The sequence below is a fragment of the Exiguobacterium indicum HHS 31 genome (assembly GCF_001939065.1).
GTDB classification, from domain to species: domain Bacteria; phylum Bacillota; class Bacilli; order Exiguobacteriales; family Exiguobacteriaceae; genus Exiguobacterium_A; species Exiguobacterium_A indicum.
In genome coordinates this window covers 57,672-173,014 of record NZ_MPSZ01000002.1, presented here as the reverse complement: position 1 = coordinate 173,014, position 115,343 = coordinate 57,672, and the positions used below count along the sequence as shown (strand labels likewise).

General features: G+C 44.7%; 110 protein-coding genes (2 of these 110 cut by a window edge). 77 read left to right on the top strand and 33 right to left on the bottom strand.

Annotated elements, in window-relative coordinates; translation table 11 throughout:
- Together N179_RS09190 and N179_RS09185 are read left to right on the top strand one after the other, a co-directional pair.
- A protein-coding gene (locus tag N179_RS09190) for a PepSY-associated TM helix domain-containing protein (RefSeq protein WP_075642747.1) crosses the window boundary here: on the top strand, positions 1-1,224 show its 3' portion. 144 nt of this gene lie to the left of the window's left edge; the window shows 1,224 of its 1,368 coding nt (coding positions 145-1,368); its start codon lies beyond the left edge, outside the window; the stop codon is at positions 1,222-1,224.
- Complete coding sequence (locus N179_RS09185) at positions 1,217-1,702, top strand: FixH family protein (RefSeq protein ID WP_075642746.1); 486 nt, start codon at positions 1,217-1,219, stop codon at positions 1,700-1,702. Before N179_RS09190 ends, N179_RS09185 begins: the two co-directional genes overlap by 8 nt.
- Positions 1,703-1,768: 66 nt before the next feature.
- Here N179_RS09185 and N179_RS09180 read toward each other — a convergent pair whose 3' ends face one another.
- Positions 1,769-2,788 carry a hypothetical protein gene (locus N179_RS09180; protein WP_075642745.1) on the bottom strand — a complete coding sequence of 340 codons (1,020 nt, stop codon included), beginning with the start codon at positions 2,786-2,788 and terminating at the stop codon, positions 1,769-1,771.
- A gap of 245 nt (positions 2,789-3,033) precedes the next feature.
- On the opposite strand from N179_RS09180, the gene N179_RS09175 reads away from it, so the two are divergent.
- From N179_RS09175 to N179_RS09165, 3 genes are all read left to right on the top strand, one after another.
- The gene (locus N179_RS09175; protein ID WP_023466846.1) at positions 3,034-4,404 is read left to right on the top strand and encodes a hypothetical protein; all 1,371 of its coding nucleotides are present in this window, start codon (positions 3,034-3,036) and stop codon (positions 4,402-4,404) included.
- A gap of 63 nt (positions 4,405-4,467) precedes the next feature.
- Entirely contained in the window at positions 4,468-4,995 is a 528-nt protein-coding gene (locus N179_RS09170) for a copper resistance CopC family protein (RefSeq protein ID WP_023466847.1), read from the top strand.
- Positions 4,992-5,981 carry a copper resistance D family protein gene (locus N179_RS09165; RefSeq protein WP_158024759.1) on the top strand — a complete coding sequence of 330 codons (990 nt, stop codon included), beginning with the start codon at positions 4,992-4,994 and terminating at the stop codon, positions 5,979-5,981. Before N179_RS09170 ends, N179_RS09165 begins: the two co-directional genes overlap by 4 nt.
- A 50-nt stretch (positions 5,982-6,031) precedes the next feature.
- Here N179_RS09165 and N179_RS09160 read toward each other — a convergent pair whose 3' ends face one another.
- The 4 genes from N179_RS09160 to N179_RS09145 form a co-directional block, all read right to left on the bottom strand.
- The gene (locus N179_RS09160; RefSeq protein ID WP_075642743.1) at positions 6,032-7,825 is read right to left on the bottom strand and encodes an acyltransferase family protein; all 1,794 of its coding nucleotides are present in this window, start codon (positions 7,823-7,825) and stop codon (positions 6,032-6,034) included.
- Between the two features lie 135 nt (positions 7,826-7,960).
- Complete coding sequence (locus N179_RS09155; RefSeq protein ID WP_058265506.1) at positions 7,961-9,310, bottom strand: sensor histidine kinase; 1,350 nt, start codon at positions 9,308-9,310, stop codon at positions 7,961-7,963.
- The gene (locus N179_RS09150; protein ID WP_075642742.1) at positions 9,307-9,996 is read right to left on the bottom strand and encodes a response regulator transcription factor; all 690 of its coding nucleotides are present in this window, start codon (positions 9,994-9,996) and stop codon (positions 9,307-9,309) included. The genes N179_RS09155 and N179_RS09150 overlap by 4 nt, the downstream gene beginning before the upstream one ends.
- A complete protein-coding gene (locus N179_RS09145; protein WP_058713445.1) occupies positions 9,974-10,549 on the bottom strand; it encodes a class I SAM-dependent methyltransferase in 576 nt (191 codons plus the stop codon). Before N179_RS09145 ends, N179_RS09150 begins: the two co-directional genes overlap by 23 nt.
- A gap of 162 nt (positions 10,550-10,711) precedes the next feature.
- Here N179_RS09145 and N179_RS09140 point away from each other — a divergent pair, with 162 nt between their 5' ends.
- Genes N179_RS09140 through N179_RS09130 form a run of 3 tightly spaced genes read left to right on the top strand, consistent with a single transcriptional unit; the run spans position 10,712 to position 13,140 of the window.
- On the top strand, positions 10,712-11,755 hold the full coding sequence (locus N179_RS09140) for a bifunctional transcriptional activator/DNA repair enzyme AdaA (protein ID WP_023466857.1): 1,044 nt from the start codon (positions 10,712-10,714) through the stop codon (positions 11,753-11,755).
- Positions 11,752-12,798 carry a DNA alkylation repair protein gene (locus tag N179_RS09135; RefSeq protein WP_075642741.1) on the top strand — a complete coding sequence of 349 codons (1,047 nt, stop codon included), beginning with the start codon at positions 11,752-11,754 and terminating at the stop codon, positions 12,796-12,798. The genes N179_RS09140 and N179_RS09135 overlap by 4 nt, the downstream gene beginning before the upstream one ends.
- Positions 12,799-13,140 (top strand): GNAT family N-acetyltransferase, encoded by a 342-nt coding sequence (locus tag N179_RS09130; protein WP_055969973.1) that lies wholly within the window; start codon positions 12,799-12,801, stop codon positions 13,138-13,140.
- A 37-nt stretch (positions 13,141-13,177) separates the two neighbouring features.
- Here the strand turns inward: N179_RS09130 and N179_RS09125 are convergent, their stop codons facing one another.
- Positions 13,178-13,756, bottom strand: a complete 579-nt coding sequence (locus N179_RS09125) for an AAA family ATPase (RefSeq protein WP_035399136.1) — start codon at positions 13,754-13,756, stop codon at positions 13,178-13,180.
- A gap of 132 nt (positions 13,757-13,888) precedes the next feature.
- Between N179_RS09125 and N179_RS09120 the strand changes: the two genes are divergently transcribed.
- Complete coding sequence (locus N179_RS09120) at positions 13,889-14,416, top strand: NUMOD4 domain-containing protein (protein ID WP_055969976.1); 528 nt, start codon at positions 13,889-13,891, stop codon at positions 14,414-14,416.
- A gap of 48 nt (positions 14,417-14,464) precedes the next feature.
- Here the strand turns inward: N179_RS09120 and N179_RS09115 are convergent, their stop codons facing one another.
- Both N179_RS09115 and N179_RS17040 read right to left on the bottom strand, forming a co-directional pair.
- A complete protein-coding gene (locus tag N179_RS09115) occupies positions 14,465-16,114 on the bottom strand; it encodes a methyl-accepting chemotaxis protein (RefSeq protein ID WP_075642740.1) in 1,650 nt (549 codons plus the stop codon).
- 89 nt (positions 16,115-16,203) lie between these two features.
- Positions 16,204-16,380 (bottom strand): hypothetical protein, encoded by a 177-nt coding sequence (locus tag N179_RS17040; protein WP_023466867.1) that lies wholly within the window; start codon positions 16,378-16,380, stop codon positions 16,204-16,206.
- A gap of 145 nt (positions 16,381-16,525) precedes the next feature.
- Between N179_RS17040 and N179_RS09110 the strand changes: the two genes are divergently transcribed.
- Complete coding sequence (locus N179_RS09110; protein ID WP_075642739.1) at positions 16,526-17,617, top strand: GGDEF domain-containing protein; 1,092 nt, start codon at positions 16,526-16,528, stop codon at positions 17,615-17,617.
- A 47-nt stretch (positions 17,618-17,664) separates the two neighbouring features.
- On the opposite strand, the gene N179_RS09105 is transcribed toward N179_RS09110, so the two are convergent.
- The 5 genes from N179_RS09105 to N179_RS09085 form a co-directional block, all read right to left on the bottom strand.
- Positions 17,665-18,072, bottom strand: coding sequence for an NUDIX hydrolase (locus N179_RS09105; RefSeq protein ID WP_075642738.1), 408 nt, complete (start codon positions 18,070-18,072; stop codon positions 17,665-17,667).
- Positions 18,069-18,719: a Type 1 glutamine amidotransferase-like domain-containing protein gene (locus N179_RS09100; RefSeq protein ID WP_075642737.1), complete on the bottom strand. Its 651-nt coding sequence runs from the start codon at positions 18,717-18,719 to the stop codon at positions 18,069-18,071. The genes N179_RS09105 and N179_RS09100 overlap by 4 nt, the downstream gene beginning before the upstream one ends.
- 21 nt (positions 18,720-18,740) lie before the next feature.
- Complete coding sequence (locus N179_RS09095) at positions 18,741-20,813, bottom strand: methyl-accepting chemotaxis protein (protein ID WP_075642736.1); 2,073 nt, start codon at positions 20,811-20,813, stop codon at positions 18,741-18,743.
- A gap of 79 nt (positions 20,814-20,892) precedes the next feature.
- A complete protein-coding gene (locus N179_RS09090; protein WP_075642735.1) occupies positions 20,893-21,924 on the bottom strand; it encodes an ABC transporter permease in 1,032 nt (343 codons plus the stop codon).
- Positions 21,917-22,597 (bottom strand): ABC transporter ATP-binding protein, encoded by a 681-nt coding sequence (locus tag N179_RS09085; RefSeq protein WP_083639933.1) that lies wholly within the window; start codon positions 22,595-22,597, stop codon positions 21,917-21,919. Before N179_RS09085 ends, N179_RS09090 begins: the two co-directional genes overlap by 8 nt.
- A gap of 149 nt (positions 22,598-22,746) precedes the next feature.
- Here N179_RS09085 and N179_RS09080 point away from each other — a divergent pair, with 149 nt between their 5' ends.
- Both N179_RS09080 and N179_RS09075 read left to right on the top strand, forming a co-directional pair.
- Positions 22,747-23,127, top strand: a complete 381-nt coding sequence (locus tag N179_RS09080; protein WP_075642733.1) for a hypothetical protein — start codon at positions 22,747-22,749, stop codon at positions 23,125-23,127.
- Positions 23,124-23,477, top strand: a complete 354-nt coding sequence (locus N179_RS09075) for a hypothetical protein (protein ID WP_075642732.1) — start codon at positions 23,124-23,126, stop codon at positions 23,475-23,477. The genes N179_RS09080 and N179_RS09075 overlap by 4 nt, the downstream gene beginning before the upstream one ends.
- A 19-nt stretch (positions 23,478-23,496) precedes the next feature.
- Here N179_RS09075 and N179_RS09070 read toward each other — a convergent pair whose 3' ends face one another.
- Positions 23,497-24,048, bottom strand: a complete 552-nt coding sequence (locus tag N179_RS09070; RefSeq protein WP_075642731.1) for a DUF4352 domain-containing protein — start codon at positions 24,046-24,048, stop codon at positions 23,497-23,499.
- Between the two features lie 353 nt (positions 24,049-24,401).
- Between N179_RS09070 and N179_RS09065 the strand changes: the two genes are divergently transcribed.
- Positions 24,402-25,217: a hypothetical protein gene (locus tag N179_RS09065; protein WP_075642730.1), complete on the top strand. Its 816-nt coding sequence runs from the start codon at positions 24,402-24,404 to the stop codon at positions 25,215-25,217.
- Positions 25,218-25,273: 56 nt separating this feature from the next.
- Here N179_RS09065 and N179_RS09060 read toward each other — a convergent pair whose 3' ends face one another.
- Positions 25,274-25,663 (bottom strand): RidA family protein, encoded by a 390-nt coding sequence (locus tag N179_RS09060; protein ID WP_075642729.1) that lies wholly within the window; start codon positions 25,661-25,663, stop codon positions 25,274-25,276.
- 187 nt (positions 25,664-25,850) lie between these two features.
- On the opposite strand from N179_RS09060, the gene dndD (N179_RS09055) reads away from it, so the two are divergent.
- From dndD (N179_RS09055) to N179_RS09025, 7 genes are all read left to right on the top strand, one after another.
- A complete protein-coding gene (dndD, locus tag N179_RS09055; RefSeq protein ID WP_083639932.1) occupies positions 25,851-28,106 on the top strand; it encodes a DNA sulfur modification protein DndD in 2,256 nt (751 codons plus the stop codon).
- The gene (locus N179_RS09050) at positions 28,106-28,510 is read left to right on the top strand and encodes a hypothetical protein (RefSeq protein ID WP_075642728.1); all 405 of its coding nucleotides are present in this window, start codon (positions 28,106-28,108) and stop codon (positions 28,508-28,510) included. The genes dndD (N179_RS09055) and N179_RS09050 overlap by 1 nt, the downstream gene beginning before the upstream one ends.
- A gap of 126 nt (positions 28,511-28,636) precedes the next feature.
- Positions 28,637-29,740: a DNA sulfur modification protein DndB gene (dndB, locus tag N179_RS09045; RefSeq protein ID WP_075642727.1), complete on the top strand. Its 1,104-nt coding sequence runs from the start codon at positions 28,637-28,639 to the stop codon at positions 29,738-29,740.
- Between the two features lies 1 nt (position 29,741).
- Entirely contained in the window at positions 29,742-31,391 is a 1,650-nt protein-coding gene (gene dndC, locus N179_RS09040) for a DNA phosphorothioation system sulfurtransferase DndC (protein ID WP_075642726.1), read from the top strand.
- Entirely contained in the window at positions 31,366-33,372 is a 2,007-nt protein-coding gene (dndD, locus tag N179_RS09035; RefSeq protein ID WP_075642725.1) for a DNA sulfur modification protein DndD, read from the top strand. The genes dndC and dndD (N179_RS09035) overlap by 26 nt, the downstream gene beginning before the upstream one ends.
- Positions 33,369-33,740: a DndE family protein gene (locus N179_RS09030; RefSeq protein ID WP_075642724.1), complete on the top strand. Its 372-nt coding sequence runs from the start codon at positions 33,369-33,371 to the stop codon at positions 33,738-33,740. Before dndD (N179_RS09035) ends, N179_RS09030 begins: the two co-directional genes overlap by 4 nt.
- A 14-nt stretch (positions 33,741-33,754) precedes the next feature.
- Complete coding sequence (locus N179_RS09025) at positions 33,755-34,876, top strand: cysteine desulfurase family protein (protein WP_075642723.1); 1,122 nt, start codon at positions 33,755-33,757, stop codon at positions 34,874-34,876.
- 37 nt (positions 34,877-34,913) lie between these two features.
- On the opposite strand, the gene dptH is transcribed toward N179_RS09025, so the two are convergent.
- The 3 genes from dptH to dptF are packed head-to-tail and all read right to left on the bottom strand — an operon-like array spanning position 34,914 to position 42,544.
- On the bottom strand, positions 34,914-38,915 hold the full coding sequence (dptH, locus tag N179_RS09020; protein WP_075642722.1) for a DNA phosphorothioation-dependent restriction protein DptH: 4,002 nt from the start codon (positions 38,913-38,915) through the stop codon (positions 34,914-34,916).
- Positions 38,896-40,269, bottom strand: a complete 1,374-nt coding sequence (gene dptG, locus N179_RS09015; protein WP_075642721.1) for a DNA phosphorothioation-dependent restriction protein DptG — start codon at positions 40,267-40,269, stop codon at positions 38,896-38,898. The genes dptH and dptG overlap by 20 nt, the downstream gene beginning before the upstream one ends.
- Position 40,270: 1 nt before the next feature.
- Complete coding sequence (gene dptF / locus N179_RS09010; protein WP_075642720.1) at positions 40,271-42,544, bottom strand: DNA phosphorothioation-dependent restriction protein DptF; 2,274 nt, start codon at positions 42,542-42,544, stop codon at positions 40,271-40,273.
- 136 nt (positions 42,545-42,680) lie between these two features.
- Between dptF and N179_RS09005 the strand changes: the two genes are divergently transcribed.
- The 4 genes from N179_RS09005 to N179_RS08990 are packed head-to-tail and all read left to right on the top strand — an operon-like array spanning position 42,681 to position 46,690.
- Positions 42,681-44,060, top strand: a complete 1,380-nt coding sequence (locus N179_RS09005) for a DEAD/DEAH box helicase family protein (RefSeq protein WP_075642719.1) — start codon at positions 42,681-42,683, stop codon at positions 44,058-44,060.
- A gap of 17 nt (positions 44,061-44,077) precedes the next feature.
- Positions 44,078-44,260 (top strand): hypothetical protein, encoded by a 183-nt coding sequence (locus tag N179_RS09000; protein ID WP_075642718.1) that lies wholly within the window; start codon positions 44,078-44,080, stop codon positions 44,258-44,260.
- A complete protein-coding gene (locus N179_RS08995) occupies positions 44,260-46,242 on the top strand; it encodes an AAA family ATPase (RefSeq protein ID WP_075642717.1) in 1,983 nt (660 codons plus the stop codon). Before N179_RS09000 ends, N179_RS08995 begins: the two co-directional genes overlap by 1 nt.
- 1 nt (position 46,243) lies before the next feature.
- Entirely contained in the window at positions 46,244-46,690 is a 447-nt protein-coding gene (locus tag N179_RS08990) for a hypothetical protein (RefSeq protein ID WP_075642716.1), read from the top strand.
- A 47-nt stretch (positions 46,691-46,737) separates the two neighbouring features.
- Here N179_RS08990 and N179_RS08985 read toward each other — a convergent pair whose 3' ends face one another.
- Positions 46,738-47,700, bottom strand: coding sequence for an HNH endonuclease (locus N179_RS08985; RefSeq protein ID WP_075642715.1), 963 nt, complete (start codon positions 47,698-47,700; stop codon positions 46,738-46,740).
- A 127-nt stretch (positions 47,701-47,827) separates the two neighbouring features.
- Here N179_RS08985 and N179_RS08980 point away from each other — a divergent pair, with 127 nt between their 5' ends.
- Positions 47,828-48,682, top strand: coding sequence for a P-loop NTPase family protein (locus N179_RS08980; RefSeq protein WP_075642714.1), 855 nt, complete (start codon positions 47,828-47,830; stop codon positions 48,680-48,682).
- 39 nt (positions 48,683-48,721) lie between these two features.
- Here the strand turns inward: N179_RS08980 and N179_RS08975 are convergent, their stop codons facing one another.
- The 4 genes from N179_RS08975 to N179_RS08960 form a co-directional block, all read right to left on the bottom strand.
- A complete protein-coding gene (locus N179_RS08975) occupies positions 48,722-49,189 on the bottom strand; it encodes a hypothetical protein (RefSeq protein ID WP_075642713.1) in 468 nt (155 codons plus the stop codon).
- A 284-nt stretch (positions 49,190-49,473) separates the two neighbouring features.
- Complete coding sequence (hepT, locus tag N179_RS08970; RefSeq protein WP_058713429.1) at positions 49,474-49,881, bottom strand: type VII toxin-antitoxin system HepT family RNase toxin; 408 nt, start codon at positions 49,879-49,881, stop codon at positions 49,474-49,476.
- Position 49,882: 1 nt separating this feature from the next.
- Positions 49,883-50,284, bottom strand: coding sequence for a type VII toxin-antitoxin system MntA family adenylyltransferase antitoxin (gene mntA, locus N179_RS08965; RefSeq protein ID WP_035399111.1), 402 nt, complete (start codon positions 50,282-50,284; stop codon positions 49,883-49,885).
- Positions 50,285-50,375: 91 nt separating this feature from the next.
- Positions 50,376-50,804, bottom strand: coding sequence for a VOC family protein (locus tag N179_RS08960; RefSeq protein ID WP_058713427.1), 429 nt, complete (start codon positions 50,802-50,804; stop codon positions 50,376-50,378).
- Between the two features lie 221 nt (positions 50,805-51,025).
- Between N179_RS08960 and N179_RS08955 the strand changes: the two genes are divergently transcribed.
- The 12 genes from N179_RS08955 (at position 51,026) to N179_RS08905 (ending at position 62,239) form a co-directional block, all read left to right on the top strand.
- Positions 51,026-52,039 (top strand): LacI family DNA-binding transcriptional regulator, encoded by a 1,014-nt coding sequence (locus tag N179_RS08955; RefSeq protein ID WP_075642712.1) that lies wholly within the window; start codon positions 51,026-51,028, stop codon positions 52,037-52,039.
- 203 nt (positions 52,040-52,242) lie between these two features.
- On the top strand, positions 52,243-53,550 hold the full coding sequence (locus N179_RS08950; RefSeq protein ID WP_023466910.1) for an ABC transporter substrate-binding protein: 1,308 nt from the start codon (positions 52,243-52,245) through the stop codon (positions 53,548-53,550).
- A 60-nt stretch (positions 53,551-53,610) separates the two neighbouring features.
- A complete protein-coding gene (locus N179_RS08945) occupies positions 53,611-54,507 on the top strand; it encodes a carbohydrate ABC transporter permease (protein ID WP_023466912.1) in 897 nt (298 codons plus the stop codon).
- A gap of 3 nt (positions 54,508-54,510) precedes the next feature.
- The gene (locus N179_RS08940; protein WP_081637442.1) at positions 54,511-55,434 is read left to right on the top strand and encodes a carbohydrate ABC transporter permease; all 924 of its coding nucleotides are present in this window, start codon (positions 54,511-54,513) and stop codon (positions 55,432-55,434) included.
- Between the two features lie 23 nt (positions 55,435-55,457).
- Entirely contained in the window at positions 55,458-56,804 is a 1,347-nt protein-coding gene (locus N179_RS08935) for a GH1 family beta-glucosidase (RefSeq protein WP_075642711.1), read from the top strand.
- A gap of 61 nt (positions 56,805-56,865) precedes the next feature.
- The gene (locus tag N179_RS08930; RefSeq protein ID WP_075642710.1) at positions 56,866-59,223 is read left to right on the top strand and encodes a carbohydrate binding domain-containing protein; all 2,358 of its coding nucleotides are present in this window, start codon (positions 56,866-56,868) and stop codon (positions 59,221-59,223) included.
- 153 nt (positions 59,224-59,376) lie between these two features.
- Positions 59,377-59,850, top strand: a complete 474-nt coding sequence (locus N179_RS16880) for a hypothetical protein (protein ID WP_143404466.1) — start codon at positions 59,377-59,379, stop codon at positions 59,848-59,850.
- A gap of 18 nt (positions 59,851-59,868) precedes the next feature.
- The gene (locus tag N179_RS16945) at positions 59,869-60,030 is read left to right on the top strand and encodes a hypothetical protein (RefSeq protein WP_156357227.1); all 162 of its coding nucleotides are present in this window, start codon (positions 59,869-59,871) and stop codon (positions 60,028-60,030) included.
- 109 nt (positions 60,031-60,139) lie between these two features.
- Positions 60,140-60,658 (top strand): RNA polymerase sigma factor, encoded by a 519-nt coding sequence (locus tag N179_RS08920; RefSeq protein ID WP_023466919.1) that lies wholly within the window; start codon positions 60,140-60,142, stop codon positions 60,656-60,658.
- Positions 60,642-61,496 (top strand): anti-sigma-V factor RsiV, encoded by an 855-nt coding sequence (gene rsiV, locus N179_RS08915; RefSeq protein ID WP_075642709.1) that lies wholly within the window; start codon positions 60,642-60,644, stop codon positions 61,494-61,496. Before N179_RS08920 ends, rsiV begins: the two co-directional genes overlap by 17 nt.
- 113 nt (positions 61,497-61,609) lie before the next feature.
- A complete protein-coding gene (locus N179_RS08910; RefSeq protein WP_035399100.1) occupies positions 61,610-61,906 on the top strand; it encodes an excalibur calcium-binding domain-containing protein in 297 nt (98 codons plus the stop codon).
- Positions 61,907-62,059: 153 nt separating this feature from the next.
- Positions 62,060-62,239, top strand: coding sequence for a hypothetical protein (locus tag N179_RS08905; protein WP_075642708.1), 180 nt, complete (start codon positions 62,060-62,062; stop codon positions 62,237-62,239).
- A gap of 77 nt (positions 62,240-62,316) precedes the next feature.
- On the opposite strand, the gene N179_RS08900 is transcribed toward N179_RS08905, so the two are convergent.
- A complete protein-coding gene (locus N179_RS08900) occupies positions 62,317-62,640 on the bottom strand; it encodes a thioredoxin family protein (RefSeq protein WP_023466923.1) in 324 nt (107 codons plus the stop codon).
- A 299-nt stretch (positions 62,641-62,939) separates the two neighbouring features.
- Here N179_RS08900 and N179_RS08895 point away from each other — a divergent pair, with 299 nt between their 5' ends.
- On the top strand, positions 62,940-63,809 hold the full coding sequence (locus tag N179_RS08895) for a cation diffusion facilitator family transporter (RefSeq protein ID WP_023466924.1): 870 nt from the start codon (positions 62,940-62,942) through the stop codon (positions 63,807-63,809).
- A 46-nt stretch (positions 63,810-63,855) separates the two neighbouring features.
- On the opposite strand, the gene N179_RS08890 is transcribed toward N179_RS08895, so the two are convergent.
- A complete protein-coding gene (locus tag N179_RS08890; protein WP_075642707.1) occupies positions 63,856-64,197 on the bottom strand; it encodes an ASCH domain-containing protein in 342 nt (113 codons plus the stop codon).
- 156 nt (positions 64,198-64,353) lie between these two features.
- Between N179_RS08890 and N179_RS08885 the strand changes: the two genes are divergently transcribed.
- The 6 genes from N179_RS08885 (at position 64,354) to N179_RS08860 (ending at position 72,901) form a co-directional block, all read left to right on the top strand.
- Positions 64,354-64,839 (top strand): MarR family winged helix-turn-helix transcriptional regulator, encoded by a 486-nt coding sequence (locus tag N179_RS08885; protein WP_023466926.1) that lies wholly within the window; start codon positions 64,354-64,356, stop codon positions 64,837-64,839.
- Entirely contained in the window at positions 64,832-66,556 is a 1,725-nt protein-coding gene (locus N179_RS08880; protein ID WP_035399082.1) for an ABC transporter ATP-binding protein, read from the top strand. The genes N179_RS08885 and N179_RS08880 overlap by 8 nt, the downstream gene beginning before the upstream one ends.
- Positions 66,553-68,409, top strand: coding sequence for an ABC transporter ATP-binding protein (locus N179_RS08875; RefSeq protein WP_075642706.1), 1,857 nt, complete (start codon positions 66,553-66,555; stop codon positions 68,407-68,409). The genes N179_RS08880 and N179_RS08875 overlap by 4 nt, the downstream gene beginning before the upstream one ends.
- 215 nt (positions 68,410-68,624) lie before the next feature.
- Positions 68,625-70,421 carry a mechanosensitive ion channel gene (locus N179_RS08870; protein ID WP_075642705.1) on the top strand — a complete coding sequence of 599 codons (1,797 nt, stop codon included), beginning with the start codon at positions 68,625-68,627 and terminating at the stop codon, positions 70,419-70,421.
- A 217-nt stretch (positions 70,422-70,638) separates the two neighbouring features.
- Entirely contained in the window at positions 70,639-72,027 is a 1,389-nt protein-coding gene (gene bcaP / locus N179_RS08865; RefSeq protein WP_075642704.1) for a branched-chain amino acid transporter BcaP, read from the top strand.
- 94 nt (positions 72,028-72,121) lie between these two features.
- Complete coding sequence (locus N179_RS08860) at positions 72,122-72,901, top strand: GNAT family N-acetyltransferase (RefSeq protein WP_158024758.1); 780 nt, start codon at positions 72,122-72,124, stop codon at positions 72,899-72,901.
- A 21-nt stretch (positions 72,902-72,922) separates the two neighbouring features.
- Here the strand turns inward: N179_RS08860 and N179_RS08855 are convergent, their stop codons facing one another.
- Together N179_RS08855 and N179_RS08850 are read right to left on the bottom strand one after the other, a co-directional pair.
- Positions 72,923-73,369 (bottom strand): NUDIX hydrolase, encoded by a 447-nt coding sequence (locus N179_RS08855; protein WP_075642702.1) that lies wholly within the window; start codon positions 73,367-73,369, stop codon positions 72,923-72,925.
- Positions 73,366-74,460, bottom strand: a complete 1,095-nt coding sequence (locus N179_RS08850; protein WP_075642701.1) for a nitric oxide synthase oxygenase — start codon at positions 74,458-74,460, stop codon at positions 73,366-73,368. The genes N179_RS08855 and N179_RS08850 overlap by 4 nt, the downstream gene beginning before the upstream one ends.
- A gap of 187 nt (positions 74,461-74,647) precedes the next feature.
- Between N179_RS08850 and N179_RS08845 the strand changes: the two genes are divergently transcribed.
- Entirely contained in the window at positions 74,648-75,505 is an 858-nt protein-coding gene (locus N179_RS08845; protein WP_023466934.1) for a YihY/virulence factor BrkB family protein, read from the top strand.
- A 50-nt stretch (positions 75,506-75,555) separates the two neighbouring features.
- On the opposite strand, the gene N179_RS08840 is transcribed toward N179_RS08845, so the two are convergent.
- On the bottom strand, positions 75,556-76,404 hold the full coding sequence (locus N179_RS08840; protein WP_075642700.1) for a sulfite exporter TauE/SafE family protein: 849 nt from the start codon (positions 76,402-76,404) through the stop codon (positions 75,556-75,558).
- 115 nt (positions 76,405-76,519) lie between these two features.
- Here N179_RS08840 and N179_RS08835 point away from each other — a divergent pair, with 115 nt between their 5' ends.
- From N179_RS08835 to N179_RS08780, 12 genes are all read left to right on the top strand, one after another.
- Positions 76,520-77,368 carry a LysR family transcriptional regulator gene (locus N179_RS08835; RefSeq protein WP_075642699.1) on the top strand — a complete coding sequence of 283 codons (849 nt, stop codon included), beginning with the start codon at positions 76,520-76,522 and terminating at the stop codon, positions 77,366-77,368.
- 144 nt (positions 77,369-77,512) lie between these two features.
- Positions 77,513-77,776 carry a metal-sensitive transcriptional regulator gene (locus N179_RS08830; protein WP_023466936.1) on the top strand — a complete coding sequence of 88 codons (264 nt, stop codon included), beginning with the start codon at positions 77,513-77,515 and terminating at the stop codon, positions 77,774-77,776.
- A 56-nt stretch (positions 77,777-77,832) separates the two neighbouring features.
- On the top strand, positions 77,833-78,312 hold the full coding sequence (locus N179_RS08825; protein ID WP_075642698.1) for a DsrE/DsrF/DrsH-like family protein: 480 nt from the start codon (positions 77,833-77,835) through the stop codon (positions 78,310-78,312).
- A 22-nt stretch (positions 78,313-78,334) separates the two neighbouring features.
- On the top strand, positions 78,335-78,694 hold the full coding sequence (locus N179_RS08820; protein WP_075642697.1) for a rhodanese-like domain-containing protein: 360 nt from the start codon (positions 78,335-78,337) through the stop codon (positions 78,692-78,694).
- A gap of 25 nt (positions 78,695-78,719) precedes the next feature.
- Complete coding sequence (locus N179_RS08815) at positions 78,720-79,016, top strand: rhodanese-like domain-containing protein (protein WP_023466941.1); 297 nt, start codon at positions 78,720-78,722, stop codon at positions 79,014-79,016.
- Between the two features lie 34 nt (positions 79,017-79,050).
- The gene (locus N179_RS08810) at positions 79,051-79,620 is read left to right on the top strand and encodes a sulfurtransferase TusA family protein (protein WP_075642799.1); all 570 of its coding nucleotides are present in this window, start codon (positions 79,051-79,053) and stop codon (positions 79,618-79,620) included.
- A 35-nt stretch (positions 79,621-79,655) separates the two neighbouring features.
- Positions 79,656-80,792: an MBL fold metallo-hydrolase gene (locus tag N179_RS08805; RefSeq protein ID WP_075642696.1), complete on the top strand. Its 1,137-nt coding sequence runs from the start codon at positions 79,656-79,658 to the stop codon at positions 80,790-80,792.
- A 43-nt stretch (positions 80,793-80,835) separates the two neighbouring features.
- Entirely contained in the window at positions 80,836-81,063 is a 228-nt protein-coding gene (locus tag N179_RS08800) for a sulfurtransferase TusA family protein (protein ID WP_023466945.1), read from the top strand.
- Between the two features lie 186 nt (positions 81,064-81,249).
- A complete protein-coding gene (gene msrB / locus N179_RS08795; RefSeq protein ID WP_075642695.1) occupies positions 81,250-82,350 on the top strand; it encodes a peptide-methionine (R)-S-oxide reductase MsrB in 1,101 nt (366 codons plus the stop codon).
- Positions 82,351-82,495: 145 nt separating this feature from the next.
- The gene (locus N179_RS08790; protein ID WP_075642694.1) at positions 82,496-85,342 is read left to right on the top strand and encodes a S8 family peptidase; all 2,847 of its coding nucleotides are present in this window, start codon (positions 82,496-82,498) and stop codon (positions 85,340-85,342) included.
- A 145-nt stretch (positions 85,343-85,487) separates the two neighbouring features.
- Positions 85,488-88,058, top strand: coding sequence for a HAMP domain-containing sensor histidine kinase (locus N179_RS08785; RefSeq protein ID WP_023466949.1), 2,571 nt, complete (start codon positions 85,488-85,490; stop codon positions 88,056-88,058).
- Between the two features lie 192 nt (positions 88,059-88,250).
- A complete protein-coding gene (locus tag N179_RS08780) occupies positions 88,251-89,789 on the top strand; it encodes a GGDEF domain-containing protein (protein ID WP_075642693.1) in 1,539 nt (512 codons plus the stop codon).
- Positions 89,790-89,867: 78 nt separating this feature from the next.
- Here N179_RS08780 and N179_RS08775 read toward each other — a convergent pair whose 3' ends face one another.
- The gene (locus N179_RS08775; RefSeq protein WP_029343324.1) at positions 89,868-90,506 is read right to left on the bottom strand and encodes a FusB/FusC family EF-G-binding protein; all 639 of its coding nucleotides are present in this window, start codon (positions 90,504-90,506) and stop codon (positions 89,868-89,870) included.
- Positions 90,507-90,629: 123 nt separating this feature from the next.
- Between N179_RS08775 and N179_RS08770 the strand changes: the two genes are divergently transcribed.
- From N179_RS08770 to N179_RS08760, 3 genes are all read left to right on the top strand, one after another.
- Entirely contained in the window at positions 90,630-91,364 is a 735-nt protein-coding gene (locus N179_RS08770; protein WP_075642692.1) for a hypothetical protein, read from the top strand.
- Positions 91,365-91,428: 64 nt separating this feature from the next.
- Positions 91,429-91,878 carry a general stress protein gene (locus tag N179_RS08765; protein WP_023466953.1) on the top strand — a complete coding sequence of 150 codons (450 nt, stop codon included), beginning with the start codon at positions 91,429-91,431 and terminating at the stop codon, positions 91,876-91,878.
- A gap of 28 nt (positions 91,879-91,906) precedes the next feature.
- The gene (locus N179_RS08760) at positions 91,907-92,356 is read left to right on the top strand and encodes a universal stress protein (protein ID WP_023466954.1); all 450 of its coding nucleotides are present in this window, start codon (positions 91,907-91,909) and stop codon (positions 92,354-92,356) included.
- A gap of 40 nt (positions 92,357-92,396) precedes the next feature.
- Here N179_RS08760 and N179_RS08755 read toward each other — a convergent pair whose 3' ends face one another.
- Positions 92,397-92,594: a hypothetical protein gene (locus N179_RS08755; protein ID WP_023466956.1), complete on the bottom strand. Its 198-nt coding sequence runs from the start codon at positions 92,592-92,594 to the stop codon at positions 92,397-92,399.
- A gap of 128 nt (positions 92,595-92,722) precedes the next feature.
- On the opposite strand from N179_RS08755, the gene N179_RS08750 reads away from it, so the two are divergent.
- The 17 genes from N179_RS08750 (at position 92,723) to N179_RS08675 (ending at position 112,359) form a co-directional block, all read left to right on the top strand.
- Positions 92,723-93,166 carry a MarR family winged helix-turn-helix transcriptional regulator gene (locus N179_RS08750; protein WP_023466958.1) on the top strand — a complete coding sequence of 148 codons (444 nt, stop codon included), beginning with the start codon at positions 92,723-92,725 and terminating at the stop codon, positions 93,164-93,166.
- Between the two features lie 31 nt (positions 93,167-93,197).
- Positions 93,198-95,864, top strand: coding sequence for an MMPL family transporter (locus N179_RS08745; protein ID WP_075642691.1), 2,667 nt, complete (start codon positions 93,198-93,200; stop codon positions 95,862-95,864).
- Positions 95,865-95,948: 84 nt separating this feature from the next.
- The gene (locus tag N179_RS08740) at positions 95,949-96,797 is read left to right on the top strand and encodes an MBL fold metallo-hydrolase (protein WP_075642690.1); all 849 of its coding nucleotides are present in this window, start codon (positions 95,949-95,951) and stop codon (positions 96,795-96,797) included.
- A gap of 77 nt (positions 96,798-96,874) precedes the next feature.
- Complete coding sequence (locus tag N179_RS17240) at positions 96,875-97,000, top strand: hypothetical protein (RefSeq protein WP_276327335.1); 126 nt, start codon at positions 96,875-96,877, stop codon at positions 96,998-97,000.
- Positions 97,001-97,110: 110 nt separating this feature from the next.
- Complete coding sequence (locus tag N179_RS08735; protein WP_035399056.1) at positions 97,111-97,815, top strand: hypothetical protein; 705 nt, start codon at positions 97,111-97,113, stop codon at positions 97,813-97,815.
- A 110-nt stretch (positions 97,816-97,925) separates the two neighbouring features.
- Positions 97,926-99,086, top strand: coding sequence for an ROK family transcriptional regulator (locus tag N179_RS08730; RefSeq protein ID WP_023466966.1), 1,161 nt, complete (start codon positions 97,926-97,928; stop codon positions 99,084-99,086).
- Positions 99,087-99,307: 221 nt separating this feature from the next.
- Positions 99,308-99,790, top strand: coding sequence for a hypothetical protein (locus N179_RS08725; RefSeq protein ID WP_050678941.1), 483 nt, complete (start codon positions 99,308-99,310; stop codon positions 99,788-99,790).
- Positions 99,791-99,819: 29 nt separating this feature from the next.
- Positions 99,820-101,130: an ABC transporter substrate-binding protein gene (locus N179_RS08720; RefSeq protein ID WP_075642689.1), complete on the top strand. Its 1,311-nt coding sequence runs from the start codon at positions 99,820-99,822 to the stop codon at positions 101,128-101,130.
- Positions 101,131-101,202: 72 nt separating this feature from the next.
- Positions 101,203-102,165 carry a carbohydrate ABC transporter permease gene (locus N179_RS08715; RefSeq protein ID WP_055970127.1) on the top strand — a complete coding sequence of 321 codons (963 nt, stop codon included), beginning with the start codon at positions 101,203-101,205 and terminating at the stop codon, positions 102,163-102,165.
- Between the two features lie 13 nt (positions 102,166-102,178).
- On the top strand, positions 102,179-102,964 hold the full coding sequence (locus N179_RS08710; protein ID WP_023466970.1) for a carbohydrate ABC transporter permease: 786 nt from the start codon (positions 102,179-102,181) through the stop codon (positions 102,962-102,964).
- A gap of 25 nt (positions 102,965-102,989) precedes the next feature.
- Positions 102,990-104,984 carry a beta-galactosidase gene (locus N179_RS08705; RefSeq protein ID WP_075642688.1) on the top strand — a complete coding sequence of 665 codons (1,995 nt, stop codon included), beginning with the start codon at positions 102,990-102,992 and terminating at the stop codon, positions 104,982-104,984.
- A gap of 14 nt (positions 104,985-104,998) precedes the next feature.
- Positions 104,999-107,122 (top strand): alpha-galactosidase, encoded by a 2,124-nt coding sequence (locus tag N179_RS08700; protein WP_075642687.1) that lies wholly within the window; start codon positions 104,999-105,001, stop codon positions 107,120-107,122.
- Complete coding sequence (locus N179_RS08695) at positions 107,119-108,291, top strand: galactokinase (RefSeq protein ID WP_035399048.1); 1,173 nt, start codon at positions 107,119-107,121, stop codon at positions 108,289-108,291. The genes N179_RS08700 and N179_RS08695 overlap by 4 nt, the downstream gene beginning before the upstream one ends.
- Positions 108,292-109,290 (top strand): UDP-glucose 4-epimerase GalE, encoded by a 999-nt coding sequence (gene galE, locus N179_RS08690; RefSeq protein WP_075642686.1) that lies wholly within the window; start codon positions 108,292-108,294, stop codon positions 109,288-109,290.
- Between the two features lie 30 nt (positions 109,291-109,320).
- Positions 109,321-110,817, top strand: a complete 1,497-nt coding sequence (locus tag N179_RS08685; RefSeq protein WP_075642685.1) for a UDP-glucose--hexose-1-phosphate uridylyltransferase — start codon at positions 109,321-109,323, stop codon at positions 110,815-110,817.
- A complete protein-coding gene (locus tag N179_RS08680; RefSeq protein WP_075642684.1) occupies positions 110,814-111,818 on the top strand; it encodes an aldose epimerase family protein in 1,005 nt (334 codons plus the stop codon). The genes N179_RS08685 and N179_RS08680 overlap by 4 nt, the downstream gene beginning before the upstream one ends.
- A 130-nt stretch (positions 111,819-111,948) precedes the next feature.
- On the top strand, positions 111,949-112,359 hold the full coding sequence (locus N179_RS08675; RefSeq protein WP_058714019.1) for a VOC family protein: 411 nt from the start codon (positions 111,949-111,951) through the stop codon (positions 112,357-112,359).
- On the opposite strand, the gene N179_RS08670 is transcribed toward N179_RS08675, so the two are convergent.
- The 3 genes from N179_RS08670 to N179_RS08660 form a co-directional block, all read right to left on the bottom strand.
- Positions 112,333-112,833: a methylated-DNA--[protein]-cysteine S-methyltransferase gene (locus N179_RS08670; RefSeq protein ID WP_075642683.1), complete on the bottom strand. Its 501-nt coding sequence runs from the start codon at positions 112,831-112,833 to the stop codon at positions 112,333-112,335. The genes N179_RS08675 and N179_RS08670 overlap by 27 nt on opposite strands.
- A gap of 78 nt (positions 112,834-112,911) precedes the next feature.
- The gene (locus N179_RS08665) at positions 112,912-114,309 is read right to left on the bottom strand and encodes a dihydrolipoyl dehydrogenase family protein (RefSeq protein WP_075642682.1); all 1,398 of its coding nucleotides are present in this window, start codon (positions 114,307-114,309) and stop codon (positions 112,912-112,914) included.
- A 1-nt stretch (position 114,310) separates the two neighbouring features.
- Positions 114,311-115,343, bottom strand: partial view of a dihydrolipoamide acetyltransferase family protein gene (locus N179_RS08660; RefSeq protein WP_208610327.1) — the 3' portion only. 185 nt of this gene lie beyond the right edge of the window; 1,033 of the gene's 1,218 nt are visible here — the last part of the coding sequence; its start codon lies off the right edge, out of view; the stop codon is at positions 114,311-114,313.

The window sequence follows — 115,343 nt, the reverse complement described above, 5'->3', positions numbered from 1 at the left end:
TTTAAGCCACAAATCGAAAACGTCCTGTATCAATCGTATTATGCAGTTACACCACAAGCAGATCGCATCACTGCGACGGAACAGATTGATCGCGTCAAAGCGAAGTATCCCGATGCACTTGTCACGTCGTACCGACCGGGTGAATCCGACGATCGATCCAGTGAAGTGAAGGTTTCGTCACCAGACATGTCGGCGACGGTCTTCGTCAATCCGTATTCCGGTAAGATCATCGGAACGTTATCAGACGATGACCGGATCATGAATAAAATCGAAGAGATCCATGGGGAGCTGATGGCGGGAACAACCGGTGACCGGATCGTTGAACTCGTTGCCTGTTGGGCAATCGTCTTGATCGTGACGGGACTGTTTCTATGGTTCCCGCGTAAGCAAAAGGGACTGTCAGGTGTCTTGTTCCCGCGTCTTCGTCAAGGCAAGAAGTTATTCCGTCGTGATCTCCACGCTGTTCCAGCATTCTGGATCACAGCAGGGATGCTGTTCCTGATCTTGACTGGCTTACCGTGGTCCGGTTTCTGGGGAACGAACTTCCAGTCACTCGTCACCAACCAAGGTCTTGGTTATCCACCGTCCATCTGGGGTGGGGAAGCACCGAAGTCAACTCTTCAAACGAAGGATATCGCAGAAGTCCCGTGGGCTGCCGAAACACTTGATGTTCCGCGATCGAAAGTCGAAGGAGCCGTCCCAGCTTCGATTGATGACATCGTTGCGATCGGCAAACAACAAGGGATGGACCCAAGCTTTAAGATCAGCATCCCGAGTGATCCGAGTGGAATCTATACGCTGTCCGCGTTTCCAGCGAAGGCACAGGATGAAGCGACGATTCATCTCGATCAATATTCCGGTGCCGTGCTCGCCGATTACCGCTATGACAACTATGGCGTCGTCGGTAAAATCGTCGCGACCGGAATCACGCTTCACAAAGGAACAGAGTTCGGCTGGTTCAACCAGTTAATCAGTCTGCTGATTTGTCTTGGCATCATTCTTATTGCAGTCAGCGGTTTCTATCTGTGGTTGAAGCGGAAACCAAGCAAGGGGATGGGGGCGCCGAAAGGACCGAAAGCATTCATGTTGAAAGGATTCCTTGCCGTGCTCGTCGTACTCGGTATTTTGTTCCCGCTTGTTGGACTCTCATTACTCATTGTCGGGCTACTCGATTTCCTCATCATCCGTCGTATTCCAAGTGTGAGGAGGTTCTTCAATGCGTAAATCGATACAAACACTCATGCTCGGCGGACTGCTCGTCACGACGACGAGTCTTGCTGGCTGTGCGGTCGATTCCGATGCAGCAGAACAGTATGCCGTAGCTAAGCCGTTATCGATCAAAATGAATATCCCAAAGGACTTACAACCGGATGCGAAGAAAAAGCAGACGTTTGAAGCAACAGTCTGGCGTGAAGCTAAACCGGTTCAAAAAGTCGATTATGTACATTTCGAAATCTGGAAAGCGGATGGAACAGTACGCTATAGTATGGAACCGGCAGAAGAGACAAAGCCAGGTGTCTATACGATTGCGAAGGTACTACCGAAATCCGGCTTGTATTATGTCAAAGCGCATGCAAGCAGTGAAAGTGCGATGATCATGCCAACACGGCAGTTCATCGTCGGTGAGTTATCGAAAGAAGATTTAAAAATCTTACAAGGTGGAGCAAAACCAGCTGGCGGAAGTAGCGGTCACCATCATTGAAGAATAATGAAATAAAAAATGAGAGGGCGGAATACTATTCCGTCCTCTCATTTTTCGTATAGACGATTAATCGTCATCACCATGATCTCCGTGATCATCCCCGTCATCGTCTCCATGATCGTCTGAATCATCATCTTGATCATCATCTTCTGAGTCATCCGAAGAATCATCGTCATCCGAGTGCTCATCTTCTGATTCGAGTTCCTGTCCATTATAGAACTTGATCTGGACGTGTAACGTTTTGATGTTTGGTAATTGAAGCGCCTGTGCGACTAACGTTAATAATTCTTCTTCCGTCATCGATGGTGTGACGAGAAGACGATCTTTTAACGTCGCAACGTCAGTAATACCGATCTCGTCTTTAAAGCGCAATTCTTTCCGTTGATGTTCATTACTGTAACGCCACTCGAACTTTTTCTTATTCGTATCCGTCACTTTGATCATGATCCGTTTGAGTTCTTGATTATTTTGAACGCCGTCTTGATCCGTATCTTCCTGATCATCTCGTGTTCCATCCTGATCGCTATCTGCTTTTGTTGGATCAGAACCGAGTTCAAATTCGTCTTCGTTGATAAGCGTATCCCGGTCCCGGTCTTCTTCATTGTCTTTGATGCCATCACGGTCTGAATCCTTTTTCAATGGTTGCGTACCGACGATGAACTCTTCTCGTGTCGTCAATCGATCCTGATCTTGGTCTTCTTTATCATCAGAAATACCATCTTGATCAGAATCCTTCTTCAACGGATTTAGATGCGCTGTGTATTCTTGTTGATTCGTGAGTGAGTCGCGGTCCGAATCCTCTTTCCCATCCTTGATCCCGTCACGATCCGAATCCGATTTAGTTGGGTTGAGACGAAGTTGATACTCTTGTACATTCATCAAACCGTCGCGATCGTGATCTTTTGTTGCGACTTGTTTTCCATATCCCAAATGATATTGTTTTTGCCAAGCATCTGGAATCCCATTTTTGTCTCGATCGACTTGCACGACAGGTTTCTTCTTCGCTTTACTTTTTGCTTCGACAGGTCCAACTGCTTGCGAGACGACGAGCGAAGCAAGTACTGCGCCAATGACAATCCGTTTCATAAGTCCACTCCTGTTCTATAAAAGATAAAAGATGAGGTTATAAGAAGATTCTAATGAAATGATTAGAAAATAAGTTGGCTATTTCGCGAAATGAGTAAATAAAAACTAAAAAATAATGAAAGTGCTACATAAGTTTATTTCGTCAGAAAAAATATTTTAAATAAAAAATGTAAAAAGATAAAACCATTCGTGAACTCCTTACGTTATCTATGTGAAGTCCAAAAAATCAAAGGGGTGTTCATAAGATGAAGATGAAAAAGTCGTATCTCGCTGTTCCGCTTAGTGCCGCATTGTTGATTCCAGCAGCAGGTGTCAGTGCTCACGGTCATGAGGACCATAGTAAGATGTCTCACAGTTCAGGAAAAGTCTCCCTCGATGTCTCATCTCCAGCATCGGATTTACGAGCGACACTCGATCAAATTCTATCTGAACACGCGTATCTCGCAGTCGTTGCGATGCAAAAAGGAATTGATGGTAAAGAAGATTTTGAGCAGGCAGCCGGTGCCTTGAATCAAAACACGGATGATTTAGCGGCAGCTGTTGGTTCCGTCTACGGGGAAGAAGCAGGCGCTGCCTTCAAAGAAATCTGGGCGAGCCATATCGGTTACTTCGTCGATTACGTCAAAGCAACTGGTGCCAAGGACGAAGACGCGAAACAAAAAGCATTGAAAGAGCTTGATGAGTATCGTGTCGAACAGGCTGCGTTCCTCGATAAAGCAACGGAAGGACGTCTGAAGGCAGCGGATCTCGAAGCAGGACTAAAAGTCCATATCACGCAACTGTTAACATCGTTTGATAGCTACGTTGCTGGTGATTATGATGCTGCCTACAGTAATCTACGTAAAGCAATCGAGCATATGTATATGGTGGGAGAAGGGTTATCTGGTGCGATCGTCGATCAGTACCCAGATAAATTCAAAAATACGAAAGTTGATACACCAGCAGCTGATCTTCGTGCCGGACTGAACCGAAACTTCTCTGAACACGCGGCGCTTGCAGTGCTCGCGATGCAAAAAGGAATTGACGGAGCAAAAGACTTTGACGCTGCGGCCGGTGCCTTGAATCAAAATACGGATGACCTGACAGCTTCGATTGGCTCTGTTTATGGTAGTGAAGCAGCGCAACAATTCAAGAAGATTTGGTCGAGCCACATCGGCTACTTCGTTGACTATGTCAAAGCAACAGGTGCGAAAGATGATCAAGCACGCGACATGGCTGTGAAGGAACTTGATGAGTACCGTGTTGAACAGGCAGCATTCCTCGATGCAGCAACAGAAGGACGTTTGAAAGCGAAAGATTTGGAAGAAGGATTAAAGGTTCACATTGACCAACTCTTGCTTGCTTTCAATAGCTATAATGAAAAAGATTACGACAAAACGTACCCAGCGATTCGTGAAGCGTACGCGCATATGTACGGTGTAGGGGAAGGGACTGCGACAGCAATCGTCGATCAGTTCCCAGATAAATTCAAAGGTGCACCATCTGGAATGCCGAACACTGGTCTCGGTGGTATGCAAGAAAAAGCATCGACGACAGGTATCGTCTGGTCACTGCTTGGTATCGCAGCAGCATCGATCCTTGGATTCTTCGCACTCCGTCGTCGCCCGCAACAATAAAGGACGACCCGCTGGTGACAGCGGGTTTTCTTGTACACATCAAGCAGAAAGGAGGTAAACGACATGCGCATCATCCGATTTGCCCTTCTGTTCCTCATTTGTCTGTTGCCCATATCGGTCGAAGCACACACGAGTTTAAAAAGCTCGAATCCGGCAGATGGATCGGCATTATCTGAACCCGTCGATCGGATCCGCTTGACGTTCAGTGAGGCTGTTGAAAAAACGAGCACCTTACGTGTAGTAGACGCGAATGGAGTTGAACAAGCCCTTGCGAAACCACTTATCATCGGAAATGAACTGAGTGCTGTCGTCTCAGAGCCTTTAACGGAAGGAAAATACACGATCAAGTGGGCGTCGATTTCAGATGATGGTCATCCCGTGAAAGGAACGATCCGTTTTACGGTACTGGGTGCGGCAAAAGCTGAAACAAGCACTGTAGAAAAGGCTGAGCCGATGGAAAAAAAAGCAGCAGTCGTTCCTGAAGCAGAGCCTGTTTCAAAAGGACTCGTTCCGACACTGCTCCCATGGATCGTCGGGGGACTGTTAATCAGTATCGTCATCCTTCTCGTGTTACGTCGTCGTTCGACATGAGTGCGTTTCTAGGAGAACTACTCGTCTATATGGGTGGAGCGCTTTGGATGGGCTATTTGGTATTATGCTTCATCCCAACGAAACGAAAACCGCTATTAATGGACGGTACGTCGTGGGCGGTAGCGGGACTCGGGATGCTCGTTCTTGGAACGAGCATCCCGGTCTTTGGTGCCGTTCGTTTTCTACTTTCGACGCAAACGATGACAGAGGCTCTTCGAACAGGATTACTGGAGTTGCATATCGGTCGGATGTTTCTTGTCGTTTACTTCTCTGCTTTACTCCTATTGATCGTATTCGCATGGCAAAAGCGACGATCCATCCTGCTCGCACTCTTGACGATCCCGTTATGGATTGGCATCGCAGGAACGAGTCACGCGGCGGCCAAATACGGTGCGCTCGGGTGGACGCTTCAGTTTAGTCACTTCTTATGTGTGACAGCTTGGATCGGTGTCGTGTTTTTGGTAGCCATCGGTGCTCGCTCGACCGTTCATTGGTCTGCCTTTTTAAGTTGGTTCAGTCCGTTTGCCCGGATCGCCTTTACGGGTGTCATCCTGTCAGGGCTGTTACTGATGCAACTGGCGATTCCGCTTGAACGTTATCCGAATCTCTGGGGTGTGCCATACGGTCAAGCGTTGTTGCTGAAGCACCTTTTATTGTTACCGCTTTTGTTCTATGCTTTCTGTAATGGCACGCTTGTTCGGCGTCGGTTGCGTTTTGACTCAACGTACGATCCGCGTCCGTTACTCCGGATGGAGAGTATCATTTTAGTATTGCTGTTCATGGCGAGTGCTTCACTCAGCCGTCTCGAACAACCGACGCTAGGGCAACTACCGACCGGTGATCCAGTGGGGAATGGATGGGTTTTGATGATGGGGATTGCAACCTTACCACTGCTTTTACTAGGATATCGTCGGCATGCAGTGGGTATCTTGCTGAGTTTATTCAGCGTCAGTTTGATTTATCTTGGGTTGCTAGCGACAGGATGAGTATAAAAAACAAGGTAGCGGATCGTTCCGCTACCTTGTTTGACGTGGTCTTATTTCGTTGAAACAGCGCAATTCGTTGCTTTCGCAAGAATCTTCGAATAGGCACGTGCGCCCTTGATATTCAAATGGACACCATCTGCTTCGAAGTAAGATGGATGTTTGACGGCAACAGCATGCCAGTCGATCAGTTCGACACGCTTCCGCTTCGATGCCTCCCGTAACATCTGATTGACTTCTGCTTCCCACGGACGCGGGACGCGTGCAGTGACCAGATAGACGTGATCGGCATTTGCGAATTGATCGAGCAAACTATTCAATTGATCCTTCCGGAAGCTACCGTTCGTTCCGAGGTGGAGAATGACTTGGCGTCCGTGCTGATTGTACGCCGCATACTGCTCACTCAGCGGAATCGCTTCTCGCAGCTGACGACCGAGTTTCGCATCAATCGTCAATTGCTTGAGCGTACTGCCGAGATAATCTTCGACACCGAGTAAGACCGAGTCCCCGATCGCAAGCGTCGGTCGACAGATTTTTCGCTGATCGGGCTTTGCTTTTGGTGTCGTCGGTTTCAGGATCGGCTTCGGTTTTTCTTTTGGCGCCGCTATCTTCTCGAAAGCAGGTTCTGGCTTCGGCGTATCGGAGACAGCAAGAATCGATAAGTTACCGATGAAGCTGACGATGAGAATCGTCAACACGGCAACACTCGTCCACTGCATCGTTGAAAACTGACGTAACTGTCGCGGATGTAACGACAGACGTTCTAAATAACCGGATAGTCCGTGCTGACGAATCGGACGTTCGATAAAGCGATACGATGCTTCGGTTAACGCAATCAGCACAACGACGATCAACACGGTCCGAAGTAATGAGAACGTGCCGATTTGCTCGACTGGCGTTATCAGTGTGATGACGGGAAAATGCCACAGATATAGACCATACGATCGTTTACCGATCGCAACAAGTGCTGGATGCGCAAACCATTGACTCCAAATCGACGCCGGATGAGCAATTGTAGCAATCAATAGTGCAGCAAGGACGGCGACAAGGAAAAAGCCACCCCGGTATAAGAAGCTTCCGAACTCACTTGTGACAATCATCAATATAAGCAAGAGTGGCAAAGTAACGGCACCTATTTGATTCAGTAACCGGACACCACGTTTTGGGATATCGAGCTTAAAGCGGGTTGGTTGCCACGCGAAAGCGAGTAGACTCCCAATCAATAGGGCGAATAACCGAGTATCCGTGCCATAGTAGACACGACTTGGATCTTCACCAGGTGTGAACTGAATCGCCATCGCAAGCACGGATGCACCGATCGCAACGCCCATCAATTGCAGGAACAAGCGACGATTTTTCATTCCGAACCAAAGTAAGATCGGGAATAGCAGGTAGAACTGCTCCTCGATTGCGAGCGACCAAAGGTTTTGAATCGGTGATGGCTTACCGAACGACTCGAAATAGGAGACGTCATGGAAGATATACCACCAGTTCGTCCCGTAAATGAGCGCAAAGGCACTATCTTGGCGAACCGTATGCAACAGTTCGCGTTCAAAGATGGTTACGTACCCGAGAACGAGTAACAGCATGACGAATAGGGCCGGGAACAGGCGACGGAAGCGATGAATCCAAAATCGTTTCAAATCGAGGCGTCCGGTCGTCTGCCACTCGCGTAACAAGAGACCGGTAATCAGATAACCGGATAGGACGAAAAAGAGATCAACACCGAGGAAACCACCGGAGAAGAATGAAACCGACAGATGGTAGAGAATGACAGATAGAACAGCGAAGGCACGTAAGCCATCAAGCCCTGGCATATATGTAATCGAACGAGACGAGTATTTCATAAGACACGAACAACTCCTTTAAAACGACAACTAATTTCTAACAGTCTTTAGTGTATCGAATTCCAATTTCAAAGAAGTGTCTAAGAAGTAACAACCTGACCAAAAAAGCACCCGATGCGCACATCGGATGCAGGCTTATGAAATATGTGGAAAACGACAGGTCACGATGAAGCGGTTGTCTTGTGAAGTCAACGCGACGTTCCCCGCATGACGCGCCATGATTTGCTGAACAATCGACAGACCGATGCCGGAGCCACCAGACGAGCGGGAAGCATCGGACGTCCCGAACGGTGTTAGCCATTCGTTTAGTTCCTCTAGCGTATAAGTCGATTCAATCGCATTTGAACAGATCAGCTGGATACCTTCTGCGTCGTCGTTGATGGTAATCCGAAGATCACCGGTCCCGTGAAGCGTCGCATTGCGAATCAAATTCTCAAGCAAGCGCCGTAAGAGCATCGGATCGGCGAAGAGAGTCGCGTGTGCAGGACCATTGACAGTAGAAGAAGTGCCAGGAAACAGTTCCAGGACTTGTTCCGTCAGTGTGACGAGATCAAGCGATGTCCGTTCGACTGGATAATCGGTGTTCGATAATTTAGCGAGCGTGAACAATTCGTCGATCCGGGAAGCGAGCGTTTCTGACTGTCGGGTGACGATCGCTAGAAGCTCCGTCCGTTCCGTCGCGGATAACGTCTCGTGTTTTTCGGTTAGCCACTGGATGAAGCCTTGGATTGAGGTCAACGGAGTCCGTAGGTCGTGCGACAGACTCGTGATCAATCGCAACTGCTCGACGAACCGCTCCTGGTCGCGTACGCGTAAGGTGCGGAGTTCCTGTTCGATTCGTTCGATCGATTGGGCGAACAACTTGAATTCCTTCGGTCCTTTGACGGGAGGTAACGGTTCCGTTGGCGCTGGTTCGACCGTCAACCGTTCAAGCCGTCGCTCGAGTTCGCGGAACAAACCAGCGATCCAACGTGTTAAAAGCAGTAAAAAGACGATGAACAAGACGACTTGTAAGATGAAGAAGGCGTTCGAATTACCGACTTGATATTCATTGAGTGTTGGTTTATCGGACTGAACAGTCAAAAAATAGCCAGGCTCACGGGTTCCAAGATTGATCGCTTCGATATGGTGCAATGTCCTAACCTTTCCTGTGTCTGATGGCTCCCGCTCGGTTGGTGTTTGCTCAGCAAGCAGTCGGCTCGGTGTTAAGTCTTTTGGATACTTGTCGGAAGCGCTGACCAGACGACCATTGGCATCGTATACTGCCCACTCATAGGGCCCGGTCGGTATTTGTCCATTTTGATAACGTATAATGTCCTCTTTAACAGCGCTCACCGTGTCTTCTTCCGTCGTGTAGTAGTAACGGGGAACCGTTTTTCCACCAAGCGGCAATTGACTCGCCAGCAACCAGGCAAGTGCCGTACTCAAAAATGCAGCGAGCAGAAGTAAAACAAGCATCCAGACCGTCAATTTGATCCGTCTCATGGTTCGACCTTATAACCGACGCCCCAGACCGTCTGGAGGTAGCGTGGTTCTTTCGGAACGTCCTCAATCTTGTCACGGAGCTTATGGATCAAGACCATGACAGCGTTCGATGCGGAACCGAGTGCTTCCTCCTGCCAAACCCGCTCATACAGGTCGTCAGCCGAAAAAACGCGACGCGGATGATTCAAGAAGAGCGCCAGGCAATCAAATTCACGGCGGGTCAGGGCAAGCGGAACATCATACTTAAAGATGACGCGTTCGTCTTCTTTGAGCGTGAATGGTCCCACCTGGACTGCTGAAGTAGTAGTTGGGACATGATACTGGCTGACACGTCGCAGTAGTGCTTTGACGCGGGCGACGACTTCAAGCGGATTGAACGGTTTACCGATGTAATCGTCCGCCCCGAAGGTCAAACCTTGAATCTTATCCATATCTTCGCGTTTCGCTGTCAGCATCAAGACGGGTAACGTGTGACCGGCAGCGCGCGCAGCTTGAACGGTCGAGAAGCCATCGCAAACGGGCATCATCACGTCGAGTAACATCGCATCAACTGGACGCGTTGCAAGAGTCGTTAACGCCTCCTCACCGTTTTCGGCTTCGAGGATCTCGTAACCTTCATTTGTTAAATAGAGTCGAAGCAATTGACGGATGTCTGCTTCGTCATCAACGATCAAGAGTGTAGGCATGATTCATTTCCTCCTGTTGCACCCCCTCGAAGACGTAAGCCGGGGGCAGATTGTAGAGCGTGTGCGAATAGCTGTGTTCTTGGAAATAGTCCCGGAACATCTTGAACTGGAACCGGGTGTATTGAAAGGCGATGAAGTGACCGCCTGGTCGTAGTAACGTTTGGAATTGTGCTAATAAGTCATGCCGCAACGCTGCCGGGAACGACGCGAACGGGAGACCACTGACGATGACGTCGATCTGTTCGCTCCATGAATCGGATAATCCTTGAACGTCACCAATGAAGAGAGTGACGTTCGTTTCCTGAGCCAGTAATTGTTCGAGTGCCGGGCGGAACGTTTCGCTCCGTTCACAAATCAAGAGATGTGTCTCCGGTGAACGAGCGGCCAGTAAAGCTTTGGTAATCGCTCCGTCACCCGCTCCGACTTCAAGAATTTGGCGTGGACGATCGGCGACGGCGCGTCGTGCCATCATTTCAGCCAGACGTGGACTGCTCGGTGCGATGGCTCCGACACGGAGTGGTGCGTGAAGTGCTTCTTTTAAGAAATCAAACATGAAAACCCTACTTTCCGTTGAGTATATCATGTAGTATGCACATCGTCCCTTTCGAAAACAGGACGATGTTTCTTAAGTGAATCTTAAACATATCAATGCCTGATTTTCGGCGACATGATGACCGGACAAGCCGGTATACTAAGGACAAAGGAGGGGAAGGCGATGGAACATCACACGTATTATGAAGCGCTCGTTCGCCGAGACGCAACGTACGAAGGGACGTTTTTCGTCGGCGTCAAGACGACCGGCATCTTTTGTCGTCCGACGTGTCCGGCACGAAAACCGAAAGCGGAGAACTGTGAGTTTTTTGAGACGGCGCAAGAGGCATTACTTGCCTCTTATCGACCGTGCCGTCGTTGTCATCCGCTTGCTTATCCCGGAGATCATGGTACGATTCAACGCTTGATCGAAGCGGTCGAGGCAGAACCGGACAAACGATTCAAGGAAGCCGATTTTCGAGCACTTGGTCTCGATGAATCAACGGCACGCCGCCAGTTCAAGAAACGCTTCGGAATGACGTTCGTCGCGTATGCTCGGGCACGACGGATGGGGCTTGCGATGAAGGAGATCCGGACCGGTAAGCCGATCATCGAAGGGCAGTTGGCTGGAGGTTATGAATCGAGTAGTGGTTTTCGTGAGGCGTCAGCACGGATTCTCGGGCAGGCACCGTCGCGCTTTGACGGGCAGGTCTTACGCGCGAAATGGCTTGATACACCACTCGGTTCGATGCTGGCGATTGCTGACGATCAACTCTTACATCTGCTCGAGTTCGTCGACCGACGTGGACTGGAGCGGGAAATCGAACAATTACGTCAAAAAGCGCGCGCTGTCATCGTTCCCGGGGAATCACAGGTCTTTGGACAAATTGAAGCGGAGCTCCGTCGTTACTTCAAAGGAGAGCCGGTATCGTTTCAAACACCTTTGATGCGATACGGGACGCCATTTCAACGCCGCGTCTGGGAAGAACTCGAACGGATTCCGAGTGGGGAGACGATCTCGTACCAAGAGCTGGCGATCCGGATCGGTCAACCGACTGCTGTTCGTGCCGTCGCACGAGCGAATGGAGCGAACCAACTGGCAATCGTCATTCCGTGCCATCGGGTCATTCGGACGAATGGAGATTTAGGTGGATACGCGGGTGGACTCGCACGCAAGGAAACATTGCTCAAACTGGAGCGCACACAGAGAGGACTGGATGAAGGATGAGTTTGATTAAAGATGTATTTTCACCGAGTTGGCTCGACCGCTTAGGAGCAGCGGTCGATGTACCGGATTTTCGAAGACGAGTCGAGCAGGGAGACTGGGAAGAACTCGCGTTTAAACAACGTGTCCGTCGTGTGGCGGAGACGCTGGAGACGATCTTGCCACCGTTTCCGGACTCGGTGTCGGAGCTAGAGCGACTCGCACCGCAGTTTACTGGGCTACCGGGAATTGTTTTTCCAGAGTATGTCGAACGAACGGCAGACCTTTCTGACTGGACGCTTGCGATAGAGATACTTGCCAAGTTGACGCAACATTCGACGTCGGAGTTCGCCGTTCGGCGTTTTCTACTTGTCGATCAGGAACGATATCTCGACCAGGCACTCAAATGGACAACATCAGACGATGAACACGTCCGGCGCTTAGCGTCTGAAGGAACACGCCCGCGTCTGCCGTGGGGACAAGCGATTCCGCGTTTGATTGCTGATCCGCGTCCGGCGTTACCGATTCTTGACGCCTTACTACAGGATCCGTCACTTTACGTCCGAAAAAGTGTCGCCAATCACTTGAACGATATTTCAAAGACACATCCGGAATACCTGATCGAGCGAATCGAACGTCACTTAGGAACAGATCCGAATACAGACTGGATTTTACGCCATGCTTCGCGGACGTTACTGAAGCGCGGAAATCCAGAAGTGTTACAGTTGTTCGGACACGTCACGCAAGGTGAGGTCGCGGTGACGGACTTGGTCGTCTCACCAGTGACGATTGGTCAAGAGTTACAGTTTTCGTTTCAAGTAAACAGTTCCGTCGAGCAACGTCTGCGTCTTGAATACGCGATCGATTACGTCAAACAACGCGGAACGAGTCGGAAGGTGTTTCAACTGCGGGAGCGGGAAGTTAAAGGTGCCTTACAAGTTGAACGACGCCAATCGTTTCGGAACATGACGACGCGTGTCCATTACCCTGGTACACATACATTGACGATTTTGATTAACGGAGAGGCTTACGCGACAGCAACGTTTGAGGTCGAGGAGGAGAGCTGAATGCAAGGACGACATCCGGATTTTACGACGTCGCGCCTGTTTGTCGAAGCAACGGATGACGAATCGGGTTGCAAGTGGACGTTGCATGCGTTGCGTGAGAAAACGATTGTCGGGACGATTACCTTCACATGGAATGCATCGACCGGAAACTTACGTTATACGACGACTGATGAGGATGATCAGCACGGATACATTACAGAAGCGTTGACGTCGATTTTGTCGTATCTCGCACGGACGTTATTACTGACGTATGTTTACGGCGAAGCGGGCAATGCGGCGGTCTGGCGTCGGAACGGATTTCAGTTGCAGGCGAATCGATATGAACGCAAACTCTATCATTAAAGCCCCGCCTGCTGAGCAGGACGGGGCTTGTTTGTGATTAGACCGTTGTTTTGGACCAGTTGAAATGATCGCAAATCGTTTCTGCACTTTCACGTGCACTTAATTGTTCCGTATCGAGGAAGAGATAGTTAACGTCTGGTAGTTCGCCTGGCAGCGAGCGTGTTCGGTATCCGTCCGCCGTCTCGCGTAAGTCTTGTTCAGAAGCGGCGAGATCACGCTTCGTTACTTTGTGCGTCAATCGGTTTTCAGTCGTGTTTCGGTGCAGGCGAGTTGCGACTGGCGCATCGAGTTCAACGATGTAGACGTCAGCACCTGCTTGTTCGAATAACTCAACTGTCTCTTCGATGAACTCAAGACCGCCGCCTTCGACGCCGAATAGACAGAGGAACGTAAACAGGACACCTTCGAGCGAGCTGTTCGCCATTTCCTTGAACATCTCGCGCCGGATCGTATCCTTTAAGCGGTGATGTGCGGGTTCAGAGAAATCAAAATAAGGCAATAACAGGTCGATCGTCTGGTGGTTATGAAAGACTTTCATCTCCGTCAATCGTTCGATTTCCTGACCGATCGTCATCTTTCCGACCGCTTGGGGACCGAGTAACAAGACAAATTTCATAGACGAACCTCATTTCCTTTTTCTGCTAATAATAGCACATTCCGACGAGTGACATCACTAGAACGTTTGTTCGTAATTTGATATAATTCAAGTATGAAGTCCCGTCGTGTCCTTGTCTGAAGGAGGACAACCATGCAAGAACAATGGAAAGCCGTCATCGGCTATGTAGGTATATATGAAGTCTCATCGCTAGGTCGCGTAAGATCGCTCGACCGAACGATCGTGACGTGTCGCGGTGTCCAGCAACGACGAAAAGGTGTCTTGCTCCGTCCGCGACTCAATCGGGAAGGGTATCGCAAAGTCACGCTTTATCAACGTGGTCGAGGAGAGCGGATGCAAGTCGGATTGCTTGTCGCAAAAGCCTTTCTGACGACAGACGTCACGGAAGCACAACTCGTCCGGCGCAATGGTAAACGGGCTGACGATCAGTTGTCGAACTTAGAAATTCTGGCTTCGATCGATCAGCAGTATAACGAACTACTTGGTGAGTTTGATCTCTTGTTAAATCAACATGTGACGCTATCACCGTTTCAGATTCGAACGATTCGCGTGCAGTACGAAAAAGGGAAGACGATTCGTCAATTGGCAGAGCAGTATCAGGTGACGGAGAACCGGATTCGCAACATCATCGATAAGAAGGAAGCACGTTATATCGGCTGAGTCCAGAATAAAGGAGCGTTTACCAGAGATGGTAAGCGCTCCTTTGATTTAAGACGATTGTTCGCCGGCACGAACGGTCTGTTGCAACGAACTGATGCGTGACTCGAGTACCGCACTATGTGTCTTCAGTTCCGTCTGCTGGTTGACGTGGTGTTGCATCTGTTCCCCGAGGACTTGGCTGTAAGAAGAGAGCTCCGACATCAACTGCTGAACGGACTGTAGATGTTCCTGCATGTTCGACTGAACGTGGACGACGATTTGACGTTGTTGTTCGACGGTACCCAGTGTCGTCTCAATTGTCGTCGCTTCAGTCAGCATTTGTTGCAAGTGTGCCGTTGCCGTCTCGAGCTGTTGCGATGTTGAGAGAAAACGTTCGGTCATCTGCACGATGGCTTGTTCGACTTGATCGAGTCCCGCCGTCCATGTCTGATTGACTTGACGGATGTGATCTGTACTCGTTCGGATATCGATTGCGAGTTTTTCGACTTCCTTGGCAACGACGATAAAGCCACGACCGGCTTCTCCAGCACGGGTTGCCTCAATCAGCGCGTTCAGCGACAAGCGGCGCGTCTCTTCAGCAACGCGCTGAATGTGCGAGATTGAGGTCTCCATCTGTTGCTGTAGGTGTGAGGTCTGTTGCAAAATCTGCTCTGTCGTCGCGGATTGTTCCTTCAGTAACTGGCTTTCCTCTTGTAAGGTCTCAAGTGTCGTGTGATTCGTCTGAACAGTCTGTTGAAAACGGGTTACGGCATGTTGGCTGTTGAGAAGTGTCGTTTGCATCTCACTTAACGCATCGTGCCCTTGAGCGGTCAAACGTGTCGAGGCGACGATTGTCTGATCCATTTGCGACGATTGCGCAAGTAAAGAACCGGCGACTTCATCGACGGCTTGGACTGATTGATCCATCGCGGATAAGCGCGAAGAAAAGTGGGGTTGGACGGATTCGAGTTCCTGACTCGCTTGTTGCATCTCAGCCGTTAAATCTCCGATCTGTTGCATCAACTGATTGTATTGAAACGTCAGCTGTTGTAACTCAAAGGTCGTCGTCTTGAGTGTTAATGGACGATACGATCGCTTCGCATGCGCTTCTTCAATCTGTAAGGAGAGTTTCGATAGTGGGGCGAGTTGTCTTCTAATTCGTGAGCGAATCAAGAGGCTGATACTGACAAGCGTAATCAAACTGACCCAGACGAGTGTCCAAGCTAAATCTCGAGCAGGGGCGATTAATTTATCACGATCGGTCGTTAGTAAAATGACGTCATCGAGTTCCGGAATCGTCATCGCAACAAGAAACTGGTCTTGATTCGAAAAAGCATATGTACGGGCTGTTTCTAAGTGCTGTTGTAGTTGTTTTCGTTTTGCCGGTTCGAGTGTTAGCGGTCGGAACGCCTCACTCGTTTTCAGGCTTTGAAAACGAATCGAATAGTCGTCACGTGATAAGTCGGTTCGCTGTTGCTGTTGCAATCGTTTGATGGCACGCGAGCGGTCTGTGGTGTCATCCGGATACGCAAGAAACGTTGCCCGGACATTCGCGTCGAACATCGTTAACTCACGCATCAGCCGTTCCTCAGTTGCTGCGACGGATTGTTGATACGATGCGTAAACGCTTAGACCGCTGATCACAATCAGTCCGATGGCAACGATCGGAATCAGCCATCCATTTAGTTGTTGTGCTAATAATCGTTTTTTCATAAGCATAAAAAACATCTCCTCCCGTGTACCTATCGGAAGGAGGGGTCGCAACATGTATGAAGGTGTTGTACGGCTTGTGTAAAGGTCTTGTGAATCTAGTTCACGTAAATCGGTAGGACAGTCGCAAGGTGTGTCATAAGTGCTTGTGTCTCTTCTTTTGGTTCGGATGTGACATAAATGATCAACGCAGCAGCAACGATGACGAAGATAGCGATAACGAGAATAATGAAGAATGGCATCTTACTTTTTCGTTTTTCAGCTTGACGGTCCATAAAAGATTCCCCCTTAATGATGTAGACGATAGACATATTTGTTTGATTCCCTCTCCTCTTGTTTGAAAACCTTGGAAAAAGAGGGGAATGTGTAATTTGGAGGGAATAGAGTAAACATCTGAAATGGAATGAGGAGGATGTCGTCGTGCTTACGTTGCTTAATTCATTGTTGTTGAACTTCTCACTGTTGATTGCGACATTGCTGTTTGCGTTTTTACCGCTACGACGGATCGAGAGAATTTCGCCCAACTCCTCCTTACAAGTCCGACTCGTGATTGGTTGTATCGCTGGTGTGATTGGTGCCCTGTTGATCTTTAACAGTATCTCCTATGACGTTGCAAAGATTGATTTGCGTCTTGTTGCGCTCGTCACGGCGTACTTTTACGGCGGATTAGTCAGCGGTAGCATCACGATGCTATTCATCATCGGCGCCCGATTTGCGGTGACACCAGCTGGTGAATACCAAGGACTGATTCTGACGACCTTGATCTGTGTCGCGTTACTCGTGACAGCGACGATTTATCGACGGTTCGCTGCTCAACGGATGAAGGATTATCTCGTGTTGCTTGGAACAGGGATCGCATACAGCTTACCGGCGCTCTATTTATTAACGAACACGTTCGAGCGGTTTTTAGAGATTGCGCTCGTCTATATCATCGTCATCATGATTGGTGGCTACGTCACCTATCGTTTCTTACAGGAATTAAAAAAGCACTTTTTGTTCGTCCACACACAACAGGAACTGGCTTTAACGGATGGGCTGACGCAACTGGGAAACCGCCGGAAGCTAGATGAAACGTTAGCCGAGTACGCTCAGAACGGAACAGTCTTCTCCGTCCTCATTCTCGATCTCGATCATTTTAAATCAATCAATGATACATACGGACACGAAGGGGGTGACGTCGTTTTACGACAACTCAGCCATCTCTTGCAATCGTATTGTCCAGAACAGGGCGTCGTCGGTCGGTACGGTGGTGAAGAGTTTGTCTTACTGTTGCCGGACGTACCACTTCGACAAGCGGAACGACTGGGGGAACGGATTCGATCTGCCTGCGCCGATCAACACTTCGTTTATAAAGAGCACCCCGTTTTTCATGTCACGTTATCGCTAGGTGCCGCTTCATCCGATCAAGCATCGACTGTATTTGAGACCGTCCAGAAAGCCGACTTAGCATTATATGAAGCCAAACAAACTGGCCGAAATCGTGTTGTCTGTTATCGAGATCCTTTACTGTAAATACAAACTGCCCCGCTCGACCAACTGGTCAGGCGGGGCAGCTGTGTTTAGCGATGCAATAACGAAAATACATCATGGCGTTCAAAATCAGCCAAAATGTTCGGGGCAATTAACTGACGAATTGTTGTTTCGTCCGCCCAGAGATAAGCGTCGTGTTCCACTGATAATTGAACGTCTGTCTGATTCGTCGAACAGATGTACATCAAGAGAATGATTTGCCGATCGGGATGCGTCAGGAAGCTCGAGGCATAGAGGAGACGCTCTGGGGTAACCGTCAACTGTGTCTCTTCTTTTATCTCGCGAACGAGACTATCGACTGGCAATTCACCGAAGTCGATCTTGCCACCCGGACATTCCCACGTGCCGCCACCGAAGTCAGCAGCAGCCCGGCGGACGATCAGAAGACGTTGCTCGTGAATGATGATGCCTTTGACGGCAGGAACGATTGCTGTCATTTGACGGGACTCCGCGACAATATGACGGGATCGATTCCTTCTGTTTCGACGAGGTGCTGATCGCGTAGATAGATCCCACTCTCGTCAGCAAGTCCGAAAGCACGGTCTGCGCTTTCTTCCGTAAACGATTGCACGAGATGGGCAGCTTCGCCCCACGTCTCGTAATGGACACAGACGACCGCGTCGTTCAGTAAGGCAAGACCAGGCAAGCTAAGACGTCGATTGTCGCGTTGGTCGATCTCCGGAATGATACACCGTTCGGGCGAAACGAGGGCACCAGCTGAAAAACCGACGACCGGAACACCATCTACGAAACGCGACTGAATGATGTCACCGATCGGTGTACCGACCAAGTATTGCTGATACAATTCGGTCTCGCCACCGGAGATGATGATGCCTTGACACTGTTTCAGTTGCGCGAGTTGTCCGTCTGTTGGTGCGTCAGATAGTGGCAGATGGACGAAAGACGAAATGCCATCTTCCTGTAACGGCTTCGTATAGATCGAGGCGTAACGCGTCCAGTCCTTACCGATCCGCGGAATGTATAGAATCGCGACCGGTCCACCGTTCGTTAATGTAGCAAATCGTGTTCGTAAGTTCGGTGTAAAAGGAGGACCGCCTCCAAAGAGGAATAAGTGAGTCGGCATGAGGCATGTCTCCTTTCAAGTTTAATCCAGTGTATAGCGGTTGATCGTCTCGTGCAACTCACGGGAGAGCGTATAAATCTCTTCCGTCAGCGTATGGACGACATCCATTCGTTCGCTGAAAGCGAGTGATTGCTCGGATGCATGTTGGTTGTCTTGAGCGCTGGCGATGATTCCGGCACGCAGCTGTTCGGCTTGTGCGACGAGGTGGGAAGCGGTCGATAAGACATCCCGGTTCGTTTCCGAAAGGGCGGCCATATCAACAGTGACACCTTTTGACTGGGTGACGATCGAATCAAACGATTGCGTCGCTTCCGTGACGCGAACGACACCGTCTTGAACGGCAACGGTTCCGCGTGCCATGGCGTCTTCGAGTTGTTTTGTCTCCAGTTGGATCGAATCGATTGTTTCCTGGACGCGAACCATTGACTGTTTCGATTGGTTGGCAAGATTCTGAATCTCGCGTGCGACGACAACGAATCCTTTGCCTTGTTCCCCGGCACGTGCGGCTTCGATCGAAGCGTTTAATGAGAGAAGATTCGTTTCGTTAGCGATCGATTCGATGATGCTGATGATCTCTAAGATATTCTCGGAAGCGATTTGGACGCGACGTGATTTATCGGCAGCCTCATCAATCGCATTTTGAATCGATTGCATCTGTTCCGTGACGGCATGGAGATCCGAACGTCCGGTCGTTGCAAGATTTTCTGAACGACTAGCGCTATCGACGACGAGAGCCGACGTTTGCGCGTTCTGCTCGATTGTTGCCGTCAAGGATTGTAAGGACGCTGTATGCCCATCAAACGCGCCAGACTGTTGCTGGGCGGTTGCGGCAATTCCAGTCATTGCTGTTGCCATCTCTTTTGTTCCGTGTCCGGTCTCTTCGGCTTCAACGACGAGCTCAGCGAGAGAGTCATCAATCGTCCGTGACATTGCATCGACTCGCTGTACCAAATTGATTAAAGAGAGGCGCATTGTCTCGAATAAACGGGAGAGCTGTCCAATCTCATCACGTGACGTCGCAACGACCGGTTGTGATAAATCGTGTTCGGCAATCGCGCCCGCACTATGCAGTAACGCGCGAATTGGTCGGACGAGCGTGCGTGTGAAGAGGATCGCAGCAAGTGCTACCAAAGCAATTAACGCCACTAACGCAATCAATAGCTTTTGGACGAAATCAGATAAAGAAGCAAACACTTCTTCCGTATGGACTTCTGTGATCAGTCCCCAGTTGAGACCAGCGATTTTTAGTGGTGTGAAGGACGTCACGACTTCATGACCATCGGTGTCCGTTGTTTCTGTCGTTTTCGTCTGACCGGCAATGACTTGTTTGACTGGCGTCGACTGGACCCGTTTTTCGCCGACTTCCGTCTGTTTTGTCGCTCGGAAATCAGAGCGTAAGCGTTGATCGGCACCAACAAGATACGATTCACCGGTTTTGCCGAGTCCAGCCGTTGTTTTCATGATCTGATTGATTCGATCACCGGCGAGCTGAAGCGCAAGAACTCCACGTGGTTTGTTCGTCTTTGAGTCGACATAGGGAATCGCAAAGAAAGCAGCAGGAGCTTTTGACGGTTCGTAGTACGCATAATCAGCAATGACGCCTGTTTGTTTTGTTAAGGCGTCCTGATACGCTTTTCCGAGCCCTGACGATTTGAGATCACCGGTGACGACATTCTGACCGAGATCCGGTTCTTTGAACGCCGTATAGACGACATTTCCGTCCGAGTCAATGAAGAAGACATCATAGAAGCCGAACTGCTCGATATATTGATTGAAGTAGGTATCGAATTTTTTGGCTTCTTGCTGATACGAATCATTCGTAAGTCCACCATCTGCAAACTGTTTCGTCAGCGGTGCGAAGGCTTGCTGGACTTGTTCGTTCTCTGCTAATGCTTCGAGGTTCAAAAATTTCTCATCGATATGTTGTGTGACAGTCGCTTTTTTGGCATCACGAATCGCCTCAAGTTTCGCGTAAGCTTCGTCCGTTAAGGCACTCTTCGTTTCAACATACAAAAACGAACCGATCAAGACGATCGGTACGATTGCAAGACCGAGGAAAGCGAGTAACATTTTCGGATACAGACCCCACTTCATACGCATACACTCCGTTCGTTTTAGATTACCTTTAGTGTACGAAAGGAACACGAGAAGAGATATTGGATTTCCATATCTTTTAAATGACTTTATTTTCCGTAGAAGCTGTAATACGAGAGTCAACGAGCCGATAGAAGCGCTGCTTTCTAAACCACAGGGCGTGTTGTTTTACTTCTTGATACAGGACGAACAGAACGAAGGCGATGACAAGACCACGTCCAATCCATGGTAAGACGAGAAGGCCATAGTTCATCGCAGCGAATAGCTGGAGTAAAAAACGACGTTTACTCGGATCTCGCAGATACGTGATCAGCGGGAGTTGCTGATGCGTCTTCTTGAATAGTCGCGGATGAAGGAGTGGTCGCTTTCGATGCGACGGTTTTGGTAAAGCACCGTTCAGTTCAAGGACAGTCGCCGATAAACTCGACTGTCGTTTCGTTGACAACAGGATATCCTCCGTCAATCCGTCCTCACGCAGTGACCAGTGCCGGACATGAAGGGATCCGAACAGCAACACACACAGTGCGACGACGAAGAGGACAGGGTGCGGTTGCAGCCAAAGCAGGAGTAACAGGCTGATGCGTCCGGTTGCTAGGACGAGGTGACCGCTCCATTTTCGCAAGAACCGTTGCCCGGATAAGCGATACGTCCAGAAGCTAAAGAACGGTTGAAGTAAAGCGAGCGTGAGACTAGTCAGCAGTACTGTGATGTTGGACTGATCAAACCGAAGGAGATGTAACGGAAAGCAGAATAGTTGTAAGCCGGCAGTTAATAGAAAAATCCGCACGAAGTGATACCGAACGGAATACCACTTCATTCGAACGATCGCTCCAGGAACTGGTTTGAAGAAAAGACGATCCGCTGGTTCGAACCAGGCGTAAAAGGCGGGCAGGAATCCATACAGAATCCATCCGAGTAAAATCCAAGCGACCGGAACTGTTTGAACCCAGTCCGCTTGACCATTTAAGATTTGAATCGCTTCATAGATGATGAGCAGACCGACTGGAACGACGAGATAGAGCAAAATCGTCCAATCGAAGATTTCTCGAAAGAAGCGACGTTGTTCCGCGTGCCGTCGACGGATCCGTTGCTTCAAAAAGGTTTCAATCATGCTCGAGCACCATCGCTTCCATGATGTCGAACAAGCGAGCGCCGGGTTGACCAGAGGCTTCACCGATTTGAGCGAGTGTTCCTTGATGTTTGATGCGCCCCTGATCAATCCAGACGAAGTCGTTACACAGACGTTCCGCGGAATCGAGGACATGGGTGACGAGCAGAATCGCTACGCCACGCGTTCGTTCTGCTTCGAGTAAATGTAACAAGCGAATCGTCGCGACCGCGTCAAGACCAACGAACGGTTCATCGATGATTAAGCAGTCCGCGCGTTGCATCAAAGCACAGACGAGCATCACCTTCTGTTTCATTCCTTTAGAGAAAGAAGAGACATAGTCACCTGTGACGGCATGCAGTTCAAACGTCTGTAAGAGTCGTTCTGTATAGGCATGATCCGTCTCGTGGAGCGAGGCGACCAGCTCAAGGTGCTCGGCGAGCGTCAAATATTCGTAATAGGTCGGCAGCTCCGGAATATAGGCGAGTGAGACCGGTAAATCGATCTCTCCTTCGACCCAAGGTAGCGTACCGAACATCGCTTGAACCGTCGTACTTTTTCCCGCACCGTTCGTACCAATCAAACCGGTGATGGCTCCAGGCTGTAAGGTAAACTCAATCTCTTGTAAGACGGGCTGACCGACGTCATAACCAGCTTGGCGAATGGATACATGCATGTGAAACATCTCCTTTCACTTCATCTACTGATAGAAGGAGAAAAATGTTTCACAGCAATAAAAATCGGCAGAACCATAGTAAAAAATGTAACAGGTTAAAAATAACAAATGGGCTATAATGGAAATATCAATTTTAGAGGATGATCACGATGCAAACAGTCGAACGAATTTATTACCGGGAGTCCGGTATGGGAAAAGGACAGACGTTTTGGTGGGACCGTGCAAGTCAAACAGTTCGAGCAGAAGATGAAGAAAATCGATTGACAGCACCCGGAGAACGTATACTGACACAAGACGATCTAGCGTTCATGGATGCGTGGATGAGGAAGTATGATCTAGTAGCGTGGGAGACGTATCCTGAGTCAGTGCATGAGATGCTAGACGGGACGGATTGGACGCTTGAAGTAACGACGAATAAACAAACCGTCTGTATCAGTAAGTCAAATGTCTATCCACCCGGATGGAGGAACATCCGTGACGCGTTGTATCGTTTTTTCACATTACAAGCGAGTCAGGAGGGGCAGCGATGAAACGAACATGGTTGTATGTGATTCCCTTTGCTTGGTTTGGACCCTATTTTGATTGGAAAGAAGGTTCACTTCTAGGCTATGCCTTATTTTTGTTTGGACTCGGTGCTCTATCGTATTCACTTGCGCGGAGTGGGAAACCGAAAGATATCGTCATCGGAAATCTAGTTTCGTTTGCGATTTCATACGGGATCGCGCTCAGCGTAGGGAGAGGATATGGCGAAGGGTACTTCAATCCATTGACGGTCAGTCAACTAGTGATCGGAGTAAGTATCTTGAATCTGGTTGTACAAATACCAATCGTGATGCATGCGATTCAACGACGAGCGAAACAAAGTAAAAGCGCTCCTTAAAACTAGGAGCGCTTACTCATTAATTTTTACCTTTAAAGACGACTTCGTTATCGTTCCATGAGAAAGAAGGTTTGTAGATAAGTTCGAGGGACTGACCTTTTGGTGCATCGTAAAAGAGTTTACCTTTTAACGTCTTACCTTTGTTTAAATCACCACTGATTGCCATGTCATCTCCGAAATAAGAATCGACTTGTTCATCATTAATATAGAGGTTGAATTCCGTATCATCGATGAAAGCAGAATCATCGCCTTTATTGATTGCTGTTACATCAAATACAACGACATTGCCATTTTTTGATTCGCTGTATTGAACAGGAGACTGGTTTTGAGCTTTTGAAATCGTGAGCTGTACATCACCGACTTTGATCGTATCGCCGAATGCAAAATGCTTAGGTGTATTTTTTTGTTTATCGCCTTTAGCCTGTTTTGAATCGACTGCAGTGACTTCTCCTCCTTTTTTGAGCTCTTTGTCTACTTCGTTTGCGAAGAATGATGTACATGCGACCATTGCAACGATAAGAATGACGATTGCGATGATCAAACCAAGTACCAATTTAAGAAGCTTTTTCATACTGATAAACCGATCCCTTCGAATTCAATAAGAATTGCTATGTATTTCCTACACTTATTAAAATGGAAAAAATGCTATACTTTTTAACAAATAACAAATTTTAATATAAAATAAGTAAGAATTAATAATAATCTATCATAAAACCCAAATTAATACCATAATTTATTTATATTAAAATAATTTTTTAAACTTTTGCATGCTTCTAATCTTAAACTCATTTTTTTAATATCCTATAAATCAAAAAAATAGGAAATTATAAAAATAATATTATAAATAATTACATAAAGTAAAATAAAAATACTATATAATATATATTAACTATTTATTTTGTGATTTCCTGAAAGGAGATAAAAATGAATAAAAAAACTGTGTTTCAATCTGATTTGTTCATACTTATATTATTATTTGTGTTTTTTCCAGTTGGATTAATTTTGATGTGGAGGGAGAGAGCATTTACTAAAGGAGTTAGAATATTTTTTTCTACTGTTGGTTCAATAATTTTTGTCACCATATTCGTGTCTAATTTTTCGTCTGATCAAAGCGAAATTGGTGAAGATAAGTCTCAAATAGAACAAGGACAATCAATAGAAGAAACACAAGAAATTAGTGAATCTGAATCTTCAGATGAGTCTGAAGACACAAGTGATAGTGAAGAAAACAATCAACTGACAAGAGATAATTCTACAGCACGTGAAACTGATTTAAATTCTGGCAAGTTTATTGGTGGACAAGATGTTCCGGTAGGTAGATATGTAATAACGGCTAGTAATTCAGGTAATTTTTTTATTAAAGGCGATATACCTATAAACGAGATTCTAGATCCTACAGAAGAATTTGGTGTAAAAAGTGTGACTACCCAGATAAATGAGGGACTTGAAATTGAAATATCAGGAATCAATTCAGTTAACTTTAAACCAGCTGTCACGGAGAAAATGAATAAATTAACGCCTGGCTATTGGCAAGTCGGATTAGATATAGCAGAAGGACGATATGATGTAACTCCATCGGGGACAGGTAATTTTTTTGTATATAGTGAGGTTGGGAATAATGTGAATGAAATTTTAGATGAATCAGGTGAAAATGGAATTCAAAAGTATAGTTTGAACATCTCTAACGGGGACATTATCTATATAAGCAGTATTAATGAAGTAAGATTTAAAGAAAAATAAATTTCTTAAAAAACTCCCCGCCTTTACGTAATACAAATGTTAGGCGGGAGCTTTTTTTAAAGTATAGCTAAAATCTCGACTTCAACTAATGCACCTTTTGGTAGTTCCTTAACCGCGATACAAGACCGAGCTGGGAAGTGATTGTGTGGTGCGAAGTAATCGGAATAGATCGTATTAAAAGAAGCAAAGTGTTCCATGCTCGTTAAGTAGCATGTTGTCTTGACTACGCGGTCGGGAGTTAGTCCTGCCTCTTTCAGGATGGCATCGACGTTTCGCATAACTTGTTCCGTTTGTTCCGTGATTCCGCCTGGTACGAGTTCACCTGTTGCCGGATCAATCGGGATTTGACCGGAAGCATAGAGTGTTCCGTTTGCGATAAAGCCTTGCGAGTAAGGACCGATCGCAGCAGGGGCGTTCGTTGTGTTTATAGCATTAAAGTTATTCATTAGTTGACCTCCATTATTTTTTTGGGATTTGAAAAATATAGTGGTAATCTATGAACTAAAATGTAAATACGCATGATAAAATTAGTTAATAGATACAATTTTTTTGAAGTTACAAAATAAGTTTAGTCACTTCTTGATTAATGTAATAAGATTTAGTCTTTTTGTAAAGATAACGGAGGTAGTAACAATGCAAGATTCTTCACTTAAAAGTAAAACAGAAGTCGATATTCTTAAAGAAGCGGCTCTTAATAATAATATTTTCCCTAATACACTTTATAAAATTTTACAAAGTGCAAAAATTGATCATTACTCAGAAAACGGATCAAGTGCTAAAAGAAGACAACGAATTAAAGAAGAAATTATTCAATACTCGAAAGAGAAAAAGATTTTATCGGACGATTCAGCGCTAAAACTCCAAGTTCAAGCGGTTGATTTTATTGAGTTGAAGTTAAATAACTATAAAACATATTATGGGAAACAGACATTAAATTTTAAAATGCCTGTTCAGTCTGAAGAAAATATCATCTTAGTAGGCGGAATGAATGGTGCTGGTAAAACTACAATTTTAAAAGCTTTACGCGTTTTATTGTATGGTAAAAGAAATATGACTGATCTTGAATATAAAGAACAATTTGCAAATACGATTAATAATCGCTTTTTTTCTGAGGGTGGTCGAGAGTCTAGCGCAGAGCTAACGCTTTCTGTTGATAGTGATTATACGCATACTATTAAATTAGTTTGGCAATATGATAATGCCAAAAGAATGATCAGTGAAACGAGAACATTGATTAAAAGAAGAAATGGCTCGGTCAGACCTATCAGCAACAATATTATTACTAATAATAATTTAGATACCTTTAATCGCTTGATTGATGGTTGGCTTCCATTGGAATCATCACCATACTTTATATTTGATGGTGAAGAGATTAGTACATTAGTTGCTTCTAGAAACTCGACAAAATTTAAAGATGCAATCAATAGAATGATTGGATTAATGTTTTACGATAATCTAAAAAGTGATATTGATTTTATTGTAAAAGATTACGAGAGATCGCTAGCAAAAATGGCTGACTCAGCAAAAGTGAATCATATAAACAAAATGGTAGGAGCACTGAAAACAGAGTTAAAAGAAGCAGAAGAGAAGTTGGAAAGAGTAGATATGTACTTAAGCGGACGTAATACAAAATTATCGGATTTGCGTAAGCAGAGAAATGATATTTTGATGAAAAATAGAGATACGCGTGATGTGATTGTTAAAGAAATCAGTCAGTTGGAAGAACGATTGAAAAACGAAAAAAACAATTTAAATACGCTCTATAAAAAAAATATTATTCCAACTATCCTGAAGGATAAAATAAATCTTTTATCTAAACGCTTAAATGAAGAACAACTTGCTCAAGAAAAGGTGATTCGTTCAACAGCTGCATTAAAGCCTTATGAAGAGTTCATGAATCAATTACTGGCAAAGCCCTTAAGCCCTGCTTTAACGGAACAACAGCTTGTTCAAATTCAAGAACTAGGAAAAACTATTTGGATGGAAGATCACAACATTTCAAAAATTGAAGAAGTAGAAGTACTTCATGATATTACAAACGATACAAAAAAAATGTTGTCGAATTTAGCTTCAAATGCTAAGGCTGATCAAATAAAGAATGTAATTCGAAACATTTCAAAGTACGAAAATGATTTGAAAAATTTAAATCGAAGAGTGAGTTTGGCACCATCTGCGGTAGATGCTTCTGAAATTGAACGCGAAATTGAGGTGTTAAATCGCGACGTAGGTGACAAAGAGAAAACTCGTCGTGTAAGAAGAAATAAAGTGAATCAAATTAAAGAAGAACTCACAAAATTGATGCATGAATTAAGACGTCTTGGAGAAAATATAGAGTCTGATTCTGAATTACAGAAGAAATACGACTTCTCGAAAAGAGTTCAAAATGCGGTGAATCATTACACTGAACAAGTCTTGAATTGGAAAGTTGCTTTAATCAGTTTTGAATTCAAAGAGATGCTATCTGCTTTATTTAGAAAGCAAAATGAATTTGGGAACGCTTATTTTGATGAGAAAAGCATGTGTATCAGAATAAAAAATGAAGCAGGAACAGAAATTCCAATCGAAGAACGTTCTGCAGGGGAAAAACAAATTATTTCTTCAGCATTTATTTGGGCGATGACAAAAGCTTCTGACTTAGATTTACCAGTGGTAATCGATACACCATTAGGACGATTAGATAGTCATCATCGAAATAATTTGATTACGCATTTCTATAGAAAGTTGAGTAAACAAGTTGTGATTTTATCAACAGATACAGAAATCACAAAAGAATATATGGAGTTAATGGAGCAAAATACAGCAAAACAGTTGATGTTAGATTACAACGAACAAGAAAAGTATACAGTAATTCGTGAAGGATACTTCGAATTCACGAAAGGAGTATCATAATGGATTCAAAGGGAATTAAACTTTCTAAATTAACGAAAACAAGAATTGATAATTTGATGGGAGAATTCGTAGATACTTTTGATGAATCATCAAAAGATGTTCGACCATTTGTAGTAAAACTAGGCTTATCAAAAGGAATTGCAAACAGTAAAGGGCTGTATACAAAACTTCCTTCAGGGTGCGAAAGTAGTGACTGGGAAATGGGTGCAATTATTTCAGGAGAAGATTTTACGATCTTCAAACATCTAATTATTAATGAAGCAGGTTCAACTTTGACAGACTTTGATATTAAGAAGCAAATGAGAATGTTCATTGAGCACGGGATTGAATCATTATATACAGTATGGGAAAACCATCATAATAGCGGAGATTTAGAAGACTTCAGGATTAAGATTTTAAGCTAAAAGACTTTAAAATAAATGTTAGATAGATTAAATCCAAATAAAGGTTATATTCACTTGAATAATAACCTTTATTTTTTTATACTTATATCAAAGTTACGTACGTAATGAGAGGGGATTATATATAACATGAATGCTACTTTTAATTATAATTTTCCTGCGTTAAAAGGCTATCAAGCTAATAAAGAATATTTTGTAGTAATGTGTCCATTGAAACTAATACCTAAAATCTTTTTGTTTGATGAAGAAGAAGTACCTGTTGAATATCGCGCTCAACGGATTATTAATAAAGGACGTATTCCAGAAATAACAGAATATATTGTTCATCATCCAGAAGATTACGTATTTTCTTCATTAACGGCTTCTGTAGACGGCGAGATGAGTTTTGAACCGTTCAATGACCATCCTAATTACCAAAATCTTGGACAACTCTCAATATCTTTAGAATCTAGGTTTTTAATCAATGACGGTCAGCATAGAAGAGCAGCGATTGAAGAGGCGCTCAAACTGGCACCTGAACTTGGAAATGAAACGATATCAGTTGTTTTCTTTCAAGACGCTGGATTGAAGAGATCTCAACAAATATTTTCAGATTTAAATCGTCATGCAGTTAATACGACCTCATCGATTGGCATACTGTACGACCATCGAGATCAATTATCTATGGTGACTAAAAACTTACTAAGTGAAATTCCACTTTTATCTAGATATACAGAAAAAGAAAGAACCTCGCTCTCAAAAAATTCACCAAAACTATTATCAATCAATCATATATATAATGCTAATTTACGACTAATCGAAAAGTCTAAAGGCGAACCAATTACTGAGCAGGATGTAGAAGTTATAAATTTGTTTTGGAGTACATTATGTGAGACTATTCCTGAATGGGAAGAAGTACTGAAAAGAAATATTTCTCCGAGAACATTGAGATTACAATCGATTACAGCCCAAGGATTATTTATCGAAGCAGTGGCAGAAGTAGGAAGAACCTTGATTGCGCAACGACCAGATTCTTGGTTAATAGGTATTAAGGAGCTGGCACGAATTGATTGGAGTCGAACAAATGAAAAAGATTGGAAAGGAAGAGCTTATGACGATTCCGGGAGAATCATCAAAAATCGCCGAACAATCGCATTAACATCTATTCGAATTAAACAGCTTTTAAATATTGAATTGAATGAAAAAGAGAAAGCAATGGAAGAAGATTTCTCTGTTGAAAGGAAGTTAAATTAATATGGGGATTATAAGTAATCAACTAGCTAAAAAAGAAGACAATCCTTTAGCAAGACAGTCTAAGGAACTGATAAAAAAAGTATACGCACAAGACGATCGACCTTGGGTTATTGGTTACAGTGGAGGGAAAGATTCAACTTTAACTGTACAACTAATATTTGAAGCACTGTTAGAAATGTTACCAGAACAATGGCACAAAAAAGTATACGTTATTTCTTCTGATACGATGGTCGAAAATCCACTAGTTGCAGCAATGATCAATGGTTCGTTGCAACGTATGCAAGACACTGCCTTACGAACTGGATTACCTTTAGAAACACAAAAAGTAAAACCATTAACGGAAAAAACATTCTGGTCGAATATTATTGGCAGAGGATACCCAACACCCAATCAAACGTTTAGATGGTGTACAGATCGTTTAAAAATTGACCCGGCAGATCGATTCATTAAGGATAAAGTAAATCGTTTTGGTGAAGTTATTATGGTTTTGGGTGTTCGTTCTAAAGAAAGTCAGAGTCGAGGAAATTCAATTAAAGAACATGAAATTCAAGGAACTGAACTACTAAAGCATACGACACTAAATAATGCCTTTGTTTTTGCACCTATTAAAGAGTTTGGATTAGATGATGTTTGGGGTTATCTTTTATCCAATCCCTCACCATGGGGAGAGGACAATGCGAAGTTACAAGAAATGTACTTGAATTCTAGTGGAGAATGTCCGTTAGTAGTTGATCAATCAATAAAAGAAAGTGCTGGATCATGTGGAAACAGTCGCTTTGGATGCTGGGTTTGTCCAGTAGTATCAGAAGATAAATCACTTACTGGATTTATTAACAGTGGCGAAGAGTGGATGACACCATTATTGAAGTATAGAAATCGTTTAGTGCGTGTACGAGACGATCGTAACTTAAGAATGCATCGTCGCATGAATGGTAAGTTCTATTTAATCGGTGTAGAGCATTACGAAAAAGATGGGATCACATACCTTTCAATCAAGAAAAAGGGCGGGAGATCAGCTAAGCTCTATTCTATAGAGAACGTTGAGCTTCCTGAAGTGGAAACTGCTGAAGTAGTAGATGAATATAACTTAAATTCCTATATCGTAAACAATCAAATTGATTTGAGTCGTCCTGAAAAACATAGAGATTTTTTCATCCGCCAGGTAGATCGAGAAGGAAACGTATCTTATTCTCAACTAGGTTTAGGACCTTTTACGCTTGAGGCACGGCAAATGTTATTAAAAGAACTATTAGAAGTTCAACGGGACTTAAATGCGCCTACATCACATGATATTCCATTGATTCAAGAAGAAGAGCTTCGAATGATTAGAAGAATGTGGTTACGTGAAGGCGACTGGAATGATTCATTGCCACAAATTTATTACGAAGTCTACGGTACTGAACTTGACTGGGAACATGATGATCGACCATTGATGACAGCAGATCAAATGTCAGATTTGGAATTGTTGGTTCAAAAACATCAACTTGATTTAAATACTGTTAAAAAATTATTCCATATCGGAAATGAATACGTAAGTTTAAAAGTAAAACGCGGATTCCAAAAAGAAGTGACATCTTTGCTAAAGCAAGATTACCTTCAGTTGTATCATGAAGGAGAGATAGAAAATGAAACTAAAGTCATTGACGCTTAAAAATATAGGGGCTTATAAGCAACAAACATTTGATTTTTCAAGTAAACGCAGTAAACAAAATGTGACCTTGATCGGTGGAAAAAATGGTGCTGGTAAAACAACATTTTTATCGGCAATGAAATTAGGACTTTTTGGACCACTTGCTTATGATATGAAAACTGCTTCATCAACATATTTTAAAAAAATTAAAGGTCTAATGAATCACGATGAATTAGAGAAAATAGAGGGACTAAAAATTTCAGTGCCATGGTTCAAAATTGATTTAACTTTTGAACAAGTGGAGTCCTCTGTCAGAGAGGAAATTCGTTTCGTAAGAGAGTGGAACTTCACAGAAACAGGTGGGAAAGAATTTTTTTCGATTTATAAAGATGGTTCAAGTTTACCTGTAAGTGATGAAAAAAGAGATTTGATTTTTAATCGTTTTTGCGAATCACTGCCTCCCTATCTATACGATGTTTGTTTATTTGATGGAGAAGAAATTAATCGGATTATCCAACAAGATGAGTTATCGAATCATCTTGAGAGACTAATAAAAAGTGCTTTGAAGTTAGAGGTGCCAGTTTTGTTAGAGGATACGATTAATCGTGTAATCAGTGATGAAACTAAGAGTACAATCGATACGAATAAACAAAGAAAATTTGAAGATCTAAAGGGAAAACTAAATCACTTTATTCAAGAAGATGATAGATTGCAAAAACGATATGATGAGCTATCTATTGATTTAGAAGAACTTAAGTTAACGATGAATGCACAGAAAAGTGAACTGAAGTCCTTCGGAGGTTTATTGAAAGAAGAAGAAGATCAGTTAAAGAGTCAACTAAATGAGTTGGAACGTAAGAAAAAAGAAAATAAAACGAGTGTTCAAGATCTGATCAATGGTAGCTTGCCCTTTTTACTGAATCGAGATTTGATTGGAACAGTAAGAGAACAGTTAAAAGGAGAAAAGTTAATTGAAAGTATTGACGATGTGAAACGAGAGTTACTTGAAGAGTTAGCCAGTGAACTTTCCAATCGTATTTCAACAAGTCCAAAAGAGTTAGAACAAGCGTTAGAAGACTCTTTGGTCTCTATTCAACCAAAGGGTCAAGCAACCATCCATCGTGCTTCTTTTAGTGAAAAAGCTCAAATTGAGTCCTTATTTGAAATGACAAAAGGTATTGATCTTTCGTATTACAAACAAAAAATAAGTGATCAACAAGAGATGGATGAAGAAATTAAATTAATTAAACAAAAACTCACTGTTCAAAGTGATAGTGTTGAAGATTTTATGGGCATGCTAACTCAGCTTGAACAGTTACAAGCAAATATCGCTGAAAAGAATCAAGAACTAAAAACAACAACGAAACAATGGGGAAGCGTTCAAGAAGAGCGAATGAAATTACAAGAAGAATTTGAACAATTGAGAGAAGAAATTGATAGAGAAGCAAACCAATCTAGTAGCGTCATGCATAATGCAACTGCTATGAGAGCTCTTTTACTGGAGTTCCAAAATCAACAACAACAAAAAGGAATTCAGCTCATCGAAAAACAAGCCTTAAAAATGATTAATCGTCTTTTTCGAAAAAGAGGATATCTTCACCGTTTGGTGATCAATTCAGAAACCTATGAAGTTACTCTATACGCAGAAGATCAAAAAAGAATTCCACAATCAACGCTTTCTGCAGGAGAAAAACAATTGTTACTGATGTCTCTTGTTTGGGCAGTGTTTGATGTTTCAGGAAATAAGTTGCCATTTATTTTTGATACACTTTTAGGAAGATTAGACGTTAAGCATCGCGAAAACTTACTGACAGAACTTATTCCTGCCTTTGGTGAACAAGTATTAATTCTCTCAACGGATTCTGAAGTGACTGAAGCAAATTACAATTTGTTGAAGCCTTTTATAAATAAAGAATACAGTTTGAACTTTGATACAGCAGAACGTTCAATTAAGGTTGTTCCAAGTTACTTCCGCTTTAATGAAACGGAGAAAATATCATGAATCATCGCTTAAAACTATCTAATTCGACGTTAGAAATATTTCAACAACTACAGGCGAGTACAAATATAACGCCAAACGTTTTAGCAAGAATAGCAGTTGCATTTTCACTCAAAGATAAAGAAATGCCTACAGTAAATAATAATGATATTTCTAATTTTGAAATTTCAAGAGCAACATTAACTGGGGAAAATGATTTTTCGTACAAGGCAATGATTTTACAACATGCACGCAAATCAATTGACGAAGAAAGTTACTTTCCAGATCTTTTTAATGCTCATATTGATCGTGGTGCAAAGGAACTATTTAAAATTTATCAATACTCAGGAAATCCACAGAAATTTTGGATGAAGATTTTAGAAACTGAGTAAGTTGGGAGGATAGTATGCTGTATCTAGATAACAGTGCGACAACGCCAACGCACCAGGAAGTAGTAGATGCAATGTTACCTTATTGGACAGATATTTTTGGTAATCCATCAAGCAAGTACTATTCTCAAGCTGTTGATGCAAAAGTAGCAGTGGATCACGCTAGACAAGCTGTAGCGACATTAGTAAACAGTAAGGCAGACGAAGTAATTTTTACGAGTGGAGCCACTGAAAGCAACAATTTTCTATTAAAGGGAATTGCAATGTCACATTCTAATAAAGGTAAGCGAATCATCTCTAGTACTGTAGAGCATCCTTCAGTACTAGAGACACTCCGCTATCTCGAAACTCAAGGGTTTGATGTTGTATATCTTTCGGTAGATTCATTTGGAAGAATTGGTTTGGCGGAATTAGAAAAAGCTCTTTCAGAGCAACCAACTCTTCTTGTTTCACTCCTTTGGGGAAACAATGAACTAGGTTCATTGAATCCAATTAAAGAGGCATCTGAATTAGCTCATAAATATAATGCATTTTTTCATTCTGATGCGACGCAAGTAATTGGAAAAGTACCTGTGGATTTAGAAAATCTTCCTTACGTTCAATTGGTATCCGTATCTGCGCACAAGTTTTATGGTCCTAAAGGAATCGGTGCGGCAATCGTTCGTAAAGATGAAATGGGCTTATCATTAAAAATTACTCCTCTTTTACACGGGGGAGCTCAGGAGAATGGATATCGAAGCGGGACTCACGCAGTTCCATTAATTGTCGGTATGGGAAAAGCAGCTGAGATAGCTTATTCAAAATTGAATGAACATCGTCAACATTTACTAACGCTTGAATCTAAACTTAAGCAGCTATTAATGCAACAGTTTGGTGATGTTATTCAGTTCAATAATGATGAAAGTAACAAGATTCCAGGTATCCTAAGTGTTCAATTCAAAGGCTTAAATAATGAGATTCTTTGTAAAGAACTAGCACCTGTTATGGCAGTATCTACTGGATCTGCCTGTAGTTCTAGTAAACCAAGTCATGTGTTACAAGAAATCGGATGTACGATGGAACAACTTCGATCAACTATACGTTTCTCTCTTTCGCCATATCAATCGGAAAAAGAACTAGATATTTTTTTAGAGTTGTAAAAAGTAAATCAGCATCGGGTATCCGATGCTGATTTTTTTAAGGCGTATAAAGAGATTCTATTAAATCTTCTTTTTTGATATCACTTGTAATTTTATCGATTTGCTCTTTGATTTGCTGAATTGGTTGAAGAATACCTCTAATTCCGAAGGCTTCTGGTAAATGAACCAGTGTATAGTCTTCACCTTTAACGAGAGAAGCGTTCGGAACGTCTTGTTTAAAGGAAAGGACAATTCCGTCTCCAAGGTGTGATTCAAGTGAATCATCAATTATGAAGTCTCCTTTGAGCAACGCTGTAATAACTGGTTGACGATGTTTTTCAAAATCATAATTATTTCGTTCTGGCCAAAGATCACTTTCATGAATCTTTTTAGCATTTGTTAAAAAGAGTTGAGCGAAAAAGAGGCGATAATAATCGTTTTCAAAAGTATCATCGGCACGATTATAAAGATTGGTACGGAATAAATCTTTTGTATGCTGGATTTGCTCAATTGCTTTTTTGATCACACTGTCATCATTTATACCAATCTTTACTTCAATAGGGAAAAAGTGAAGTTTTAATCCACTAACAGATTCTTCGAGACCAATTAAAAGTAAATCATCAGAATGAGTTCCAGATCGATTTAACGATTTGGCTGAGAATACACTATCACGGGTAAATCCAGCGGCACCAGCAACTCGAAGAACTTCTTCAAGTGAAATAGGAACCCATGTAATAGAAGGGTGATCAAATAGAGCAAGTGCGTATCGAACAGCTGAAAGAATACTAAATTTCTCTCGACTGAAGTGCTTTCGTTTATCAGGACTTTCTATTCCTCTTCTAATCATTTCAAGGAGCCACTCACCATTAATGGTATTAAAGGCTTTGATAGCTTGTACAATGTGTTGATCAGTTGGTTCATGATGAATCATCGGATTCGCCTTGAAAAACTCTTTTACGATGGATTGGTATTGGCCTGCTTTATTAGTAACCGTGATAGCATCGTAACGGAATGATGAAGTGTACTGGTCGCTATAATGAATGACAAGCAAGTCTTGATCTACGTTTTTATTTCCATGAAAGTATCCTAGGTCGACTGTAGGCTCAATGAAGGTTACCCAATGAGATTGCTCGTAAATTTCAGTAAAAGTATCATCTGGTAAGACCTTCATAGAGGAGACTGCAACAGTTCCTTTTGAGTAAGGATTATTTCCTGCATCACGCATATTGAAATTAAATTCATTTACTGCATATGCGACCTTTGCAAGTGTCTCTTGTTCCTCAATAGGATACAACTTTGTTCCGAATCCGCTCAAATAAGAGCTTTTATTAATTGTAGCGGACAAAGTAGAATAAAGCCCGCCTAAGGCCATTCCAGTCTTCATATTATCTGCTCGATCTGGATAGATGCTCTCTTTTCCACGCATTTTGTAAAAGCTGATGTGTGCATATTCGAATTTACTACTTTGATTAAATCGATAAAACTTTAAGTGAGAGCGAACGATTTGAATTAAATCTTCAAAGAGATAATTACTACTTCTCTTCATAAGGGACCGAAGATCATCAAATTGATGCTCAAGATCATTGAAGAAATCATACTGTGAAAAATCATCCAAGTCCTTGTGTCCAGGTTCATAATGCTGATTATATAGACGAACCTCTACAGGGATTAAACGATCCACACCATATTTTTCTATTTGTTTGAACATCCAAGAAACAATGCCTTTTAGAATCGGTTGTCCACTTGATATCTCAATAACATTCAACTTTAAAGAAGCTTTTGTTTCGGTATTAAATAAAAAGTCGAAATGATTAATGAATTGATTCATTTTATCGAATATGACTTTGTCTAAGAATTTTTCTGCGTCGACGATAGCAAGTTCATCAATTGGTTTATACGTAATCCATTCAGGAGCTATGTTCTGGCTTTCAGGCTTGTACCACTGCTGATTTCTTCCGTCAGGTTGATAACTGAGTATCGGTAGAAGGGCGTCAGGTCGTAATCGATTAATGATAGAGTAATTTACATGTGTGCTCTGTAGCTGATTGTAGAGTTCAATTTGATAAGCAACATTTAATGGATGAAAGGGCGTCAAGAACACTTGATTTTGATCGACTGAATAAATAGTTCCTAGACGATCGGTACCCAGTCCATCTTCCATTAATTTAGTATCTGAGCTAAGATTTTCAACAAAATGAGTATAGGCGTTCAAATAAGGAACTGCCACACTTAGATAATTTTCATCAATTTTTTCATAAAAAGGAACACTATTGAGTCCTTTAAAATAATTAACAAAGCGATTATATGCCTCTCGTAAAGGAAGATTTTGTACTTCATAATCTTCATTAGCAAAAAGTTCTCCGTTTTGAATAATACCGGTGAACATGCTTTCTTCAATCCAGCGAGTTTCGTAATGAATAAACTGACGGTATTCAGCATGATCATAGAACTGTTCATTTCCAATGATTAGGCGTTTTCCTGAAACAATAACAGAAGATGCTTTCTCTCGTTTCATTTGCCAAAGTCGAGTACCAGTGATTGGGTGAGGTTTATTAGGTAAATCAGAAATTAGTAATTCGATCGGATTAAATTCCTCGACTTGCAAATTCACCTTTAGAACTTGATTGCCATCCATTAAGTCAGGATCGAAAGAGAATGCTGCGTTCGTCTCTTTATACACTTTAATTGTTTCTTTAGAGCTCGTTATAGTATGTTCTTCAGGATGTGAAAAATTAGGATTCCCAATACGTATTTGACCTTCTGAGTCTTCTAAAGAGAGATAAGGATGGTCGTTTGTCCAACCATTAGAATAAGATGCTTTGTAATTAGAAATTAATTCTTCGTCAAAAGGAAGAATAGTTATATAGAAATTGTTTTTTAAACCACGAACATGAGTGTATTCAGTATGGACATGAAAAGGCTGGTGTTCTAAGTCGTTTAAAAGTACTTTTAATTTTTTACCACTGTGTTCAAACGATACATTTGCCTTACCGGAGATATTTTTATAACTAGCTCCAGAGGACTTAATACTTTTAGGCATTTTGTGATCACCATCAATATTGAATTCCAAAGTGAGAGTGATTTGTTCTAGCGCTTCTGGATTAAAAATAATTATATGACGATGTTTCCGACCAGCAGCTGAACTACTTTTAGGTACTTCCCATAGACTTAACTTTTTATTGTTTTGTTTAGCTGATGAATTTATTAACTCGAACTTTTTCTTTGTTTGTTCAATGTATGAATTAACTTGTGAATAACTTAAATCTTTCCAACCATCAGCCTTCAATTTTTTTTGTCCTTCAGGAGTAAATTTTCGATCGAGAACCTTTTCCACATTATAAAGATGATAATCTTGAATGATTTGATAAAGTTCTTGGTTTTCTTTAAGTCGTAATTCAATATTTCTTGTTCCTACGTACTGAGTTAAATCGTCTTTAAAAAAACCTAACTTTTCATAATCACTCGTTGCAACTTTTCCTTTTGCTAAAACATCAAGAATAGGTTCAAAATCCATAAAGTTTACATTTCCAGTATCCCCGTGATCTTCTATAAACTGAGATAAGTAATAAGACATTAGTGCTTGATCTGACTCATTAAAAAGTTTATTTTCTACATCATTTTTTAAAGACTGGATAAGAGATTTTACATGAAGTGGCATTCCTTGTTTTTGCAAATTGCGACTTCCCCCCTCAATACTATCTAACTGTTGAGGGAGTATCATTAGAAGTGCTGTATTTTGCCAATGTTCTTGTTGCTGACTTACTAGATTTCGAAGTAATACTAAATAGTCAGCAGTAACAGAAGAGCTTTGAGCTGCTAAAATTAATTTTGTACCTCCATACTGAATCGAATAGGAATGAAAGGAACTTTGTCCTTCATGTGTGTATTCAAAAGGGCTTAAAAAATCTGCTGAAATCTTATTTTTTATTGATGATAAAAATTGTGTAACTTCTTCTTGATGGTCAAAGCGAATGAAAAATTTGTCTCCACTGTTAGGTGGATTTTTAATGAAATAGTCGTTAATATGCAGTGATAAATAATCATAAAATTGATTTGACATACTGTGCCTCCCCGCTATCGCTCATTTTTATAAGTAAGCTCATTCTTTCTAGCGTATTTTCAAATTCAACACGGCTATATCGATCTAAGAAAATACCGCGCTTTTCGAGTTCGACATAAACATCTTGAAGACGCATTTTTGAAGATCGAATAATCACTATGAGGAACATAGTCAGAACTTCTTGATTGAGCGATAATACATTTCCGTTTCTACCACGTTGTTTTACAAGTCGTACTTTTGCGATTTCTGTTATACCGCTACCATAACGCTTTTGAGCAGATTCAGGAGAAGATATTTCCATAACATAAATCAATTGTTTGACTGAGTCTAAAAATGTTGAGCTCTGCGTAATTTTATGCTGAAGCTTAGACGTTTCGATGATAGATGCAGCTTGCGTGTCTACTTCTTGAATCCACTTTTCCTGTTCTTCGCTTGATAATTGATCAAATATTGATTTGAGAGTTGGAAAATCCATCATTTTTTCTAACTCTGAGTTTTCTGTGTTGCAACTTAATTGAGCTAATGTAAGTTGCGTGCTAAATAGCTTAGTAGACATTTCGTCTAAGTATTTAAATCCTTTTCGAACCGCATCGCGTCTGCTTGAAACAGTAGATTCCCAATCCAACGTAAAATAAAGAGGCTCAACAGTATTCTGCTTATAATCAGCATGTTCGAGTAAAGATAGCTTAACAACATTCTGGCTTAGCAAAAAGAAGGTATAGTAGTATGCAACTAAGTCAGCATACTTTACGAAGAAATCAGGATGTTTTCTTAAAAATAATAAATCGTCAGCAAATAAATCACCTATCCAAGGCAATTTATGATCAAAAGAAGCGGGTTTTTTATCTATTGGTTCTAGTTCAGGCTTCAACTCAGAGAAAATATTTTGTAGAACATTATTTTGTTTGTTTGCTTTAAATAAATCTTGCAGTAGAGCATTATCTTTACATAAATCGTAAAGATAATCTGAAATTTTGAAAACACGATTTTTTATTTCGGCACTTTCCAAATGAAGTAACATGCTTGGATGTTGAAGCTGTTGTTTTGTTTCACCTGTAACTAACAATTCATTTAATAATGCAACAAATTCATCTTCATCTTCAGTCTCGATGGACATTTCATTTAAAAGAGGCTCAAAATCTACAACTTGATCGTCAACTGAATAATCAGCTTTATAGCCACTAATTAAGCGTGCGAAAGATGCAAACTCATTTGTCCAGTGTTCTTTAAATGTCTCATCGGCTTTTAATTTTGAAACGTGAGTGTTAAATGGAAACATCTGACGAAACGCATTTAACTCTCTCTTTGTTCGTGTGATAACCTTTTTTTCAATAACTCCTCTTAGTAATTCCATGTTAGTCCTCCGCAGTTCCCATATGTCTGAAGCTTCGTGTTCCAAAACGATCTTGATTTAGTAAATATGCTTGTTTAGAATCTTCCGTTACAATCATTATTTCTGAAGACGAGGTACACATTTCGTGAATTTTTTCGGCAAATTCTAGAAATTTTATTGAACGGTGATCGTCTTCTTTAGTAGGACGATAACCATCTTGAATGTCCATAAACAATTGAAATAGAGGATAATCAATTTCTAGTTTAGCAAGGTTATTTTCGTCACCTTTTTTATTAAAATCTAAAAGTATGGTTGAACTAAATTTACTTAGAATAGTTTCCGTACTAGATTTAATATTTGATGGATTCCCCTCGATTTCCGCTTTAAATGCAATACGATGACGCTTCGTGATTTTTTTTGTATAAACGTAAAATGGTTTCGGAGATCCAAACCACTTATAGTAAGCGGAACTACTGATTTCATATAAAGGCTGTAAACGACGTGTATCGCCTTTATTATATTGATAGAGGAATTGTAGATAATTTTGATAGACTGAATCTAGAATTTTTTTTGCGAATTCTGGATTACTTAAAACCATTAGTCGAATGAGCTGACCCGTCCATTCTTGTATACTGTCTACTTGATCGGGTGAGTAAAAAGATTGAGCATTTTCGTCTAAGTGCTCTATAATCTCATCAATTTCTCCTCCTGTATAAAGAGAAAGGAAGAGGTCATCAATCTCACGATGACGCGTTCTTAGCGGATCAAGTTTAGCAATTTGATTTAGCAAATTAGAACGCTCTGGACGATTGAATAATTGTTCGGGTAAACCGTTCTCGAGCATAATAGATGGTTTGACAGTAACCTGCTTTAACTCGTTCCAGTTAACAGGAATTAATAGATCAGAAATTAAATTAAAGAAGTTTCGCACTGAAATCAAAACATGATGTTTTACAATTAATTCAATTAAGACTTGTACAATTTGATCTTGAATATTTTTTTGGCTCAACAATGCATAATTACGATGTAAAATTGTATCAATTTCGTTTTCTCGATCTATACGATATGCATCATAAAAAGGATTATTTGGAGTATCAGAACAAATTTTTTCAAGTAACGTTGAATAAAAAGCTGACTTTGGTCCATCCTCTGTTAATTCGTAAGGTTGGTAGCTTAAAAAACTAAATAGCGTAAATGATTGTGAAAGAGCGTTTGAGGTAGTCCCTGGCTTTAATACATTTGTTTGATCTACAAAATCTTTAAGTGATGAATAAGTATATTCAGAGTCTTCATTTGAATAATCAAGAAATTTAGCAAGCATTCCAATATTGATTGCAAGAATCATTTTCGAAGAATTTAAATCATCTTGTAAATGTTGATCAGAAAAATCTTTAAGGCGTTCTGATAGTGTTTCTACAGCATTTTTGGTGGGATCAAAACTTTCTGTAGCATCGTTATAAATTGTATAATCAGAAAGAAGGTCAGGATATTTTTTCTGAACGAAACTTAATAAATGGGATTTACCGTCACCCACATTCCCACATAGTAAAATAAGTTGTTTTTCAGAAGTAGTCTTTAATTTCTCGACAAGTTCTAATTGGATTTTACGATCCACGTGTAAATAATCACTGAGTTCTCCCAGTGGATCGTTACCATTTTCTACGGCATCTTTAGATGTTTCTTGTAAGCGAGAAAGATAGGTATAAAGGTAGTTATCTTGAATATCGCTATTTAAATAGCGAATAGCAGGACGCATCGTTTCTTTAATCAATTGAGTATCTTTAGGAGGAGCTACAGGTGCAACAGTCAAACCATTATCTCCGAGTAATTTCATTAAGATATCCTTTACGCTTTTTTCATCCATTTGAGGCGAAGCCAAGGAGGGGATGGTAGGTAACGTATAGTGTGGAAGATTAGGTACATCAAAGTGTCGCGTAGCATAGTCTACTGCAATATCAAACATTGCCTTGTGAACACGTGGCAAATGAATGCTACTTTCAGTGGAAGAACCGTGAGCAGCACTATTTCCAAGTTTTCTTACATAATGCAAATCATCGATTGATTTACTAGAAAGTACGTGTACTCCTTGAATTAAACGAATCATCTCTATCAAAGGAATAGAGCTTCGAGTTAATTTTTTTCTCCAGATCAAATCCTTCGCAAGTTCTTCAATAAACTTACGTGAATATGTTAACGCTGCATCGGGATCAATATGATACTGTCTTTCCATATCGAGCGCTAATGCAAATGCATCTTCATTGTATTCTTTTAAAAAATCAAAAGTACTTTCACTCATATTACTTACTCCTTATATAAAGTTGAATTTATTATTTACAGGCCCTAACAATAGAAAAAATAACAATTATTTGCTAAAAAGATTACAATCAAAGTATAACAAAAATTTTCTTTCTGATGATGGAGTTGAGAAAATTATGCAACCAAAGTCTTATGAAATTCCAAAATGGTTAAATCTTCATCCCTATCAAAGGCAAGCCATAACGACTTGGGAAGAAAACAACTATAAGGGATTATTTGAAATGGCGACTGGTACAGGTAAAACGCTGACAGCACTATCAGCTGCTAACAGATTATTTAATGAAAAGAAACGCTTAGCAATTATCATAGTTTGTCCACTAATTGATTTAGTGGATCAGTGGGCGAAAAATGCCGTTGAATTTGGCCTACAACCAATACGTATTTATCAAAATCGAAGTCAATGGTTTGATTTAACTAGTAGTGAAATCACTCAATACAATATCGGTAATCAAGACGTGTTGTGTTTCATTACCACCATGCAGACTCTAAAAATGTCAAAAGATGTTCAACTCCAACTAAAAAGACTTTCAACAGAGAGTCTAATTATTGTCGATGAGGCTCATAATATTGGAACATCAAGATCAATTAATTCATTACCAAATCATTTTAAATATCGTCTCGCATTGTCTGCGACGCCCCGTCGATGGAACGATGATGAAGGAACGGAAGCTATTTTTTCGTATTTTGGAGGCGAACCTATTTTTAAATATGAATTGAGTGATGCTATTCAGGCGGGATATTTAACGCCATATTACTATCATCCACATATTGTAGTGTTAACTGAAAATGAGCGCGAGGAGTACATGGTATTGAGTAGAAAAATCGCGAAATTATTTGCTGCTCAAGGTGACGATCATAAAAATGAATATTTAGAGCAACTTTTAATAAAGCGTGCTCGTTTAGTTAACAGCGCTCAGAATAAGGAAGAATTACTTGAAAAACTTTTAAAAGAGCAAAAAGATGCAGGAGAATTAAGACATACGATAGTTTACTGTGGTGACCAAAAGAAAGAAGGGGAACGACAAGTAGATCGACTGATTCAAATGATGGGTAAACGATTAGGTATTTACAGTAGCAGTTATACATCTCAAGAAGATAATAAGCAAAGGCGTGAATTGTTGAATCAGTTTGATAATGGGGATATCGAAACATTAGTTGCCATTAGATGCTTAGACGAAGGCGTTGATATTCCTAATACTCGAACTGCCTATATTTTAGCTAGTAGCTCAAATCCAAAAGAATTTATTCAACGAAGAGGGCGAGTATTAAGAAAAGCAAAAGGTAAGGAGTTTGCTATTTTACATGATTTTATTGTTATTTCTCAGGAAATTTCAGATACAAATCAGTTGTCAGATACAGATTTTAATATTGAGCGAGGATTACTAGAAAAGGAATTAAAGAGAGTTCAAGAATTTGCTTCGCTTGCTATCAATGGTCCCAAAGCTTCGCAGTCTTTACTTAAATTAAAAAATTTATATAGCTTACAACATCTATGAGAAAAGAGGGAAAATTAATGGAGGAATCAAAAACTTTGCAAGATGTATTAGAAGAAGAACTTCGAGATTTTACTATAGAAGAAAAATTGGCTTTTTCAAAAATTTTAAATCTTGAAGACGCTTATTTAAGTACTAAGAGTGGATCAAACGGAGATGTTGTTGGAGAAATTGTACGTCTTTTGAAAGGGTTGTATAACTGATGATCATTAAAAAACTAATACTAAATAATTTTCGACAATATTATGGTCAGCAATCTATTAGTTTTGCTTACGGTGAAACTGATAACGTAACCGTTATACATGGCGAAAACGGTTCAGGAAAAACAGCGCTAATCAATGCTTTTCTATGGGTTTTGTATGGTAAACCGTTAAATTTACCCAATTCCCATGAAGTAATCAATAGAAGATTTGTACGAGAGTCTTCGCTAACAGGTGTGGCTGAGATAACTACTTCAGTAAAGCTATATTTTGAAGATGGAAGTCATCAATTTGAGATTGAACGATTTTTAAATCATAAGTTTGATGGTACTGCTTATCATCCTTCCAAAAAAACAGAAGTACTTTTGAAAAGAATCAATGAATCAGGTGAAGGAGAAATAATTAAAAGTGTTTCTGATACAATTGATAAAATTATTCCGCAAAAGCTGAGTTCATTTTTCTTTTTCGATGGTGAAAGAATTGACAACTTGGGTAAGCAACGAGCGAAAAACGAAATTAAGGAATCAATAAAATTAATGATGGGTCTGGATTTATTTGTAGCAGCAAAAAAACATTTACAAAGTGCGAAAAAAAACTTTCAAGAAGAGCTAGCCAAAAAAAATGGAGGTGAATATCAAGAGCTAATAATTAATAGAAATGAGCTAAATGATGAAAAAGAAAAATTAATAAATAGGCTTTCAGATGCTAGAAGTAATATCGTAGCGTTACAAGAAGAAATTAAAGTAGTTGATGAAAAACTTCAGGCAGATGCAGAAATTGGAGCGATACAAATCGAGTATGATTCCAAGAAAAAAGAGCTAGAACGTCTGCAGAAAGCACTAGTTTCTATTGAAAATGAATTAGCGAAGCTCTTAAGTAGTAATGGTCATCTTGTCATGTCGCTTTCCCTTATTCAACAAATTGAAAATAAATCTGAAAATGACGATCGCCTTGAGTCGTATTTAGATAAAGAATTTCTAGAAAAATTAGAAAAAGAGGAATTCTGTATTTGTGGTCGACCAATCTCAGAACATGAAAAAGAGCATATTGCGCATTTAAGAACGTCTTCTGCTTATTCACAGTATAATGGGATACAGGTCTTAAATAAAAAAATGAATGGAATTAAAGAAAAAAGGAAAAATATATTTGAGCAAGTACGTGTATATTCAAATCAAAGAAATCAACAACTGAAAGATATCGTTACGGTTCAACAAGAGATTGCCGAACTTAATGTTAATAAAGGATCAAAAAACAATCCAGAATTAATTGATTTACAAAAGAAATTTACTCAACTTGAGCATTCAATTCAAGAGCAAAGAGCAATGATTATGTATTATGAAAAACAACGTGAAGAATTAAATATGAAAGTAGACTTATTTGAAAAACAAATAGCTAAAAAAGAAAGGGAGAATTTAAAAGAGTTAAATCTTCAAAACAGTTTAAATACATCTATGAAGTTCGAAAAAGTAATTAGTCGTCTTTTAGAATTTCAAGAAGAAGACGTTAGAAAACGTCTTGCTTTTCAAATAAAAGAAGTGTTTTCTAAGTTTCTTCGGAAAAATTATAACGTTACTATGACTAGTGATTATGAACTAATTGTTACCGATAACAGTCATGAGGAAGTAGGGATGTCACAAGGCGAGGGACAATTAACGAGTCTTGCATTTATTGGTGCCATTGTTGATATGCAGCGTAAAAAAGCTGAAAAACCTAATAGTGATTTCCAGATAAAAGGTGCAAATATGAAAGCTGTGTATCCTCTTGTAATGGATTCTCCATTTGGGGCATTAGATGCTGATCATAGAAAACGAGTAGCAGAAGGTATACACCAATTATCTGATCAAGTAATTGTTATAGTTTCAACTTCTCAATGGGATGGTGAGGTGGAAAATCAATTAAGCAAACATGCAGGAAAAGAATACACCTTACACTACATTGAGGATAATGCATTAGAGTTTACACAAATAGTGGAAGGACGAATTTAACATGCGACTATCACGAAGTTTAGAACAACAACATGAATACGATGAGTTACATCGCGAAGGAGAATTTGGATTTTTCAACACGTTTAAAGATATTTTTATGGCTGGATTAATGATTGGACGTGAAACCGGTAAAGTGATTGCGTTTAAAAGGGGTAAAAATGCTGAGTCTTTTAATGAATCTGTTTTTTCAATTGATGACGAATTACTTATTAATTCTATTATTTATGATGAGTTTGGAGAAGTTGAACCTGGGAAAGAAGAGTTACAGAGAATTGAAAACTACGCTGCTGGCGGAGTGTCTCATTTATATGAAACACTCATCAAAAACAGTGGAAGCAATGCAATAGACCGTTACATCGAATTGTTATATGAATTTAAGAATGAAGAATCGTTACAAAACTATAGAGATCGTTTAGTTACAGAAAAGTTATTTAAAGATCATCTCTAAAAGAAGTAAGAACCTACTTATATTTTGTATACCAAAAAAATCAATAATTAGTAGGTTCTATTTGGAGTCCATATTTTAAATCCGTTTTGAATGGCATATTCGTAAGTATATTTCAGCTTATTTTCGGTATAGTTTCTCATATGAATTACAGCATTTAATTGTTCATTTCGATCTATCAAGCTGTACAAAAAATCTTTTTGTGCAATTTTATTATTTTTACTTGTGTTACAAGTGGGACAGGACAATACAAAATTCCAAAGTACATCATTTTGAGTGTAAGACCACGGGATAAAATGATCTACGTGTACTTTTTGTAATGTTTTATGACAATAAAAACAAGTAGTTTGACCATGGAGCAATAGTATATTTTTAAACTCAGCTAAAGAATGTCTTGCTGATACAAATTCGACTTTACTTAATATGTTTTTCATTAAATGACTAGAATTATACTTTTCTAAGAATATAGATAGCTGATAATTTGTAATGTTCATTAAGATACGCTTGTACTTTTCGAAGAAAACTAGATAACTAGGTACAAGTTTAATCCATTCTTCCTTCTTATTAAAAGAATAAATTGTTCCATCAAATGACGAGTAAAATGAACCATAGACATACTTTTTGTAGACGATATTAATAAGTTTAATTAACTCGTTTTGATGAGCTGTAGATAATTTTTCAAAGTTCCAGTTTGAAGGTATACAATGTGTTTCTTGAAAATCTATTAAAATCTTCTCTACAGAACTTTGTCCATTTTTTACATTAACCTGACGCAATCCATGTGTAATGACTAGATTCCAGTAAATTTTTGAAACATGCTTAGATATTTCTAAAAAAGTGATTTTTCCTGTCTCGTCAGTTTCAGCAGTCGACTCTAATAATGCTTTCATCAAAATATGTTTATAGGTAGTTGTATGAGTTGAATGCATTAAGAATTGCTGTGTTAGACGCCATAAATCGCTTTCCGATAAATAACTTTCCTGTGCTTCTGCAATATCTAATTTCCAACCCAATAAAAGCACCTCACAGTATTTTGAAATTCTTTACATCGCAACAATTATATTGTTAATTTACCATACTACAAACTATAAAAATAATTGGATGATGATTTAATACTTTTTTAACTGAAAGAGGGCTTTTATGACCAAAAGATTATTTCTTATCGAAGGACTCCCAGGCTCGGGCAAAACAACAACAGCTGAAGCATTAACTCGTCTATTTCAAAAGGAACAAATCAATACACGCCTTCATATCGAAGGTGATCTCAACCATCCTGCGGATTATGAAAGTGTCGCATACTTAAAGATGGATGAATGGATAGACTTTCAAAGTAAATACGCTTCACTCGATGTCTTACGATTTGCTGAGGTGTTCAATGACTACGTGCTGGTATCATATCGCCAGTGGCAGTCAGAAAAGGATATTCCTGAAGCAGAACTTGCGTTTCTGCAAGCAAGAGATATCTATGAACTACCATTTGAGTTATATCAGTCAATGATCTTTAAAAAGTGGGAAACGTTCGTCGCTCAAGCGTTAACGACGGATATAACATATGTTTTTGAATGCTGCTTCTTGCAAAATCCATTGACGATGGGGCTCATCAAATACGATTTACCGGAAGCGACGTTGCGAGCGTATATTGAACGTATAGCGACGATTATCGCACCGTTACAACCCGTTCTCGTCTATGTTGATCAAACGGATGTAGAAAAAAGCTTTCGTAAAGCATTAAACGAGCGTCCGACAGAATGGGCGGACGGATTCGTATCCTATTACACTGAGCAAGCATATGGTGTAAATCGCTCTTTATCAGGAGTGGAAGGGACGATTACGATTTTACAGGCACGGCAAGAACTGGAGCGTCAGTTGTTAGAAATGCTTCCGTTTAGAGTAGAGAGATTCGGAAATGAAGATTTTTCAGTAGAAGCAAGACAACTCTGGTTAAAGCAGTTGATTCAGTCAACTGTGCGTTCGACTTCTTTAAGCGAGAGCTAACTAAAAGGCGATTCCAAGTCACGGAATCGCCTTTTATCATTATGACAAGTTCTCGATTTTTTCGAGTAAATCATCCTCGTATTTTCGGTCAGAAATAACCTCGACGAGCTGATGAAAAGATAGAGCTGCTTGTTTAAAAGTTTGAATGAAATCTAGTGTATTATAGACAGCTTCTTCTTGATCAATGGTTAATGAAAATCGATTGTTATTTACTTTTTTTAAACACACTTCAATAGGTGTGTTCGGGTAATAGAATATAGCAGATCCATCCTCTAGACAGTTTTTCAAAGCGTCTGCATAGTACTGCCATAGTGGTGCAAGTTCGTCTGAGTGATCGGCTCCTTGTATGATTCCATTCTGGGTAAAAGAAATCGTACCGTCTAGATTTAAAAAGCCATCTTCTAACCAATCCTCTTTTTGCTGAATGTATACTTGAATGCGATCTTGTTCTGTGATGTTCACATGATTCTGTTCGTTCTCTAAATAGATAAAGGTTTGGATATCCATAAAGTACGCTCCTTCTTCAACGCCTATGACATACTTTAAATCATCAACCATTCCTGTAAATTGCTTTGAACCTGTAGAAACATTTGAAAGATCACTCTATTTTGTTTGGCTACATTACAATAGGGAGGTGTGTGAAAATGGAGAATTTTCCACATACATAAGACAATACTAGTTGGAGCCGTTAATTCAGCCAAGTGTGCATTTCACTCTTTAAGCGATAGCTAAACAAAAGGCGATTCCAATTTACGGAATCGCCTTTACTTATAAAAAAGCTTCGTAGCGAATCAATCTTCTAGTTCAATGACAGTTCGAGTGAATGTCAAAAAATCATTAAGATGACGATCTAATATTGCTTGAAGAATGTCTAGATTCAGTGATTGATAGTCATGTACTGCAATGTTACGAAATCCGACCATGTTCATGAGACTAGTAGCCAGTGAAGCGTCGATGAGCTGAGCTTCCTCGAGCAGGTGAAATCCATCACGACTCGATTTAGGTAGACCAAGCTTCCGTGTTCGAACTAGATGCATGGCGATATCGATACTTGCCTCACATGCACGCTGGATGTTCAAAATGATACTATCTTGTTTGGTGTAATCCTTTAAATGACTAGGTTCGTTCTGGTAGACGTCCTGTATTCTTAATAAACAACGTTCAATGGTCGCTATCTTATTTAACAACACATCGTTCATATTAAAAAACACTCCCCTGATCTTTGATTGACTGTACGATTGGAGCCCTCTCCTCAGAAAAGGCAGCATACATGCTATATGCACGCATTTGTTGTCGTGTCAGCTCATTCGGATTTTGACAGTCGATGACTAAACCTTCTGTGAAGATTTGCATCGTCAAAATCGGATCAATCTGTTTTATATCGACGAGATCAACTTCACGACCAGCGAGTCGTGCTAATTGACCGGCCAATAAAAATCGATCGTAGGCGGAGAGGGGGTGGTCACTTAAATAAGCGATATCCAGATCACTATCGTCTGTCATGTTTCCCGTAGCTCCGGAGCCGAATAAGATAATAAAATGAGCATGCACGTGTACGTTAATCGCTTGAACGAGTTGTTGTCGCAACGTCATCGATATCATGTGATTCGCTCCTTCTAACCCTTTTTTTCAAAGTATACCATGGCTTGATAGACTAAAAATAAACTCCTCGAGTTCTCGAGGAGTTTAAAGGTCACACCGACACTTCACTCTCTACATGATTGACTTGCCACTGCACACCAAACGTATCTTCGACGATTCCGTATGCTTCACTCCAGAATGTCTTTTGAATCGGCATGATGACGTTGCCGTCTTTTGCGAGTTGATCAAACGTCTTCTGTAACAGATCGACGTCAGATAAGTGGAGCGCCAAGGTAACGTTCTGACCGATCGTGACCGGATCATACGGCATTGCGTCTGAGAACATTAAGCGGGTACCATGAACGATCAGTTCAGCATGTAGAACAAGTGACTGCATCTCTACTGGGTAGGGCTGACCGTCAGGACCGGGTCCTGGTCCGAACTCCATGATATCCGGTAGTTCTTGACCAAAGACCTGTGCATAAAACGTCAGTGCCTCACGCGTGTTGCCGTTGAAGACAAGATACGGATTAATGGGCATGGGAAAGCTCCTCTCTAAAAAAGGCGAAGTGTGTTTTTTTAAGTATACCAAACATTTGTTCGTATTAAAAGAAAAATCGATTTCTTTTTGTATTGAATCCAGTATAAATGATAACGTTTTCAATTTATCTGATTTTTCATAAAAAAATAGGTTGCAACTTCCAGAGAGACTTCGTATACTAAATTTATCGAAAGCGCTTTCGGTGAAATGGAGTGAGTAGCATGGGAACAATTTATGATTTAGCGAAGATGACCGGTTTTTCAATTACAACGGTCTCAAAAGCCTTAAATAATTATTCGGATGTCAGCGAAAAGACGAAAGCAAAAATCGTCCAAGCAGCAGCCGAGATGGGATACTTACCGAACGCGCACGCCCAGTCGCTCTCGACGAAACGTTCGTGGACGATCGGTGTCATGTTCTCGGAAGCACATGGCGTCGGAATGATGCATCCGTTCTTCAACGCGATCATTGAGAGTTTCCGAAAAGCAACAGAACAACAAGGGTATGACCTCATCTTCGCATCGCGAAACTTACGCAATCGTGATATGAGTTACCTCGAGCATTTCCGACACCGGGCAGTCGACGGCATCGTCGTCATCTGCTCCGATCAGATGGACCAGCACGTCCAGGAGTTGATTCAAAGTACGATTCCGATCGTCGTCGTCGACATGGACAGTGCCGATTGTAGTGTCGTCTACTCGGATAACATCACTGGTGGCACACTCGCCATCAATCATTTGCACGAACTCGGTCATCGGTTGATCGCCCACATTGCGGGGGATACGTCGACAGATGCGGGAAGAGCGCGGATTGAAGGCTATCAGCAAGCGATGGAACAACTTGATTTGCCGATTCCGGACGGATATCTCGTCAACGGTGGATTCTTTTCCGGGGAAGAAGGCAAGCGGGCAATGAACGAATTGCTAGCATTACCTGAACGACCGACAGCGGTCTTCGTTGCCGGGGATGAAATGGCAATCGGTGCGATTGAAGCGATTCATGAAGCCGGGTTACAGATTCCAGAAGACATCTCAGTCGTTGGGTACGATGATATCTATGTCGCGAAATACATTACACCGAAGTTGACGACGGTCCGACAAGATACGGAAACGATTGGTCAACATGCAGCATCAGTCTTGATTGAACAGATCGTCAACAAAAAACGGGTTACGACACGTGATGTCATTCCGGTTAACTTGATGGTTCGTCAATCGACAGGTCCAGTACCTGAATAACACAATGGTTGTTTCGGAATCGCTCTCGCTTGTTGTCAGTGAGGAAAAGCGAGAGCGATTTCGAAATCATTTTTTATCACTTTTTCCGAAAGGGCTTTCGGGAATTTTTTTAAAGCCTTTTCGAAAGCGCTTTCGGTATTTTTGAATAATTAATTGAAACCGCTTACTTACAAGCGGAATACTTAACAAAAGGATGAGATGAGATGAAGAAACAATTAGTTAGCGTGTTAACAGTCGGTGCGTTAACAGCAAGCGTCCTTGCTGGATGTTCAGGTAGCAGCGAAGAAAAGACGAGCGGCGGGAAAGAAGTCTTGAAAATCTGGTCGTTCACGGATGAGTTAAAAGAGCCTATCAAAAAGTTCGAAGAGAAAAACGGAGTCAAAGTCGAATTGACGATCGTGCCAATCGCCGACTACCCGACGAAGTTGAAACCAGCTCTTGAAAGTGGCGTCGGCGCACCGGATATCTTCACAGGTGAGATCGCGTTCTTGAAACAGTGGGTTGATGCCGGCTACTGGGCGAACCTCTCTGAAAAACCATTCAACGCAGGCGAAGTCAAAGATGACTATATTCCGTACGTCTATGACATGGGGAAAGATAAGGACGGCAACGTGCGTGCGCTGTCATGGCAAACGACACCAGGTGGCGTCTACTACAAACGAAGCATCGCGAAAAAAGTTCTCGGTACAGACGATCCAAAAGAAATCGGCGGCATGATGGACTCGATGGACGGCGTCTTCGAAGTCGCTGAAAAAATGAAGAGCAAAGGCTACAAGATGTTCCCGGATGAAGGATCGATTCGTTGGTTCGCACAAGGGAACGACCCACAACCTTGGGTCAACGATAAGCAAGAGCTTGTCTTGACGCAAGACAAGAAAGATTACATGGATTACGCAAAAGAACTCCGGACGAAACAATATACGGCACTCGCACCAGAATGGTCACCATCATGGTTCGCAGGGATGGATAAACCGGTCAAAGTTAAAGAAAACGGTAAAGAGACTGAAACAGAAGTCTTCTCTTACGTCCTCCCGACATGGGGTCTTCACAGTGTCCTCAAAGAAAACGCGAAAAAATCAGCGGGTGACTGGGCGGTCACAAGCGGACCGAGCCCATACTTCTGGGGTGGTACGTGGTTAGGTGTCTACAAAGATTCGAAGAAACAAAAGCTTGCGTATGATTTCGTCAAGATGATGACGCAAGACGAAGCGTTCTTAACAGATTGGGCAAAAGAAACAGGTGACGTGTTAGCGTACAAACCAGTTACTGAAAAAATCAAGACCGACTTCAAAGATGAGTTTCTCGGCGGACAGAACAACTATGAGTTCTTCCTTGATCAAGCAGACAAGATCACACCAGGAATCGTCACGAAGTATGACCAGCAGCTCGATACATTGTATGGTGCATCGGTCATGGAATACGTCCAAGGTAAAAAATCAAAAGACGAAGCACTTGCTGAGTTCTACAAAAAAGTCAAAAACGCGTATCCGGACGTAAAAGTACCGGAATAAGGAGAGTAGGTGGGGCGATCCTCGCCTCACCTCTTCTTGTTTAAGAAAGGGGTTTGACCTGTGAAAAAACTCGATCGCCATGGGTATCTGTTCATCGCACCGTTTTGGATCGTCTTCTTGATCTTCAGCATCTATCCGGTTGCTTTGACTTTCTATTACAGTTTCACGAACTACACGGGCGCTGAAGGCGAACAACTCGTCGGACTCGCGAACTATACGCGGTTACTCGGGGATACGTACTTCATCGAAGCGTTCTTTAACACTCTGAAGATTTGGGGTCTGAACTTCATCCTTCAGATCGGTGGCGCTTTATTGCTCGCTTTGTTGTTCTCGGATCTCCAGTTGAAATTAAAAGGGCTTGCCTTCTTCCGGGCGACGTTCTACTTACCGAACTTGATCACGATCAGCTCGGTCGCCTTATTGTTCGGCATCTTGCTCGACTGGCAGCATGGTTCACTGAACATGATGTTGATGAAAATCGGAATCATCTCGGAGCCGATCAACTGGTTGACGCAACCGGTGACCGCACAAATTTCCGTCTCGCTTATCCTGACATGGATGTGGCTCGGTCACTCGTTCATCGTCGTCATGGCGGGCGTATCCGGGATCTCGAAGGACTACTTCGAAGCAGCCTTGATTGACGGGGCAACACGTTGGCAGATTTTCTCACGCATCACGTTGCCACTCTTAAAACCGATTTTGCTCTACATCATGATCACGTCGTTGATCGGTGGTCTGCAATTGTTCGACCTCCCGATGTTGATTACGGATGGTGTCGGTGCGCCAGATGGTGCCTTGAACACGATGGTGCTCTATCTCTATAACCAAGCTTTCAAATACAACAACTATGGCTACGCCGCTGCTGTCGCATACGGACTGTTTGCCATCACGCTCGTCTTTTCAATCATCGTCTTCAAAGGGATGTTCCGAAAAGAACGTTCGCCGAAAGGAGCCTGACCGATGGAACGAAATGCAGAAGCACGTCGGATCGTGCCACAAACGGAGGAACAACCGGAGCGTTCCGAACGCCCGCTCAAGTTGACGCCACCACCGAAACAAAAGAAAGCCTGGTTCGGCAAAAGTGTCATCTATATTGGTCTCGTCGTCTTAACGATCGCCTGTATCATCCCGTTTTTGATGATGATCATCAACGCAACGCGCTCGAACGAAGAAGTCTTGTCTGGGTTCTCGTTGATTCCCGGGAACTCACTTGCTGAGAACTACGCCGCCCTCAGTTCATACGTCAACATCTGGTCTGGGTTCAAGAACAGCTTGATCATTGCCGTTCTCGTTACCGTCCTATCAGGGTATTTCTCGGCGTTGACAGCATTCGGATTCGCCTTCTATCAGTTCAAAGGGAAGAACGCGATGTTCGTCTTCATGCTCGTCATGATGATGGTTCCGGGTCAACTCGGTTTGATCGGGTTCTATGAACTAAGTAAGAATCTCGGGTTACTTGATAGCTACATCCCATTGATTGTTCCGGCGATCGCGAGTCCGTTCACGGTCTTCTTCGTCCGACAATATGTCCAGACCGTCCTGCACCCGAGTTTGATCGAAGCAGCACGGATGGACGGAGCGAGTGAGTTCCGAATCTTCCATACGATCGCTTTACCGATGATGATGCCGGCGATCGCGACGATGTCGATCTTTACGTTCATCGGTTCATGGAACAACTACATCATGCCGCTCGTCTTACTCTTCTCCCCAGAGAAGTATACGTTACCGGTCTTGATGGGCTTCTTGAAAGGGTCACAAGTCGCAGAGAACTTAGGCTCGCTCTATCTCGGAATCGCGATTTCCGTCGTACCGATCATGATCGCCTTCTTGTTCCTCTCGAAATATATCGTCAGCAGTATCTCGGCAGGTGCCGTTAAAGAATAAGTAGCTTAAAGGAGATTACACATATGAAATTTGCACCAGACTTCGTATTCGGAACGGCGACGTCGTCGTATCAAATCGAAGGTGCCCACAACGAAGGCGGACGCACGCCTTCGATCTGGGATGCTTTCTGTGAGGAGGATGGAAAAGTCTTCGAACAACATAACGGTGATATCGCGTGTGACCACTACCACCGTTATGAAGAAGATATTCAGCACATCAAACGTCTTGGCGTCGACACGTACCGCTTCTCGATTGCCTGGCCACGGATCTTCCCGCAAAAAGGGGTCTACAATCCGGAAGGCATGGCGTTCTATAAGAAACTCGCGACACGTCTACGGGCAGAAGGCATCAAGCCAGCCGTGACGCTGTACCACTGGGATTTACCACTTTGGGCACATGAAGAAGGCGGCTGGATCAACCGGGCATCGGTCGACTGGTTCCTTGACTTCGCCCGAGCATGTTTTGCGGAACTCGACGGGATCGTCGACTCGTGGATCACACATAATGAACCATGGTGTGCTGGGTTCCTCAGCTACCATCTCGGGCAACATGCACCAGGTCATACGGATATGAACGAAGCCGTTCGTGCCGTGCACCACTTGTTGTTATCACACGGAAAGGCAGTCGAGCTGTTGAAGGGTGAGTTCAAATCGGTCACACCGATCGGTATCACGTTGAACTTGGCACCGAAGTATGCGAAGACGGATTCCGTCAACGATCAGCTGGCGATGAACAATGCAGACGGATATGCGAATCGATGGTTCCTCGATCCAGTCTTCAAAGGTCAGTATCCAGTCGACATGATGAACCTGTTCTCGAAATACGTCCATTCGTACGCGTTCATCGAGGAAGGCGACATGGAGACGATCTCCATCCCATGTGACTTCTTCGGGATCAACTTCTACAGTCGTAACCTCGTCGAGTTCAGTGCTGCGAACGATTTCCTGCAGAAGGATGCGTACTCGGATTACGACAAGACAGGTATGGGCTGGGATATCGCCCCGAGCGAATTCAAGGACTTGATTCGTCGTTTGCGTGCCGAGTATACGGATTTACCAATCTACATCACGGAAAACGGTGCGGCATTCGACGATGAATTGGTCGATGGTCGCGTCGCTGACCAGAACCGGATTGATTACGTCGCACAACACCTCCAAGCGGTGTCTGATTTAAACGAAGAAGGGATGAACATCCAAGGCTATTATCTTTGGTCACTGCTCGACAACTTCGAGTGGAGCTTCGGCTATGATAAGCGTTTCGGAATTCTCTACGTCGATTTCGAGACACAGGAACGGATTTGGAAAGACAGCGCCCACTGGTATGCGGGCGTCATCGAGCAACATAAGGCAACGATTCCACAAGAAGCGTGACAAAGGAGGCAAGGTCGAACATTCGTCCTTGCCTCTTTTTGACTAAGAGGAGGAAACAGACATGAAGACATGGGTAGCACTGGCGGTCGGGACCGGTTTATTGCTGAGCGGTCAAGCGGTCGACGCGAAGGCAGACAAAAAAGAGACGAAGTGGAAACTCGTCTGGTCGGATGAGTTTCAGGCAAAACAACTCGACCGGACGAAATGGACGTATGATACGGGGAATTGGATCAAGGATGCGAACGGACAACCGGTCTCACCGGGTTGGGGCAACAATGAAAAACAATACTACACGACGAAGCAAGATAACTCGTTTATTCGCAACGGGAAACTCGTCATCAAGGCGAAGCAGGAAAAGACGACGGATGATCTCGGTACATACGATTACACGTCAGCGAAGCTAAAGACGAAAGGATTATTCAGTAAGACGTACGGTCGTTATGAGATCAAAGCGAAGCTCCCGACCGGAAAAGGGCTTTGGCCTGCGTTCTGGATGTTACCGGAGCAAGATAAATACGGGGCCTGGGCAGCGTCCGGTGAGATTGACGTCATGGAAGCTTGGGGCAGTCAGCCGGACAAGGTCGCTGGAACGATTCACTACGGGGAGAACTGGCCAAACAATAAATATACGGGGAAAGACTATCACTTCCCAGACGGACAGCGGATCGACCAATGGCATACGTACGCAGTCGAATGGGAGCCGGGCGAACTCCGTTGGTACGTTGACGGCAATCTCTATCAAACACAAAACGATTGGTACAGTAAAGGCTTGAACGCAGCAACGAATTATAGTTATCCGGCACCGTTCGACCAAAACTTCTATCTCGTCATGAATCTCGCGGTCGGTGGTTGGTTCGATGGAGAAGTCGATGCGACGACGAAGTTCCCAGCCGAGATGGAAGTCGACTACGTCCGGGTCTATGATTTGAAAAATCGAGCGTACCGTGAACCGGTCGAACCGAGCTACGAAAACGTGACGTTACCGGACGGAGCCAAGCAACCGATCGATGGTAACCTCGTCTACGACACAGCGTTTGAACAACCGGTCACGATGATCACCGGGAATCAGTCGTTTGATCCGCTGTACTGGAACTACGTCACGCTCCCGGACTTCGGTGGCAAAGGAAGTCTTGCGATCATTGAAAAAGAGGGGCAACGGATGGCGGACGTCACGATTGATCAGCCTGGTTCACAGACTTACTCCCATCAATTGATTCAAAACGTATCACTCGCGCAAGGTGGACGTTACCAAGTCAGCTTTGACGCGAGCAGCACAGCAGACCGGAAGATGATGGTCAAAGTCGGCGGTGGAGCAGAGCGTGGGTACACGAAATATTCAAATGAACAGTCGATTGCTCTGACACCAAGCGTCAAACGGCATACGTTCACGTTCGATATGGCGGCAGAGACGGATCTCGCAGCACGTCTTGAGTTCAACCTCGGACTTGAAAAAGCGGGTGTTCAGATCGGGAACGTCCGTGTCGAACAGATTCCGCGCGGCGTCATCGATGAAGATGCAACAAAACCGGCACTACCGGACGGGGATCTCGTCTACAACGGGACGTTCGATCAAGGAGCGATGGACCGTTTGACGTATTGGCACTTCAACGGTAACAAGCGGACGACAGGGGCTGTTAATCCTGAGTCACGTGATTTCCGTTATGAAGGACATGGACAAAAAACGACGGCACGTTTAACGCAAAAGGGACTTCAACTAGAAGCTGGGCATGTGTATCAGCTTCGATTCACAGCAGGTGCGAAAAAAGCGAAATCACTTCAGGTGAAAATCACTGGGGCACAAGAGCAATTGAAGCAGACGACTGTACCGTTGACGAAACAAGCAACGACTGTCGACATTCCGTTCACGGCTACACAAACGGCAGACGACAATCAGCTTGTGTTTGACTTCAGTGGACAAGCCGGGAAAATCTCGCTCGATGATGTGGAGTTGATTGATGTGACACCGGTGCCGGTTGATCCGTCACCACTGAAAAACGGTTCGTTTGCAAACGGATTGACGTCATGGTCGTCATACGTCCACTATGATGCGCAAGCCGCTATCGAAGCTGTCAATGAAGCAGCACGCATAAAGATTGGAGCGGAAGGACAAGAACCATGGAGTGTCTTGCTCGAGCAAGGAAACTTGTCACTCGCGAAAGGCAAAACATATGAATTGAGCTTCACGGCATCGTCGACTGTATCGCGTCCGATCGAAGTGACGATTGAAAATGCTTCGTACACGCGTTACTTCAGTCAAGTCGAGCCAATCACGACAACACCGAAGACGTATAGCTATACCTTTACGATGGAACAAACGGATACAGGTGCGTTGAAGTTCCTGATGGGACGCGCAGAAGGTTCGCCGTTCGCTGTCCATGACGTAACGATTGATGATGTGAATCTCAAAGTGAAGGAATGACTAAGGCAAGGCAATGGACACGTCCATTGCCTTGTTGTGGTTTAAACGACAGAGACGAATAATTTATTGAAATGGAAGAGGAACAAAACCTATCATATGGAATATTAAGTAAAAGAAAAGATAGGTACTTATGCTTTGGGGAGGAAACATATCATGCGTCAAAGGAACATACCATATCGACTGCTCTTTCTGTTAATTTTAATGAGTATGATTGGCATCAATGGTTGGTCCGCTATACTTCATCCCGACGGAACGATAAATGGATGGCAAAGCATTGCTTCAGTCATCTGGTTCGGCTATTTAGTCGGCTCGCTGTTTTACATAAAGGAAGAGAAGATGTATCGATTAATCGCGAGGTATCTTTGGTTCGGTCTGATTTCGACACTGTATATTTATAGTGTCTGGTTGCTCGAAGGAATGTTTTCAGAGACACTTTGGTTTGATCTATTAGCGAGTCTTGAGTTTTTACTGTATTTTATTTTTGTCATTCCATTGTTTGGATTAAATGCTTGGACGAATGTCCTGTTTGGTGAATTTTCGTTATATATGAGTGTCTTATACGGTATCGCGCTCATTTTACTTCAGGTGAAAATGTGGAGTGATACATCACGACATTTGCATTATTAAGTAGAAAAGGTGAGTTGTATGTTGAGTCCCGTAAATGAACGTGAAGAACGGACGGGGAAACGTGAACGCCGAAAACAGCGAAAGGTTGATATTGGATGTATCACGATTGTCGGTATTCCATTACTTTTCATCGTTCCGTTTCTGTTGATTATCCTTATCTTAATGAAGTCTGCTCCATGAAAAGGTGACCTTGTGTCACCTTTTTTTGTTGTGTCGTCAACTTTTTTCTCGACTCGCCCGTCTTAATGATGTATACACAGAACGATATCGAAAAAAGGAGCCGCGGCCTATGACCTCTCGTCAAATGAGAAAACGGGAAAAAGCATTCGTCCGTTTTTTAAAGCAATACAAACCGAATCTCTACTGGTTGACCTACAGTTATATGAAAAATGAACAGGATAGTCTGGATGTGATTCAGGACAGCATCCAAAAAGCGTTGCAATCACTCGATCGACTCGAAGATGAGGAACGGATGAAAGCCTGGTTCTATCAGATTTTGACACGAACAGCGATTGATGCGATCCGGAAGCGTCAGCATAGTATCAGTTACGATACGGATCGACTGATTGAACTCGTCGCGACAAAAGAAGATACATACCCGGATTCCGATTTGCGACAGGCGCTTGAGGAGCTCCCAGTTATGTACCGGGAAGTCGTCATCTTACACTATTTCGAGGACTTGATTTTAAAAGACGTCGCAACGATTTTGGAGCTGAATTTAAGCACGACCAAGTCCAGGCTGTATAAAGGATTGACCTTATTAAAAATGAAATTGAATGGAGATGATCTAGATGTCGAACAAACTTGACGATCTGAAACAAGCTTACCAACAACCACCGGTTCCAAAAGAACTCGATGAGATGATTGCACAAGTCGAGCGCCGGACGCGTCCTTCGCGGACGAAACAATCCGTGTTGATCACAGCCGCCGCGATCACGTTATTCGTTGGTGGATTAAATAGTAATGCGTCGTTTGCGGACGCGATGGCGAAGGTGCCGGTTTTTGGTCAACTGACTGAGATCGTGACGATTGACTGGAAAGAGACGAAGACACAGCAGTCGGCTGATATTAAAGCTCCTCAAGTGACGTTACCGGACAAGGCACTCGAGCAACAATTGAACGAAAAGTATATTGCGGAAGGACAAGCGCTCTACGAAAAGTTTGAGCAGGAGACGAACGGACAGGAAGGGGCATTTGCCGTCGATAGCCGCTATGATGTCAAGACGGATACGGAAGACTTGTTGTCGATCGGTCGAACCGTCACGGAAACACGGGCGAGTGCATCAGAAAGCGTCCAGTACGATACGATCGATAAGAAACAACAGCTCATCCTGACGTTACCATCTTTGTTCAAGGATGACGGATATATCACGACGATCAGTGATTACCTAAAAGAAGAGATGCGTCGGCAAATGAAGACGGATGAAGGGAAAGTCTACTTCGTCGAAGGAACACCAGATGTACCGGAGGACGAGCAGTTCAAGCAGATTTCCGCAAAACAAAACTTTTATATTACGGCAGATCACAAATTAGTCCTGTCGTTTGACGAGTACAGTGTCGCTCCAGGATATATGGGCATCGTCGAATTTAAGATTCCGACGTCAATTTTAAAAGGTGAACTCGTTAGTCCGCATTATATTCGCTGAATTTAAAAAAATGTAACCATTGATATAAATTCTAAAAAATAGCCATTTTTTTTAAATAACCTCTTATAATCAAAAGACGAATCGTTGTTTTTTTGAAAAAAGGAGGAATCCCTATGAAAAAATGGAGTCGGCTTGTACTCGCGGGTGTCGTCAGTCTCGCCTTGATCCATGTTCCAGCAGCTAGTGAAGCGGCAACGAAAGCAAAAGCCTTTAAAAACTGTACGGAAATGCAGAAGACGTACAAAGGCGGCGTTGCGAAAAAAGCGGGGCTAAAAAATCGGACAGGGTATGACAAGAATGGAAAACCGATCTACAAAGCAACAAAGTACAAAGCTTACGTGAGCCTTGCGACGTATAACGTAAACACGAAGAGCGACCGGGACAAAGACGGCATCGCGTGTGAACGTTAAATAAGCAAAAGTAGTCTTTCTCGAGCGGGAGAAAGACTACTTTTTTGTAGATGTTGGTTGTTCCTTTCAATTATGTAATCTTTAGAAAGCATTATGTATGGTAGTGTTGTAGCGACGAAAGACGACAAATACGTGTTGAGTAGGAGGACTATGATGCGAAAACGAGATTATCTAATTTTCTTCATTATATTTTTTATTTTGAACCTTATTAATTTCTTAGGATCACTAGGTATGCAGGATATTTTAGCGATTGTAGTCGTAGCCCTGATCGAAGCAGCGATAGCTGGGACGATTACGAATCTGTTCACCCGTATCTTTTTTAAGAAAAGTTGAGACGGATTGAAGTAGCATCCCAAATCAGATCGATACATAAAAAATAACCTGACGCTGCGGCGTCAGGTTATTTTTGCTTAGTTGAAGTTTTGCTTTAGGAAGGCTGTCACTTCTTCTGGTGTTTTAGCATTTGCACTGTGCAAGTGCGCCAGTTTTTCATTGTTTTTGAAGACGAGCAAGCTTGGGATTCCCATGACATCGTGGTTCGATGCGATTTCAGGGAACTCATCCTTGTCGATCGTGTGGATCGGTAAGTGGTCGAATTGTGACTCGACGTCCGGCATGAAGTAATCCATCCGTTTGCAGTCCGGGCACCAGTCTGCTTCGAACTTGATGATGACCGGTGCGTCACTTGAAATCAATTCCTTGAATGTTTCTTCACTCTTAATGAATTCTGCCATTGTGAGAACTCCTCCTCTTGGTGTTGTACCTTTAGTCTACCGATTCCCTTCAGAACTTGCACGAATTATGTTCGTCAAAGAGTCTGACAAGTCAAAAAAGTTGGTTGCTCTTTAAGATAATGCTACTGATTTTCTTGAAAAGAGCCACATGACTCAATCGAATTTGGTTTGGTATAGGGAAACATTGTTGTATATTTGTTAATTACCTAGTTCGAAACAAAATGATTTCTCTAGACCCACTCGATTTCCGACTGGTACGATGAGGTTTGCTAATCGCAGAGAAAGTGGGGGCGACGAGAATGGAACAACAAAAATACGATAATCTAAAACGCGGCGAACGCGGTGCGATGATCAGTATCGCAGCCTATATCTTGTTATCATCTTTAAAATTAATCATTGGGTATACAGCAGATTCTGCCGCACTCCGGGCGGATGGTTTGAACAACGCGACCGATATCATCGCGTCGATCGCTGTCTTGATCGGCTTACGGATTTCACAACGTCCGGCAGATGACGATCACAAATACGGACACTGGAAAAGTGAAACGATTGCCTCGCTCGTAGCTTCCTTCATCATGATGGCAGTCGGTCTTCAAGTCTTGATCGATACGATCTCGACGTTGTTTGAAGGCAAACAGGAGTCACCGGATATTCTCGCAGCATACGTCGGAATCGGTTCAGCTCTCGTGATGTACTTCGTCTACCGCTACAATAAGAAGTTATCCGAGGAGATTGAAAGCAAAGCCGTCATGGCAGCAGCGAAAGATAATCTATCCGATGCGTGGGTCAGTGTCGGGACGACGATCGGGATCGTCGGATCACAGTTCGGCATGCCATGGCTTGATGTCGTGACCGCGATCATCGTCGGCTTCTTGATCTGTAAGACAGCGTGGGACATCTTTACGGAAGCGTCACACGAACTGACGGATGGCTTCGATGAGAAGAAGCTGAAGATGTATGAAGATGTCATCTTCGATCTCGAGGGTGTCAAAGGGATCAAGTCAATCAAAGGACGCAACTACGGCAACAATGAAGTCGTCGATGTCGTCATCCTTGTCAACTCCACCTTGAATATCCATCAGGCGCACGATATTGCGACACGCGTCGAGGATACGCTGACGGAAGAATATGGTGTCTACGATATCCATGTTCACGTCGAACCGGAATGAATCGAAAAAACGTCTTTTCTACTGTAAGCGTAGAAAAGACGTTTTTTTATGGTTCTAATGCGATCGTCAAAGCCAGTGCCCCGTACTGTTGCTCGGCTTCTGTTGAATAGATCGAGTAAGTCGACGTCACGAGTTCGTCGAGCGACCAACCGACACAGTCGATAGCTTCGTTTGCGATCTGTTCATAAAGCGCTCGGAAATCAGGAAAGACTTGTCGTTTTGTTACACGGACAAGTAATTTCTCGTTCGTTTCCGTATGGGTGAACCGAATCTGATCACCGACGTGTACCTGTTGTCGTTTTGGATCATTTAGTCGGATCTCGACGGTCTTTCGTCCTTGTTCGATTGAACGAAACGGTTCTTCGAATAAGCCCATTTCATGTCTCATCTATGCTCACTCCTTGTCTTCCTTGAGCATAGCAAAACTATGTGATTTTTCACATTGCCTTTTCGTTGACAATCGAAAATAATCAGCGTAATTTAATTCATATAAGTAATTGTTCCTTTTGGAACGATTTGAAATGGAACAAGGAGGCGAAACAAGATGGATCAAACGGAAACGACCCGTTCGACTGCGATGATGCAGTCGTTTTGGAACGTCCAGCGTCATCTCGTCCGGGCAGCACACCAGACGGCACAGGAAAACGGACTCAGTTTACCGCAATTTCATAGCTTGATGACGATTGCACCGCGTGGACCGATCTCGCAAAAAGAGCTCGCTGCACATACGCACTTACCGAAAAGTACCCTCAGTCAGTCGATTGAAGGTCTCGTCCAATCGGGCTGGGTCATTCGGGAGACGAATCCCGACAATCGACGGGAAGTCGTCTTAAAGCTTAGTGATCAAGGTCAGCAATTCGTCACTGACATCAAGGAACAAGAGAAGGGGATGCAACGTCAACTGGAGCAAGTGCTTGCGACGATTGACTCGGACGTATTTGAACAAATGCTTGAAACACACGCAGTGATTGCTGAGGGAATCGGTCAGATTTTACGTCCAGATCTGAAAGGAGGATGTTCGGATGATTAAGTTACTCAAACGGTTGACGGTCTATAAATGGGCGGTCCTTGCTGTGCTCGTCTTGGTTTTTGCGCAGTCGATGTCCGATTTGTATTTACCGACACTGATGGCGGACATCATCGATAAAGGCGTCGTTACCGGCGATACCGCGTATATCTGGAAAATTGGTGCCGTCATGCTCGGGATAACCGGTGTCGGGGCGTTAGCTGCCGTTGCCGCCAGTTATTATTCATCGAAGGCGTCGATGGGACTCGGACGGGATATCCGTCGCCAAGTCTTCAACCATGTTGAACGGTTTTCCCTGCAAGAGTTCGACCAAGTCGGAACGGCGTCATTGATTACACGGACGACGAACGACATCACGCAAGTCCAACAAGTCGTCATCATGATGTTACGGATGGTCGTCAGTGCGCCGATCATGTTCATCGGTGGATTGATCATGGCTGTCTCAAAAGATGCCAAACTATCACTTGTCATCGTCGCGGCGATGCCGGTCCTTGTGATTTCAATCCTGTTGATCCTGTGGAAAGGGGTTCCGTTGTTTGGGAAAGTCCAAAAACGACTCGACCGTCTGAACCTCGTCTTGCGGGAGAACTTGACCGGGATCCGTGTCATCCGTGCTTTTAACCGGGAACGTGATGAGCAGGTTCGGTTAACGAAAGCGAACGCGGATTTAACAGAAGTCTCGATTAAGGTCAATAAAATCATGGCGTTCTTGATGCCGGTCATGATGCTCGTCATGAACTTGACGGTCGTCGGTGTCATTTGGTTCGGGGGCATCCGGATCGATAATGGCGGCATGCAAATCGGGGACTTGATGGCGTTCATCCAGTACGTCATGCAAATCATGTTCGCGCTCGTCATGGCGTCGGTCATGTTCGTCATGATTCCGCGGGCAGCCGTCTCGGCGAAACGGATCAATGAAGTCCTCGAGATGACTCCGACGATGACAGATGAAGGTACACAAACCGCTGACCGTGAAAAAGGAACGCTCGTCTTTGATCGTGTCACGTTCCGTTACCCAGGAGCTGAGACACCTGTCTTATCCGACATCAGCTTTGCGGCACGACCAGGTGAAGTGACGGCTGTGATCGGCGGAACGGGTTCCGGTAAATCAACGCTCGTCAATTTGATTCCTCGTTTTTATGACGTGACGGAAGGGAGCATCCGGGTCAACGGTGTCGATAGCCAGGATGTACCGCAAGAGGAACTGCGGTCGAAAATCGGCTTCGTTCCCCAAAAGGCGTTACTGTTCACGGGGACGATCGCGGAAAACATTCGCTTCGGGAAAGAGGACGCGACAGACGAAGAAGTCGCGCATGCAGCGCAAATCGCACAAGCGACCGATTTCATCGAACGGATGCCGGACGGTTACGAAGCACGGATCGAACAAGGTGGGTCGAACGTCTCCGGTGGGCAAAAACAACGGTTGTCGATTGCGCGAGCCCTCGTTCGTCGACCAGATTTATATGTCTTTGATGACAGTTTTTCAGCGCTCGACTTTAAAACTGATGCGGCACTTCGAAAAGCGTTACGGGAAGAAACACGCGATGCAACCGTCTTGATCGTCGCTCAACGTGTCAGCACCGTCATCGATGCCGATCAAATCATCGTCCTGGATGAAGGGAAAGTCGCTGGAATCGGAACGCACGATGAATTGTTTGCTGACAATGCCGTCTATCAAGAAATCGTTAAATCACAACTATCAGAGGAGGAAATCGCATGAGTGAGAAAAAACGACCTGCCGGCGGTCCTCCGCCTGGTGGTCCCGGTGGCGGAAATATGATGATGCTCGGAGAAAAACCAAAGGATTTCAAAGCAACGTTCCGTCGTCTGCTTCGGTATCTGCGTCCGCGTCGGACGGCACTCGTTGGTGTTTTCCTTGCAGCCATCCTCAGTACGGTCTTCATGATTTCCGGTCCGAAAATCATGGGAACGGCAATCACGGAATTGTTTGAAGGGGCATATGCGAAGTTCCAAGGTGTACCGGGAGCAGCGATCGATTTCACGAAAATCGGACAAATCCTGCTCTGGCTGGCTGGACTGTATATCATCAGTAGTCTGTTCAATTACTTGCAACAGTATTTGATGTCAGGTATCGCTCAAAAAACAGTCTACGATTTACGCGAAGACGTCAATCATAAACTCGAACGCCTGCCATTGAAATATTACGATGGTCGTCCGAACGGGGAGACACTCAGCCGCGTGACGAATGATATTGATACGATCGGGAGTACGTTACAACAAAGTGTGACATCGTTCATCACCTCAATTGTGACAATCGTCGGAATTCTGATCATGATGTTGACGATTAGTCCGATTCTGACATTGATTTCACTTGTCTCATTACCGGTCTCGATTTTTGCGATCCGTCCGATTTTGAAACGGTCCCAAAAATACTTTGCCGATCAACAACGGACGCTTGGACAATTGAACGGACACGTCGAAGAGATGTATACCGGACACTCGGTCGTCAAGGCGTTCGGACATGAACGCAAAGCGGTCGAGCAGTTTGATGCCGTCAACGAAGAGTTGTATGAAGCAGGACGTAAAGCACAGTTCATCTCCGGGATCATCATGCCAATGATGATGTTCATCGGGAATATCAGTTACGTCTTGATCAGTATCGTCGGCGGGATTCTCGTCACGCAACGGGCGATCTCGATCGGGGATATTCAAGCGTTCATCACCTATACACGCCAGTTCACGCAACCGATCACACAGACGGCGAACATCGCGAACATTGTCCAATCGACGGTCGCAGCAGCGGAACGTGTCTTCGAATTACTGGACGAAGAAGAAGAAATCAAGGAAGTGACGACACACCGTCTTACGCAGGCTGAAGGGGCGGTCGCGTTTGAACACGTTGATTTTGGTTACGGAACCGATCTCTTGATCGAGGACATGAACATCGATGTCTCACCGGGACAAACCGTCGCAATCGTTGGACCGACGGGTGCCGGTAAGACGACGATGATCAATCTATTGATGCGCTTTTATGAGTTGAACGGGGGGACGATTCGGATTGACGGCATCGATACCCGCGAGATGTCACGCGAAGACTTACGGACGACGTTCGGGATGGTCTTACAAGATACGTGGCTCTTCAACGGTACGATCCGGGATAATCTTGCTTACGGTAAGAGTGGAGCGACCGAGGAGGAAATCATCGCCGCAGCCAAAACGGCGCACGCTGATCACTTCATCCGGACGTTGCCGGACGGGTATGATACGGTCTTGAACGAGGAAGCCTCGAACATCTCGCAAGGTCAAAAACAGTTGTTGACGATTGCTCGGGCCGTTCTTGCTGATCCTCCGATCATGATTCTCGATGAAGCGACATCTAGTGTGGATACACGGACAGAGGTCTTCATCCAGCAAGCAATGCGTCGCTTGATGGAGGGACGGACAAGCTTCGTCATTGCCCATCGTCTCTCGACGATCAAGGATGCCGATTTGATTCTCGTCATGAATCAAGGAAGTGTCATCGAACAGGGCACACATGAAGAATTACTCGAGGCAGATGGTTTTTATGCGGATCTGTACAACAGTCAATTCTCTGAAAAAGAAGTCGTTTGATATAAGGCAGTGTCGTCATTTAGACGATACTGCTTTTTTACGAAATGATTATTGTAGCAGTGTATCCTCACATATAGCAAACATCCCATTTTTTGTATTGAAAACAAAAAACGCCACATTCTGGTACGGACACGGGTTTAATAAATCCTTTAGCTGGGGAAATTAAAGAAGTGTCAGAAATATATAATTTTATTTAGGTGAAGGAGTGTGGCAGGATGAATAACATTTGGAACGGAACGTCGTTGAACTTGAACGGCATTCTCGGATCACTCGGCAACTTGCTTGGAGCGATCATCATTTTCTTGATTGGATGGCTCATTGCCAAGCTGATCGCGAACGGGGTTCAAAAAGCGTTAGAGAAGTCTGGGGTCGTCAACAAGTTGTCGCCTCAAAAAGAAGGTACGCCACCAAAGAAGAAAAAGTGGACACCTGAAAAAATCATCGGGACCGTCGTCTTTTGGGTTCTCATGGTCTTCGTTCTTATCTTGGTCTTCAACATCCTTGATCTGAACATCATTGCTGGACCACTTGCGGATACGATGAGTACATTACTCGCGGCAATCCCGAACATCTTGAAAGCAGCCCTTATCCTTCTCTTGGCATACGTCATTGCGGTCGTTCTTCGCATGATCATCGTCAAAGCAGGAACGAAGCTGATGGCGAACGATAAAGTACGTTCGAACAAAATGCTTCAAGGTCAGACGGATCTTTCAGCTTATCCAAAAGTAGCAGGGGAGATCGTCTTCTACCTCGTCTTGCTTCTATTCCTACCGGGTGTACTCGGTGCGTTGAACATTGAGAGTGTCTCACAACCGTTCAGCCAATTGTTATCGTCATTCCTTGGATTCATTCCACGCTTGATTGCTGCGGCAGCCATCTTCTTCGTTGGTTTCCTCGTAGCGAAAATCGTCCGCGATATCGTGACGAATTTCCTTCATGCTGTTGGAACGGATAAATTTGCAGCTCGCTTCAACCTTGGATCAACGGATCAAAAAGATGCGAAATCACTTTCGTCGATTCTCGGAACAGTCGTCTTCATCTTGATTCTGATTCCAATCACGATTTCAGCTCTTGATCAATTGAACATTAAAGGAATCACAGGACCAGCGATCAACATGTTGAACGATGTACTCGGTATGATTCCAAACATCATCGTAGGTGTCGTTCTGATTCTTGTCGGTCTTTACGTCGGACGTTTCATCAAGAAATTCGTTACGGATCTCTTATCACGTCTTGGTTTCAATAACCTGACACGTCACTTAAAAATCGGTACGTGGGATGCAAACCAAGCTTCTACGTCTCCAGCTTCAATCGTTGGTGCACTCGTTGAGATCGTCATCGTCGTTCTCTTCGTCGTCGAAGCTTTCAACTTGATTGGTCTTGACTTCATGGTCGACCTCGGTCGTGCCGTCCTTGCGTTCTTACCGAGCGTCTTGACAGCGATCATCATTCTCGCAATCGGGATCATCGTCAGCAACCTCGTCAAACGTACGATGGACAGCTTGTTCGGCAACTCTGAACTAAAAGTCCTTTCAAGCGTAGCGAAGTATGCGATTCTTGCACTTGCTGTCTTCATGGCACTTGATCAACTAGGTGTTGCTGATACGATCGTCAACTCAGCCTTTATCTTGATCCTTGGGGCACTTGCACTTGCATTCGGTCTTGCCTTTGGTCTTGGTGGACGTGATAATGCGTCGCGTTACCTCGATCGTTTGCAAAAGAAAGCAGAGAACACGGAAGTCGACACATCGAACCTTCCAAGTAAGTCAGCATCGACTTCATCATCACCGAGCTTAAAAGATGCAGCAAAAGGTGCAGCTTCACAAGCAGCTGATGATGTCACACCAGATCGTGCACCACGCTCAGCGCGTTCATCTTCAACGGATGAGACGACACATGGTACACCAAAAGGTGCATTGCCAGAAAACGATTTAGCACAACAAGATGATTACCCGATCGATCCAGATGATCATAAAGGTCCTAACCTCGATCATCCAAACGATCGCCCGTAATACGATCACACCCTTTCCTCTCATTTTAGAGGAAAGGGTGTTTTTGCGTTGACGCATCAAAGCGTTGTCGTCTTTTCACAAAAGTGGTTTGACCACTTTGTGAAAAAATACAGAAAAAAAGACTTATCGAACCTGACATCGTTTGTTATGATTAGAAAGTCAATTACCTCAATGATTTGAATATTCAGAAAAAAGAGAAAAGTTCGGAGGATGAAACATGAGTTTGCTTCGCAAGAAAGATGTCAGTGTAATGATGGACATGAAACAACATTCTAAACTGGCACGTCATTTATCAGGGTTTGACCTTATTTTACTCGGAATCGGTGCCATCATCGGGACAGGAATTTTCGTTCTGACAGGAACGGGCGCTCTTTACGCAGGACCTGCTTTACCGATCTCATTCATTATTTCCGCTATCGTCTGTGCGCTCGCAGCCCTTTGTTATGCTGAATTCTCTTCGATGATCCCCGTCTCAGGCAGTGTATATACGTATACATACGCAACGATCGGGGAAGTCGTGGCTTGGATCATCGGCTGGTGTCTCATTTTAGAATACGGACTTGCTTCAAGTGCCGTTGCAACCGGCTGGTCAGGGTACTTCCAGTCACTGTTAGCAGGCTTTGGTCTCCATTTACCAACAGCTTTAACAGCTGCTCCAGGTGCTGTACCAGGAAGCGAGACGTTCTTTAACTTACCGGCGTTCTTGATTCTGATGGTTATCACGCTCTTACTTTCGCTTGGGATTAAAGAAACAAAACGCGTCAATAACATCATGGTACTCGTCAAAGTTGCCGTCGTCGTCTTGTTTATCGTCGTCGGGATCTGGTACATCGAACCAGGCAACTACAAACCGTTTGCTCCGTTCGGTATGAGCGGTGTCCTGCAAGCATCAGCGATTGCCTTCTTTGCTTACCTTGGATTCGATGCCGTTACATCGGCAGCAGAAGAAGTCAAAAACCCGGGACGTAACTTACCGGTTGGGATTCTAGGGTCGCTTGCGATCGTTACCGTTTTATACGTCGTCGTCTCTGCCATCATGGTCGGAATTGTTCCATTCAAACAGTTTGAAGGTGTTGATAGCCCAGTATCCCTTGCCTTAAAAGTGGCAGGTCAAGACTGGGTCGCTGGATTCGTCGATTTAGGAGCCATCGTTGGTATGACGACGGTCATCCTTGTCATGACATTTGGTCTTGTCCGTCTCTTGTTCGCGATGAGCCGTGACGGATTATTACCGAAAGTCTTCTCAGACGTCAACGAAAAGTCGCACACACCAGTGAAAGCAACTTGGATTCTCGGAACGATTGCTGGTTTAATCGCTGGATTCGTGCCGCTTGGTACACTTGCTGAACTGATCAACATCGGAACACTGGCAGCCTTCTCGCTCATCTCGATCGCGGTCATCGTCTTACGCCGGACGCGTCCTGATTTGAAGCGTGCTTTCAAGGTTCCGTTCGTCCCAGTCTTACCAATCTTGTCGGTCCTTGCTTGTATCATGCTTATGTTCAACTTACAACCATTCACGTGGATTGCCTTCTTTATCTGGACAGCCATTGGATTACTGTTGTACTTCGGATATGGACGCAAGCGTTCGAAACTCCATCAATGAATCGACTAAACACCCTTGGTGACAAGGGTGTTTTTGTATGCAGGAAATGAGGCGAACGAAAGCGAAACAGCTCAGTGGAAAAGGAGGTTTTTCGATGATTCACATTCAACGTTCACCTGACGTAAATACAGCATACAAAGCGATGCAGGATGGGTTCCAGGATTATTTGATTCCCCTGCACTTATCGGAAGCAGAATTCCAAGAGCGCATCATCGAACGAGACGGGAACCAATTGGAGCATTCATTCGTTGCCTATCATGGAGAAATACCAGTCGGTCTCTGGCTGAACGGTTGGAAGGAGATTGAGGGTCAACGCATCATGCGGTGTGGGGGACTGGGGATTTCACCACAGTATCGTCGTCTTGGGATCGCAAAAGCCTTGTATCAAGCACAACTGAGCCATGCTAAAGAAATCGGAATGGATGGTCTGATGCTTGAAGTCATTCAAGGGAACGACCCAGCGATTCGCTTGTATGAATCGCTTCACTACACGATTGTTGGAGAAATCGGTTATTTTCATTTAACAGATGAACGTCAAGAGGTCGCTCTGCCGACGATCGAAGAAGTGGAGTTTTTAAAACAATACCATGGACAAGGAGAATACATCTGGCAGCAAGATCCTTATGTCATGCAGCAATTACAAACGGATTATTACCAATTAGAAGCAAGTGTAGTGGCAGTAGCCGGATCATCTCTCTTGTCAGTCGTAGGTCCAGCAGAACAAAAAGCACGACATGCGACAGAAGTCGTCCGTCGTTTACCGGGAACGACCTACCATTATCAATCAACAGATGTGCAGGTTTGGGAGGCGTTACGTTCTGAAGGGTGGACTCAGCGGGATTTGAAACAATACATCATGCGTCAGTCGCTATAAACAAAAACCGCTGCTATTCATTTAGCGGCGGTTTTTGTAGTCTTCAATCATTCGAGCGTGAGAACCGACCAAGTGATTCGGTAAGTCATCAAGCGGGACGAACTGAAGCTTGATACTTTCATCACTTTGTTTTAACGTTCCGATCGGATGTTCACCAATATAGGCGAGGGTGACGCTTTGAAACACGTCTCCGTTCGCTAAGGTCGTCACGTATTGCGGACCGGAGTAGACATCAAGTAACGTTAATCGTTCCACTTCTAATCCCGTCTCTTCCGCGAGTTCCCGACGCGCGGTCTCTTCCGGTGATTCCGCCCATTCCATCAATCCTCCGGGTAAACCAAAGCGGGCTTGTGTTTCGTTTCGTTGTTCGAGCAAAATGTGTTCATTTTGTACGACGAGGACGACGGAACCGACGAGAATGACTGGGTCATGACCGATTTTTTGACGTAACTGTTCGACATAATTCATTTCAATGCTCCTTGGTGAAACGGACAGCCGGTTACAGGTGCCGTCTGTGTTGATTTTGGAAAGAAGTTCGGTCGTTTGATTTCCGAGTCGTAATCCTTATGGAACATATGCGTCGTTGCCCCACTCATCGGTGGCACGAGCCAGGACCATTCCCCGGTGACATCACGACCACACGCGGCTTCATTTTTTTCAAAACGAGCGAACTGTTTGGCAGCCGTATGGTGATCGACGATCGTCACACCGGCACGTTCGAACGATTCGAGTACGGCAACGTTCAGTTCGACGAGCGCTCGGTCTTTCCAAAACGATCGTTCACGTGAGGTATTCAGACCGAGATGTGTCGCGACGAGCGGTAACAGATCGTAACGATCCGTATCAGCGAGGTTACGAGCACCGATTTCTGTTCCCATGTACCATCCGTTGAACGGGGCACACGGATAGACGATGCCACCGATCTCGAGCTGCATGTCGGCAATCATCGGCACGGCATACCAGCGGACTTCGCGACCACCGAACAGATCATAGTCAGGATGTGTGATGCTGACTTCGAGCACGAGCTCATCTGGAATCGGATGAAGGCTGACTTGTCCATCGAGTTCAATCAAGAGGGGCAGGATATCAAAGGGTGTACGCGCTCCGGTCCAGCCAAGTGCTTCACATTGTCGCGTCAGTTGGATCGAAGCCGGATCACCGATGATTCCTGTTGCGGTCTCATAACCAGCGTAGCGGATCAGTTGGTGATTATGCAGCCGGACACGTGTCGGATGGAAAATCGTGATCGTTGAGCGAATTCGTCCCTCGTTCGTCGCGAACCGGATATGCTCAAATAACGCGTCGCGGACCGCTTCAACGGTCAACGCATCCCGCGCGTCAAAGACATGGAGTTGTTCCCAAAAGAGACGTCCGACACATCGGTTACTGTTCCGCCAAGCGAGCTTGGCACCGAACGCTAGCTCGGAAGCCGTCTGTTCGTACGTTCCTGTTGTTTCAATCGAACGGATGACTTCTTGCTGACGTCCGGCCATTTCGGGGTATTGCTCTATATAAGAAGTAAAGAAGCGTTCTGCTTCGGTTTGAATGAGTGAGTACACGAATCGAAATCCTTTCTAAAAAACAAGCACGATACAATCTCTGTTCCTAGTGTACCCCGCGCAGAACCGAAGCGCCAAACTTGAATGATGTATAAGGTTGTTATAAGTTCAAAAGACTTCCAAAAGTTTAAAGGAGGTATGAAATGGGGGATAGTGTAGAGAATTAGTTGAAAGTGAGGAAATTTGTATGTCTTTAATCAAACCTGTATTTGCCCGTTTTTTTGGTGAAGCCTTTTTTGATAAATCGGCTCAGCTCGCCTATTATCTGATGTTGTCCTTATTCCCGTTCTTATTATTCGTAGTTGGGATCGTCTCGTTCTTACCGTTTACGTCCGATAACGTGCTGGATTTAATTCGACCGTTTGCTCCGGCAGAAACGTACGACTTGATTCAGCGAAACGTCGTTGGAATCTTTGATCAAGGTGGCTTCAAACTTGCCTCGATCAGTTTTCTCGCCGCCTTTTGGCTTGCTTCGATGTCGGTCCAGTCACTTGTCCGCTCGCTGAACGATGCGCTCGAAGTGACACGAAAAGCGCCATTCTGGCGCGGACTGTTGCAAGACTTCGCCTTTACGATCGGGATGATGATCATCTTACCGATTTCATTGATCGTTCCGATTTCAGAAAAGTTAACACGGCGTTTCATCAACCACTTTGCAATCGTCGCTGATTTCGTGACGAATTATTCATGGATCTGGTTCTTATTCCGCTGGGGACTCGGGACGTTGTTCTTACTTGTCTTTTTCATCTTATTGTATCGGATTTTACCGAGTGTCCGACTAACGGTTCGTCAAGTACTCCCTGGAGCCATTTTTGCGACGATCGCTTGGCAAGTCGTTTCGGAATTCTTCTCTTACTATGCTGAGTTCGGGAGTTACGATCGTCTTTACGGTCAGCTTGCCGGAATCATCGTCTTGATGACATGGTTCTATTTATCTGCTGTCGTCTTGATGTTAGGGGGATTGATGAATGCGGAACGCATGCGTCAGAAAAAAGAGGCAAAAATCATGAAACCACAAAAAATCAAAGAAGAAAGCGTGCGTTAACGATCGAGCACGCACAAAAGCAGCTGACACATCGTCAGCTGCTTTTTCATTTAGACCGTTTTAAGAATTCGGTAACCGAAGATACTTAACAGGCTGAGTGTGAATAAAGCGAGTAACACGAGTGACAGATAAGGAAGACCGAATACTTTGACGATGACGCTTAAGGCGACGACACCATAAAAGATTCCTAACGTCTTTTGAACGAACGGTTCATTGAAGCGGTGCAAGAGTGAAGCACCGAGTGGTGAGCCGATGAACGCACCGATGATTAAAACAATCCCGAGTGATAACGGAGCACTGGTTCCGGAAGCAACATAACTCGTCACGCCTCCAAGAACAATCAATGTCGCAGAGGCGATGCTCGTTCCGATTGCTTGTTTGAGCGGAAAGCGAACCCAGGCGAGCAAGAGAGGCGTCAACAAGAATCCACCGCTGACACCCATCAACGACGAGAGAATTCCGGCAGCAAGTCCGATGACGGCGAGCTTTACGATCGAAGCATCATGGACCGGAAAAGACGGACGTTCCTTTGAACGGGGACGAAGGAATTGAATCGAAAAACCAATCAGTAAGACAATGTAGAGACTTGATAAGACGACATCAGCACCAGCATGACGCTCGAGCCAAAAGACGACTGGTGTGATCAACGCAGAACCGATGATGCCAGACAGACCAATGATCCCGGCATCACGAAAACGGAATGTTTTTAATCGAAGATGTGAAAGCGTGCCGGTCACAGTCGATCCGAGTGTCAGCAACAGACTGAGGACGATCGCGGTACTGGCTTCATAGCCGAGAATCAATAAAAGTGGGGTCAGGATGATGCCGCCACCGATTCCGAAAAAGCCGGAGAGTATGCCGATGGTTGCTCCTAACAAAATAAATGAGATATACATCATGAAACAGTCCTTCTTTCTAATACGTGATACCTTGAGTATGAAAGAGGAATACAAGATTATAAAAATGAATTAATTATATATAAATGATTATGAAATGTAATAAGGAGGGGTATTGTTGAAATTAACTGAACTGAGAACGTTCGTCACACTCGTTGAAACACGTCATTTTACGAAAACAGCGGAACAGTTATTTCTATCGCAACCGACGATCAGTGTTCACATTAAACGACTAGAAGAAGATATCGGACATTCATTGTTAATACGTGATTCATTCGCAATAGGGGTCGAGGTATCGGAAATGGGCTGGATTGTCTATCGCCATGCAAAAGAAGTTCTTTTCCAGCTCGAACAGATGCAGTCCCAGCTGGATGAATCGGAAGGTACCTTCCGCGGAACCTTACGGATCGGAGCAACGCATACGATTCACGAAATGTTGCTCGATGACATGATTCATCTGTTTTCAAGCGCTCACCCTAAGGTATCACTAGATATCCAGTTAATGAACCATGATCAAGTGGCAGCAGCTTTACGACATCGTGAGATCGATCTCGGGATGATCGAAGGAAAACTGACACTTGATGGGATCAAACAAATCGTCTTTGCAAAAGATCAACTGCACATCATTGGTGCGTCCCACCTTCCGTTAAACGATGCAACGTGGATCGTTCGCGAAGAAGGATCTGCCTCCCGCTATGCGCTCGATCGTTGGCTAGATGCTTCGTCGATTGTACCCGCACGAACGATTACAGTCGATGCCAACTTTTTAGTACGCCAACTTGTTTTGAATGGGAGTGGCATTGCAGCGTTGTCAGAACGACTCGTCACGTCTTTCCTGTCCGAGTCCTTTACGCTTCATGCGAAAGGGATTTCTAAACGAACGTTTCGTTATCTGTTACCAGAGAAAATGCCGACTCGCCTAGCAGAACATTGGATCACTTTTTTACAGGCGAATTGGAAAGGTTAAATGCAAAAAGATTTCCGGACGTTCTACAATGGCGACAAAATCGGAAATCTTTTTCGTTGACTTATACCCATGCGGGTATTATTGTATGGAATGTACCAACAAGATATGACGTATGTCACATTTAAAAAAGGAGATGGACTTCATATGGAAAACGGTTATGAAGATCGCATCATTCATCGGATGAATCGGATTGAAGGACAAATCCACGGTATCGTTCGAATGATGAAAGAAGAGGCGTCCTGTAAGGATGTCGTCACACAACTGAGTGCGACACGTAGTGCAATCGATCGTGTCATTGGTCTTGTCGTCAGTGAGAACTTGATCGACTGTGTCCGTCAGGATGATGCGACGGAAAATCATGAACAAGCCGTTGCAGAGGCTGTTCAACTCTTAATGAAAAGCAGATAAAAAATTTTTACGAATTAATATACCCCTTAGGGTAAACGCTTGGAGGAATTACGTTCATGTCAGATACGAAAAAAACAACCATCGTTTTATTTAGTGGAGAGTACGACAAAGTCATGGCAGCTTATATCATTGCCAACGGTGCAGCCGCATACGATCACGAAGTCACGATTTTTCATACCTTCTGGGGTTTGAATGCGATGCGTAAGGATGAACCGATCCAGCCGGATAAAACATTCCTTGAGAAGATGTTCGGTAAGTTCATGCCACGCGGTGCTGATAAGATGCCACTCTCGAAAATGAACTTCGGTGGTGCAGGTCAAAAAATGATTAAAAACGTCATGAAGAAGCACAATGCGATGCCACTTCCAGACTTAATCGAATTAGCGAAAGAACAGGATGTCAAACTCGTCGCCTGTACGATGACGATGGATTTACTCGGTTTGAAACAGGAAGAATTACACGACGGGGTTGAGTATGCAGGTGTTGCCGCCTACCTCGCCGATGCGGAGAACGGAAACGTCAATCTATTCATCTAATGATCTGAAGGAGGAATGACGCATGGATGTACGATCGATTATCTTGTTGCTCGTCGTCGGCTATCTCGCTTATAAGATGTTCGCCCCAACAAAAGGCGTCAAGCAAGTGTCGACCACGGAACTGAAGCCGTTACTAAACGACCGCAAACGATTTTATCTCGATGTTCGGACACCGGCAGAATTCAAAGGCAATCACATCAAAGGATTTAAGAACATTCCGTTACAAACGCTAAACAGTCAACTGAATCAAATCCCGAAAGACAAAGAAGTGCTCGTCATCTGTCAAAGCGGGATGCGAAGCAAACAAGCCGTTAAAGTACTAAAAAAAGCCGGTTATTCAAATGTCACGGAAGTCCGTGGCGGAGTGAATGCCTGGCGCTGAATCGAATCAAGAGGAGGAATTGAACATGAAACGCATGACAGCAACAGAAGTACAGGAAAAAATCGAACGTGGTGAACAACTGAACGTCATTGATGTCCGAGAAGTCGATGAAGTCAAAGAAGGAATGATTCCGGGAGCGATCCATATTCCACTCGGATTGATTGAATTCAAGATGAACGAACTCGACAAGAAAAAAGAGTATGTCATGGTATGCCGTTCTGGTGCGCGCAGTGGTCGCGCAACGACATATCTCGAAGGACAAGGATATGACGTGACGAACATGGATGGCGGCATGATGTCGTACGAAGGCGAAACGAAATAATACCCCACACCGTAAAGGAGCGAATTGTATGACTATGATTAAATCAGATATCGTATTGGACGCCAAAGGCCTCGCTTGTCCGATGCCAATCGTTCGGACGAAAAAAACGATCAAGACGTTAGAACCGGGACAAGTCATCGAAGTCCAGGCGACGGATAAAGGATCAACTGCAGATCTCCGTGCCTGGGCAAACAGCACCGGCAATCATTATTTAGGCACGATTGAAGAAGGCGAAGTGCTTCGTCATTACGTTCGGAAATCAACAGGTGATGTCACGGAACCAGCAGCATTCGCTCAAACCGTCAACAACGCAACAGTCGAAGCAGCACGCCAAGACGATTCGATCACGGTGCTCGATGTTCGTGAACAAGCAGAATATGCCTTCGCCCATGTACCGGGAGCCATCAATATTCCGTTAGGCGAACTGGAGACACGCCATGCAGAACTGGATTCAAATCAGACGATTTATGTCATCTGCTGGACAGGTAGCCGAAGTGACATGGCATGCCGACAGCTCAGTGACAAGGGGTATACGGTCCACAATGTCGTATCGGGTATGCAGGAATGGGCGTCTGAGACGACGACACTCGTTTCAGCGAAATAATACAACAGCGTAAAGTAGAGGAGGAACGAGTAGATATGGCACAAGCAATGACAGCCGCACGAGTTACAAAAAAAATCATTGGACGTGAGTCTCTGTTCATCTTAGATGTCCGGAATGAGGATGCGTTTCAAGATTGGAAAATCGAAGGAGAGAACTTCAAGTACCTCAACATTCCGTATTTTGAATTGTTGGATGGTGTCGAGGAGATTCTCGATCAGCTTCCGACGGATCAGGATGTTCTCGTCGTTTGCGCAAAAGAAGGTTCATCGATTTTCGTCGCCGATATGCTAGAAGAAGCAGGACGAGACGTATCGTATCTGTCAGGCGGTATGAAAGCATGGAGTGAACATCTAGAACCGATTTCACTCGGAACGCTGAACGAAACAGGAACTGATCAAGGCGAAGTCGTTCAGTTCGTTCGAATCGGTAAAGGGTGTCTCTCGTATATGGTCATCTCAGAAGGAGAGGCCGTACTCATCGACGCGACACGAATGACGGATGTGTATTTGGATTATGCCGCATCACGCAACGTCACGATTAAGCATGTGTTTGATACACATCTTCATGCGGATCATATTTCTGGAGGACGCGACATCGCTGAAAAAACAGGCGCGACATACTGGTTGCCGCCAAAAGATGCGACGGATGTCACATTCGATTATGCACCACTTGAAGACGGTAGTACGGTTCAAGTGGGGGATACAGCGATTGAAGTACGCGCTCTTTATTCCCCGGGACATACGATTGGATCGACTTCATTCATCGTCGATCAGCGTTATTTATTGACAGGTGATATCTTGTTCATCGACTCGATTGGTCGTCCGGATTTAGCCGGTCTCGCGGAAGACTGGGTTGGTGACTTACGCGATTCGCTCTACAACACGTATCGTGATCTTTCACCAGAACTCATCGTCTTACCGGCACATTTCATGATCATTGAAGAATTGAACACGGATGGTAGTGTAGCGGAAAAATTAAGCATCTTGCTTGCGAACAATCATGGTCTCAACATCGACGATGAAGCAACATTCCGGAAAATGGTCACAGAGAACCTGCCGCTACAACCGAACGCGTATCAAGATATCCGTGAAACGAACATGGGGAAACAGACACCCGATCTTGAGACACAACGGGAAATGGAAGTCGGACCGAACCGCTGTGCGGTACGCTAAGCCGATTCATAACGAACATCAAATCATTCAGGAGGAATACAACATGAAATCAGAACTCGTACTCGACGCAAAAGGACTTGCTTGTCCGATGCCAATCGTAAAAACAAAAAAAGCCATCGCTGGACTCGAATCAGGTCAAATCCTTGAAGTCCATGCGACGGATAAAGGGGCAAAAAACGATCTTCAGGCGTGGGCGACATCAGGTGGTCATGCACTCGTCAAACATGAAGAAGAAGCAAGCGTCCTAAAATTCTGGATTCAAAAAGGTTAATTTTCGAAAAGAGTCGATATGAGGCTCTTTTTTTTGTGGAGAAACACACAAGAACTCTACATAGTATTGAATGTGCTCCGTTTGAGCACATGCTACGACAAGCTAGCATTAGCGTTGTAAAGTTTAAGTAAGAGAACATCCAATCGACGTCATGCGACGTAAGCTAAATAGAGGAGGCGAAGGGAGATGAAGAAACGAATGTGGACGATTTTATCAGTCATCGGTCTCATCGTCATCATGGTCGGGGGATACTTCGTGTTCCAGCAACAGCAAGCAAAATCAAGTGGTAGTAAGGAATTGAGTTATCAACCGGAAGAGACAGCGATTTTAGCTGGAGGATGCTTCTGGTGTATGGAGCCCCCGTTCGAAGAATTAAAAGGAGTCAAGTCCGTCATTTCTGGTTATACGGGCGGTGATGTTGAAAATCCGACGTATAATCAAGTGTCAGCGGAGACGACAGGTCATCGGGAAGCGGTATTGATCACGTTTGATCCGAACGTCATCTCGTACAAGCAATTATTAGATGTCTACTGGCGCCAGATTGATCCGACGGATGCAGATGGTCAATTCGTCGATCGTGGTGAGTCTTATACAACGGCGATTTTCTATACGAATGAGAAACAAAAAGAAATCGCAGCACAATCGAAACAGGATCTAGAGAAACAACAGATCTTCGATGATAAAATCGTCACACCGTTGATTGCAGCCAGTCCTTTTTATGAAGCGGAAGCATACCATCAGGATTACTATTTGAAGAGTGAGAAAAAGTATAAGTTTTACCGGGCAGCTTCTGGACGCGACGACTTCATCAATCGCTACTGGAACGATCAGCCCAAGCTCGATCTTCCAACCTATCCAAAATTATCAGACGCAGAAATCAAAAAGAAATTAACCGCCATCCAGTACAAAGTGACACAAGAGGATGGAACGGAGCCGGCGTTTGATAATCCGTATCACGATTTGAAAGCAGACGGGATCTATGTCGATCTGATCTCTGGTGAACCATTGTTTTCATCAAACGATAAATATGATTCGAAGACAGGATGGCCGAGTTTTACGAAACCACTTGAGCCAGGTAATATCATTGAGAAAAGTGACTTTTCAATCGGCATGAAACGGATGGAAGTCCGAAGTCGACATGGAAATGCCCATCTCGGACATGTCTTTTCGGATGGTCCAGAGCCAACAGGGCTTCGGTATTGTATGAACTCAGCCGCCTTACGTTTCATTCCGAAAGAGGACTTGAAACAAGAAGGATACAGTGAATATGTAGCAGATTTTAAATGAATGGAGTCAGACGCATCGTGTTCTTTAGAACATGATGCGTCTTTCTTTCAAAATTGTAAGATTTCACTATAAATTAATTATCCATTTTATCCATATACTGTTTATAATCAAATTAAAGTATATCCATTTTGAAGGAGGAGCATGTGTGAAGAAACTGATGATTTGGGTCATGCTGAGCTGTTTAGTTTTAACGCTCGGCGTAGGACCAACTACTGCAAAAGCGGAGACCGCTCTTGCAAGCGCAACACTTTTACAAGCAGGACAAGAAACGACACTTAAGACCGGAATAGAAGAAAAAAATACATATTGGTACCGTGTCAATCATGAAGCAGGTGTAGAAAAAACAGCGTCACACTTTGAGTTATCAATCGATACGGATCAACCTGTTCAAGTGACAGCTTACCCGAGCGAAGCGATGGCAGCTGAAGATGATACATTTGATCGTTACCGGACAGAAGCAGAACCGAATGAAAAAGCAACGACAAAATTAGCCGTTCCATATGCATGGGATGGACCGTATTATGTCAAAGTCGAATATTACCCGAACATCGAAGAGGGGAAAACGACAAAAGCAGCAAACGTTAAGCTGACATACAATAACGTCAAATTAGCTGTCGAATATGAGCCAATCAGTGATATTAGCTGTATGGCAGAAGAAGCATTAAAACAAACAAAAGAAGAAAAACCAATGCTTGCTCTTATGCACTCGATCCAAAAACAGGTATTGAGTCAATCGGACGCAGGTCGTGCCTTGACGTCGCTTTATTACAAAACATCGCCTTACGTTGTCAAAACGCTTCTTTTCAATAAAGATAAGCGTCAACAAGCGTACGAAGATTTAAAAACATTGAAACCTGCAATGGAGGCACTCGTACGTGGAACATCGTACACGCTGACAAAGACAGATCAACAAGCCGTTGACCGTCTTTATACATTATCACGCGATGCATCGCCTGCTGTGATTGCAGAAGAAATCGATGGATATGCTAAAAAAATGAAGATATCTGAGATGAGCGGCAGTACGTTAGACGATACGTTCGGAACATTAGGGATGAACATTCAGTCAAAAGAAACTACGCGATTCATCGTTAAGTTAAAGCCAGGGAAAACAGTCAGTTCGATGAAAATTGCTGGAATTCAATCAGCAGATGTTGAACGTTTACCGCTTGGTAAAGCTGGCGATTTCATTGTAGTGACAGAAGATCCAACGGTGAAGGGACAATCAGCGTCAGCATTAAAGCAATCGATTGGTCGTTCATCAGCAGTCGAATATGTGGAAAAGATTCAAACTTACAAAGCAACAAGTGATATCAATTTTGATTACCAATGGGCCATCAATAAGAAAACAGTCTTCGAACAATTCCCGAATGTTGGAATTGGTTTTGAGGAGTTCCAAAAACGATTTAGTGGTAAAAAATTAGCACCTGTCAAAATTGCGGTCATTGATACAGGTGTTGATTATCGCTTAAAGGATTTACAAGGGAAAGTTGATATTGCGAATGAGAAGAACTATGTTTCCGTAAACGGAGATGGCGACGCGATTGATGATAATGGTCACGGAACACACGTGGCAGGTGTCATCGCAGCGACAATCAACAATGATTACGGGATACAAGGGATTCATCAGTCGGCACAAATCTTACCGGTTAAAGTATTGAATGCAAATGGCGAAGGAGAAACGGATGCCATTGCACTTGGAATTAAATATGCTGTTGATCATGGAGCGAAAGTCATCAATATGAGTCTTGGTGGCGGTGAAAGCCGCACGATGGCTTATATGATGAAATATGCAGCAGATCATGGTGTTACGGTCGTTGCGGCTTCAGGAAACGACTACGATATGATGGTAGGGTTCCCAGCAAACTCAGAATATGCGATTTCTGTTGGAGCGACGAATACGCTCGGTATGGTTTCAGATTACTCGAATTATGGAGTCGGCCTTGATGTCGTTGCACCGGGTTCAAAAGTAGCGAGTTTGATTCCAGACGGAAATACGGTGTATATGGATGGAACAAGTATGGCTTCACCACACGTCGCAGCTGTTGCGGGAATCTTGAAGTCACTTAATCCTAAACTAACACCTAAACAAATCGAACAAATTCTACAAAAAAGTGCAGAACCACTAGCTTTCGAAAATCCGAATGATTGGTTTGAGGAAGAAGAGGGAGAAGAGCTTGAATTCAAGTTTCCTGCCTATGTCAGTCCGGTTTCAGGATACGGTAAAGTTAGTATTCCTCGGGCAATTTCGCAATTGAATCTGAACGGAACTGTCAACAACGTATATGATAATAAACTGACTGTCACAGGAACGGTTAAAACCGGAACAAAAGTGGAAGTATGGTCCACTAAGAAGTTGGGTTCTACTACAGCTAAATCCGGAAAATATAGTGTGACGATTCCACGTCAAAACAAAGGTACGGTCCTAACAATTCGTTACACAAATGGACTGGATATCACGTCAGAACGTACAGAAGTCCTTCCTGGAAAAGCGCCAGCAGCTCCAAAAGTTAAACCAGTACTTGCCGGTGCAACAAAAATGACAGGTACAGCTCTTGCGGGCGGTACGGTTACTGTCAAAGATGCAAAACAAAAGAAAATCGCCACAGCGAAAGTCGACGCAAAAGGTCACTTCAGTGCGAAATTACCAAAACAAGTCGGTGGTTCAAGCTTGATCGTCACAGTGACGGATATTGCTAAACGCACAAGTAAACCGACGATCGTAAAAGTCCTACCAGCCCCAGCAGCACCGAAAGTGAAATCCGTCTATGCCGGACAAACGAAAGTAACCGGGACAGCTGAAAAGAAATTAAGTGTTTATGTAAAAGATGCGAAGAAAAAAGTCATCGGAAAAGGAACGGTTTCTGCAAAAGGCAACTATTCCGTCAAAATTCCGAAGCAAAAAGCAAAAGCGAAGCTTTCCGTCTACGTTAAGAATACGCGTGGTCAAGTGAGCCCTGTGACTTCTGTGACAGTGAAGAAAGCAAAAAAATAAGCGGATAAAAAGACCTTTTTTCGGGTACATTCCGAGAAAAGGTCTTTTTTTGTATATCCTAGCTGTTGCTTCGAAAGCGTTTCTATTATATTTAAAGAAACAAATGAAAAAGCATCATTCGATGAATGATGAGGAGGATACATTCATGGTGAATTGGATTCGGCGACGAATCGGTCGGCAGTTGCTGACTGTTTTTTATGCGGTACTGATCGTAGTATCGATTACTTCGTTCTTTGTCTATGACTATATGGAAGGACGAATCGAAACATCAAAACAGAATCTCGAGACGATCAGTGAACAAAATCGCCGGGCCAATGATTTGTGGGACAATTGGCAAACCGTCCAGTTTGGATTGCGAGGATTCGTCATTTTTGGTAACCAAGAACGGTTTGATGAGATTCAGGCGCTCCGAACAGATATCAAAAGTGAGACGGATTGGTTCATGCGAAACGCAAAAACGGATGAAGAAGAAGAATTCGCAGCGCAAATGACGAATTTATATGAGTTATACTATGATGCCTTGTTCCCGTTGACCCAGTCTTACGTCAATGAGAAAAAGGCGAATCGGATCAATGAGGACTTCTTACAGGGGGATAGTCTGTTTTCTTTACCGATTGCGGAGCGTCTTGTCGATCAAGGGCGATTAAAGCCAACTGCCGATGGTTCGATTGATATTACACCAGACATTGAAAAAGCCTCTGCAGCACTTGATGAATACCGGACGAATCTCAGCCAACAACAAGAAACGGCTGTCGGGGAACTGCGGAGTGAAGTCGCAAAGTCACAATGGATTTGGATATCAAGTATCGTTGTGCTCATTGCCTTCATCCTTCTCTTCGTGCACCCGTTCCTTCGCCGGATGACACGGCAATTGTTACGTTTGATTGATGATAATCAAAAACTTGCTCGAAAAGAACCGATTAAGATTGATAAAGCTGCCGAGCAGCGACCAGACGAAATCGGATTATTGCGCGCAGCCTTTAATCGGATGGTCGTGACGACGAATGCCCATACGGATGCGATGCAAGGAAAAAATGAAGAGTTGCAGGCGCAAAGTGAAGAGTTGCTCGCGCAACAAGAAGAATTGCAGGCGCAACAAGAAGAACTCGAAGAAGCGTATCAAACGACGAAAAAGAATGAGGAAAAGCTCCGATTACGTAGCGAACTGACAGAGGCGCTTGCTGTTCGCGAAACCGTCGAATCGTATCCGGCAATCGTTCAAAAGATGATCGATATCACCTCTTCTGAGTACGGTGCACTATTGCTCTATGAAGAAGGAGCGTTCATGGGTGCGACAACGAATGGGATGACGATGGATTATTTAAAAGTTCTCCTGAAAGATGAGATGTCCGTCATCAATCGATCGGTTCGGCAGATGGAATTTATCCAATCGGAAAAACGAGTCACGCGTCAAAAAGACTATCCGTATTCATTTAGCACGTATGAAGTGACGATTCCGATCGAAGATCCGGAAACGCATGAACTAATTGCAGCGATTTATCTGGTTCGTTATAAATCTGCCTATAAAGGGCAACAGTTGACGGATATTCGCGAGTTTGCGCAACAGATGACGTTATCGCTCCTGCGTACGCGTTCGTATGAAGGAATGCGTCAAGAAAAAGAAAAGACTGAGCAAGTGTTAGACTCCATCCGAGAAGCGATCATTTATCTTGAAGATGGAAATGGAGAGTTATACGTCAACCGTCCATTGTTTGAATTGATTCCAGAACTTCAATCGGAATTCACAGTAGATCGGACGTTACCGTCGAGTGAGTATGTCATCGATGTGATGCGCCAGTTGGTGGATGATGTCGAGGCTTTTAATACGTATCTAGATTTGATTCGTTCCGGTGAGATTTCACCGGAAAAGGCCCGATTTGATATTCGAAATAACACAGCTCATCTGGAAGTCTACGCGGAACGTATTGATGTCGTTGGTGGATGGAAGGGAATCATTCTTGTTTTACGAGATATTACCCGGGAAACAGAAGCCGATCGTCTCAAAACAGAACTCGTCTCAACCGTGTCGCATGAGTTGCGGACACCGCTCTCTTCGATTTACGGCTTTACAGAATTGATGTTGAATCGAGAAATCGATGACTCGAAACAGAAGAAATATCTAGCGACGATTCATAACGAGACGGAACGGTTATCAAACCTTGTCACGGACTTTTTAGATGTTCAGCGCATGCAGTCAGGTGGGCAGTTATACCAAATGGCACATCTCGATTTATTTAGCCTGACTGAACAGGTGATGTCCTTATACGACGCTTCAAGTGAACGACACGATCTTCATTTGCAATTGCTTAGTCCGGATCGTCCGTTCATTTTAGGAGATGAGGACCGAATCAAACAATTGATGAATAACTTGATCAACAATGCGATCAAGTACTCTCCGGATGGTGGGCGTGTTGACGTCTGGATTGATACGAAAGACGATCAAGCCATCATTGAAGTGAAAGATGAAGGAATTGGAATTCCGCATCATGCCTTTGCCCACTTGTTTGATAAATTTTATCGCGTCGATAATTCCGATACACGTCGAATCGGTGGAACGGGACTCGGGTTATCAATTTGTAAGGAAATTGTCAAAGAGCATGAGGGTGTTATTCATGTGGAATCTGAAGTAGGAAAAGGCAGTCGTTTCATCATCGTATTACCCCTCAGTCTGACCGAATCGATCGAGTCGACAGAAGAAAATCGACGTTCTATTTAAAGAACTAGAATACATTCCAACTAAACCGTGTTCAATCCGCTAGGTGCGATCACGGTTTTTTCTTATGTTTAAAACGAGTAATCTTGTCAAAAAAAGATTCCAATAAAATAAAAAAAGGTGAATAAAATGCAATGATGAACCGATATACCTATAGGACAAACGGACTATGATTAAAAAAGGAGGGGGATCGCCGTGTATCAGAATTGGTTAGGAGTCGTTGTTTTTTGGCTTCTTTTACACATCGGTTGGGTGACATACGTTGGGACGGATACAGTAATCGGACAAGTCGTCAATAGTCTGTTCACGATTGGTGGTGTCTCGGTCTCTCTCTATTTAATTTGGCAGGCACGACGTCGCCAAATGCGACGTCCTTTTACCTCTCGTTTATTTCTTCTTTTATTGTTTGCCAATACGATGCTCGGTCTAGGTGAATGTGGACAACTCCTTTATTTCCTTCAAGGACGTACACGAACGGAACCGTTTGATTGGATCGACTTGATCTTTAGTCTTCAAATCTTGATCTATATCATTGCTTTCGGTTATTTCCTGCGTAATCGACGACAAGAAGTTAATTTGCGGGTCTTTTTGTTTGATGAGTTCATCATTTTAGTCGTTGCAGGATCTCTTTCGTGGCACTATTTAGTGACACCTTATTTAGAAGGAAATGCCTTGCTGACGATCGAAACGCTTTTATGGCTTCGTTATCCGATTGGTGATTTATTGTTGCTCGGTGGAATGATTGTCTTATTCTTTGGTTTGATGAAACGTGGCAATGGAAGCTCGCTATTATTGATTCTACTCGCATTTCATTTTCAATTACTTGCCGACCTCCTATACGTCGTCCTAGAACGATTTGATTATCCATTTCCTTCGAGTTGGCTCGATCCGTTATGGTTAGCGACTGTCCTGATTGTCGGGCTTGCCGCATATCGCTTTGACGCTGAAGAATCTCTCGTTCCTCTTGACGTTACACGGAGATGGATTGATGTCTTACGTTTAATTACACCTTACTTATTCTTATTGATTCTATTCGTGACGATGGCACGACAAACGATTAGTTGGAACGGTTTGACGATTGGGTTAATGATTGCGATTCCGTTGTTGATTTCCCGTCAAATCCGGATCGTTGTTGACAATCAACGGTTACGCGAAAATCTCGAAGCGAAGGTGGAAGAGCGAACGGAAGCATTAGCAACTGCCATGGAGGAGATGCGACACATGGCATATCACGATGCCTTAACAGGGTTACCGAATCGATATCTGTTTGCGCGACTGTTCCAAGATGCCTTGTACCGAGCGGAAGCGACTGACGGGCAGGTTGGGTTGTTCTTTATTGATATCGATCACTTCAAAGAGATTAACGATACGTATGGACATCGTGTCGGAGATCAACTCATCGTCGATGTTACGACACGTCTACAAAAGAAATTGCCGCCCAATACAGTCATTTCAAGACAAGGTGGAGATGAGTTCGTCGTCTTGTTATTTGACGTTGAACAAGAAGCAGAAGTGGTGCAGTGTGGGGAACATCTCGTTTCCTTGTTCCGAAAGCCGTTTCACCATGGTATCATTCCACTTCCGGTAACAGCGAGCATCGGTGGAGCGATCTATCCGGCGCATGCAGCTTCTCGATCGGACTTGATCGAGCAAGCAGACCTAGCGATGTATGAGGCAAAACGTCGCGGGAAGAATCAATTTTGCTTGCATGATCCAGCGATAACGAACACATGAACGTCGTTACATTCAAAAACACGCTCGTATACCGAACCTTATCGGATCAGTCATACGAACGTGTTTTTTTGATGCCGATCATTTCTTTTGCGTGCGTGCTAAGAACGTTTCAATGACTTCTGGATTCGTCACAGCTTGATTACATGCATCGCTGTCGATACACATATGATGACCAATCGTCTGATGCTGTTCAGCTGAACGACGTGTCGTGGCGGTTACGAGTGTGATGTCACTATACGTATGGCAAATCGCACAAATCCCTTTTTGGATCGATGGCAGATAGGTTCCCTCGACGCCGATCCATTGATCGTCCAAAGGATAGACGAAGTATTTTTTACGATTCCCGGTATCGTTCCAGCTTAAAAACGTCGTGTGAGCCCATTCAAAGGAGTGAAGTGGCGGAACATGTAACTTTTTCGTTTTTTTGAAGAGCTGACGGATCCGTGATTCAGAAATACTCGGAAACGGTTGGACGAACGGTTCGACATGTGCTAAATACGCGAGGAGATCTTGTTCGGATTCAGCGTCACGAATGTTCGTCAACAGCGCTTCCTGTTCTGGTGTAAGTACGGGCAATAGATCGAATATCTTTTCAGCAGCACTATACCGGACAGCATCACGAACATCGGGATCATGAACGGCAGCGAATTGATGTTGTAACAGATCGACTTGATTCCGAATAAAGTTGTATTGATAGGGCAATAAAAATGCGTCCATTCGCGTTCCTCCTTTTCTTTTCATCGTACCGGAATTTGGCAGCAGAACAAAGCGACATTTTTGTTTTTCTGCCTCTTGCAAGGGGAATTGAATAACAGAATGAACGAGGAGGTGAAGAGGGACGTGCAGTATTTAACATTTTTACGCTTCATGAATATAGGAGCATTCCTCTTTGCATTGCTAGCGCGCGTCGTTTGGTCAAATCCGGTCACCATTCCTGCGTTGCCTCTTGTTCCAGCATCTTTTTTCGATGCGATTACAGGTGTCGTATTCACGACGTTGTTAATTTGGTGTATTCGACCGGTTCGTGCCTTTCCTGCAGATCGAGAACTGATTGAAGATATCGGAGGATGGCTCGCGTTATCACTCGTGACGCTTGGCGTCAGTAGTATGACCGGACCACCATGGGAACTTGTCTGGACAACGATTTCATTCATTAGTCTGTGCTTAGTTTATATGAAAATTCAACACCATCCGCGACGATCGCCTTGGATGCGCTCTCCGATTTCAGTCCTGCTCGCCTGGATGAGTACGATGTTGTTGATTTTACCATTTCGGATCTTATCCGATTTTCAGTTCACTTCGCTATTTGGTCTTTCCGAACAGCAATGGAGTACGCTCGCACTCGTCGTAGCGATTATCGGAGGACTCTTGTTTGTCATCATTCATTCCGATTGGGTGTTTGGTCTCGCGCTCGTTTGGTATTTGATTGGACTGTTCTTTAACGATCGCCTCGCTCTTGTGCAACAAATCGTAACAGGAATCGGGATCGTATGTGTTTTACTCTTGTGCTATTACGTCTTCTATAAACGGCAACGTCTTTTTCGACAGCAATCGCCGAAGTCTTCTTCATCCTAGTCATGTTTTAGATGAATTTGGGGTATATCTCATATAGTTGTTATAAAAGGGGGAGACGTGTGACATGGGAAAAAAACAATGGATCGGTGTCTATCAAAATGAAACGGATTTGATTCGAAAAATTGAGGATCTACATTTTGCGGGTTATCTAGAAGAAGATTTATATGTCGTGTTACAAGATAAAACCGATATGGCGATGTTACGCGGACAATCAGCGGCGCAACTCGTCTCTGGAAAACGGACGCTGTTTGAGCGATTTACAGGCAAACAGGCTTCGGCTGAGGAAATTCAAACTGCCTTTACGGAACTCGGATTACCGGAGTCGGATATTCGTCAGCATGTCTTACGTGTTCAACAAGGTGAGTATGTCCTGTTAGCAGACGAAGCAGGGGCAACACGTCCTGCGCCGAAACCAAAAAGTATTTTGGAGACAGAGCCAGAAGGAATCGAGGCAGAACGGAAACTCGATCATGAAAACCGCGCCCTCGAAAATGAAAATGACCGGATGCTGTAAGAGAGTCGTGCAGAAAGGATGATTCTTGATGGAGAGCCAGTATCATACGATTTTAGTGGCAGTCGATGGATCAAAGACGGCAGATCTTGCCTTTGAAAAGGCAGTGAAATTCGCCAAACTCGATCATGCCAAACTCGTCATCGCCCATGTCATCGATATTCAGACATTTGCTAATGTACGTGCCAATAAGCGTTTCATTGATCAAAACGTCACGGAATATGCACAAGGACTGCTCGATCGTTACGAGAAGCGGGCACGAGAAGCAGGCGTCGAGACAGTTGAACTGGTCATCGAAAATGGCTCTCCAAAAACATTGATTCCGAAGGTCATCGCACCACGTGTCGGTGCTGGGTTGATTGTCTGTGGGGCGGTCGGGATGAATGCGATGGAACGCATCATGATCGGGAGTGTCTCTGAAAACATCTCCCGTTATGCAAAATGCGATATCTATATCGTCCGTCCGAAAACCTTGAAGTGATATAAAACAGCACACATCGGTTGATGTGTGCTGTTTTATATCATGTTAAAAAATAATAGAAGATGCCTAATAAAATCAAAATGATCGGAAGAAAAATGAAATACATCCAAGACATGTTTTTGGCCGAAGTTTTGTGGTCATACTTTTCTTCTGCTGGTTGCTTGGCAATCCGTAACGTAAAGACAAGACCTACGAGACAGATGACTAACGCAATCCAAAACAAAGTCAACATAAGCATGCTCCTCTCTTCCTTTATCATACAGAAATTGGTCATGTTCTGCATCGGTAAGTTGTGACAGTTTAGAGTTGACAGACTTCTAGTTGAGGGGCTAAACTAACTTTATAAGTTTAGGGGGTAAACTAAAAATGAAAGACAATTTACGTGAAGCAGTCCTCCTGTTTGAAGAAGTCATGATCCACGGAACAGAACGCGTGTTGAAGTCGGTCGAAGCACCCGTTTGGCAAATGTATTCACCGGAACAACTTCATGTGTTGAAGCTCGTCGGAAAATATGGACCGATTTCGTCTGGGCGTCTCGCGGCAGTGCAGGGTGTTCACAAAAGTGCCATCTCGAATCGGCTGAAAAAGTTGACGGAAAAAGGTCTCGTCATCGTCGAACGTCGAGAAGATGACCACCGAACGAAGTACATCTCGTTGACGGAAGCAGGTCGGTTAGTGGCAACTGAAGCAGAGCAAGAAATCTATACGTATCTGGAGAATTTGATTGAAGGAAAGGTCGAGGAAGAAGAAATCATCCAGTTCATCGAAACCTTTAAGAAGATCAAAGAGATTTTGCAGTTGAACGACTAAAGACAGAATCGAAGGAAGAGGAGAATCGGATATGCGACAAATCGTCAAATGGCGTTGGGCAATTCTTGCATTATTGCTTATCGTCACAGTAGGTTTACTATTTACGGCACCAAACTTGGCTAAACAAGCAGAAGAAGCAGGTGCGATTCAGCTTGCAAATGATGCCGATTCACAACGGGCAGCTGACATTTTAGAAAAAGCGGGGGCAAGTGAAGAAACCATTTCTCTCGTCATTCCGCTCAAAGACAAAGTCAGCGATGCCGATCGAACATCGATCGGGCAAATCGTTCAGGATTTAGAAGCACTTGATCGTCCGGTCACGGATGTGCTCGATCCGTTTGAAAACAAAGAGACAGAAGGACAGCTCGTCTCAAAAGACAAAAAGACAGTTCTCGTGCCAATCACGGTCGACGGTTCGCAAGAAGAGATCGTCAAACTGGCAAAACAAATCCGGACGGACCTCTTACCAAAGGATCAAACGATTTATCTAACGGGTGAAGCGTTAATCAATGATGACGTCAATACGAGCTCGCAAGAGGGACTGAAGCGGACGGAACTGATTACGGTCGGATTGATTTTCGGACTGCTTCTGCTCGTCTTCCGTTCAGTCGTCACACCGTTCGTCCCACTCGTTGCAGTTGGGTTTACGTACCTGATCAGCCAATCACTCGTCGCCTTTTTCGTCGATTGGTTCGGCTTCCCAGTATCGAACTATACGCAAATCTTCCTCGTTGCCATCCTGTTCGGGATTGGGACGGACTATTGTATTTTGCTCCTGAGCCGGTATAAGGAAGAGTTGACGGCAGGACACGACGTTGAGACAGCAATCGTCAACACGTATAAGACAGCAGGGCGTACGTTACTAATCAGTGGTCTCGCTGTTCTCGTCGGCTTCTCGGCGATTGGATTTGCGGACTTCCCGATCTTTAAATCGTCGGTCGCAGTTGCAGTCGGGATTGCCGTACTCTTGCTTGTCTTGTTTACACTTGTTCCATTCTTCATGGCGACATTAAAAGAAAAGCTATTCTGGCCATCGAAGAAGGCGGCGAGTCACCAAGACAGTAAACTGTGGGCACAGTATGGTGGATTATCGATTCGTCGCCCGTTGCTTGCGATGATCATCGTTGCGATCATCACGGTCCCGACACTCTTTACGTATGATGATGACCTTTCGTTTAATACCGTCGATGAGATTGGTGCGAAGTATGAGACGGTCAAAGGACTGAATGCGATCTCGGATGGATTTGGTGCAGGTGAGTCGCTCCCGGTCAACGTCATCCTGAAGAGTGACGATGATTTGATTACTGAAAAAACAGTTCCTTATGCGGAACAACTCAGTCGCGAACTGGTGAAGATTGATGGGGTCAAATCGGTTCGTTCGATTTCTCGTCCGACAGGCGAAGTCATCAATGATTTCTACGTCGATCGTCAATTAAAACAAGTTGCTGATGGTATGAAGAAAGCTACCGCCGGCCTCACGGATGTTCAGTCTGGTCTGACGACGGTGGAAGATAATTTGAATGGGATTACAGGACAGCTACCAGCAGGAGACGCGGCTTCAGCAGGTGCGAATCAGTTGCAACAAGCAGCAGACGGACTTGGGCAAATTAACCAACAGTTGACGCTCGTCGGTCAAGGTCTACAATCGACCCAAAACATTCCGCAAACCGTCGGAACGTTGAATGCCTTGTCTGGTCAATTGAGCCAAGTTCAAGCCGGCATCAGTCAAGCAGCAAGTGGGATTGCGTCTCAAGGTGCGCAAGCCGGTCAACTTGGAAGTGGGTTGACTCAACTCGCGGACGGTGTCGGTCAAGCGAACGCAGGATTGACGAAAATTGAAAGTGGTCTTGAAGACATTTCTGATCTTCTGACCGAGATGGGACAAGCGACATCGATTCGGGGGACAGGTGTGTTCGTTCCAAAAGATACGCTGTCGGATAAAGCCTTTAAACCAGCAATTGATCGTTACGCGATCGATCAACAGACGGGATTGAAGTTCGAAGTCATCCTCGAAGATGATCCGTATTCTCCGGAAGCGATTCAAACGGTCGCTGCGATCAAAGAGACGACAGCGAAGACAATCAAAGGGACACCGTTTGAAGACAGCAGTGTTGCATACGGTGGTATCTCAAGTGTCAACAGTGATTTAAATGATACGTCGAAAGCCGATTTCAAACGAACAGTGACGGTCATGCTGATCAGTCTCTTCGTGATTCTAGCAATCATGTTCCGTTCGTTGATCATGCCGTTGTTCATGATCGGTTCGTTATTGCTGACGTATTATACGTCGATGTCGATCGCAGAGCTGATCTTCGTCAACGGACTTGGATATGACGGTATCAGTTGGGCCGTTCCGTTCTTCGGATTCGTCATGTTGATTGCCCTTGGTATCGACTACTCGATTTTCCTCCTCGACCGTTTCCGGGAAGAGACGATCAAGGGACTCGATACGAAGGAAGCGATGTTCCTGTCGATGAAAAAGATGGGATCTGTCATCATCACGGCAGCGATCATCCTCGCAGGAACGTTCGGAGCGATGATGCCGTCTGGTGTCTTGAGTCTCGTTCAAATCGCGACGATCGTCATTACAGGTCTACTCTTATATGGATTGATCGTCTTACCGCTCTTGATTCCAGCGATCACGGTATCGTTTGGCAAAGGGGTCTGGTGGCCGTTTCGACCAAACGCTAAAAAATAAGAACTAACCAGACCGGGTTCGTCTTCTAGATGAACCCGGTTTTGTCATGACGTATACTAAAAGCAGATGATAAGGAGGTAGAGCATGCAACACTTCAAACAACTAACTTCACGGATTTGGTATCAGACACCGGTCAGCGAGACGGACCGCCCGATTCTCGCCGTCGTACGTGGGGAAAAGCATCAATTGATGATCGATGCGGGAAACTCGTCAGCTCATGCATCACTATTCTTAGAAGAAATAAAGAAACACAATCTTGGATCACCTGATTTATTGGCATTGACCCACTGGCACTGGGATCATATTTTTGGGATGAAACATCTCGGTCTGCCGTCAATCGCGACCAAGCAAACGATCGAACGAATGAAGGAGATGCAACCATACGCTTGGACAGATGGAGCGTTACAAGAACGAATGGATCAAGGCATCGAGATTCCGTTTTGTGCGGACGCGATCAAGCTCGAGTTCGGTTCGACACGTGATATCGAAGTCGTTTTACCGACGATCGGCTTTGAAGGACAACTGGATCTTGATTTGGGCGGGGTACACTGTCAGTTGATTGAAGTCGAAAACGATCATTCCCCGGGAAGTCTACTCGTCTACATTCCGGAAGAACGTGTCGTGTTCTTAGGCGACGCGATGTATGCCGATATCTTTTCACCGAAGTGGAATTATACGGTCGAACGGACGACGCGTTTACTAACGACACTCGATCGTTTAGATGCCGACTATTATATCTGGTCGCATGGAGAAGCGATGCCGAAGTCGGAATTTGAAGAAGAGATCAACATGTTGCGTCGAGCCATTCGCGTAACAGAAGCGACCGGAGGGCGACTGAAGGACATGCGGACCTTATATGCAGAAGAGACAGGACGACCGTTGACAGAAGATGAGACCGAAACATTGATTTATTTCGCAAATGGAACGAAATGACAGATCATAACAAGGGATTGGATACGAGACGTCGAAAAAGAGAAGTACTACGAGCTTGTTAAAGGGAGCGGTACTAGATGACGAAGCCAAGATTCGAATGGGATGAAACCGTCGATCGCGTCTTTTTTGGGAAAACGGGCATCTTCTCATTTTTAATCATCGTCGGAGGCATTCTATATCTACTATATGATTTATATCTATAATGACCGGGACGCATGCGTTCCGGTTTTTTGAATTCAGGGGAGTGCACGAAAACCAGATATTGGGTAATAACTTGCGTGAGGCTGTTCGAGAAGGTGAGAGGAGATGTCGGATGAAACGAATTCAAATTGCGGATTTTGATCGACGCATGCCATCGATTGAACTGGTCGAAAAGGATGATCACTATGAAGCGATGCTTGTTCCGAGTTATGACCATACGTATCCTTCGACACAAATCCGGACGATCCGCTTAGCGGATATCTCCGTCAATCTGATTGTGACTCCGCAAGAAACACTGCTTGTTTCTGCGCTTTTTCATAAACCGGTTCAAGTGACGGACATTGTTTCCTGGATGCAGCTGTATACGATTAGTTTTGCCCAGTCGGATGAGACTGGTTATTTCGTCGAACAAGCAGATGAAATTTTAGAAGTCGTCTTGTATCAGAAACATCCGATCGTCATCGCGACACGTGGTCAGGATCGATTGTATTACGATACGACGGGGGCGATTGAAGTCCGACGGGCGATGAATGAATCGGTCGGCGAGCGTCCGTTACTTTATTTGAATGGGGAAGCTTGGTACGGTGTTCCACGTCTGACGTTTAATCGCATGAAGGATGAGTTACACGTCAACGGAACGTTTTTATATGCGGACTATATGGATGCGTATCATGGAAAAATCGGTTTCTTTCGCGAGAATGATCCGTCTCAACCGATCGTCTTGTTAGTCGGTCAAGCTATCGTCGAAATCGAACTGACCGAGAATCCGGACGGTTCACGTGTCTTGATCTTGGAACAACCATACGACGAAGCATGAAAGTGCACAAAAACCGTTCAGCAGATGAACGGTTTTTGTGTGATACCGTGAAATCCCTTACAAAATATGCGAAGATAGTAAAGAGACAGACCAAAGGGGTTGAGGGGGACATGGCGAAAGAAACACCGCGTAATTCTAAATGGATGCGTTCTTATAATCGAGCACTCGTCTTGCGACTGATCCGGATGCATCAACCGATTTCGCGGGTCGAGTTAGCACAACGGACGAACTTGACGAAGCCGACGGTATCAAACATCGTCAGTGAATTGATTGCAGAACAACTCGTGACGGAGCGAGAGCTTGGGGTATCAAATGGGGGACGAAAACCGATCATGCTCGAACTCGTCGCAACAGAGCAATACGTCATCGGCATCGATGCAACAAGTCACCAATTCATCGGTGTCGTTGCGGATTTAAGTGGGAACACGATTCATGAGTCCGAAGCCGTGGGACGCTTTGAGACGAATGAAGAACTGATTGAAGCAATCGGTCGCTTATGCGAGACGTTGATTGCACAGACAAAAGGACGGGGAACGATTCACGGAATCGGCATCTCTGTCCACGGGATGGTCAATCCGGAGACAGGTGTCATTCTTTTTGCTCCACGATTCCATCTGCATGATGTTGAGTTGAAGGTACAACTCGAAGCACGTTTTGACTATCCTGTCTTCATCGAAAATGATGTCCGGGCACTCGCTTCGTTTGAGTTATTGTTCGGTGAAGGCGTCGGGGTCGAACAATTCTTCTATCTCTATGCTGGGGAAGGAATCGGGGGTGCTTATGTGCTCGACGGACAGCTTGTCGACGGACAACATCATATTACGGGAGAGGTCGGACACATGCGCCTTGATCTCGATGGTCCGATTTGCTCGTGTGGGAACCGAGGATGTCTTGAAGCGTTGGCAGGCGAAAAAGCATTGTTACGGGATTATGCTGTCGTTGATCCACAAGTCTCGACGCTTGCTGATTTGCGCAAGCGGTTGAACGAGGGAGACGAGCAGGCGGTTCGTGCGTATGAACGAGCGGGGGAATATATCGGAATCGGAGTCTTGAATACGATTCATCTTTTGAATCCACGCCGGATTTTACTTGGGGGACCGATGTTCGAGCTCGCACCTACGATCGTTGATCAAATCAAGGAACGGGTCGAGCACACGGCGTTGACCGCTGCTTCACGTGAAACCGATGTCAAGATGGTCCCGTGGGGTGAAAAACAGGGAGCGCTCAGTGCTGCGGCCCTTGCAACGAACAGTTTATTTCAAACGATTTAATGAGCCGATTCCGTGTCTTGCGAACCAGCAAGAGATGGAATCGGTTTTGTTATTCAAAAATAATTTAATGAAACCGTTTACAAATTAAAAAGTGATGTGCTATAGTCGATGTAAAGTTAGATAATAAATTTAATTTACTAAGTTCATGGTCAACTAAGTGGAGGTGGATGCAGGTTAGCAGGGGCTAATCAAGCTGAAGCAGGAAAGGGAGGCATCGCGCAATGGAACCATACGATCCATGGGTTTCGTACCGTGAAGCTTTCGGGCGTTACGGAGCAATCCGCGGTTTTTATTTTCATCGGTCGACGCAACAGATGACAGAACAGGGTCCAGGCGATGTCCCGACAGACGAGCAGGATATCGTGCTCGTCCGACCACGACGTGACGGTGTGTTTCAATTCCGGATGTCATCGGTACAAGGGGTCCTGACGATCCGTTCATCCGAGCTACACATTCGAAAAAATGAGAGCGGATACATTGAATTACGCGCACTCATGCAACACATGCGCTCTGCCGGTTGTTTGACGCTCGGTGGGGAGTTATATCTCTTCGTCCGACCGGACGTTGATACGCTGGCGTACCGTCTTCGATTGATTGCCCGCGTATTGATTCAGCTACAGGGAATGCCGATTCAGACGAAAGTGATCGAAGAATGGTGCAAACAAGCACAAATTGAAGGGGAACACGCTAGACGATACGCTTGACTACTTACACATAAAAGGGGAGCTCTTACATGAAATTCAAAAAAACGAAACTCGTTGCTGCAGCATCAGTCCTAACATTATCCGCATTCCTTGCTGCTTGTGGTGGCGAAGACGAGCAACAAACGAAAACGAAAGACGGCAAGACGATCGTCACATGGTGGGGCTGGGCGCCACAACCAGAAGCGGGGAAAGCAGTCGTTGATGCGTTCAACGAATCGCAAGACAAATACGTCGTTCAATTCAAACGCTACAGTGAAGACTATGAAAAACAATTACAAGTCGCGATGTTGTCAGGTAAGGGTCCAGACATCATCGGTCTAAAAGAACCGATGATCCAGCAGTACAAGGATCGTGTCGTACCGGTTGATTCGTACATGGATAAAGCAGCAGGCAAAGGCTGGAAAGACAAGTTCGTCGAGCTTGGAATCGAACAAACGACACTCGACGGTAAACAATATGCAGTGCCAATCGGGTTCACAGGTCAAGCGTACTTGATGTACAACAAGACGATGCTCGACAAATACGGCGTGACACCACCGAAGAACTACAAAGAAACAGTCAGTGCAGTCAAGAAGATCAAAGACTCAGGCGATAAAGTCATCCCACTCATGCTCGGAGCAAAAGATGCGTGGATCGATATCGACGTCTACAACGTCCTCAGTCACCAAGTGGCACCAGGCTACATCCAAAAAGTTCTTTCGGGTGAAGCGAAGTGGACAGACGACGAGATGGTCAAAACAGCGCAAATCTGGCAAGACCTCTTCAAGGATAAAGTCTTCCAAGAAGGTGCACTTGGTCTAGCGACGTACAATGACGGGATGAACCAATTCTTCGATAAAAAAGCAGCGATGTGGGTCATCGGTTCATGGGAAGCACACTCGATGACGACGAAAGAGAAAAAAGAAAAATGGAAAATCGATGATGAGCTCGGATTCGTTCCACTCCCGAACTTAGTAGGCGGAACAGAGCAACCCGTCATCGCATCGATCGACATGGCACTTGGTGTCAACAAAGAGTCAAAACAACAAGAAGGTGCAGCGGAGTTCATCGCCTTCATGAGCCAAGGAAAAGGACAAGAAGTCTACATGGGTGAGTTCGAGATGGCACCTGGAATAAAGGACGTCAAAGTCGATTCAGATGCTGCCTTCACATCGGAAGGTGAAAAAGAGTCGTACAAGATGTTGAACGACACATTAGCAAAAGCGGTTGCTAGCCGTGGTATCCGGGATACGAAATTAAACGATATCCTCGGTAAGGAACTTCAAAACATCGCGACAGGACAAGATCCGAAAGAAGCATTACAACGCGTTCAAGACGCAGCGGATCAATCAGCGAAATAAGACTCGACAGTGAAGTGGTACGCCTGCGTGCCACTTCCTGATTTTTGGACTTGAGGAAAGTGGGGAATCCATATGCAGACAGAGCGACAGGAATTGCCGATTAAACCAAAAGCAGAACCGCTCCAGCCGGTAGCGACACGTACGCCTGCGCCAAAGAAGAAAAAGAACATGAAGCGGAACATGGTCGGATGGGCTTTCGTTGCCCCGATCGTCTTGTTCGTTGTCAGCTTCATCTATTATGGGATCTTCTATAACGCCTATAACTCGTTCTTCTCGTGGGACGGAATCTCGTTTGACAAAGCGTTCGTCGGACTCGACAACTATGCTGAGATGTTCCAAGATCCAGACTTCTATCTCTCGCTGAAGAATACGTTCATCTTCACGATTTTAACAGTCACGATCCAAGCCGGTATCGGTCTTGTCTTGGCGTACTTCCTGCATACACCGGGACCATTGCGGACGGCGATGAAGTCGGTCTTCTTCTTCCCGGTCGTCTTGAGCCCTGTCGTACTCGGTGCGGCATTCTCACAAATCTATGATTTCCAGTTTGGTTACATCAATGAGTTCCTCCGTGCGATTGGTCTCGGTAGCTTCGAACAGAACTGGCTCGGTGATCCGGACATCGCGCTTTATTCCGTCATTGCAATCAACATCTTCCAGTGGACGGGTTCTTCAATGGTCATGTACTACATGGCGATGTTGACGATTGAGAAGGAAATCTTCGAAGCAGCAAAAATCGATGGAGCTGGATTCTTCCGGACACTGTGGAGCATCGTCTTCCCGAACTTGAAAGGAACGACGTTCACACTTTCGATCCTCGGTGTCATCGGTGGTCTGAAGACGTTTGACTTAGTCTGGATCACGACAGCCGGCGGACCGGGATCGTCGACGGAGTTCATTTCGACTTATCTATTCCGGAAATCGATGTTGCAACAGGAAGTCGGTTACTCGAGTGCTGTTGCCATCATCCTATTGACGATTGCCCTGCTCATCACGTACTTCCAATTGCGCGTACAAAAGAAAATGGATAACTAAGGAGGAACGACCCATGGATGTAGAATCTAAAAAAAGCCGCTGGATGATCAACCTTGTATTGGTGCTGGCATCAATCGTCTGGTTATTCCCGATTTTCGTCATGTTCAAAGAGAGTCTCCGAATCAATGGATTCGACAACTATATCGCGACACTACAAAACCCGAACTTCCCAACGTTCGTCTTCAACAGTTTCTTCGTTGCCTTCTTCATGATCATCATCTCGATCACGATTCTGGCATTCGCGGCGTTTGCCTTCTCGAAACTTGAGTTTGCTGGAAAACGCCTGTTGTTCAACATGGTCTTAGCGGGTCTGATGTTACCCGTCGCTTCGATGATCGTTCCATTGTTCTTCACGCTCCGTTCGTTTGACGGACTGAACAACCACTGGGGACTGATCGGAGCGGAAGTTGCGTTCTTCTTACCATTCGGTCTAATGCTCATCAAAGGATACTTTGATGAACTACCAAACGAACTGATGGAAGCGGCGTATATCGATGGGGCGACGATTCTTGAAGTGTTCTTCAAAGTCATGCTACCACTCGCAAAACCAGCGCTCGCAACAGCTTTAATCTATGCGTTCCTTAACTCATGGAACGAATACTTGATGGTTCTTACGTTCATGACGGATCCTGCCTATCAGACAGTGACGATGGCACCAAGTTTCTTCAAGGATGCGCTCGGTGGGGATCCAGGAAAAATCTACGCATCACTTGTTTTGATCAGTTTACCGACGATGATCTTCTATATCTTCTTCCAACGTTTCTTCCAAAAAGGAATGACGGCGGGTGCAGTAAAATAATTGTTTTTGCGTAAGGGGGAGCACAATGTATTTAGGAGTCGATTATTATCCAGAACAAACACCACGAGCACTATGGGAGGAAGACTTCCGACTGATGAAGGAACTTGGCGTCAACGTCGTTCGTCTCGCGGAATTCGCTTGGTCGATGATGGAGCCGGAAGAAGGCGTCTATGACTTCAGCTTTTGGGATGACGTCATCGAACGCTTGAGTGCGGAAGGATTCGATATCGTACTCGGAACACCAACTGCGACACCACCGGCTTGGTTATGTACGAAGTATCCAGAAATCTTACCGGTCGATGAGAACGGTGTGACGATCAGCTTTGGTGCCCGTCGCCATTATACGGTCCACAGCGAAACGTACCAGCGTCTATCCGTCAAGATCACGGAAGAGATGGCGAAACGCTACGGTCAACATCCTCGTGTCATCGGGTGGCAAACGGATAATGAATACGGGCATGAGAAATCGGATCGTTCTTACGGTGATGTCGACCGCACTGCTTTTCAGCGTTGGTTAGAAAATCGTTACGGAACGCTCGATGCCTTGAACGAAGCGTGGGGAACCGTCTTCTGGAGTCAGACGTACACGGCGTGGGAGCAAATCCCGGTACCGCGTAAAGTCTATCAGGAACACAACCCATCACTGCTCGTCGACTTCGATCGCTTCTGTGCCGACGGCTATACGTACTACAACAAATTACAAGTCGATGTCTTACGTCGCTACATTCCAGAGAACGTCTTCATCACGCACAACCTGGTCTACAGTGACATGGCGGTCAATCAGCAACAAATGGCGCAAGACCTTGATTACGTGGCGTTCGATAACTACCCAGTCTGGGGTGGACTACCTGAGCCGAACCGGTTCGAGAAGATGGCGAGTGATCACGATCTTTGCCGCTCTTCGAAGCAAGGAAAAGGGTTCTGGGTCATGGAGCAATTGAGTGGCGCACAGGGCTGGAGCAAAATCGGTTACTTGCCACGACCAGGACACATTCGCCTCTGGACGTACCAAGCGGTCGCGCGGGGAGCAGAAGCGATTGTCTACTTCCGCTTCCGGGCTGCTCATTTCGGAACAGAGGAGTTCTGTCACGGTATCATCGATCATGATGGCAAACCGAAACGGAAATTCGAAGAAGTCAAGCAGATCATGACGGAACTGAATACGTATGGCGATGAGATCAACGCGAGCCGTTACGACGCGAAAGTCGGTGTCTATTTCGATCAAGAAAACGTCTGGGCGTGGACACACCAGCCACACAGTGATGCGTTTGATTTCCGGACGGAGTTCGTCCGCTTCTATGGTGGAGCGGTTCGTCAACAAGTCGCAACCGACATCGTCTTCCCAGGTGATGATCTATCTCGTTATAAACTGATCATCGTTCCGCTCTATTTCTTGACGAATCCAACGTTCGATGACGCCTTGATTGCGTACATGGAACAAGGCGGTCACGTCATCTTCACGTACCGGACAGGCGTGAAGGATGCACGGAATCATGTCGTACCGACGACGTTACCAGGTAAGTTCGCACCGTATGCGGGCATCGAGATCGATGAATACGAGTCACTCCAATCCGTTCAGCAACATCAGGTGGCAGGCATCGGCGAGATGGCAGGACAATCCTCAACAGCCCGCCTCTGGTGTGATCTCATCACACCAACGACAGCGGAGACGCTCGCTGTTTATAAAGATACGTTCTACGAGGGTGTAGCGGCTGTGACGCGCAATGCCTATAAAGGAATGATTACCTACATCGGCTCATCGATTGATGACGCGATGATCGATACGATTTACCGTCAAGCGTTCACGGAGGCCGGCATCGAGATGATCGAGGCGCCGGATCAAGTCGAAATCGTGCGTCGTCACGGCGAAAAACGCGATTTCCTCTTCTTGATGAACCATGACACGAAAGAAGCACGGGACGTTAACTTGGACGGCACATATAAAGTATTGACAGATGAAGAGACATATCGTGGAACGGTCCGGCTCGCACCACTCGAGACACTGATTCTGACGACGTAAGGAGGAAGAGAACCATGGCAATCTTTGAAGTAGCAGGACGTCGTTTCGTCGTCGAAGGGAAACGGGTCGCTCACGTCGTGACGGTCGGTGCGAACGGTAAGCTGATTCACACCTATTTCGGTGCCAAGTTACCATACCGGGATGATTATAAAGCGTTACCGAATCCAGTCGTCGCGCACAGTTCGTTTGAATCACCAGACGGCGTCGCGACGTACGATTTCGTACCATTCGGCGAGATGTTGTATACGGAGCCAACTTTGAAATCGGAACGAGAGGATGGACAGCGGATTCACCAGTTCCAGTTTGAGCGCTCCGAACAGACGGAAACGAAATTGACACTCTGGCTGTTTGATCCCTTGCAGGAGATGCGTGTCGGGGTTCAGTACGAAGTGTTCGCTGATTACGACATCATCGGTCGTTCGATTGTCGTTGAAAACACAGGTCGATTACCTGTTCGTTTAACAGCAGCCCAGTCCTTTGCGATGGGACGCTGGCATCAACCGAATTTAAAACTGCATCACTTCGCTGGCATGTGGACAGGTGAGTTCAAGAAACAGATCACACCAGTGACACCAGGGCGCCAGACGATTGAAAGTCGACGTGGAGTGACAAGTCACCAAGCGAACCCTTGGTTCGCACTCGAGCAGGACGCGACAGAAGATGGCGGTGAAGTCGTCTACGGACATTTTGCTTATTCCGGTAACTGGGCGATTCACGTCGAACAAGATGCGTTCGGTTTCGTTCAGCTATCAGGTGGCATGAATCCGTTTGACTTCAGTTGGAAACTATCACATCAACAACAGTTGACGACACCAACGTTCTACATCGGCTATGCGGACGGTTTCGCGGATATGAGCGCCCATGCGCATGCCTTTCAGCGTGACGTCATCATGCCACGTGCGACCGATCGTCCGGTTCTTTATAACTCATGGGAAGCGACGTATTTCGATGTCACGGAATCTGGTCAACGTGAACTCGTTGATCTGGCAGCAGGAATCGGCTGTGAACTGTTCGTCGTCGATGACGGGTGGTTCGGTGAACGCCATACCGATCAAGCGGGACTCGGTGACTGGCATGTCAATCGAGAAAAGTTCCCGAACGGTCTTCAGCCTTTGATCTCGTATGTGAAACAACAAGGGTTACAATTCGGTCTGTGGGTCGAACCGGAGATGGTCAATCCGGATTCTGATCTATACCGGGCGCATCCAGACTGGATTTACCATGCGCGCGATGCGGTTCGGACGACGTCACGGAATCAATACGTCTTAAACCTCGGATTACCAGAAGTCGAGCAATTCATTCTCGAGATGATGGACGACTTGCTGACGCGTCACGCGATCGACTACATCAAATGGGACATGAACCGCGCCTTTTCAGAACCAGGTGTTCCAAAAGACCAGACGGATCGCCAACAGGAATTATGGAAACGTCACGTCGATGCGTTGTACCGAATCTTTGATGAATTACGTCGCTTGCATCCGACGGTCGACTTTGAAGCCTGTGCAGGTGGTGGCGGACGGATTGACCTTGGAATCCTCTCACGGACGGAACAAGTCTGGACGAGTGATAACACCGATCCACTCGATCGCTTACAAATTCAGTACGACTTCTCGTATGCTTACAATGCGAAAATGATGAGCTGTTGGGTGACGGACGGACCGAACTGGTTAAATGGACGCAACGTACCGCTTGCAACACGCTTTGTCTCCTCGATGCAAGGCACACTCGGCATCGGTGGTAACTTAAGCGAATGGTCAACGGATGAACTTGCGGAAGCAAAAGGCTGGATCGAGACATATCAAGCGATTCGTCCGACGATTCAACGCGGTATCCAGTATCGCTTATCTGCTTTTACACAACAGACGCCAAGCGTCATGCAGTATACATCAGAAGAAGAAACGGTCCTACTTGCGATCGCGCCACTTCGACAATACGGAACACATCAGTATCACTTCAAGCTAAAAGGACTCGACCCAGCAATGCGTTATCAAGTCGAGGACCGGACGTTAAGCGGCGCTTACTTGATGCAGCAAGGCTTGACATTCTCATACACGACGGACTATGAAGCCCGCTGCTTGCGGATTCAGCCAGTCCACCGTGCGCTCTCACTACTCGAATCAAAGGAGACGATCGTATGACAGACCAGACGTTAGAAGAACAATTTGAACAGCGGTTTGGCTTACCGTCGACGCATCGCTTCTTTGCACCAGGACGGATCAACTTAATCGGCGAACATACGGATTACAATGGCGGTCACGTCTTTCCATGTGCGTTGACGTTCGGTACGCATGCGATCGCACGAAAACGAGACGATCAACGCTTCCGCTTCTACTCACTGAATTTCGAGCAAGACGGCATCATCGAAGTCGCGCTCGACGAACTTGCGTATGACGCGACGCACGGTTGGGCGAACTATGCGAAGGGTATGATTACAGTCTTACAGGAAGCAGGATACCGAATCGATACGGGATGTGACATCCTGATTCAAGGTGACATCCCGAACGGGGCAGGTCTTTCATCATCGGCTTCGCTTGAACTCGTCATTGGTGTCTTGCTCGATCGATTATACGGATTAGAGATTCCACGTCTTGATCTCGTCCGGTTCGGTCAACAAGTCGAAAACCGTTATATTGGCGTCAACAGTGGCATCATGGATCAATTTGCGATCGGTATGGGAAAAGCAGGAGCGGGATTGTTGCTCGATTGTGAGACGCTCGATTATACGTATGCCCCACTCGATTTGACAGGATATACGATCATCATCATGAATACGAACAAACGCCGTGAACTAGCGGATTCAAAATACAATGAACGCCGTGCAGAGTGTGAAGCAGCACTCGCTTATCTCAATCAATTCACGCCACGGGAAGCACTCGGACAATGGACGACGTCAGAATTCGCAAAAGTGGCGTGGGAAGAAGAAATCTTGATGCGTCGCGCTCGCCATGCGATTTCAGAAAATGAACGAACGCTTCAGGCGCTAGCGGCACTCGAAGCGGGAGAACTGACGACGTTCGGTCAGTTGATGAATGCGTCACACGTCTCGTTACGGGAAGATTATGAAGTGACAGGGATTGAACTCGATACACTCGTCGAAGCCGCTTGGGAGCAACCGGGCGTACTCGGCGCACGGATGACAGGTGCTGGTTTTGGTGGCTGTGCGATTGCGATCGTTGAAGACGAGGTAGTCGATGCGTTCAAACAATCTGTCGGCGAACACTATGAAGCACGGATCGGATACCCGGCGACGTTCTATACGGCGACGGTCGGTGACGGAGCACGTGAAATCGAACGGGAGGTCATCTAAATGGCAACGTTAGTCGTAGGTGGAGCTGGTTATATCGGCTCCCATGCCGTCTATCAATTGATTGATGCCGGAAAGGATGTCGTCGTCATCGACCATCTGCAATCCGGTCATCGTGAAGCGGTTCACCCGCAAGCACGTTTATATGAAGGAGATATACGCGATCGTGCTTTTCTCGATCGCGTCTTTACGGAAGAGACGATTGAACAAGTCGTTCATTTCGCTGCTTTTTCACTTGTCGGCGAGTCGATGACGGAACCATTACGCTACTTTGATAACAACGTTTACGGGACACAAGTGTTGCTCGAAGCGATGATTGCTCACGACATCAAACAAATTGTCTTCTCTTCGACGGCAGCGACATACGGTGAACAGGAACAGATGCCGATTCTCGAAACAGCGGAAACGAGTCCGACGAATGCATATGGCGAGACGAAGTTGATGATGGAGAAGATGATGCGCTGGTCTGAACAAGCGTATGGCTTACGTTACGTTGCGTTACGTTACTTCAATGTCGCCGGTGCACGGGCGACAGGTGAGATCGGGGAAGACCATACACCAGAAACACATTTGATTCCGCTCGTCCTTGAAGTCGCCAACCGACAACGGGCAGAAATTTCGATCTATGGCGATGATTATCCAACGCCGGATGGCACATGCATTCGTGATTACATCCATGTTGAAGACTTGATCGATGCCCATGTACGAGCACTTGATTATTTAGCGGACGGCAACGACAGCGCAGTCTTTAACCTCGGTTCAAGCCAAGGGTTTTCCGTGCGGGAAATCATCGAGGCAGCCCGTCGCGTGACGGGACACCCGATTCCGGAACGCATCATTGAACGTCGTGCAGGGGATCCGAGTATCTTAATCGCTGGATCCGCCAAAGCAAAAGAAGTCCTCGGCTGGACGCCACAACGCACCGACATCGAAACAATCATTCGTGATGCTTGGAATTGGCATGCGCACAACCCAGAAGGATACCGGACGAGCGTTCGTTAATAGAGAGACAGAAAGAGGAGAGTGACGGCGATGAATGAACTCATCCAACAGTTAGTAGCACAAGCGATCCAGGAACGCTTGATTGAACCGGAAGATGCGATCTATGCCCGAAATCGAATTCTAGCACAAATTGGTCAAGCCGATTATGAAGAACAGGCAGACGTACCATCACGTCCAATTCCGGATATTTTGGACGACATGATTGAAGTGTTGATCACAAGCGGACAGCTACCGGCGCGCCTTGAGGATAAAGAACAGTTTGCTGCAGACGTGATGGATGTCTTCGTCGCCCGTCCGTCTGACGTGACAGCGACATTCCGGCGTCTGTACGCTGAATCACCAGTAGCGGCGACGGATTACTTTTATCAACTCAGCCAAGCGAGTAACTACATCCAAACAAAACGAATTGCTAAGAATAAACGCTATCAAGCGGATACGGCTTACGGGACGATTGATGTCACGATCAACTTATCGAAGCCGGAAAAAGATCCACGTGAAATTGCGGCAGCTCGAACGGAGGTACCAACGACATCGAACTATCCAACGTGTCTGTTGTGCGTCGAAAACGTCGGCTACGCGGGGCGTGCGAATCATCCAGCCCGTGCGAACCACCGGATTGTTCCGTTGACACTGACGGAAGAATCGTGGGCATTGCAGTATTCACCATACGTCTATTACAACGAACATAGCATCATCTTGTCGCAGGAACATCGTGACATGGTCATCAATCGGGATGCGTTTGCACGTCTGCTCGCCTTCGTCGAGCAGTTCCCACATTACTTTGCTGGTTCGAATGCGGACCTGCCGATCGTCGGTGGATCGATTCTGACGCATGATCATTATCAAGGTGGACGCTATACGTTTGCGATGGACCGGGCAAACGCATTAACATCCTTTACGTTCCCGGATCAGCCGACAGTCACTGGCGAAACCTTACACTGGCCACTGAGTGTGTTGCGTCTGAAGAGTGAAGATGCGTCGGCACTACTCGATGCTGCGACGACCGTTTATGAGACGTGGTTGACGTATACGGATGAGAGTCAAGAGATCCGTTCACATACTAGTGAGACGCGACACAATACAGTGACGCCGATTGCCCGTCAACGTGATGGACAATTCGAGCTCGATCTCGTCTTACGGAACAACCGGACGTCAGCAGAACATCCGGACGGTATTTTCCATACGCATGCCGATATTCACCACATCAAGCGGGAAAATATCGGTTTGATCGAAGTGATGGGACTGGCGGTCTTACCGGCACGCCTGCTCCAAGAGTTGCAACAGGTCGAACAGTTCATTACAGGTGAAGTCGACGAAGTAGCTGTCGCTCATGCTGACTGGGCGCAAGAACTAAAACAAGCGTATGACGGTCAAGATGTCACAATGTACGTCGAGCAAGCAGTCGCTGCGAAATTCGTACGTGGTCTCGAAGACTGTGGCGTCTTTAAACAGACGGAAGAAGGTCAGACGGCGTTCGGACGATTCGTTCAACTCGTGACGCGCCAACCGGTGGAGGAACAACGATGACACAACTACTTGAGAAAGAATTGATCCGACATACGTTACGTCAGGAAGGCATCGAAGTGACGCTCTGGAACTACGGTGGCATCATCCAAAATATCCGGACGACCGATCGGGATGGTCATTTGGAAAGTGTCGTCCTCGGTCTTGAGACGGTAGAAGAGTATCAACAGCACTCGCCTTACTTCGGGGCAATCGTCGGACGCGTCGCTGGTCGAATCGGACAGGCACGCTTCGAAGTAGCGGAAGAGGTCTATCCGCTCGTCGCAAACGACGGTGCGAATCATCTGCATGGGGGGATTCACGGATTCGATCAAGCATGGTTCGATGTCATCGAAGCGACGGATACATTGTTTCATTTGCGTTTGAACAGTCCGGATGGAGAAGAAGGGTATCCGGGAACGGTCACACTCGACGTGCATTATCGATTAGAGGGAACGACATTGACGCTTGAGATGACAGCCGTGACGGATCAGACGACACCCCTCAATCTAACGAACCATACGTACTTCAACTTATCGGGAAATGCAAAGCGAGACGTGCTAGATCACGTCTTGACGTTACCAAGCGACTGCTACTTACCGGTCCAGCCAGACGGCTTACCGACAGGGGAACAACGGGATGTCTCCGGAACCCCGTTTGATTTCCGTAACGGTCAGTCGATTCGTGATGGGATTACGCTTGATCATTCCGAGACGATTGCTGTTGGAAATGGCTATGATCATCCCTTCGTATTGCGGGATGACACACTTCGACTTGAAGATCCGGTGTCCGGTCGTTTCGTCGACGTGACAACGAATCAACCTGCAGTCGTACTCTATACCGGAACGCAACTGCTGACCGATTATACGGTTCATGGTGTTACTGCTCGACCATCACTTGGTTTATGCCTTGAAGCACAAGTGCATCCGAATGCAGTCCATGAATCTGATTTTCCATCAATCTTGTTGTCACCAGGTGAGACCTATCACTGGAAAACAGCTTATCGCTTTGGTGTAGTGTCTTAATGGATTCGAAGAAGAAGCCCCATTTTCCATGTTCGGTTGGACAGGAAAGTGGGGCTTTTTGTGTATAGAAGGAAATCGGGAAGAAAAGTGCGAAAGGTGATACTAAACCATAATGAAAGGAGGGCTTTCCATGCAGTATGCCGCTACTCCTTGTCTCGTTTTTTCGGGACAAGCCAAGCAGGCGATCGTGTACTACGAAAACGTATTTGCGATGACACGTCGGCGTATCATAATGGATGAAGCAGGAGATACCGTCTACCACGCGCATTTATCCAATGGGGCGTTTGAATTGATGCTCTGGGACGAGAGTGACGCACCGAATACCTCTTCTTCGCTCCATCTGTTGTTGACTTTTACGTCGCTTGAAGAGCTCGAGCAAGTGTATCTGCAATTAACGACAGACGGTCAAATCGTCACACCCCTTGCGGTAGCAGACTTTGGAGGTTGGTATGCGCAAGTCCGCGACCCGTTCGGGATTCTGTTCGCTCTATCTTTCAGCGAAGAGGGACGAGAATCAGAGGCGTTGCTCGAGCGCGAGTAGTGTCCGCTTCATATTCAGACCGCCATGATAGCCGAGTAGATCGCCTTTTTTGCCAATGATCCGGTGACACGGAATCGCGAGCAGTAATCGATTTTTCCCGATTGCCGTGCCAATCGCGCGAGTCGCGTTCGGTCGAAAGAGACGTTCCGCGATATCGGAGTAGGTGGCGGTTTGACCGTACGGTACCGCGCGTAGAGCATGCCAGACTTCAAGTTGGAACGGGGTACCGACTGGTGCGATTGGAAAGGACAGTGTCGTCGACTGTTGATTCAGATAAGCCAGTAGCTGTTCCGTATACGGGGCAAGCGCGGTATCAGAAGCAATCCGATCGGCTCGGGGGAAGTGTTTCCGCGACCAGTCGTCGAATAAATCCTCCGGTTCATCCCAAGCGCCAACATAACAGAGACCATCTGCTGTAGCAGCGACCGGAAACGTATGCGTATTCCAGTGCAAACGAGTGAAGTACAGTTCCATGACATGTTTTCCTTTCTACGCGAAATGAAGTGATGAATCCAAAAGAGGTGCTTCTGACGCAGAGGCACCTCTTTTGGATTACGCGCGCGATCCGACCTGTTGACGTGGTGGAAGATGGATCGATTGACCAAATAAGGCTTCCATCGATTCCGTCAAGGCTTCGCTTCGACTCGGATGTGCCATGACAGGGAAGAGGAGATCTTCCCGTTTTGCTGTCAGTTCCAGTGCTTGGGTGAATTGTCCGACGAGACGATGGGCATCGTCCCCAATCATGTGAATACCAAGGATCAGTGATGTTTGCTCGTCAGCGATGACCTTGACGAATCCACTACCACCTTCGATCGTCGTCGCTCCGTTTGCATTCAGCGGGAACTGTCCGCTCTGAACAGCATGTCCGGCTTCGACCGCTTCTTGTTCCGTCATCCCGATCGAAGCAATCGGTGGGAAGGTTCGTAGAACCGTCGGATAATACGGTGTCGTCGGATCGACGTCTTGACCAGACAAGTGGGCTGCCGTTCGCTTCGCTTCATGAATCGCACGGATGGCGAGCTGTGGACCCGGTGTGACATCACCGATTGCGTAAATGTGGGGTTGATTCGTTCGTCCATTTACGTCAACTAGAATCGTCCCGTCTTCTGCAAGCGTCACACCAATCCGTTCGAGACCGAGTGTCAAACTGTTCGGGATCCGGGAAAGGGACTGGAACAGATAGGCACCCTGATAGGCGACTTCTTCTCCGTTTTTCATGACGGTGACGGTCGCGTCCGATGAAGCCTCGATACGTGTCACGACATCCGACACGAGACGGATTTTTTGTTTTTTGAATGTCCGCTTCAGTTCCTTTTCAAGGCTTGGTTCGAGTGGCAATTGATCCGCGAACAACGTCACATCTGTCCCAAGTGCATGAAAACAGGCGGCCGCTTCGAGTGCTAGCGTGTCAGATCCAATGATCAATAAGCTCTCTGGTAGTTGCTCGAGTTGATAAAGCTGTTCGGCATTCAAGCGGCACGATTCCTCGTGTTGGATGCTGTGACTGCCGGTCGCAATGATGACGTCTTGAAACCGGTACGTATCGAACTGATGTCCCGACTCGACGCCGATCCGGTCCTCTGACAGGAAGGAGGCTGCACCAGTGATATGCTCAATCTGGTTCGCCTGACAGAGGGCGACCACTCCTTGACGTAATTGTTGCACGACACGATTCCGGTAAGCACTCAGTTTACTGAAATCATGGACAGCAGGGGCGGTGAATCCAAGGTCTTCAAGATGCGGCAAGCGTAACATCTCTTCTGCCGCATGCGCATAGACCTTGGACGGGATACAGCCTCGGTTCAGACAAAGTCCACCGAGTTCAGCTTGTTCAATCAATGTAACGTTTCGACCGCCTTGTGCAGCACGGATCGCTGCCGTATAACCTGCGGGACCTCCACCGATGATCAGAAGATCCCGTTCTTGTGTAAGTTCGCCAACAACCATGTTAGATCAACTCCAGAAGTAGGGTAGTCGGATGTTCAATCAGTGACACGAATCGGTTCGTAAAGGCAACAGCCGTTGCCCCGTCTGCGACACGATGATCGAACGACATCGACAAATTCATCATCGAGCGAACGACGATTTGATCATTCTCATCGACACAGGCTCGTTTTTTCGTCTTATGGAAGGCAATCAGTGCTGTCTCCGGATAGTTGATGATTGGTGTTGCTCCCGTACTGCCGAGCGGACCGACATTACTCATCGTAAAAGTGCTTGGTTTTAAGTCCGCTGCGCGCAAGGCACCGTTTTGAGCACGTTGTTGCAACGCGACCAATTGTTCATGCAGTTCCGTCAGTGAGAGCTGATCGGCATGACGGATGACCGGAACCATCAACCCGTCCGGTGTTTCGGTTGCCATGCCAAAGTGGAAATCCTGCTCTAATCGAATACATGCATTTGCTTCATCGAGTTTGGCATGAAAGACAGGATACTCTTTTAAGGCAACAATCAAGGCTTTAATGAAGAAGGCGTTGACGTTGATGTTTCGTCCAGCTGTTTTCCATTCGGCACGTAGTGCGAGCAAACGCGTCATGTCGACTTCCTCGAAGTGAGTGACATGGGGAATCGTGTACAGCGACTGGGTCATCTTTTTCGCGATTTGCTTGCGAATGCCGCGGAACGGAATCGTTTCCGGTGAGGTCTCTTGGTACGTGACCTCTTTAATGATCGGCGAAGCTGTCTCTTGTGGAGCAGTAGCAGTCTGGACGAAGCGAAGCACATCGTCCTCGGAGACGCGACCTGATGGATCGGAAGCCATGACAGTTTCGATATCAATCCCGTGATCACGAGCGATTTTTCGTGTATATGGTGTCGCAAGGACCCGTTTTGCTGGAGAAACTTGAACAGGTGGGGCGGTGACAGCAACCGATGCTGGTTCGGGAGCGGGCGACGCTTCAGGTGTTACCGCGACTGGCATGTCGGAAGCGTTACTTGCTTCGATGTGCAATAACGTCGTACCGACTTGCACCGTCTGACCG

Coding starts and splice junctions, on each gene's coding strand:
- N179_RS09185 (WP_075642746.1), top strand. CDS start 1,217: ATGCGTAAATCGATACAAACACTCATGCTCGGCGGACTGCTCGTCACG.
- N179_RS09180 (WP_075642745.1), bottom strand. CDS start 2,788: ATGAAACGGATTGTCATTGGCGCAGTACTTGCTTCGCTCGTCGTCTCG.
- N179_RS09175 (WP_023466846.1), top strand. CDS start 3,034: ATGAAGATGAAAAAGTCGTATCTCGCTGTTCCGCTTAGTGCCGCATTG.
- N179_RS09170 (WP_023466847.1), top strand. CDS start 4,468: ATGCGCATCATCCGATTTGCCCTTCTGTTCCTCATTTGTCTGTTGCCC.
- N179_RS09165 (WP_158024759.1), top strand. CDS start 4,992: ATGAGTGCGTTTCTAGGAGAACTACTCGTCTATATGGGTGGAGCGCTT.
- N179_RS09160 (WP_075642743.1), bottom strand. CDS start 7,825: ATGAAATACTCGTCTCGTTCGATTACATATATGCCAGGGCTTGATGGC.
- N179_RS09155 (WP_058265506.1), bottom strand. CDS start 9,310: ATGAGACGGATCAAATTGACGGTCTGGATGCTTGTTTTACTTCTGCTC.
- N179_RS09150 (WP_075642742.1), bottom strand. CDS start 9,996: ATGCCTACACTCTTGATCGTTGATGACGAAGCAGACATCCGTCAATTG.
- N179_RS09145 (WP_058713445.1), bottom strand. CDS start 10,549: ATGTTTGATTTCTTAAAAGAAGCACTTCACGCACCACTCCGTGTCGGA.
- N179_RS09140 (WP_023466857.1), top strand. CDS start 10,712: ATGGAACATCACACGTATTATGAAGCGCTCGTTCGCCGAGACGCAACG.
- N179_RS09135 (WP_075642741.1), top strand. CDS start 11,752: ATGAGTTTGATTAAAGATGTATTTTCACCGAGTTGGCTCGACCGCTTA.
- N179_RS09130 (WP_055969973.1), top strand. CDS start 12,799: ATGCAAGGACGACATCCGGATTTTACGACGTCGCGCCTGTTTGTCGAA.
- N179_RS09125 (WP_035399136.1), bottom strand. CDS start 13,756: ATGAAATTTGTCTTGTTACTCGGTCCCCAAGCGGTCGGAAAGATGACG.
- N179_RS09120 (WP_055969976.1), top strand. CDS start 13,889: ATGCAAGAACAATGGAAAGCCGTCATCGGCTATGTAGGTATATATGAA.
- N179_RS09115 (WP_075642740.1), bottom strand. CDS start 16,114: ATGCTTATGAAAAAACGATTATTAGCACAACAACTAAATGGATGGCTG.
- N179_RS17040 (WP_023466867.1), bottom strand. CDS start 16,380: ATGGACCGTCAAGCTGAAAAACGAAAAAGTAAGATGCCATTCTTCATT.
- N179_RS09105 (WP_075642738.1), bottom strand. CDS start 18,072: ATGACAGCAATCGTTCCTGCCGTCAAAGGCATCATCATTCACGAGCAA.
- N179_RS09100 (WP_075642737.1), bottom strand. CDS start 18,719: ATGCCGACTCACTTATTCCTCTTTGGAGGCGGTCCTCCTTTTACACCG.
- N179_RS09095 (WP_075642736.1), bottom strand. CDS start 20,813: ATGAAGTGGGGTCTGTATCCGAAAATGTTACTCGCTTTCCTCGGTCTT.
- N179_RS09090 (WP_075642735.1), bottom strand. CDS start 21,924: ATGATTGAAACCTTTTTGAAGCAACGGATCCGTCGACGGCACGCGGAA.
- N179_RS09085 (WP_083639933.1), bottom strand. CDS start 22,597: ATGCATGTATCCATTCGCCAAGCTGGTTATGACGTCGGTCAGCCCGTC.
- N179_RS09080 (WP_075642733.1), top strand. CDS start 22,747: ATGCAAACAGTCGAACGAATTTATTACCGGGAGTCCGGTATGGGAAAA.
- N179_RS09075 (WP_075642732.1), top strand. CDS start 23,124: ATGAAACGAACATGGTTGTATGTGATTCCCTTTGCTTGGTTTGGACCC.
- N179_RS09070 (WP_075642731.1), bottom strand. CDS start 24,048: ATGAAAAAGCTTCTTAAATTGGTACTTGGTTTGATCATCGCAATCGTC.
- N179_RS09065 (WP_075642730.1), top strand. CDS start 24,402: ATGAATAAAAAAACTGTGTTTCAATCTGATTTGTTCATACTTATATTA.
- N179_RS09060 (WP_075642729.1), bottom strand. CDS start 25,663: ATGAATAACTTTAATGCTATAAACACAACGAACGCCCCTGCTGCGATC.
- dndD (WP_083639932.1), top strand. CDS start 25,851: ATGCAAGATTCTTCACTTAAAAGTAAAACAGAAGTCGATATTCTTAAA.
- N179_RS09050 (WP_075642728.1), top strand. CDS start 28,106: ATGGATTCAAAGGGAATTAAACTTTCTAAATTAACGAAAACAAGAATT.
- dndB (WP_075642727.1), top strand. CDS start 28,637: ATGAATGCTACTTTTAATTATAATTTTCCTGCGTTAAAAGGCTATCAA.
- dndC (WP_075642726.1), top strand. CDS start 29,742: ATGGGGATTATAAGTAATCAACTAGCTAAAAAAGAAGACAATCCTTTA.
- dndD (WP_075642725.1), top strand. CDS start 31,366: ATGAAACTAAAGTCATTGACGCTTAAAAATATAGGGGCTTATAAGCAA.
- N179_RS09030 (WP_075642724.1), top strand. CDS start 33,369: ATGAATCATCGCTTAAAACTATCTAATTCGACGTTAGAAATATTTCAA.
- N179_RS09025 (WP_075642723.1), top strand. CDS start 33,755: ATGCTGTATCTAGATAACAGTGCGACAACGCCAACGCACCAGGAAGTA.
- dptH (WP_075642722.1), bottom strand. CDS start 38,915: ATGTCAAATCAATTTTATGATTATTTATCACTGCATATTAACGACTAT.
- dptG (WP_075642721.1), bottom strand. CDS start 40,269: ATGGAATTACTAAGAGGAGTTATTGAAAAAAAGGTTATCACACGAACA.
- dptF (WP_075642720.1), bottom strand. CDS start 42,544: ATGAGTGAAAGTACTTTTGATTTTTTAAAAGAATACAATGAAGATGCA.
- N179_RS09005 (WP_075642719.1), top strand. CDS start 42,681: ATGCAACCAAAGTCTTATGAAATTCCAAAATGGTTAAATCTTCATCCC.
- N179_RS09000 (WP_075642718.1), top strand. CDS start 44,078: ATGGAGGAATCAAAAACTTTGCAAGATGTATTAGAAGAAGAACTTCGA.
- N179_RS08995 (WP_075642717.1), top strand. CDS start 44,260: ATGATCATTAAAAAACTAATACTAAATAATTTTCGACAATATTATGGT.
- N179_RS08990 (WP_075642716.1), top strand. CDS start 46,244: ATGCGACTATCACGAAGTTTAGAACAACAACATGAATACGATGAGTTA.
- N179_RS08980 (WP_075642714.1), top strand. CDS start 47,828: ATGACCAAAAGATTATTTCTTATCGAAGGACTCCCAGGCTCGGGCAAA.
- N179_RS08975 (WP_075642713.1), bottom strand. CDS start 49,189: ATGGATATCCAAACCTTTATCTATTTAGAGAACGAACAGAATCATGTG.
- hepT (WP_058713429.1), bottom strand. CDS start 49,881: ATGAACGATGTGTTGTTAAATAAGATAGCGACCATTGAACGTTGTTTA.
- mntA (WP_035399111.1), bottom strand. CDS start 50,284: ATGATATCGATGACGTTGCGACAACAACTCGTTCAAGCGATTAACGTA.
- N179_RS08960 (WP_058713427.1), bottom strand. CDS start 50,804: ATGCCCATTAATCCGTATCTTGTCTTCAACGGCAACACGCGTGAGGCA.
- N179_RS08955 (WP_075642712.1), top strand. CDS start 51,026: ATGGGAACAATTTATGATTTAGCGAAGATGACCGGTTTTTCAATTACA.
- N179_RS08950 (WP_023466910.1), top strand. CDS start 52,243: ATGAAGAAACAATTAGTTAGCGTGTTAACAGTCGGTGCGTTAACAGCA.
- N179_RS08940 (WP_081637442.1), top strand. CDS start 54,511: ATGGAACGAAATGCAGAAGCACGTCGGATCGTGCCACAAACGGAGGAA.
- N179_RS08935 (WP_075642711.1), top strand. CDS start 55,458: ATGAAATTTGCACCAGACTTCGTATTCGGAACGGCGACGTCGTCGTAT.
- N179_RS08930 (WP_075642710.1), top strand. CDS start 56,866: ATGAAGACATGGGTAGCACTGGCGGTCGGGACCGGTTTATTGCTGAGC.
- N179_RS16880 (WP_143404466.1), top strand. CDS start 59,377: ATGCGTCAAAGGAACATACCATATCGACTGCTCTTTCTGTTAATTTTA.
- N179_RS16945 (WP_156357227.1), top strand. CDS start 59,869: ATGTTGAGTCCCGTAAATGAACGTGAAGAACGGACGGGGAAACGTGAA.
- N179_RS08920 (WP_023466919.1), top strand. CDS start 60,140: ATGACCTCTCGTCAAATGAGAAAACGGGAAAAAGCATTCGTCCGTTTT.
- rsiV (WP_075642709.1), top strand. CDS start 60,642: ATGTCGAACAAACTTGACGATCTGAAACAAGCTTACCAACAACCACCG.
- N179_RS08910 (WP_035399100.1), top strand. CDS start 61,610: ATGAAAAAATGGAGTCGGCTTGTACTCGCGGGTGTCGTCAGTCTCGCC.
- N179_RS08905 (WP_075642708.1), top strand. CDS start 62,060: ATGCGAAAACGAGATTATCTAATTTTCTTCATTATATTTTTTATTTTG.
- N179_RS08900 (WP_023466923.1), bottom strand. CDS start 62,640: ATGGCAGAATTCATTAAGAGTGAAGAAACATTCAAGGAATTGATTTCA.
- N179_RS08895 (WP_023466924.1), top strand. CDS start 62,940: ATGGAACAACAAAAATACGATAATCTAAAACGCGGCGAACGCGGTGCG.
- N179_RS08890 (WP_075642707.1), bottom strand. CDS start 64,197: ATGAGACATGAAATGGGCTTATTCGAAGAACCGTTTCGTTCAATCGAA.
- N179_RS08885 (WP_023466926.1), top strand. CDS start 64,354: ATGGATCAAACGGAAACGACCCGTTCGACTGCGATGATGCAGTCGTTT.
- N179_RS08880 (WP_035399082.1), top strand. CDS start 64,832: ATGATTAAGTTACTCAAACGGTTGACGGTCTATAAATGGGCGGTCCTT.
- N179_RS08875 (WP_075642706.1), top strand. CDS start 66,553: ATGAGTGAGAAAAAACGACCTGCCGGCGGTCCTCCGCCTGGTGGTCCC.
- N179_RS08870 (WP_075642705.1), top strand. CDS start 68,625: ATGAATAACATTTGGAACGGAACGTCGTTGAACTTGAACGGCATTCTC.
- bcaP (WP_075642704.1), top strand. CDS start 70,639: ATGAGTTTGCTTCGCAAGAAAGATGTCAGTGTAATGATGGACATGAAA.
- N179_RS08860 (WP_158024758.1), top strand. CDS start 72,122: ATGATTCACATTCAACGTTCACCTGACGTAAATACAGCATACAAAGCG.
- N179_RS08855 (WP_075642702.1), bottom strand. CDS start 73,369: ATGAATTATGTCGAACAGTTACGTCAAAAAATCGGTCATGACCCAGTC.
- N179_RS08845 (WP_023466934.1), top strand. CDS start 74,648: ATGTCTTTAATCAAACCTGTATTTGCCCGTTTTTTTGGTGAAGCCTTT.
- N179_RS08840 (WP_075642700.1), bottom strand. CDS start 76,404: ATGATGTATATCTCATTTATTTTGTTAGGAGCAACCATCGGCATACTC.
- N179_RS08830 (WP_023466936.1), top strand. CDS start 77,513: ATGGAAAACGGTTATGAAGATCGCATCATTCATCGGATGAATCGGATT.
- N179_RS08825 (WP_075642698.1), top strand. CDS start 77,833: ATGTCAGATACGAAAAAAACAACCATCGTTTTATTTAGTGGAGAGTAC.
- N179_RS08820 (WP_075642697.1), top strand. CDS start 78,335: ATGGATGTACGATCGATTATCTTGTTGCTCGTCGTCGGCTATCTCGCT.
- N179_RS08815 (WP_023466941.1), top strand. CDS start 78,720: ATGAAACGCATGACAGCAACAGAAGTACAGGAAAAAATCGAACGTGGT.
- N179_RS08810 (WP_075642799.1), top strand. CDS start 79,051: ATGATTAAATCAGATATCGTATTGGACGCCAAAGGCCTCGCTTGTCCG.
- N179_RS08805 (WP_075642696.1), top strand. CDS start 79,656: ATGGCACAAGCAATGACAGCCGCACGAGTTACAAAAAAAATCATTGGA.
- N179_RS08800 (WP_023466945.1), top strand. CDS start 80,836: ATGAAATCAGAACTCGTACTCGACGCAAAAGGACTTGCTTGTCCGATG.
- msrB (WP_075642695.1), top strand. CDS start 81,250: ATGAAGAAACGAATGTGGACGATTTTATCAGTCATCGGTCTCATCGTC.
- N179_RS08785 (WP_023466949.1), top strand. CDS start 85,488: ATGGTGAATTGGATTCGGCGACGAATCGGTCGGCAGTTGCTGACTGTT.
- N179_RS08775 (WP_029343324.1), bottom strand. CDS start 90,506: ATGGACGCATTTTTATTGCCCTATCAATACAACTTTATTCGGAATCAA.
- N179_RS08765 (WP_023466953.1), top strand. CDS start 91,429: ATGGGAAAAAAACAATGGATCGGTGTCTATCAAAATGAAACGGATTTG.
- N179_RS08760 (WP_023466954.1), top strand. CDS start 91,907: ATGGAGAGCCAGTATCATACGATTTTAGTGGCAGTCGATGGATCAAAG.
- N179_RS08755 (WP_023466956.1), bottom strand. CDS start 92,594: ATGCTTATGTTGACTTTGTTTTGGATTGCGTTAGTCATCTGTCTCGTA.
- N179_RS08750 (WP_023466958.1), top strand. CDS start 92,723: ATGAAAGACAATTTACGTGAAGCAGTCCTCCTGTTTGAAGAAGTCATG.
- N179_RS08745 (WP_075642691.1), top strand. CDS start 93,198: ATGCGACAAATCGTCAAATGGCGTTGGGCAATTCTTGCATTATTGCTT.
- N179_RS08740 (WP_075642690.1), top strand. CDS start 95,949: ATGCAACACTTCAAACAACTAACTTCACGGATTTGGTATCAGACACCG.
- N179_RS17240 (WP_276327335.1), top strand. CDS start 96,875: ATGACGAAGCCAAGATTCGAATGGGATGAAACCGTCGATCGCGTCTTT.
- N179_RS08735 (WP_035399056.1), top strand. CDS start 97,111: ATGAAACGAATTCAAATTGCGGATTTTGATCGACGCATGCCATCGATT.
- N179_RS08730 (WP_023466966.1), top strand. CDS start 97,926: ATGGCGAAAGAAACACCGCGTAATTCTAAATGGATGCGTTCTTATAAT.
- N179_RS08725 (WP_050678941.1), top strand. CDS start 99,308: ATGGAACCATACGATCCATGGGTTTCGTACCGTGAAGCTTTCGGGCGT.
- N179_RS08720 (WP_075642689.1), top strand. CDS start 99,820: ATGAAATTCAAAAAAACGAAACTCGTTGCTGCAGCATCAGTCCTAACA.
- N179_RS08715 (WP_055970127.1), top strand. CDS start 101,203: ATGCAGACAGAGCGACAGGAATTGCCGATTAAACCAAAAGCAGAACCG.
- N179_RS08710 (WP_023466970.1), top strand. CDS start 102,179: ATGGATGTAGAATCTAAAAAAAGCCGCTGGATGATCAACCTTGTATTG.
- N179_RS08705 (WP_075642688.1), top strand. CDS start 102,990: ATGTATTTAGGAGTCGATTATTATCCAGAACAAACACCACGAGCACTA.
- N179_RS08700 (WP_075642687.1), top strand. CDS start 104,999: ATGGCAATCTTTGAAGTAGCAGGACGTCGTTTCGTCGTCGAAGGGAAA.
- N179_RS08695 (WP_035399048.1), top strand. CDS start 107,119: ATGACAGACCAGACGTTAGAAGAACAATTTGAACAGCGGTTTGGCTTA.
- galE (WP_075642686.1), top strand. CDS start 108,292: ATGGCAACGTTAGTCGTAGGTGGAGCTGGTTATATCGGCTCCCATGCC.
- N179_RS08685 (WP_075642685.1), top strand. CDS start 109,321: ATGAATGAACTCATCCAACAGTTAGTAGCACAAGCGATCCAGGAACGC.
- N179_RS08680 (WP_075642684.1), top strand. CDS start 110,814: ATGACACAACTACTTGAGAAAGAATTGATCCGACATACGTTACGTCAG.
- N179_RS08675 (WP_058714019.1), top strand. CDS start 111,949: ATGCAGTATGCCGCTACTCCTTGTCTCGTTTTTTCGGGACAAGCCAAG.
- N179_RS08670 (WP_075642683.1), bottom strand. CDS start 112,833: ATGGAACTGTACTTCACTCGTTTGCACTGGAATACGCATACGTTTCCG.
- N179_RS08665 (WP_075642682.1), bottom strand. CDS start 114,309: ATGGTTGTTGGCGAACTTACACAAGAACGGGATCTTCTGATCATCGGT.